Origin of the sequence: Acinetobacter sp. CWB-G5 (assembly GCF_019209785.1) — a bacterium.
Taxonomy (GTDB): Bacteria; Pseudomonadota; Gammaproteobacteria; order Pseudomonadales; family Moraxellaceae; genus Acinetobacter; species Acinetobacter johnsonii.
On record NZ_JAHUTF010000002.1, the window covers coordinates 288,358 to 403,700 of the forward strand.

Genomic DNA, 115,343 nt, shown 5'->3' on the forward strand with positions numbered 1-115,343 from the left:
ACTTATCGTAATACCAAGATTAAAATTACGCATGATGAATATGAGTTAACCTTTTTACGTAATGATGATTAAGTATTGAATTGTGTTAAAAAACCTTAAGGTTTCATTTATTTGAAATATTTGAGCTGTAGAGTGTGTGACATAAAGCAATGAAAATATAATGATTAGATGATGTTTGTGCAGTTAAGCCTGTTTATTTGGAGAGAGGTAAACAGGTTTTTTATTATAATAACTTTCTGGTCTGAGTGATTACAGACAAAAAGCCCGATTTGTTTTCATACTGATCGGGCTTTTATTTTTCTATTGAAATGAAAATAGTGAGAAAGATGATTTCTGACATCTTTTGATCATATTATTCATGGATAATCTTTTTTATTTTGAGTTGCTTCGATATGTCAATTGTTACTGCAAATGAACTAGACGATATTCTAAAAGAATTAATTTCCAAAAATAAAAAGCCTGAAAAGATTTTGATTGGTTATAAAGCATATAGCGAGCTTATGAATGACCGAAAGTTTTTGCATGAAGTCGCTAGTTCGGCTATGGATCCGAATAAAAGAAAGTATCAAAAGATTAAGATCAAAGTGACGCAGGATGAGTATCAATTAGAAGTGAAGTGTTCAGATAAAAATGAGTCGCTGTAAAGTAATTTAAAAAAACTGGAGAAAGAGTGCATTTTTTAATTGATGTATTTTAAATGCAGGTTTATACTACACTCGAAATTAAAGCGCTGTAGCTTTTCTTGTTTTATATCCCACGCTCCCATGCGTGGGATTTTTTTGCGCGATGATTTTTCATAAAGAAAGCACTTGGATGTACAAAAGCGCTGAAAAGAAATTAAGAATGAGTACAAATTAGAAACGGTCAGCTTGTGACTTTCTCTAGTCTCAATATTTAAGGTGTGGGTAAAGGTAAAGTCAGGTTGATTGGACCACTCAACCCAAAGTCAAAAGAAGAATTGGAATTGAGTGATATTTCCTGAGTGTCTTAGGCGTATAATATTTTTAAGGCAGTGTTGAAAAAGTGTTCGCGTGTTCTCTTCTGAGGTGACTGTATACCGTTGAATACGAGGCGATCAGCATGCTGCTATCCCAATAGATGAACTTCTCGATCTATAACTTAATGAATAAAAAGGCGGTCTCATGTTTAAGCCCACAACTGCACCTCAAGATGCGCTGATATTGCAACTTGTACCGATTGTGACTCAAGCGTGCGAGATTTTACGAGCAGAGTATCAAGCTTATGTTGCAGGTGGTGATTTTACAGTTGAACGAAAATCCGATCATTCACCCGTCACACAAGCGGACTATCGTGTCAATCAATTTATTACTGATGCTTTAAACAAAGCCTTTCCTCATTTGCCTGTTCTTTCTGAAGAAGGGCAGCATGTGCATAGACAGCAGTGGCAGTCTTTTTGGATGCTTGATCCCTTAGATGGTACGAAAGAATTTTTGCATCAAAGTCCTGAATTCACTATCAATCTCAGTCTTATCGAAGGTGCGCATACAACTTTTGCGGTGTTGGCTATTCCTTGTGAACAGCAAGTTTACTTCTGTCCACTACACGGTCAGCCGTTAAAATACAATATGGAAAAAGACGTATGGTCTGAATATGTTCCAGTTGAAAACCACAGTGCTGTTCAAGTCGGCTTAAGCCAAAGTAGTCAGAGTAAGCCGCAGTATCAAGTATATTTAGAGCAGTTGGAAAAACTTACGCCTATTCAAGAGTATCGCGCAGGGAGTGCATATAAGTTCTGCATGGTGTTGGAAGACCGAGTCGATATTTACCCACGCTTTCACCCAACGAGTGAGTGGGATACCAGTGCTGGACAGTGTTTATTAGAGCGAATCGGTGGTGGTTTGGTTGATTTTCAGGGACGACCATTCGTATATAATCAAAGATTGAGTTTACTGAATGGCGGTTTTATTGCATATCGAAATAACGATATGAAAAAACTGGCATTACAAGCACTTGAACTAATGCCTTCGTCGGCTTGAGCTAAAAACTGAGCGTGCTATAGTGTTTTTTGAATTATTGAGTTGCTAGTGATTATGGCCTTAGAGTTACTCCCGCCTAGTATGTTGAAGGCAATCGATTTATTGCCAGATGCAAAAACGCCAGTGACGTTGTTTACACGTCATTCCATTCGTGAAGTTGTTACGGGTCAGGGACTTGCAGGCTATGATTTACAGCTGACGCATCAAGGGCGAGATTTGGCGGAGGCGTGGGGTTCCTATCTGATCGATAATACGGATCGAGTGATACAACACTGTATTTCTAGCCCAATTCAACGTTGTATTGATACCGCTGCATTAATGATTCAAGGGGCAGATGGACAAACCCTTGAGCCGAATACCCACCGCATTGAAATTATCGAACAAGGTTTATTGGTTGAGCCAGGTAGTTTTGTTTTGGATATTAAGCAAGCTGGGCCTTATTTTCAGCGTCAAGGCGCTTTAGGATTTATTAATAGCTTTGTGAATAATGCCTTACCCGGGATGAAGCATCCGATTCATGGTGTCGTAGATGTATTGGAACTCATATATAACACACATCCGAATAACCCTTATGGTCTGAGCCTTGCGGTCAGTCATGACACGATTTTAGCTGCGATTTTGGCGGTTATTTCAGGGCGCACGATTGTGACCAAAGAAGACTGGCCGAAAATGATGGAAGGTCTTTTCGTATGGTTTGAGGGAGATGTGTTTTTGGAATCAAAATTGAAATGGATTTGGCGTGGGGAAATTAATGAACTGAATATTCATGAATTTCAAAATCTGTAAGTGCTTTTTTTATTAATAAAAAAATCAGCTATAAATCTCGTTCATTCATTTAGGCGGTCATTTGAACGAAAAAAAGAATATACGAGATTTATAGATCGATCATTCGTCAACTTTATTAAATGCTATACCGCATCAGTTTAAATTTTTGCTTTGAGTCGATTAGGAAAGTCGAGCAAGTCGATACTTAGGCCTTCATCATTTAAAGGCCATAATGAGGTATTCACCGCTACGCTGTGCTGATGAATGCGATTGTATTTATCTGCAGCAATGAGCGTGGCAATCTCATGATTCGAAAGGGTATAAGCATTGACAACATCGGCTGGATATTGAGTGCGGTCATAAAACTCAGCTTCCGTTTCTCCTTGGTGCAGTGCAAAAATACGTTCAATTGCTGGTAAATAGACGCCATAGCCTAACCACGCGTCAACGCCCTGAGAGGCCTGAATTTCTGCGGTTCCACGCATATTTGAGATGACTTTGGCGAGTATGTCTTTTTCACCTTTGGCATGAAAATACTCAATATATTGTTGTTCTGTCAGTTGGAATTTTTCAAGTGTTGGAAGAAATTTATTAATCATGCTATTCCCCAGTAGAACATTCTATGTGGTTTCATTATAAGAAAACAGAATACCATAATTTATTTATGGGATTTTAATTTTAATCATTTTGGATTTAAAAATTAAAATAAGCTAAGTGCTTACAAAGAAAATTAATTGAAATATCTTTTTTTAAAAAATTAACTGACAAATATTGGCACTATATTGGTGCAAATTTAAATGTATAACTCATCATTATTTTTCATAAATTCAAGCCCTGTCACAGAACTTTTATTTTTCGGACATTAGTTTTAATGTTTATAAAAAATATGTTCTGAAGTGACAAATTATGTAAATTGAATATGAATAGAAAATAGTGTTAAATAATTAAGCTTTTGATTTATATAAATTATTAATGATTTTTAAATTTTTATTTGTGACTATTTTGGGGGAAGATGTGAAAAGTGTGAATGAGTTCTTGTATTGCAAGCTAAGTCTTTGCGTTGTAACACTGATGTTAGCTGCGTGTGGTGGAGGTGGTGGAGAAAGTGGAACCGAAAACTCTACAACGCCTGTAGTGAAAACCTATGCTGAACCTACACAGGATGTGGCTGATGGAAATAAATTGGGTTATTTTGATTACGATGCAAACTCAAGAACACGTGTGATACGAAATGACTTAACTGGTAACTTCGAAGCAATGCTGCAATTTGGTCAGAGTCATGTGGTTGATCCAAATGGTAATGAAAGTAAAAAAATGCCGCGTCTGACGATGGAAAAAGAAGCGCTATTGCTAGTTACGCCAACTGATAGCATGGGGAAAATTGATGGTCTGAGTGCTGATATTTACATGAATAATCAGTTGCTCCGCACAGTTTCATTTAACGATCCAACTCAGATTCCTCAGTCTGATCAAACCAATACCGATGACCGTCCGCGTGTGCAATATAGTAAGCGTGCGTGGAGTGCTCAACTCAATTGGGATGAAATACGTCCAGGTTTGCGTATTCAGCTTAAAGATTCTCATGGTCGTCAGGGGCAAATCGCGGAAGATAAAATTGATTTTGCCTCTCCGGGAGAGTTGGTCTTAAATAATATTCGTATCGGCATGTTAACTGCTCCCCCTGTTTCCAATGGTCACTATATGCTGAATGATCCTGTTCGGGCAGGTTCAGATTACTTTCAAACGATTCCAGCTGCTGAAATGACCGTTGCAAAATATGATGATATTCAGTTAGATCGCGTCATGATTGCAGACGGGACCATTTACGATACTGTAAGTGCTAGCCAAGGCGGGGTTTATGATGGTGACATGCGTGAAAACGTGGGTAAGTCGACATTTAGCGTGGGCATTAACCTAGCAAACTGGGGCATTACCAGTGCTTCGATGGCAAGTCAGAATCAACCACAGTTAACCCAAACCGTAGTTGCGCACCATAGTCGTGGAAAATATGCCAATGGCGAAAGTAATCATGGTTTAAGTGGTGGTAATGGCATGCTGACGTTGTATGATTCGGTTGGAAATGAGTTTAGTCATGAAATTGGACATCACTATGGACTGGGGCATTATCCTGGGCAGGCGGGTGATAACCAGTTTTGGACTTCACATCATGCAGACAGTGGTTGGGGTTATATTCCGTATCGTAATATGATGCGGGGTAATTTGATTTGGAATAATAAGGATTTATGGGCTGCTTCTACAGGAATTGCAAATTTCTTAGCTTTATATCCACATAGCCGAGATGCAATGTCTGGTGGTTATGCATCAAGCTCAGTTTCACGTTATACCCACTATACGGGCTATAGCACTTATTTAAAAATTCAACCGCACTTTAACCGTTATGTGTGGGACAAGACTTCACCGACGGGTTATAAAAAATGGAATGAAGTAACACGACAGATGGAAGTGGCTCAACCTACTATGCCAGATTCTGCTGCACCTGTTTGGTATCAACCAAAGCAAAACTATTTACGCCCACGTGTGTTTGGTGAGCCTGTAGTGACCATTTTGGGTGGCTATGACCCTGTTGCGCAGGTTGGGTTACTCTATCCTGCAGCACGTTCAAATTGGGGCAATGTCTATGATTTACCTGCTGCAGATACTGCGTTAAATCAGGATGCATGTTGGTTAAATGTACAGTATCCAAATACAGTGACCAATATTGCACTGGCTCCGACACGATTAGGTAGTAATGCCAATAAATTACATGTCAATTTAGCGCTTGCAGATCATCCTCAGAAAGTTGATTTATATTGTAAGCAGGTCAATGCTGCTGCCAAATTATTATCGACGACAGTGATTCCCCAATATGCTACGGCTATTACGCCTGCAGTTAAGATTGGTAAAGCACAGGGTTATAAAGCCTTACGCGATGTAGAGTTGCCTCTACTTGAGCGAGAGCTACTGAATCAGGCGGCGAACAATCTTATTGTTTTGTCACCAAACGGTTTAATGCTTTATCAGGCTTATAAATCGTATAAAAATGAGATGAGTTTAGCTGCACAGCAGGTACTTGAGCGTTATGAAGAGCAAGAAACTAGATGGATGCGTTTAAATCGTTGGGTAAATGTTTATTATGATGATTTGGCCAAAGATGTACCTGCTGCGATTGATGCACTCAAGGCTTTTATCAAACAGCTGGGTTTACAACAAGATGACCCACTTGCACAAAGTGGATTGTTAAAAAATAACAAGAATTGCTTGAAAACAGAGCTGGCATCTAACCAAAAAATGGATGTTTACATTAGTGGTCCATCGGCTTGTACTGCTGATGATACCGAGCAGTGGGTTTATGACAGTTTAGGACGTATCCATAGTAAAGCGGCTATGGGACAATGTTTAACGGGTAATGGAGGAAGTGCTAAAGTCACCTTGACTGACTGTGTGGCGAATAATACAGCACAAGTGTGGTCAATGGATGCGACGACGTCTGCTATTAAACAATCAGGACAGTGCTTAGATCTAAACTCGGGTAATTTGGTAAATAACCGTCAGATTGCAATTCGATATGGCTGCTCTGGAAATAATAATCAAAGATGGACAATGCTGAACCAAAATACAAGCTTGATTTTAGCTGGGGCAACATCAAGAAATATTGGTATTTTAGTGAAAAACCTGAAAACTCAATCTTTGAATTAAACCACTGCTCATCTCGCACATGATTTAACATGAAATGAAAGGAGCTCCCTAAAGGGGGCTTTTTTTGTAAGTAGATGTTCTCGTGGGTGCGAGAGACGGCTGATGGATTGTATTTGGGTTTTAAGTTGTATTCTTAGGTAGCAGATGTATTGGAAAAGGTATAGGCGTTAGAAAGTTCAAAAAATAGATACAAAAAAAGCCCTTTAAAAAGGGCTTTTTTTAATGCATAAATTAGTTAGCTAAAGCTTTAACTTGTGCATTTAAACGGCTCTTATGACGAGCAGCTTTGTTCTTATGGATGATGCCTTTATCAGCCATACGGTCGATTACTGGTACAGCAGTTTTGTATGCTTCAGAAGCAACTGCGTAATCACCAGCAGCGATAGCAGCTACTGTACGTTTGATGTAAGTACGAACCATAGAACGTAAGCTTGCGTTGTGTTTGCGTGCTTTAACGTTTTGACGAGCACGTTTTTTAGCTTGAGCAGAGTTTGCCACTCGTGCACTCCTTGAAATAGATTGGTCTGGGCGGGCTGAAATTCAAACTGAAAACCACATCAGAAGAACAATCACCAGCCCGTAAACAAGTGGCATATTTTGATTAATATACGCAGTGAAGTCAAGTCTTGACATGCTTTGACTATATTTAAGATACATAAAAATTCTAAAGAAAAGGTAAGATTAGCCATCTGCATGGGGGTTTGTATAAAAATGACACAAAATATAGAACAAGCGATTGTGATTGGAGCAACGGGTTTGGTGGGCTTAAACCTGATTCAACAATTACAACAACTGCCAAGTTGTAGCAAAATACTGGCTGTGGTCAGAAAGTATAATGTGCAGCTCGATCGGTATGAAAAAGTTCAGCAACTGGAGCTGGATGATTTTTTATTACTCAACCATGAGGATGTTCAGGGCTACAGTCATGCTTTTAGTTGTTTGGGGACGACTTTAAAGAAAGCTGGCTCAAAAGAGCAGTTTTATGCCATCGACTATGTGGTGAATGCACATTTTGCTGAATTGTTTGTTTTGACCAAAACCCATTATGTGTTGATCAGTGCCTTGGGCGCGCAAGCCAATTCGAAAATTTTCTATAATCGCGTCAAAGGTGAGCTTGAAGAGACCATTCGTGGACTCGATTTATATAAGGTCAGTATTATGCAGCCATCCTTACTGATCGGACAGCGTAATGAAGGTCGCATGTTGGAAGATATATTCCAAAAGGCTTATACCAAACTATCGCATTTTATACCAAAGCATTTTAAATATAAGCCAGTGACAGCAGAACAAGTGGCTCATACTATGGTCGAGGCTGCCCAAACGCAGACCGAGAAATTTGAAATATATGATAATTTACGCATACAAAAGACAAAATGAGGGGAAGTGTGGTGACGACAGCATTTGTGACATGCGATTTATTGGATGATCATCCTGAACTTGATTTACAAGTGGTTAGCCCATCAATGGATGGTAAGTTCTTTAAGAGCTATGGTGCGCGTAAAACCTTTGGTGGTCAGGTGGTTACGGTTAAATGTTTTGAAGATAACTCTCGGGTGAAAGAGCTGTTAGCAACAGATGGTACGGGTAAAGTATTGGTTGTGGATGGTGGCGCTTCGATGCGCTGTGCCTTGATGGGAGACTTAATTGCAGAGTCAGCAGTCAAAAATCACTGGAATGGTGTGGTGATTTATGGCTGTGTCCGTGATGTAGATGCGATTGCTGAACTAGATTTAGGTGTGCATGCTTTAGCCGCCATTCCACAAAAAAGTAATCGTAAGGGTGTAGGAGAAGTTGATATCAGCCTGCATTTTGGTGGTGTCACCATTCAATCAGGTCATTATCTCTATGCGGATAATAACGGTATTGTCATTGCAAAAGAAAAACTGGTCGATGCATAAGTAGCAACCAGACTCATAATAACATCAACAAAAGATATGGACGTGTAATATGGTGAAGCATCAAATTAAAGTGATTCAGGCTCTTTTTTCGGGGCTTGCGCAAGGTGGGCGTGGTGTAACTGGAACGCCGCATCCTAAACAACCTAAACAACCTTTAAAGCTCTATGAGTTTGAAGGCTCGCCATATTGTCGTCGTGTGCGTGAAGTACTGACTTTGTTGAACTTGGATTATGAAGTGTATCCATGTCCTAAGGGTGGAACTAAATATCGTCCTTTGGTGAAACAGTTGGGTGGAAAAACCCAATTTCCTTTTTTACTCGATGAGAACACTGACACCAAGCTGTACGAATCTGAAGATATTATTCACTACTTGTTTGAACAGTATGGACGCAGTGGTAAAACACCGAAAAAGTATGCACATTATCCCAAAACACCTTATGTTGCTTATCTCGGGACATTGGTAAATGGTGCGAGTGGGGTGTGGATCAACAAGAGTATTAAAGATCGCGTAGCGCCAGAACAGCTGTTACAACTTTGGGGATTTGAAGCCAGTCCTTATACTCGGATTGTCCGTGGTTTACTGACCGAGTTGGAGCTCCCTTTTAAGTTTCATAATGTGCCTAAAGAACGTTGGCAAGATCAAGGCCCAGCAGTACTGCGTTTGAAGCCGGGCAAGTATGTACCTTTGGCAGGTGGAAAGCGTGAGCAAGTCATGCAGGTGATGGGGCGTGATATTCAAGTGCCATATTTGGTTGATCCGAACACTGAAACGGCTTTGTTTGAGTCGGCGGATATTGTTGCTTATCTCAAGCAGACCTATGCAGCATAAGAAAAAGGCATCTCTTAGAGATGCCTTTTTTAATTCCTAAACATTGGTGTTTTATCGGGTTGTTATGATTTTTTGTCATTACAATGGAATGATGAATTGTATTTATCTTCAGCTATTATAAAAATATTCATCATTTGGCTGATAATACGACATGCATTTAAATATTCGTGGCGTTGAGGAAACGTGTAATTTCTTGGGAGAATTTGCGCGGTTCACTCAATAAAGGCGTATGCCCAGATTTTTTAAAGATCACCGTTTTGGCATGCGGTACGCTTGAGGCAATCAGCTTTTGTCCTTGAGCAGGATAAAGTTTAGAGTCTTCACCAATAAAAAATGTAGCTGGTCGGTCAATCTGACGGAGGGCACTGCGATAGTCTTCTTGATGATCAAGATAATTTTGAATATACCAAGCCATATAGTCTAAACGCTGGATCGGGAGCATGAATTTTTGCAAGTATGGCTGTTGAAATGCTTTTTGAAATAAGGCCGCAGTTCGAGATGGCGTGGCTTGTAGTTGAATAAAAGCCAACCATTGCTTAACCAGTTCTGTACGCATAGACGCTGTTAAGTCTGAGACCAAACGATACTGTGCATTTTGGGCCAATAGGTCTGCAATGTTTTGTAGGATGACTTTGAAGTCAGCATGCTTTTCAGCAAATAAACCATGTGGCCAGTCTGCATCTACGCTAATCTTGGGAGTTTGGTCAATGTGTAAATAGCTACTGATATGGTCTTGAAAGCGACCATATTGCATACCATGCATGGCTGTCGTGGCGCCCATAGAGTAGGCAATCACATGGAATGCTGTATCAGCATATTGATTTAGAAAGCAGTTTAAATCTTGCCAGTGGCTGGAAATTGCATCCAGTGTGGGAATTTTGCACTGTGCTGAACCACCAAAACCCCGCCAGTCAGGAATGTAAAAGCGGTACTTTTTACGGTGTTGATATAAAAAAGGCAGCCATTGCCAACTTTGCATCCCTAAGCCAGATAAAACCAGTACAGGTGTGCCTTGTCCAAATTCTCGAACATAGAGTTTTTCGCCATCTGGCATTAAATAATGTGGCATGGTCCATCCTTTGCGTGGCTTATTATTTTTCGAAGTTTTTAAGCGCTGGAATCATGGTCTCTAGCCACTCAATCCAACCACATTCTAAATTAATTCCAAGTTGTAAAATCATTTTATGAATATATAAGGTACGATCATTTTCTTCAGCATGACCAAAGTCTTTGGCAAAAATACTTTGGTAGATCTGCAATTTTTCTTTGTGTAGGATCAGATGGCGTTCAAGTTCAGGCAAAACTGTATTGCCACCAAGCTGAGCCTCAACACGCAGTCTCACCATCAGTTCTTCACGGAGCTGGGCAGGTGGGCTTTGCTTTACTAACCAGTCCGCAAGTTCTGTACGTCCAAGCTGTTCTGCTTGATAGGTTTTTTTACGCGAGGTAGCACCATCATCTTCTACTGTTGAAATCCAGCCTTTGCTCTGCATAGCGCTGAGTTCTCTATATATCTGTTGATGTGTTGCATTCCAAAAGAAGCCCATTGAACGGTCAAAACGACGCGCTAACTCAATACCTGTGCTTGGTTTTTCAATCAAACTGGTCAATAAAACATGAGCTAATGACATTTCGGTAATATTTCGCAAATAAAATGGACGTAGAGTCATTATGCAACATGTTGCATAAAAAACAAATCTCGATTATAAAGATAAACATTATGCAACTTGTTGCATTAAATAATTTGATCTAACCTTGTATTTAAAATACCAGCCAGCGAAAGCACGCCAAGGAGTACACATGTCTAATTATCCGCATTTACTTGCGCCTTTAGATTTAGGCTTTACCACATTAAAAAACCGCGTATTAATGGGATCTATGCACGTTGGACTTGAAGAAGTTGAAGGTGGTTATGATCGCATGGCGGCATTTTATGCAGAGCGTGCCGCTGGCGGTGTAGGGCTAATCGTAACAGGTGGTATTTCACCGAATGATCATGGTGTGACTTTTCACGGTGGTTCTAAGTTAGATACTTTAGAAGAAGCGGAAAAGCATAAAGTCATCACACAAGCCGTACATGATGCGGGTGGTAAAATTGCATTACAGATTTTACATACAGGTCGTTATTCTTATCAGGCTGAAAACGTTGCACCTTCTGCAATTCAAGCACCGATTAACCCAGTAAAACCTCATGCTTTGACTTCTGCTGAAGTGAATCAGACTATTGCAGACTTTGTAAATTGTGCAAAATTGTCGAAAATCGCTGGCTATGATGGTGTTGAAATCATGGGCTCAGAAGGCTACTTAATCAATGAATTCATTGCGGCACGTACCAATCATCGTGATGATGAATGGGGTGGAAGCTATGAAAACCGTATTCGTTTCCCGATTGAAATCGTAAAACGCACTCGTGCAGAAGTGGGTGAAAACTTTATTATTATTTATCGTCTTTCAATGTTGGATTTGGTTGAAGGTGGTTCGACTTTAGAAGAAGTGATTCAGCTTGCCAAAGAAATTGAAAAGGCGGGTGCAACCATTATCAACACAGGTATTGGTTGGCATGAAGCGCGTATTCCAACGATTGCAACCAAAGTGCCACGTGCGGCATTTACATGGGTGACCAAGAAGCTAAAAGGTTCGGTTCAGATTCCTTTAGTGACGTCTAACCGTATTAATACCCCTGAAATGGCTGAACATGTTTTGGCTCAGGGTGATGCGGATATGGTGTCGATGGCACGCCCAATGCTTGCAGATGCTGAGTTTGTACTCAAAGCAGAACAAGGCCGTAGTGATGAAATCAATACGTGTATTGGTTGTAACCAAGCTTGTTTAGATCAAATTTTCTCCATGCAAATTGCGACGTGTTTAGTCAACCCGCGTGCATGCTATGAAACTGAACTGATTTTTAAAGAAAGTGCGGCTAAGAAAAATATTGCGGTTATTGGTGCTGGGCCTGCAGGTTTGAGTTTTGCGACTTATGCCGCTGACCGTGGACATCAAGTGACTGTTTTTGATGCAGCAAGTCAGATTGGTGGTCAGTTTAATATTGCGAAGACTATTCCTGGTAAAGAAGAGTTTTACGAAACACTGCGTTATTTTAAACGTAAAATTGAATTACAACCGAATATCAAATTGGTGCTGAATCATACCGCAACTTATGAAGAACTGAGTGCTGAAAATTATGATGACATTGTGGTTGCAACAGGCGTTACTCCACGTGAACTGACTATTGAAGGGATTGATCACCCGAAAGTGTTGAGCTATATCGAAGTTCTACGTGAGCGTAAGCCTGTTGGTAAAAAAGTCGCGATTATTGGTGCGGGTGGTATTGGTTTCGATACAGCAGAATACTTAAGCCATGAAGGTGAAAGCGGTAGTTTAAACCCACAAAAATTCTATGATGAGTGGGGAATCGACACCAGCTATGCACATGTCGGTGGCTTAAAACAGCCAGTCTTGGAGCAGTCAGATCGTGAAATTTACCTTCTACAGCGTAAAGCGAAGGCAGTCGGTGCAAGCTTAGGTAAAACCACGGGTTGGATTCACCGCACAGGGCTAAAACATCGCGATGTAAAAATGATTGCAGGTGCAAGCTACGACAAAATTGATGATCAAGGTCTCCACATTACAGTGAATGATCAGTCAACGGTTTTAGAGGTTGATCACGTGATTATCTGTGCAGGACAAGAGTCTTATACTGCAATGTACGACCAGTTAAAAGCCGATGGTAAAAATGTGCATTTGATTGGTGGTGCGAAAGAAGCAGGTGAGTTGGATGCGAAGCGTGCGATTCGTCAAGGCGCTGAACTGGCTGCGACCATTTAATCGATAACAATCATTTATCAGCTTAAAATTTGTAATAAAGCTCCCTCTCCTACACGGAGAGGGTTTGGGAGAGGTATTTTCTAAAATATTATTTTTTTCCCTCGTGTTGCCTTTTCCATGAAACGTATGTGGTGCAAGAGAAGGTGCCTTTATTGCAGATTTGAGTAGATTCACTTTCATAAGGACATAAGAATGAGTTTAGCAACAACAAAACAAGCGCTAGTACGCTGGCATGATATGGTCACGACTCGTGATATGAGCATCTTAAATGAGCTTTTAGCAGAAGATGTCGTGTTCCGTTCACCGGTGGCGTTTAATCCTTATCCGGGTAAGCAAGTGGTTTTTTTTATTTTAAGTAATGTGATTCAGGTTTTTGAAAACTTTACTTACCACCGTGAGTTTTTTACAGAGGATGGTTTAAGTGTCGTCCTTGAGTTTTCTGCCAATGTCGGCGAAAAAAAGCTCAAAGGGATTGACATGATTCGTTTTAATGAGCAAGGTCAAATTGTAGATTTTGAAGTGATGATCCGTCCTAAATCTGGGCTAGAGGCCTTAGCTGTACAAATGGGACAGCGAATGGCAGCTTTTGCACCTCAAGCTGGATGATAAAGGTGTGACTTGTTATTTATAGTTAGGCACGAAAGTTGATGCATCACCAAGAAAGATAGGAAAAAGAAGGTACTGATATGAATGCTGTGTTCAGTTTGCTAAACCAATTAAGCCAAACGGCGTGGGATCGAGTGACTGGTGCGGAACAACCGAAGCTCTATATTAACCCACAAGGGCAAATTCAAGAGACTGTTGGGGCGCTTACACAGCTTCAAGAAAAGTACCGACCAACGCCGTGGTTATCCAACACGCATGCCCATCTTTTGTATTTTGATGTGATTCGTAAGCGTCGGATTCAATTGGAATACGATCATTTTGATCAGTTAGAGATGCAAGACGGTGGGGTCACTGGCATTATGTGGTTTGGTTATGACTTGCCTGAAGCGACGCCAACGGTTGTGGTTATGCATACGATTACAGGCTCTCCTGAAAGTATGCGTGAGGTGGTGCGTGACTTAAATCGCTATACGGGTTGGCGTGTTGCACTGTGCTTACGCCGTGGACATGCAGACCTTCCAATGCCTGTACCCAAAATGAATCTTTTCGGTTCAACCGATGATTTACGTGAGCAAATTGCCTTTATTCAAAGCAGATTTCCAAGTTCAACGTTGTATGCGGTAGGCTCTTCTGCGGGAACGGGGCTTTTGGTGCGTTACTTAGGCGAAGAAGGGAGTCAAACCCCTTTTAAGGCGGCCTTTGCCCTGTGTCCGGGTTATAACACGGAGTTGGGTTTTGTAAATGTGCATCCCTTTTACAGTAAGGTCATGACTAAAAAGCTATTTAAGAAATTTATTTTTCCCTACCAGAAAACGTGGCAACAAACAGCGTCTGTATCGCAAGTTTTAATGACCAGAACCTTGGCTGAGTTTGAGTCGAGTTATTATGAAATGGCGGGTTATGTGGACTATGACAGTTATAACCAAGCCACAAACCCAATTTATGTATTTGAAAATGTCACCATTCCATTGCTGATTTTAAATGCAGAGGATGATCCCGTTTGTCACATTAAAAATTTTGAACCGTATAAAGACATGATCCGTCAAATGCCGAATATTGCGGTAGTGACCACCAAAAAAGGCAGCCATTGTGGCTTCTATGAAGGGGCACTAAATACAGAGTCTTGGGCGACCAAGCTGATTGCGGATTTTTTGAAACTGGAACAACAAAAACACTGAGTATAAAAAAGACCTACAGCTGTGTAGGTCTTTTTTTGATTGGTTCAGCAGTGTAAAGGCTTAAACGGCTTCACAGGCTTTCTTGCTAAGACCGAACTTCATTTGCAGTAAGACCAAGATCAAGGCCATAAAGCTGAGTACGGCACCTGCATATGAAACTGCTGCATAGCTGAGTTGCATACTCAGTACCGTTGCACCTGCAAAAGCACCTAAGGCATTACCTAAGTTAAACGCACCAATGTTGACTGAAGAGGCAAGACCAGGCGCATCTGCTGCGACTGACATGACGCGCATTTGCAGTGGCGGTACTACCGCAAATGCAGCCGCACCCCAAATCACTAAGCCAATCGCCGCACCAACGGTTGTTTGTGCTAATACTGGGAAAACAAGCATCATCACCATCAAAAGTACAAGGAAGCCAATCAGGGTTTTCTCTAGGGATAGATCGGCAAACTTTCCACCCAAATGATTACCAATGGAGAAACCGATCCCGATTAAAATCAACATTAAGGTGATGGTTTGCGGTGATGCCTGCATAAATACGTGTAGACTCGGAGCAATGTAGGTATATAACGCAAACATGGCGCCCGCGCTCATGACTGTGGTTAATAAAGCAAGGACGACAGGCGCACGTGTTAAAACGCGCAATTCTTTTGCTACATTCGGTTTAACCACATCGTGATCTTGCGGGAGTGCTTTCCATAGGGCCAACATGGTCATGATGCCTAAGATTGAAATCGCAGCAAAAGCCATGCGCCAACTGGTATTTTGACTGAGCCACGTCGCAAGTGGCACACCGCCAATATTGGCAATGGTGAGGCCCATAAACATCATGGCGACTGCACTGGCTTGTTTATCTTTAGGCACAACACTGGCTGCCACCACCGAACCTAAGCCAAAGAATGCACCATGGTTTAAACTGGTAATTAAACGTGCACCCATTAAGCTCATATAATCAGGTGCAACGGTCGCCAACACATTCCCAATTGTGAAAATAGCCATCAATAGGATTAAAGCTGTTTTCTTAGGAAAGCGTGCCAGCCATAAGGTCATGAGCGGAGCCCCAATCATGACACCTACTGCATAGGCACTAATCAGCAGTCCGGCTTGTGGAATTGAAACGGACAAATCATTGGCAATTTCAGGCAAAAAGCCCATGGGTGAAAACTCGGTGGTTCCAATGGCAAAAGCACCCACCGCAAGCGCCAAAAGCGGAAAATTAATTTTCATAGCGATGCTCAATCCCAAATCGGTGCTAATCCTTCAGGATTAACTTCACGTTGATTTCGGTCTAATTGCGTAATTACCATCATTTCTTCAGTCGACAGTTGAATCTCTTGTGCCTTTAAGTTGGACATCAAGTGTTCACGTTTGGTTGAAGATGGTATGACTGCAAAACCACGTTGTAATGCCCAAGCCAAACTAATTTGTGCAGTCGATACTTGATGTTGCTGCGCGATGTGCATTAAAACAGGATCATTCAAAACCTTACCGTAAGCCAGTGTCATATATGAAGTGACATCAATGTTTTGCGCTTGGAGGAAATCAACCAACTTATGGTTTTGTAAGTAAGGACTGAGTTCAATTTGGTTGGTTGCGATGTTTTCTAGCCCAATACTCTCAATCGCCTGTTGAGTCAGCTCAATATTGAAGTTAGAAACACCAATGTGTTCGGTCAAACCTTGTTGTTTCGCTTCCAATAAGTTCTGCATGAGTTCTGTAATGTTTACACCTGTACTTGGGGCAGGCCAGTGGATCAAGGTTAGATTCACTGCATCGGTTTTTAGTTTATGCAAACTTTCTTTTAAGCTTGGAATCAATTTTTCTGCTGAGTAATTTTCCGTCCAGATTTTTGTGGTGAGAAAAAGATCTTGACGGTTGATACCACTGAGTTCAATGGCTTGACCAACTTCGGCTTCATTACCATAGATTTGAGCAGTATCGACCGCACGATAACCGACTTCTAGTGCAGTTTTCACAGACTCAATGACAGTGTCACCTGTTAAACGGAAAGTGCCTAGGCCGAATTGAGGAACGATATTCATTTTTTACTCGATAACTTGTTTCATGGAATGAGGCTATTTTGTAGAAAAAAGACTTGCTTAAAAACTGGGTAATTTGCAAAATATTATTGACTATTAATCAATAATTACACATGAAATCAACCATAGAAGAATTAACGGCTTTTGTGAGCATTGTTGATAGTGGCTCTATCATCAAAGCTGCGCAGCAATTGGATCAAACCACATCAGGTGTCAGCCGTGCCTTGCAACGTTTAGAGTCGAAGTTGAATGTGACGTTGCTGGAACGAACGACACGGAAGCTCAAGCTGACCTATGAAGGACAGCAGTTTTTGGCAAAGGCGCGTAAAATTTTACTGGATCTGACCGAAGCTGAAGAAAGTCTGCAAAATACTGATGCTGAGGCGTCTGGTTTAATTCGGATTGATTCAGCAACGCCTTTTGTACTGCATGTGATAGTGCCGCTGATTGAAGAATTTATGCAGCACTACCCAAAAATTGATATAGAAATTACCAATCACGATCAGGTTATAGACTTACTTGAACATAAAACCGATGTCGCGATTAGGTTTGGTGAGTTAGCGGATTCCAGCTTACATGCCAAGCTGCTTTGTAAAAGCCGTTTATATATTGTGGCTAGTCCTGTTTATGCGCAAAAACATGGTCTACCTAAAAATGCAGCAGAATTAAGCTCACATACTTTGCTTGGTTTTAGTCAGCCTGCACATTTAAATACGTGGCCTATTCAGTTGGAGGATGAGCCTTTAATTATTCAGGCTAAAATTAAATGTTCAAATGGTGAAACGGTTCGTCAGTTGGCATTGCAGGGGGCAGGGATTGCCTGTTTATCACGCTTTATGGTCGAGCAAGATATTCAAGATGGGCGGTTTATTGCTTTGTTGGAAGATCAAATTCAGATCAAAGAGCAGAAAATACATGCGGTCTACTATCAACAGAATTATGTGCCAAAGCGTATTCGCTTGTTTATCGACTTTCTTGCAGAAAAATTAAAAGCCTATTTATAAGCCAGCATTAAAAAAACCCGATATCAATCGGGTTTTTTAATCATCTAAATAGCGATGATTAGTTTTCTAAAGCTGGTGTCGCTGCTGCAATGGCTGCTGCAACCGCATCGTCTTCAGTTTGCGTATTTGGGTTTGTATTACTTGGACGTGCTTGCGTTGGTTTTTCTTCAGCTTTTGGTGCTTCTGCTTTAGGTGCAGGCTGAGCTGCTGGAGCAGGTGCTGGCGTTTCACGACGGATTTCAGTAGTTGTATTCGGCGTTTCTTCGCGAATCACTTCAACTTGCGCTGGAATCTCAGGCTCAGATGCTGCTAAAGGTTGAAGTTCAACAGTTTGTTGTTGCTCTGTAGTAACGACTTCAACTTGTTCTTGTTCATCTTCTTTAGGTGCTTCTTTCTTTACACATGCTGTTAATAGTAAGCCTGCTGCAATGGCACCACAAATTAAAAGTTTTTTATTCATAATTACATAAAATCGAGTGTTTGAAGGATCGCGCCATTATAACAGCAAAATGCAAGATGAAAATCCTATGAACTTAGCTTAATTTTATCTGCCAAATGCTGATAGAATATCCAATTGTTTATTGTTCTATGAATTGATGCGGATTGACTTTGCTTTATTGGTACAAGGTAAAGTAAAATTGCGCAACATTGCAGGCCGAATTAGGCTCGATTGTACGAGAAACCCAATGACCCATTTTATTTTCGTGACTGGTGGTGTAGTTTCATCACTAGGTAAAGGTATTTCAGCTGCTTCAGTTGCTGCGCTTTTAGAAGCCCGTGGATTAAAAGTAACCATGGTAAAAATGGATCCATACATTAATGTCGATCCAGGGACTATGAGCCCGTTCCAACATGGTGAAGTTTTTGTCACAGAGGATGGTGCAGAAACCGATTTAGACTTGGGTTATTACGAACGTTTCTTGCGTCGTGCGAAAATGACCAAGTTAAATAACTTTACTTCTGGTCGCGTATACCAAGACGTTTTAAATAAAGAACGCCGTGGTGACTACCTTGGTGGAACTGTTCAAGTTATTCCACATATTACAGACAACATCAAAGAACGTGTACTTCGCGCAGGCGAAGGTTATGACGTTGCGATTGTTGAAATTGGCGGCACAGTAGGTGACATTGAATCTCTCCCATTCATGGAATCTGTACGTCAACTTATGGTTGAACTAGGTCATAAGCGCACTATGCTTATGCACTTAACTTTGCTTCCATATATCAAATCTGCGGCAGAGTTGAAAACTAAACCAACTCAGCACTCGGTAAAAGAATTGTTATCGATTGGTATTCAGCCTGACATTTTAATTTGTCGTACTGAATATGATGTTGATGCAGACACGACCCGTAAAATTGCCTTGTTCACAAACGTTGAAGCACGTGCAGTTGTGGTGTGTAAAGATGCGCGCAGCATTTACCAAATTCCGCGTACATTCTATGAGCAAAATGTTGACGACTTAATCTGTGAACGTTTTGGTTTCAATGACTTGCCTGAAGCTGATTTAACAGATTGGGACAATGTTGTAGAAGCGCTACTAAACCCTGAATACACGGTTCGTGTTGCAATGGTTGGTAAGTATGTTGAACTTCCAGATGCGTATAAGTCTGTGAATGAAGCGCTTTTACATGCGGGCATTCAAAATCGCGTTAAAGTTCAAATTGACTATGTCAATGCTGAAGAACTTGAAAGCCAAGATGTCAATGAAGTATTGAAAGATATGGATGCAATCTTGGTACCGGGTGGTTTTGGTGAACGTGGTACTGAAGGGAAAATGCAAGCGATTAAATTCGCACGTGAAAACGGTGTTCCATTCTTGGGTATCTGTTTAGGTATGCAGTTGGCTGTGATCGAATATGCACGTAATGTCGTGGGTATTAGTGACGCGAGTTCGACTGAATTCAACCGTTCGACTAAGTCTCCATTGATTGGTCTAATCACTGAATGGTTAGATGAGCGTGGTGAAGTTCAACAGCGTAATGTTGACTCTGACCTTGGTGGTACGATGCGTCTTGGTGCTCAAAAATCAGAATTGGTTGAAGGGACTAAAACACGTGAAGTGTATGGTTCAGCAGATATTATTGAACGTCACCGTCACCGTTATGAGATGAATAACCGTTTTATTCCAGCGCTTGAAGAAGCTGGCATGAAAATTTCGGGCTATTCACCTGTACAGCACTTAGTAGAAACAGTTGAAATTCCTCAACATCCTTGGTTTATTGCTGTACAATTCCACCCAGAATTTACAAGTTCACCACGTGATGGGCACCCATTATTTGCTAGTTTTATTGATGCTGCAAAAGCACAGTACAAAAAAGCGAAGTAATTTGGGTTAAGCAATAAACTAGGAAGTTTAAATGTCACAATTAAAACCACAAGAAATTGTACGTTTAGGCGATATACAAATGGCAAACCACTTGCCATTTGTACTATTCGGCGGCATGAACGTACTTGAGTCTAAAGATTTGGCTTTTGAAATTGCAGAGACTTATGTCGATATCTGCAAGCGTTTGGAGATTCCTTACGTATTTAAAGCCAGTTTTGATAAGGCCAACCGTTCAAGCTTGAACTCGTTTCGAGGGCCAGGCCTAGAAAAAGGGATTGAGTGGTTAGCTGACATTAAAAAACATTTCAATGTACCTATCATTACTGATGTACATGAACCTTACCAAGCTGCACCTGTAGCGGAAGTTGCGGATATTATCCAACTTCCTGCTTTCCTAAGTCGTCAGACTGATTTGGTTGAAGCGATGGCAAAAACTGATGCCATCATTAACATCAAAAAAGCACAATTCCTTGCACCACATGAAATGCGCCATATTTTGCATAAGTGTTTAGAGGCCGGGAATGACAAGCTCATTATTTGTGAACGTGGTTCGGCATTTGGTTACAACAATTTGGTTGTAGACATGTTGGGTTTCGACATCATGAAAGAAATGAATGTCCCTGTGTTCTTTGATGTGACCCATGCGCTTCAAACTCCGGGTGGTCGTGCGGATTCTGCGGGCGGTCGTCGTGCGCAAATCACGACACTTGCCCGCGCGGGAATGGCAACAGGTCTAGCAGGTTTATTCTTGGAAGCACATCCAGACCCAGAAAAAGCCAAGTGTGATGGACCATGCGCATTGCGTATGTCTCAACTTGAGCCTTTCTTGGCACAGCTAAAAGAATTGGACACCTTGGTTAAAGGTTTCAAAAAGCTAGATACACACTAAATTATAAACTCATTGATGCCATCTAAAGCATCTCGTTATTAATCAACTGAGGAATTGTTCATGAGCCAAATCGTTGACATTCGTGCACGTGAAATTTTGGACTCTCGTGGTAACCCAACCATCGAAGCAGACGTAATCTTAGCATCTGGCGTAGTTGGCCGTGCATGTGCACCATCTGGTGCTTCAACTGGTTCTCGTGAAGCTTTAGAACTTCGTGATGGCGACAAAGCACGCTATTTGGGTAAAGGTGTTAAAACTGCGGTTAACAACGTAAACACGATTATCCGTGATGCTTTAGTGGGCAAATCAGTATTTGAACAAAAAGACATCGATAATACGATGATCGAACTTGATGGTACTGAAAACAAAGAAAAATTGGGTGCAAATGCAACTTTAGCTGTTTCGCTCGCTGCTGCACGTGCTGCTGCTGATGAAAAGAAAATTCCTCTTTTTCAATACATCGCAGATTTACGTGGTCAAACCATTTTGACTATGCCTGTACCAATGATGAACATCATCAATGGTGGTTCGCATGCAGACAACAATGTGGATATTCAAGAGTTTATGATTGAGCCAGTAGGCTTCACTTCATTCTCTGAAGCATTACGTGCGGGTGCTGAAATCTTCCATTCTCTAAAATCAGTTTTAAACAAAAAAGGTTTAAACACTGCTGTAGGTGATGAGGGTGGTTTTGCGCCGAACTTACGTTCAAACGAAGAAGCAATCACTGTGATTCTTGAAGCGATTGGTCAAACTGGCTACAAAGCGGGTTCTGATATTATGCTTGCGCTTGACTGTGCGTCTTCAGAATTTTACAAAAATGGTCAGTACATCCTTGCTGGTGAAGGCAATAAAGCATTCACAAGCAACCAGTTCTCTGACTATTTGGCGGGCCTTGTAAACCAATATCCAATTATCTCAATTGAAGATGGTTTAGATGAGTCAGATTGGGAAGGTTGGTCTTACTTGACATCTATCCTTGGCGACAAAATCCAGTTGGTGGGTGATGACTTGTTCGTTACAAACCCGAAAATCCTTCAACGTGGTATTAATGAGAAAGTAGGTAACTCTATCTTAATTAAATACAACCAAATTGGTACGTTGACTGAAACTCTAGATGCAATCTATCTTGCGAAAGAAAATGGTTACTCTACTGTAATTTCACACCGTTCTGGCGAAACTGAAGATTCTACGATTGCTGATCTTGCGGTGGGTACTGCGGCTGGTCAAATCAAGACAGGTTCACTGTGCCGTTCTGACCGTGTAGCGAAATACAACCAATTGCTTCGTATTGAAGAATTGACAAATGCTGCTTACCGCGGTAAAGCTGAGTTTAAAGGTTTAAACTAAGCGACTGATGTCAATGTTCAATGTATTCGACTCGTTGATGAGTAAAGTACTACTAGGCCTTGCGATCATTTTGATCGCAGGGTTTCAGTATTTATACTGGTTTGGTGAGGGTGGTTATCAAGACCATTTACAACTCACACAAAAAATCCAACAACAAACTGAAATTAATAACGACTTAAAAGAACGTAATCGTGTCTTGGCGGCAGAAGTGTATGATTTGAAAAATGGTATTGAAGCCATTGAAGAGCATGCGCGCTTAGACTTGGGTTTAATCAAACCTCGAGAAACGTTTATTCAAATGAGTACCATCAGTACTCAATATAAGCCTGTTTATATTGATCCTAACGCCCAAATTGATTTGCGAACCAATGAAGACGATGAGCCTGAAACCCCTCCAGCTACCCCATAAATTGTGGGCTATTATTCCTGCTGCTGGCTCGGGTAGTCGCTTTTCTAAAACTGAACTAAAACAATATCAAATGATTGGACAAAAGACCGTACTTGAACATACGGTTTTACGTCTTAACCAATTGCCTTTACAGGGCTATGTTTTGGCGATTGGTTTAGATGATGATGTCGCTCAAAGTTTGCCTTTTACCAACATGGAAAAAGCACATTTTTGTGAAGGTGGTGCTGAGCGTGTAGACTCAGTGCTCAATGCGCTCAATTATCTTTCCACAATCGCTGATGCTGACGACTGGGTCTTTGTCCATGATGCAGCTCGTCCATGTGTCACGCAGGATTGTTTGGTGAGATTGGTTGATACTGCTATTCAGTCCAATACAGGGGCGATTTTAGCTATTCCTGTTAGAGATACTTTAAAGCGTGTAGCCTCAGCGCAAGATATTCAAGAAACCGTTGATCGTTCACAGCTTTGGCAGGCACAAACTCCGCAGATTGCTAAACTGGGGGTACTGAAAAAGGCAATTGAACATGCACTAGAGGCACAAGCCTTAATTACAGATGAAGCTAGTGCTTTAGAGTTTGTTGGTGAAAAGGTTCAAGTCGTACAAGGGCGCTCCGATAATATTAAAATTACCTATCCAGATGACCTTGAGCTTGCACGCCTGATTTTGGCGGCACAATAAAAAATTATTTGGATTTATTGAGCTAAAACTACAGAAATATGGGTTTGAATGATGTTATCTAAAACACTTTGAACTTATAATTTGCCCTGTCTTTAGCTCATTCAATTTACGCAAATGATACCATCACAGCAGTATCGTTTTTTACGTCAGTCTTTACGTGACGGTAGAAGCATTAAACATGACTCATCTCGCTGGGCTAAATTGCATTTAGATCCATGGCTTTTATGCTTTCTGATTTTAAATGCCGTGTTGGGATTGTTGGTCATTTATAGTGCTTCAGCGCAAGATATGGGTATGGTGTTTCGCCAAGCCACAAGCTTTGCTGTGGGCTTCATTGTGATGATTATCTGTGCGCAAATCCCTCCCAAAGTCTATCAGGCCATTAGTCCTTATTTTTTCATCTTTGCTGTGATTTTAATGGTATTGGTCTTGGTGGTGGGCGAAACCCGCATGGGAGCCAGACGTTGGATTAGTCTACCGGGTATTGGTAGTATGCAGCCTTCTGAGTTTATGAAGTTTGCCATGCCTTTGATGATGGCATGGTACTTTGCAGGTCGTGCATTCCCGCCGAAGTTTATGCATATTGTGATTTCGTTGGGTATTATGATGTTGCCGTTTTTATTGGCAGCTTTACAGCCCGACTTAAACCTAGGTCTCTTGATTCCTGGTGTGTGCGTCATTTTCCTCAGCGGTATTTCTTGGCGGCTTATTGCTTTGGCCTGCGGTGCGTTGGCTGTTGTCGCTCCCTTACTTTGGATGTTCTTTTTGCAAGAGTACCAAAAAAAGCGAGTGCTCACTTTATTTGATCCAGAGTCGGATGCATTGGGTGCGGGTTGGAATATTATCCAATCCAAAATTGCCATTGGTTCAGGTGGCTTAATGGGGAAGGGTTTCACAGAAGGCACACAGTCACATTTGGGGTATTTGCCTGAGCACCATACCGACTTCATTATGTCGACGTATGCGGAAGAGTTTGGCTTTATTGGGGTGTTCTTGCTGTTTAGTTTGTTTGCGGCCATTATCATTCGTTGTTTAATTATTGGTATGAACAGCTTTCATAATTTTGGGCGATTATATGCGGGTGCTGTGGGCTTAACGTTCTTCTTCTTTGTGTTGTTAAACTCGGGGATGGTCAGTGGGATTTTACCTGTAACAGGTGATCCATTGCCACTGATGAGTTATGGTGGAACCGCGGTGATTACCATGCTGGCCAGCATGGGCATCGTGATGTCAATTCATACTCATCGCTAAAGTCTAAAAGAATTAAGCCAGCGATATTGCTGGCTTTTTTGTGCTTAAAATAAGAAGAAAACTCTAACGGTTTTTTTGATCTTTATAAAGCACCATATTGCTGCCATGTTTCACCTGTATGCAGGCTATTATAATAGTTTTGTAGAGTATTCAAGTCATGGTATTGCGTATAGGCTAATACTAAAAGCCCAAAAATTAAAGCCGCCTTCAATAGATTTAAATGCAAGTGCTGCTGTAAAAAATAGCCTAAGCTAAGTGCGGTGAGTATGACTGAGGGAAGAATGGCAATACTTTCATACTGAGAAAGAAACATCCAATGATTGAGATAAATCAGAATTAGAATGAGTCCAATCAATCCCATGTAGTTATAGATCTTTTTATTTACAGATGCTTTAAAAACAGTAATTGTTTGAAATATTAAAATCAGACTACTGAAAAGGTATGCACTTTTTCCACCAATAATCACACTATAGATTGCATTGAATAGGCAATAAGCCAACAACATGGATAGTACGAAAGAATAGAGTTTGACATAGAGAGTGTGTGAAAAGGGGAGAATCTGTTTCATAATTTGCTCTATTGAAAACTCACATCATATTAAAAGGAGATTTGAAGCTTAACATGCTATTTGATTCTTGTGACGGTGACATGTTTTTGTTGTGTTGGAGATGGGTTGAGTAAATGTCGTGTACGAGTAGAGCTTAGACCACAGATTATTAAACACAGCGTCCCGCCAATAAGTACTGCTGGCACCACAGAAAAATAGCGCGTCATCAGGCTCATGTGTAGGGCACCGAGTTGATTACCTGAAGTCACTAAGATGCCATTTAAAGCTGCTACACGTCCTAATAGTGCTTTTGGGGGGAGTTGCTGTAATAAAGTTTGTCGAATGATCATGCTGATGCTATCAAAGGCGCCAATCAAAACAAGGAAGAAGACTGAGAGCCAAATATGGGGGGATAGTGCAAAGGCTAAAGTGCACAAAGCAATTGCAAAACTACTATAGAGCATGTTTCTCCATGCATTTTGCATCGGAGAATAACAGGTCAACATCAACATCATGATACAGGCGCCAATGGCTGGTGCTGCTCTGAGTATACCTAGGCCTTCAACGCCGAGATGTAGGATGTCGTGTGCAAAAATAGGCAGTAAGATAATGACACTACAAAAAAGCATGGCACTGAGGTCAAGTAACATACTCCAAAACATCAGTGGATGTTTAAAGATAAATAAATAGGCCTCTTTTAAGCTTTTGCTTAAATGTTGTTTATGCGTGCTAGGGAAGTCGCGAGCGCTTAATCCGAATAAGCAGATGCTACCCACGCAACACAAGAAAAAAACAATCAAGAGGGTTTTTTTAAGCCCAAGTTGGCCGAGTAAAAGTCCTGCGCATAAGGGCGCTAAAATGCCGCCCATTTGCCAAATGAGGGCAGTCCATGTGGCTGCATTGCTATAGGCTGACTCTGGGGTTAGAAAAGGGCGTAATGAATTAAAAGATGGACTGTAAATACCTCTAAGTATACCTAAGCAAAAGATGAGGCTATAAATGCCGCATAAAAGTGTATTTTGTTGAATGTGCTGTTGTTGGTATTGAGAAAAAAGAACAATAAATAATAAGGGAATTAGGGTGCTACAGCTAAAACTCCACTGCACAATTTTTTGTCGGTTATAGCGGTCAGCCCAGTCGCCACTAATAAGGGAGAGGAAAATAAAGGGAAGTAACTCAATTAAGGCAATCATGCCAAGGCTGAGTGGATTTTGAGTGAGTTGATAGACACTATAGGCAATGACGACTTCTTGAATCATGATGGCTAGAATTAAGCACAATTGATTTACACTCAGAAGTGAAAAATCACGTGAACGAAAAGCCAAAAAAGCGTCGGAATGGAAAAGCGACATAAACAGAATAGTTTCAAATATGAATTAAAAAAAGGATGGCGCAAAGTCCATCCTTTTTAGGGTTTAAAACAGATTACTGTGCTTTTGCTACCGCAACAGTTTCGTCATTTGCAGCTTTAGCCATAGGTGTATATTTCAAACCTAGGGTTGTGCTGGTGTATTGGCGAATTTGGTCAAGAAGAACAGGATTGGTGCTGAGTTCTTGTTGGTACGATTTTACAATTTCATGTAATTTCGGATTCCATTTACCTTCTACTTGTTGTGGGAATGCTTTTTCAAGCAAGCTCAACATAATATAAGGAGAAGTCGAAGCGCCTGGTGAAGCACCTAATAGGGCAGTCACAGCACCATCTTGTGATGCAAAAATCTCGGTACCAAATTGTAAGCTTGCAGGTTTGCCTGGTTCTTTCTTAATGATTTGTACACGTTGACCACCTTGATTCATACGCCAGTCTTCTGGTTTTGCATCAGGGTAGTATTTTTTCAATTCATTAAAACGGTCGGCATCGGTCATCATGACTTGGCTAACTAAGTATTTCACCAAATCAAGATTTTCCATACCAACAGCAGTCATTGGTAAAACGTTGTTCTTCGTGGTTGATTTCAATAAATCAAGCTGAGAACCTTGTTTTAAGAACTTGTTTGAATAAGTCGCAAATGGACCAAATAATACATATTTTTTACCGTCGATATAACGTGTATCAATATGTGGAACAGACATTGGAGGCGCGCCTAATTCAGCACGACCATAAACTTTTGCAGTATGACCTTCAGTGACTTTCGGGTTGTCGGTCATTAAGAACACGCCACCTACAGGGAAGCCAGCATATTGCTTCGCTTCTGGTAAGCCTGTCATTTGTAAAAGCTTAACCGCTGCACCGCCTGCACCAATAAAGACAAAGCGCGTTTTCACGTGATCTGTTTTACCTGTGGTGAGGTTTTTAAATGCAACCGTCCAAGTTTTATCATCGTTTTGGCTAATGCCAGTCACTTCAGTCGATGTTTGTAGTTTGAAGTTAGATTGTTTTTTAAGGTGATCGACCAATTGAGTGGTGATCGAACCATAGTTCACATCCGAACCTACATCCATGCGTGTTGCAGCTACTTTCTGTGCAGCATCGCGGCCATTCATTACCAATGGTGCCCATTGTTTAATTTCAGCAGGATTCTCAGAGAATTTCATGCCATAGAACATTGGGTTTTTAACCATTGCAGCATAACGTTTTTCGAGGAAATTCACGTTATCGCCCCAAACGAAGGCAATGTGCGGTACAGGGTTGATAAAGCTATTTGGTTGACCCAAAACGCCTTCTTTCACCTGATAAGACCAGAACTGTTTTGCAACTTCAAATTGTTCCGCAACGTTCACAGCTTTAGAAATGTCCATTTTTCCATCTTTTTCAGAGGTATAGTTCATTTCCATAAAGCCAGAGTGGCCTGTGCCAGCATTGTTGAAGCCGTTTGAGCTTTCTTGTGCAACATTGTCTAGGCGTTCATACATGCGAATTTGCCAGTTTGGCTCAAGCTCGCTTAGATATGTGCCTAAAGTTGCACTCATGATCCCACCGCCGACTAAGACTGCGTCAACAACAGGCTCATTGCTGGTGGTTTGGATTTTTTTAGACGTGACGGGTCTAAATAAGAAAATTACGACTGCAATAATAAGCAGTACGATTAATACCAAAAGGTATTTTAAGAATTTGTTCATGCGATTATGACCTTGGGGAGCAGGTTTTGGATCGCTTTATAGCGAAAAGAATAAAAAAATAAGAAGAATGATAGAGCTGCTTATAAATGACCAGCTTGGTATAGTTGAAGTAATACTTAAAAGCTGAAAAGCGCACAAAAATATAAGTTTTGAGCCTATCACACAGTCCTGATTTATGAATATTTTAGACTAAATATGTATTGACTTAGTAATTTTTATTGTAAATGGGTTGGGTTGAACTATAAATATGAGTGATGTGTAAGATTAATCATTGTTTTTATTGGTGTTTATTCTTGTTAAGATTTGATAATTAAGATATTGATGTTGAATATATATACAGGCATTCAATATTTTAAAAGCTAAAATGAATAAATTGGATACTAATAGAAATAGCATTATGTATACAAAACGCAGCATGGTTGTTTAAGAAAAAATGAATAATCACCTGACCTTTTTATTTTAAAGATAATTAAAGTCAGGTGCTGAGCTATTAAAACTTATTCAGTTTCAGCTTGATAAAAAGGTGCATGAGAACGAGGTAGGGCTGTGCGGCCACGGATTTGATCCGCGATTTTTTCAGCCATCATAATGGTGGTTGCATTTAAGTTACCCGTGATAATCAGCGGCATAATTGATGCATCCACCACACGTAAACTTTGCAGGCCATGCACGCGACCTTGTCCATCAACTACCGCCATATCATCTTCACCCATTTTACAACTACAGGATGGATGATAAGCCGTTTCGGCGTGATTACGTACAAATTCGTCTAATTCAGCATCGCTACTCACATCTTTTCCGGGACTGATTTCTTCGCCACGGTAAGGATCAAGCGCAGGTTGCTGCATGATTTCGCGGGTGATTCGAATCGCGTCACGAAATTCCTGCCAGTCTTGTTCTGTCGACATGTAGTTAAATAAAATACTTGGATGGTCGAAAGGGTTTTTAGATGTCACCTGTACTCGACCGCGTGAAGGTGAGCGCATCGAACCGACATGGGCTTGGAATCCATGCTCTTTGACGGCATTACTGCCATTATAGTTAATTGCAACAGGCAAGAAGTGGAATTGAATATTTGGCCAAGCAAACTCTTTGGAGGATCGAATAAAGCCACCTGCTTCAAACTGGTTGCTTGCTCCAATCCCTGTTCCGTTAAACAACCACTCTGCACCAATTGCAGGTTGATTTTGCCATTTTAAAGCAGGGTAGAGAGAAACAGGTTGCTTACACTTATATTGTAAGTACATTTCTAAATGGTCTTGCAGGTTTTCACCGACACCCGGTAAGTCATGCACGACTGGAATGTCGAGAGATTGAAGTAAGGTGCTTGAACCCACACCTGAACGTTGCAAAATTTGCGGTGATGCTATCGCCCCTGCACAAAGTAGAACTTCTTTATTGGCATAGACCTGAAGCAAGTTGTTTTGATTAGCACCTTGAATATATTCAACACCAATCGCTTGTTTGCCATTGAACAAAATTTGATTGGTCATGGCGTGGGTGATAATGGTTAGATTCGCTCGGCCTTTGGCCATATCTAAATAGCCACGTGCTGTGCTTGAGCGTCGCCCATTAGGGGTTACGGTTCGATCCATTGGGCCGAAACCTTCTTGTTGATAACCATTTAAGTCATCAGTGCGTGGATAGCCTGCTTGCACACCCGCTTTAACCATGGCGTGGAATAACACGTTATTGTCTGCTTTAGGTGTGGCGACACAAACAGGGCCAGCATCGCCATGATAGTCATTGCCACCGATATCACGGGTTTCAGCTTTTTTGTAATAAGGCAGACAGTCCGCATAGCTCCAGTCTTCAAGGCCTTTCAAGCTGGCCCATTGTTCTAAATCCATGGCATTTCCACGGATATAGCACATGCCATTAATTAGGGATGAGCCGCCTAAGCCTTTGCCGCGACCACATTCCATGCGGCGGTTATTCATATGAGGTTCTGGGTCGGTTAAATACGCCCAGTTATAACGACGACCTTGCAAGGGATAAGCTAAGGCAGCAGGCATCTGGGTACGGAAGTCGAGACGATAATCAGGACCACCTGCTTCGAGTAACAGTACCGAAACATCGGGGTCTTCTGTTAAACGAGCAGCCAGTACGTTACCCGCAGAACCTGCACCAATAATAATATAATCGTAGTGTTGAGAATGCATAATGATCCTTTTTCTATGGCAGGGCCACGTTGCATGAGAACGTGGCCACATGTTGAGTTGAGGATGAAAAAAAGAATAAATAAAAAGGAAGTAAGGATTTAGATAGTTAAAATTCAGACTTTAAAAAATACTTTGGTATTCACCCAGTTCAACTTGAACCGATTTGATACGGGTATAGTGTTCAAGTGTGGTGATGCCATTTTCACGTCCGACTCCTGACTGTTTATAACCCCCTACAGGCATTTCAGCAGGGGATTCGCCCCATGTATTGATCCAGCAAATCCCTGCCTCAAGCTGATGAATAATGCGATGCGCTTGGGAAATATCTTGTGTTACCACACCCGCAGCTAAACCATAACTGGTGTTGTTGGCACGTTGAATAGCTTCTTCAATACTGTCATAGCTTAAAATGCTCATGACCGGACCAAAGATTTCATCTTGCACAATGTGCATGTCGTCGTGACAGTCTGTAAACACAGTCGGTAATACATATGCACCTTGAGCAAGCGCTGCTTCGGTAGCACGTTGTCCACCAATCAATAAGGTCGCACCTTGTTGTTTGCCTGACTCAATATAAGACAAGACTTTTTCCATATGCGGAAAGCTGACTAAAGGTCCAAAGTTGGTTTCAGCCTGCATAGGGTCACCTATGCGAATACGTTTTACACGCTCAATCACTGCTTGTTCAAATACAGCCTTGAGGGTTTGTGGTACAAACACACGGGTGCCATTGGTACATACTTGACCTGAGCTAAAGAAGTTCGCCATCACCGCAATATCGGCTGCGCGATCAAGGTTGGCATCGGCACAAATAATCAGAGGTGATTTGCCACCGAGCTCCATGGTGACTTCTTTGAGACTAGAAGCCGCAGCACTGGCCATGACCTTTTTACCCGTTGCCACACCACCTGTGAACGAAATTTTTTGGATATCTGGGTGTTCAGTCAACCATTGACCCACGTCAGCACCAAAACCTTGTACCACGTTGAAAACACCAGCAGGTACGCCTGCTTCATTATAGATCTCTGCTAACTTTAAGGCGGTAAGAGGGGTCACTTCGCTGGGTTTAAAAATCATGGCATTCCCAGCAGCGAGGGCAGGAGCTGATTTCCAAAGTGCAATTTGGATTGGATAATTCCAAGCGCCAATCCCTGCCACTACGCCTAAGGGTTCACGGCGCGTGTAGAAAAAACTACTTTCACGTAGTGGCACTTGTTCACCTTGAATGGCAGTTGCAAGTCCTGCGTAGTATTCTAAAACGTCTGCACCAGTGACAATGTCCACAGTAGAAGTTTCACTAAATGCTTTACCTGTATCGAGTGTTTCTAGGCGTGCTAACTCATCATTACGTGCGCGTAAAATATCGACTGCTCGACGTAAAATACGGGCACGTTCGATTGCCGTCTTGGCAGCCCATTCACGCTGCCCTTGTACAGCACTTTGCACGGCTGTATCGACATCAGCTTTGGATGCTTGTTGAATGGTAGCAATGACTTCACCTGTAGCAGGGTTGATACTGTCAAAGGTTTGACCACTGGTGGCATTGAAATATTGTCCGTGAATATAAAGCGAGTGAAGCTGTACATCATTCATTTTGTTGTTCCTGCCGTATCTGTTGAATTAAGCGAAGTTGCATATCGACATAGTCGTATGCAATAGAACGTGCCAAATCACGATCAAATGCTTGATGACCACTTAAACTTCCACGTAACCATAATCCATCAATCAGTGCTGCTAGCCCTTTAGCGGCTTGGCTTGCCTGTGACTTCGGCATGAGCTGCAAGAAATAAAACTTCAAATTTGAATAAAGACGTTGGTCATTGATTCGTTGCAGTCGACCCAAGTCGGATAGGTGCATACTGGCAGACCAAAAATCGAGCCAAACCCGCATAGCAGTGTTGTTGACCTGACTGATGTCAAAGTTGGCATCAATAATGGCTTTGAGTAAATGTTCTGGACTGGGTTGCGCCACCTTTGCTTTATAGCTCGCCGTGGTCTCGGCTAAGACATTCAGCATTTGGCGCATGCAACTGTGAATGAGACCTTGTTTATCACCAAAATAATGGCTCACAATGCCCGTAGAAAGCTGTGCTTTTTTCGCAATTTGAGCAATGGTGGTGTTGGATAAGCCCACCTCATAAATGACTGCATAGGCAGCATTAATGATTTCTTCACGGCGCTCATGCTCAGGTTTTACTCTACGTTTATTCATGACAATCCAGAACAATTTTCCTTAAATTTAAAGGCGTTAGATTCAATAACTTACATGGAAAGCATCATAGCATTTTTTTATGATACTTTTTATTGATTGAACGTTCAATCAATAAAAAGTACACTTATGGTTAAATTCAAAGCAAAATACTGCTAAATTGCTTTGAGTATTCGACATAACTTTTTATTTATCAAAAGGATGTGCCATAAGGGTTTAATTGCAGAACATCATTCAGAAAAGTGAGCTGATGAGCTATAGGCTTACGGTTTTATACTTTTTTCGAGTTTAGAAAGCTCTTATAGTCATGTTGAAGGGAGATATGTGTAAGATTTCTATCAAAATATCGATGAACAAGGGTGGCTTACATTTTAAAACTGTGTAGCAAATGCACCGCATAAATGATTTAAACCTTCAGGTTTAAAGAAGATAGCGTTTTTATTTCTGATAAAAATACTGTCGTTTTCGTTAGTCGATTTTTAAGCTCTCGACCACGAGAAGTTTAAAAATTGGCTTTTGTCTTTTTTTATTTACTTTCTTGAGGATTGTATGGCGACAGATAATCCAAGAGCAGTTGATGATCAAACATTAGCGCCTAAAGACCGTTTAAATGGTGTGGTCTTTTATATTTCAGCTCTCATTATTTTAATTTTTTCTATTACCACCATTTTGTTTAATGACTTTGCCAACCGAACCTTAAATACAGTCTTGGCGTGGGTGAGTTCAACTTTTAGTTGGTATTACTTACTCGCAGCGACTTTGTATATGGTCTTTGTCATTTTTATTGCCTGTTCTCGCTACGGCAACATCAAATTAGGCCCCAAACATTCCAAACCTGAATTTAGTCTTTTAAGTTGGTCTGCAATGTTGTTCTCAGCTGGGATCGGCATCGATTTAATGTTCTTCTCGGTGGCGGAACCTTTATCCCACTATATGCATCCACCTGTGGGTGAGGGGCAGACCTTAGAAGCTGCACGTCAAGGCATGGTGTGGACGCTATTTCACTATGGTCTAACTGGATGGTGTATGTATGCCTTGATTGGCATGGCATTAGGGTATTTTAGTTATCGCTATAACTTACCACTGACCATTCGCTCTGCTTTATATCCGATCTTTGGCAATAAGATTCATGGGCCGATCGGTCATAGTGTTGATACCGCTGCGGTCATCGGGACTATTTTTGGTATTGCCACGACCTGCGGGATCGGGGTAGTACAGCTGAACTATGGCTTACATGTGTTGTTCGATTTACCCGAAAACCTCTGGATGCAAACCGCATTAATTGTGGTTGCGGTGGGAATGACCATTATTTCAGTGACTTCAGGGGTGAATAAGGGACTGCGAGTTCTCTCCGAGATCAATATTTATGTTTCTGTCGGGTTGATGCTGTTTATTTTGTTTTTAGGCAATACCGAATTTTTACTGAATGCTTTTGTGCAAAATATTGGGGACTACATTAACCGTTTTCCAAGTATGACTTTGGAAAGTTTTGCCTTTCAACAACCAAAAGAATGGATGAACAGTTGGACATTGTTCTTTTGGGCATGGTGGGTGGCTTGGTCACCATTTGTAGGTTTGTTTTTAGCACGGATTTCACGTGGTCGAACCATTCGTGAGTTTGTTAGCGGAACGCTCATTATTCCTTTATTTTTCACACTCACGTGGTTATCAATATTTGGAAATAGTGCACTACATAGTGTGATTTTTGATGGTAATTTAGCCCTTGCACAGAGTGTCATTGCAAATCCTGCACATGGTTTTTATGACTTGCTAGCACAGTATCCATGGTTTCCCTTTATTGCAGGGGTAGCCACAATTACTGGTTTACTATTTTATGTGACCTCGGCGGACTCTGGTGCGCTGGTATTGGGAAATTTCACCACTCAATTTACCAATGTCGACCATGATGCACCGCGATGGTTGAGCGTGTTTTGGGCTATAGCCATTGGTTTATTAACCCTTGCAATGTTGATGGCTAACGGAGTAACGGCACTACAAAACGCCACAATCATTATGGGGTTGCCGTTTAGTTTTGTGATGTTCTTGGTGATGGCAGGATTGTATAAATCACTGCGGTTAGAAGACTACCGACAAGCCAGTAGCAGTTTAAATGCCGCACCCGTGGTGGGCAATGTCGACATCCTCAACTGGAAAAAACGTTTGTCCCGAGTCATGCACCATCCAGGAACAACTGATACTCGGCGTATGCTCGATGACATCTGCCGACCGGCTGTGATGGCGGTTGCAGAGGAAATGCAAAAACGAGGTATCGACATCAGTGTTCAAGAGAGTGCGCTAGAAGAAGATCCTAATCTGTATCATTTAGATTTGATGATACATTTGGAAGAAGAACAAAACTTTGTCTATCAAATTTGGCCAGTACGTTATATCGCACCGACCTTTAGTGAGCGTGGCAAACTAGGTAAACGCTTCTACTACCGTCTTGAAACTTATTTGTATGAAGGTTCTCAAGGCAACGACCTTGTTGGTTATACCAAAGAGCAAGTGATTAATGATGTGCTGGATCGTTATGAGCGTCACATGACCTTCTTACATATCAATCGAATCAGTCCAGGGAATCGTCCCTTATTTCCAGACCCTCAAGGATAATTAGGAGGAACCATGTTGACCTCATATTTACATGCTTTTGCTTTGTTTTTCTCATTGCTGAATCCGTTTTTAATGAGTATTTACATGATTGGCATGATTCGGAACTCCGAAGCTAAAGTGTTTAATAAGGCCTTGATTCAGGGCTGTCTCATTGCCTTTATAGTATTTATGCTGTTTGCATGGGGTGGAGAAGCGATTTTTAGTAAATATTTAAATGTACGCTTTGAAGCCTTTCAAATATTTGGTGGTCTGATCTTCTTGGTGATTGGTTATCGTTACGTGTTTCAGGGGGCAGATACCATTGGTGAAATGCGTGGTGCGCCTGAGCATTTGGCAGGAACCATTGCCATGCCTTTTATGATTGGCCCAGGAACCATCAGTGCTGCTGTGGTGACAGGTATGGCACTGCCAATCAGCGGCGCAGCCATGATTATTTTCCTGACTTTGGCGTTGACCTGTGGTTTGATGATTTTAATGAAATTTGCGCATGACCATTTGCGTTATAAGCATGCCAAATATATTGACCGTTATGTTGATATTGTCGGACGACTGTCGGCCTTACTGATTGGAACCATTGCGGTAGATATGATTATTAATGGCATTATTGGCGTCATGGCTGAAATGTAGAATCCACGAATAGCGGACCATAAAAAAGCCCTCAGTAAATGAGGGCTTTTTTATTTAACTGAAGAACCAAGTGTAATAACCCCAGATCATCAGTGGCCACGATAGAAACGGGCTAAACAGCCATTTCCAAATCCAGTGGCGTGGCACGAACCCGACGCCGTGGATAAAGCCGCCTGAGATACCAATCATGATATACATCAGTGCACTGTGACTATAGTGACCATTGTCATCCAACATAGCAGCAGGATGCACTAACAACACCGCTGCAAGTGGAAAGGCCAATAGGCAGGAAATTAGCATCGCAAATTTGTTCGGCTTTTTATCTACAGTTTGGTTTTCCATAGCAACGTCTGTCATGGTTTATTCCTCATCAAGGTCTTGATGATGTTCGATATACAAAGCACTGAGTACACCTGCAAAGCAAGCCATCAAAATGCCGAGAATCCATGCAAAATACCACATAATTTGATCTCCTTAGACACAAGCCTTAGTAAAGGCTGTGTGAATTCTCTTTAATGTGTGTGTTGGTAATAACACCCCACATTTTGTAGTAACACCAAGTGGTATAGCACAAAATGAGTGGGACAAAGATACATGCTGCAACTGTCATTACAGTTAACGTCGTTTTACTTGAAACTGCATCCCACATGGTCAAGCTTGCAACAGGTTGAATGCTTGATGGCATTAAGAATGGGAACAGCGCAAAACCAGCAGTTAAAATTGCACCCACGACCGCTAAACTCGAACCTAAGAAGCTAAAGCCCGCTTTGTTTTTGCTTGCTGCAAGCACCACAATCAAACCACCTAAGATACCTGCGATAGGCGCAATCATGGTAATTGGGTAAGTCGAGTAGTTGTTCATCCAGCCATGGTTGGCATTGGTCAACACTTCTTTTGCCAATGGGTTAGCAACACCGTTGGTATCAAATGGAGTGACTAAGGTATAACCTTCGATTCCACCAAAGTACAACCAAGCACCAGCGCCTAAGAAACAGATGAGATAAGCAATGCCCATAAGTTTCGTTGCTTGTGCTGAGCGTCTGCGTAAGTCACCATCGGTACGAAGCATGAGCCATGCACCGCCGTGTGCACACAGCATTGATAAGCTAACTAGGCCGCAGACTAAAGCAAATGGGTTGAGTAGAGCAAAGAAGCTCCCTGTATAAGTTGAACGGACTGTATCATCTAAGCTAAATGGCACGCCTAAGAACATGTTCCCAAAAGCCACACCGAAGACCAGTGCAGGCACAGCACCACCGACTGCTAAACCCCAGTCCCATGACGTACGCCATTTGGTATTTTGCAGTTTAGAGCGGTAGTCAAAACCTACAGGTCGTAAGAATAGGGCAAACAGTACCAACAGTAGCGCCCAATACATGCCTGAGAATGCTGTTGCATAAACCATTGGCCATGCGGCAAACAATGCGCCGCCAGCAGTAATGAACCAAACTTGGTTACCGTCCCAGTGCGGAGCAATGGTGTTGATGGCCGCACGGCGTTCTTCATCTGTTTTGCCCACAAATGGCATGATCGCCATAGAGCCCATATCGAAGCCATCGGTGAGGGCAAAGCCAATCAGCAAGACACCGACTAAAACCCACCAAATGATTTTGAGTAATTCATATTCGATCATGCTTGAGTCTCCTCATTACGAGCTGCTTCAAGTTTTTCAAAATGGTATTTACCAGTGTGAAGCGAACTTGGACCAAGACGTGAGAATTTGATCATTAAATACATTTCAATGATCAAAAGAACGGTATAGAACGCAGCTAAGGCAGCGATAGAACCCCACACATCACCTGTGCTTAAGCTCGATGCTGACAAGTGTGTAGGTAGAACTTCACCAATCGTCCACGGCTGACGACCTACTTCTGCAACATACCAACCTGTTTGTGCAGCAATCCATGGCAGAGGGAGAGCGAAAAGCGCGAACTTCAGTAACCATGGTTTGTTTTCTGCATTGCGTTTTGCCACAGCAAAGGTTGCTAGAGCAAATAACAGCAGCATAAGGAAACCAGATACAACCATGGCGCGGAATGCCCAGAATAAGCTTGGTACGTGCGGAATCGTGTCTTTTGCAGCAGATTTAATTTGATCTTCAGATGCATCAACTACATTTGGTGTGTATTTTTTCAGCAGTAAGCCATAACCCAAGTCTTTTTGAGTTTCAGCAAAGGCAGCTTTTAGCTCTGGAGAAGTATCACCTGCGCGTAGTTTTTCCAGTTGTGAGTAAGCCACCATACCGTTACGAATACGATCTTCGTGCTGTACGATCAAATCTTTAATACCAGTCACTTCTTTGTCTAAAGAACGTGTTGCAATAAGACCCATCACATATGGAATTTTCACTGCATAATCTGTAGTCATGGTTTCTTTATTTGGAATACCAAACAAAGTAAAGGGTGCAGGTGCAGGGTGAGTATCCCATTCTGCTTCAATGGCCGCGAGTTTAGTTTTTTGAACATCACCGAGTTCATAACCTGACTCATCGCCCAGTAAAATCACTGAAAGTGTTGAAGCTAAACCAAAAATTGCGGCAATGGCAAATGAACGACGCGCAAACGGAATATCGCGTTTTTTCAGTAAGTAGTAGCTTGAAATAGCAAGGACGAAAATAGCACCTGTCACATAACCCGCAGACACGGTATGTACAAATTTTACCTGTGCAACTGGGTTAAAAATGAGAGCACCAAAATCTACCAGTTCCATGCGCATGGTTTCATAGTTAAAGACAGAACCGACAGGGTTTTGCATCCAACCATTTGCAACCAAAATCCATAAGGCAGACATATTAGAACCGAGTGCAACCAGCCATGTCACACATAAGTGCTGCACTTTGGATAAGCGATCCCATCCAAAGAAGAACAGACCGATGAATGTCGATTCTAAGAAGAATGCCATTAATCCTTCAATGGCTAATGGAGCACCGAAAATATCCCCCACATAGTGTGAGTAATATGCCCAGTTAGTCCCGAACTGGAACTCCATGGTTAAGCCAGTAGTGACCCCTAAAGCGAAGTTAATACCGAAGAGTTTCCCCCAAAACTTGGTCATGTCTTTATAAATTTCTTTACCTGAAATCACATAGGTGGTTTCCATAATGGCAAGAATAAAGGCAAGCCCCAGTGTAAGTGGAACAAAAATAAAGTGATACATCGCGGTCATAGCGAACTGGAACCGCGAAAGATCGACCACGCTTTCAGATATCATCAACGTGTCTCCTTGATTGGGGATGGATTGCCTGCAATACGCTCAGCAACTTGATTGTCAAAATTTTTAGGAATAGTCGGGGCGTCAAACCAGATGTTCTTAATGACCATTAAAATAATCACCTTAATGATTAAAATGGCCACAATCTCTCTGGTGACTTTTTGATTGAGATTTTTGGGGACTAAGCTCATTTCACAAAGCCTATTTTTTAACTTGCTTTATATTATTAAACAAAAACATACAAAAGATAAATAGTCTTTAAACTTAAATAAAAAATATATTATTAAGTTGTTTAAATACATATACTTAAAATAATGATGTGATGAAAAATAAACTAATATTTTTGTATTTTAAAGTTGACCAAATTACTTATGTTTATATTTAAATACCTGACTAAAATACTTGTATATATTTATTTTAAATCCGACTAAAACGCTTATATTTAACGTTCATCGTTATTTTATTGATAATTCGTCTTAAGAATATAAAAGTGATAGGGCTTTTAAATGATGGATTTTAACGGATATGAATCATGGATGATTTGATCTGTTGCATATACCACAAGGAAATTAGGAATTAAAAATCGAATTAATATTTAAAAAGTCTTTTATTGTGTCATCTAAGCTTGAAGGCAGAGGCGGGGAGTAAAATTCTCATCCTGAGCTTATTCTGGGTAAATTTTCTTAGAATCCAGAAAGCTGGATTGTAAATGAAAGATTGCTTTGAAAAGATTGAGCAAGAAGATGAGGCAAGGGTTCGATTTAAACAGCGCGTTGTGAGGCATTTGTTGGAGGCTGACGCAGTAGCCATGGCAAAGGATAAGCTTGCTCATAAAGACGTACAGCGTTGAAATGGGATCAGATGGGGTGCTTGTTTAGCGCGTACTTTCGCCGCTAAACAGTTGATTGGATTTTGAAATTTTCTTTGCTATGTAATGCGACTTTTTTAGACGAATGAGAATAATTTGTGATTGAAACTCAAGCTCACCAAACTCAGGCTCAACTTGCACATAGTGTAGCTGACCATATTCATCGCGAACGCGAGCTTGAGCCGAAAAACCGGGGCGTGCATTCCCGCTGGAGATGGTCGCCAGACGACCCAGTAAGTTGGTTTGCTTTTTATCTGGTCTGGGTTTAATAACTTGATCCAAACAGTGGATCATAAAAACGGTAAAGAAAATTGCAATAATTAGCGCAGGCAAGATTAGATAGTAAGCCGAAGTAAACGCTTGTTCTTTGGCATAGATGCAGAACTGAAGGAAATAACCTGCAACACTAAAATTAAGTAAGAGAAAAACGACAATCAGCACTTTAGAAAACTTAACGTCCAGCAGTGGAGATTCAGTCAGTTTTTGCGGCGAGAGCCTTTTGAGGAAATGACTTGGGCGGGATTTAAAAAAGTAGCCTAAGGTTTCCACCATGCTGAGTATGACTAAAGTCAATAAGCTGAAATGAAAGAGCATCAAGTCAGGGTGATGTAGCAACTCATACATGGTGAACGTCCAATTTCATTATTCTTCTGTGAGATAAATCCCACCGTCAGAATGCACGGTAATCGCTACTTTTTCAAGTGCTTCGCCTTGGCATGGGCCAGAAATGCATTCACCTGTTTCAACCATAAACAGTGCACCATGGGTCGAACATTCAATAAATTCTTGGTCGCGGTCTAAGAACTGATTTTCTAAAAATTCAAGTTCAACTTGCAAATGCGGGCAAATGTTTTGGTAAGCAAAGAAGGCACCGTCACGTTGAGTGATAAAAATCGTATCCCCTTTAGGTGTTTCAAAAGAACGCGCTTCGCGTTCTGGGATGTCTTCCGTCATGCAAATTTTTTGCATCATGCACATTCCTTTTGCAGTTGATGGAACAATTCAGCGTAATCTGCCACATCTAAACGAGGACCAAACTGAGACACTACTTCACTTGAAATCAAAATCGCAAGTTGCGCAGCTGTATGTAAGCCTAAGCCCGCATTCACGGCATAAAGGAAAGCACCAGCAAAGGCATCACCTGCACCATTGGCATCAATAGCGTGTACTTTACGACCTTCAACACTAAATGTTTCCTGTGCATTTGAAATAAGTGCACCTTCCGCCGAAAGTGTAATCACCACATGCTGGCTCAGTGTTTTAAGTTTTGCTAAAGCCGCCTCAACTGTTTCAGTTTCAGTGTACATCATGGCTTCTTGTTGGTTACAGAACAATAAGTCCACACCATCTGCAATCATTTCATCTAGACCATGACGCGCATATTGCACCATCGCAGGGTCAGATAGGGTTAATGCAATTTTAACACCATGAGCTTTGGCAATTTCACGCGCCTGCTTAACAGCTAAACGTGCGCTATCGCTGGTAGAAAGATAACCTTCGATATAGAGCCATTTCGCTGTTTTTAAGGGTTCAAAGTCAATCTGTTGTTCAGTTAACTCGGCTGTAATACCTAAATAGGTATGCATAGTACGTTCAGAGTCTCCACTGACTAGAACCATACACGTGCCCGTTACGCCTTCACTGATTGATTTTTCAGTGTTTTTAATGCCTGCTTCGTGTAAGCCGTTGAGGTAAGTTTGCCCTAGCTCATCATTACCCACGCGGCATGCATAAAATGCTGAACCACCCAAGGCACTAAAGGCAACGGTAGTGTTGGCTGCTGAACCACCTGAAGCTTGACCTTTATAGGTTTGTGTTTCTTTTAATTTTTTATAAAGATCTGCTTGTGTTTCACCATCAGTTAACTGCATAGTGCCTTTTTGCAAATGTTGTTGAATAAGGAAGTCGTCAGAGACTTTAAATTCTTGGTCGATTAGTGCATTACCAATTGCAAAAAGATCAACAGTTGCCATGTCTTTTTTCGTCACGTATTGAAAATAAAGCGACATTTTACACCAATGCTCAAGATTGCTGTAGTTTGTTGAGGAAAATTCATTTTATTTACGTGGCAAATGTAGTGAAATGGCTTTGCTCATATTCAAGGAAGTTTAGATGGAAATTTTAATTCAAGCGGCAGAACAATTACCTCCTCAAATACAAGCTTTGGCACAACATGCAGCAAAAGAAGGATATGAACCGTTGACCCGCTTGATCGAAGAATATCAAAGTGGAAAAAATCGTTTTGATCAAAAGGGTGAAGTGTTGTTATTGGCCTATGATCAAGACCAATTGATTGCCTGTGGCGGTTTAAATCAACAATGGGGTGAAAATGAAATCGAGGCGCGTATTGGGCGCGTACGTCGTTTTTATGTGCACCCTAAATACCGTAAGAGCGGTGTGGGTCGTCAGTTGTTGGCGCATCTAGAAAAATGTGCGCGTCCAAACTTTTCTGCACTGTGTTTAAATACCGCAGATTTATCCGCAGCCAGTTTTTATCAAAAGCAAAACTATGTTTTTGTGGAAAATCACCCGAACTATAATTATTTTAAATATCTCATCTAGTTTTACTTTTTGAGAACGCTTCCCTCAAAAAGACTGAAATTTGGAAAGCAGTGAGATGCTTTTCAAATTTCCAGCAAATTACTCGGGTTTTCAGCGTGAAATCTTTTGACAACTAAAGCTATAATGCAGGCAGTGTATTAATTATTGTTAGGAGATCACATGACTGTAGATGTCACTGAAACCATTTCTCAAACTGTACATCCTGCGTTTCAGTTGGTACGTCAACACCATGTTGAAGCTTTAGACATTTTAGTGTCTGAATATAAACATAAAGTCACTGGGGCAGTGCATTATCACTTGGCCACCAATCATGATGAAAATGTCTTCTTGGTTGCATTTCGCACCCAACCTATGGATTCAAAAGGCGAAGCACATATTTTAGAGCACACAGCACTGTGCGGTTCGGAAAAATTTCCTGTTCGCGATCCGTTCTTTTTAATGATTCGTCGTTCATTGAATACTTTTATGAACGCCTTTACTGCGGCGGACTGGACAGCGTATCCATTTGCGACTCAGAATAAAAAAGATTTCCAAAATTTACTTGAAGTATATTTAGATGCGGCTTTTGCAGCCAATTTGAATCCGCTGGATTTTGCCCAAGAAGGAATCCGCATTGAGCTTGAAAACGGTGAGCCTGTTTATAAAGGTGTGGTTTTCAACGAAATGAAAGGGGCAATGAGTTCGCCTTCAGACCAGTTGTATCATCAGTTAGCGCATCACTTATTCCCTGAAACCACTTATCACTACAACTCAGGTGGCGACCCTAAAGATATTCCAGACTTGACTTACCCTGAGTTGGTGGATTTCTATAAGTCGCATTATCACCCAAGTAACGCAGTTTTCATGACCTTTGGTAATGAACCTGCTTACAATCTACAAGAGCAGTTTGAAACTTTAGCCTTGGCCAAGTTTTCAAAAGGTGAAACGCTATTCTCTAAAGAAGAGCGCCGTTTGACTGCGCCACTAGAAGTGACTGAAACCTATGCGGTAGATGCGGAAGATTTAAAAGACAAAACTTATCACATTATTTCGTGGTTATTGCCTAAAGCCAGCGAGATCAAACTACGCTTAGGTATGCGCCTTGTAGAAGGTGTACTGTTAGAAGACTCGGCTTCTCCATTACGTCATTATTTAGAAACGTGTGGTTATGCACAGTCTACTGGCCCGATTATGGGGGTAGATGATTCAAACTACGAAATGACCTTCTACTGTGGCGTACAGGGTTCAAACCCTGAACATACAGCTGAGTTTAAAGCAGGTGTGTTTAAGGTTTTAGAAGATGTCGCTTCAAAACCTGTCGATCGAAATATGGTCGATGCGATTTTACATCAAATTGAATTGCACCAACGTGAAATCAATGGCGATGGCATGCCTTATGGTCTAAGCCTGATTTTAAATGGTTTGGGCAGTGCGATTCACCACAGCGACCCAGTCACTGTATGGGATGTGGACTCAGCCATTGCTGCGGTAAAAGAAGAACTGAAAGATCCAATGTGGTTGTCAAACTTAATCAAAACCTATTTGATTGATAACCCGCACCGTGTACAAATGACTTTGGTGCCTGATGCCAATAAATCTGCGGTGGAAGCGGCGGCAGAAAAAGCACGTTTAACCGAAATTGGTGCGCAGCTAACAGAAGCTGAAAAAGCAGAAATTGAAGCACAAACTGAAGCACTCAAAGTCCGTCAAGATACCCCAGATGACCTTAATCTTTTGCCAAAAGTGGGCTTGGAAGATGTGCCTGCTGAACTGCAAATTGTACAAGGGCAGTTGCGCGAGATTATCTCAAATCGTATCGATTATCCGTTGAATCTTTATCATGCGGGTACGAATGGTATTTACTACAACCAAGTGCTGATTCAGATTCCGCAAGATGTAGTGCAATCGCCATACTTTAACTTGCTATCTATTTTGATGGGTGAAGTCGGTGCAGGTCAGTATGACTATCTAGAACTACAACAACTGCAAACTGCGGTGAGTGGTGGTTTAGGTATGGGCGCCTCTTTACGTTCTCAAGTGAATGACAAAAATCAAATCAGTGCATGGTTAACGCTGACCACAAAATCGTTGGTGAGTAATTTTGACAGTATTGCTTTGTTGAAATTGGCATTTGAACAACTCCGTTTTGACGAAAAAGATCGCATTGTTGAGTTATTGCAACAACGTAAAACACGTTGGGCATCTCGTCTTTCAGGTTCAGGCCACAGTTATGCCATGCAAATTGCGGGACGTAACCACAGTGCTTTAGCAAAACGTGATTATCACAACACGGGCTTGGGTGCATTAAACTGGTTAGGCGATCTAGTCAGCCGTATTGAAAAAGATGCAGCAGCTTATGATGATTTGATCAATGAATTAAAAGCGATTCATTTGAAACTTTTACAAGCACCAAAACAGTTCTTACTGGTGTGTGAAGAACATCATTCAGACCGTTTGGTTGAAGAAGTTCAAAATGTGTGGGACAAGTTAACCATTCCTGAACAAACTGTGACTTTAAAAGCTACAGAGCAGATCGATACCGATGCTGATGAAGCATGGCTAATTCAAGCCAATGTTCAATTCTGCTCATCAGCTTATCAAGCCGTTGAGGTGTCACATCCAGATGCTGCACCGCTGATGGTGCTGGCAGCGTACTTGCGTAATGGTTTCTTACACAGTGCAATTCGTGAAAAAGGTGGGGCTTATGGTGGTGGTGCAAGCTATGATGGCAACGCATGCTCATTCCGCTTCTATAGTTACCGTGACCCGCGTTTGGCTGAAACCTTCAATGACTTTGAAGCCAGTGTGCAATGGTTGCTAAATACTGAGCAAAAGCCACATCAGCTTGAGGAAGCAATTTTAGGTTTGATTGCTGGTATGGACAAACCAGGTTCACCAGCGGGTGAAGCGATTACGGCATGTTATGCACTTTTACATGCACGTACACTAGCCTTCCGTAAGCAGTTACGTAGCCGTCTTTTGGCTGTGAGTTTAGAGGACTTGCAACGTGTGGCGGTACAATACTTGCTTGAACAAAAACCAACGAAAGCCGTGGTTGCACCTATGGCGAAGCGTGATACTTTAATTGAGTTAGGTTTTAGTATTCAACAAGTTCAGTAAAACAATAAGAGGGTCGTATGGCGTTCAAATCATTTGAGCGTTCAACTTTAGTACTGAGCATGACTGTGCTCAGTACTTTGGGTGTCGCTAAAACACATGCACAAATTTCCGAAGTACCTGCAGCTCCTGCAACAGCCGAGGCATGTGTTGCATTGGCATCGAATGCAGACCGTTTGGCTTGTTATGATGCATTATTTAAAATCCCTGAAGCAGTAAAGCCGCGCATTGTTTCTGAGCAACGTGCAGCTATGGAAATTGCGCCAGAACCCGAAAATATCACGGGGAAGATTACACAAAGTGTGAGCTCTGTTTTCGCTTCTGAAGGTCCTAAAATATCGCCAAATTTATCTTTAATGGATAGTCGTTGGGAGCTTTCACCCGAAAGTAAACTGGGGACTTGGAATATTCGTGCCTATCAACCTGTCTATTTAATGCCTGGTTTTTGGACAACAGATAAAAATGAATTTCCACAAAGTCCAAATCCGACCAATACGGTGGATGAAGATCAGAACCTAAAGTCAATGGAAGCGAAATTCCAACTGTCTTTAAAAACTAAAGCTGTGGAAAACCTATTTGGGGACAATGGCGATGTTTGGTTAGGTTATACCCAGTCTTCTCGTTGGCAGCTTTATAATAGTGATGAATCACGTCCGTTCCGTGAAACGAACTATGAGCCTGAAGCCAGTTTGGTTTTCCGTACCAATTATGAACTGTTGGGTTTAAATGGTCGCTTACTGGGATTAACTTTCAACCATCAGTCTAATGGTCGTTCCGATCCGTTGTCACGTAGTTGGAACCGTGTCATGTTGAATGTGGGGTTTGAAAGAGACAACTTTGCGCTCATGCTGCGCCCTTGGTACCGTCTAGATGAAGATGCAGGTGATGATAATAACCCGGATATTAAGGATTATATCGGACGGGGTGACTTAACAGCATTCTACCGTTGGAATGAACATGACTTTTCACTCATGCTGCGTCATAGTTTAAAAGGTGGCGATGACGCGCGCGGTGCTGCACAGTTTGACTGGGCTTTTCCTATTTCAGGGAAGTTGCGTGGCCATTTCCAGTTGTTTGATGGTTATGGCGAAAGCTTAATTGATTATAACCACCGAGCGACTTATGTGGGCTTGGGCGTGTCCTTAATGAATTGGTACTAATTTAGAAACATAAAAAAACCACGTTTGATACGTGGTTTTTTTATGTTTAAGTGTTAGGTGTTTTAACCAATTTGAATATCGGCAGCTGGATGTTTTAAACGGCTCTTTTTTGGCGTCGCAATCAGGTAGGCTAGCGTTAAAGGACCTAAACGACCTGCAAACATCAAGAGCATCAGAATAAATAAACTTGCAGGTTGAAGTTCACCGGTGATGCCCCGTGATAAACCGACTGTACACGCGGCTGAAATGGCTTCAAATAACAAATCCATAAACTGATGATTAGGCTCGATTAAGGATAAAGTAAAGATGCCTAAGAAAATAAGTGCTGCGGTAATAGAGACGACAGCCATTGCCTTAAAAGAGGTTTTTTGAGAAACAGAGTGATTGAACACACGAATTTCATCTTCACGTCTAAGGAAGCTAATCACGCTGAGTAAAACAATAATAAAAGTACCTACTTTAATCCCGCCCGCGGTACTCATCGAGCCGCCCCCAATGAACATCAGTAACATGGTGACGAGGGTCGAGGCATCTTTCATTTGTGCCAAATCGAGGCTGTTAAAACCCGATGAACGAGGCACTGTGGCATGGAACCATGCATTTAAAGCTTGGTCACCTAAGCTCATTGGCGCTAAGGTGAGGGGGTTGTTCGATTCAATTGCCCATAAAAGAACAAAAGCAATCAGGTTCAAACCTGCAATGGTTGATAAAATCAGTTTGCTATTGGTACTTAAGCCTTTCCAACGTTTGCTGCGTTTAATGTCCATTAATACCACAAAACCTGTCCCACCAATGATGTATAACATACTGATGGTAAAGGTAATGAGATACTGACCCGAGAAGCTCATTAGACTGTTGGGAAATAGTGAAAAGCCACCATTGTTAAATGCGGATACACTATAAAAAGCCGCATAAAACAGAGCTTGATTGAAGTTGTAATCCTCTAACCATGCAATGGTCAAAATAACCGTGCCGATCGCCTCAAAAAATAAGGAATATAGCAGTACACCTTTAATGGTGAAGGATACTTTGGATAAGCTGGTTTGACCAATGGTCTCTTGCGCCATGATTTGTTGCTTTAAACCGAGTTTGGTCGACAGACTCAGTGCGGCTAAAATTGCAAAAGTCATAAAGCCTAAGCCACCAATTTGAATTAGCAGCATGATGATGATTTTACCTGTTACGGTAAAAGTTTCACCGACATTCACCACAGACAGTCCGGTAATGGTGACTGCTGAGCTGGCGGTGAACAAAGAGTTAATCCAACTGAGTTCACCGTAGTGTGAAATGGGTAACTTTAATAATAGAGTCCCAATAATAATAAAGCTCAAAAAACCCAAAGCCAGCAGGCTGGGCGGGCTTAAATTAATGGTGCTGTTTTTGGGGGTTTGCCATTCTTTGACTTTTTTCATGATTTGAACCGTGCTGAAAGACGACGTAATGTTTCGAGTAAACCTTCAACAACTAGAATATCACCCACTTGTAAAATTAAATTGGGGTCAATGCTGTACAAAACGTCTTTGCCACGTTTATGGAGTAATGTTTTCACATCAGGTGCTTGATCCATCAATTGGCGGAAGCGAGTCCCTTGTAGTTTTTCATCAATTTCAATTTTGACAATATAGTGGTTATCTTCAAGCGCCATATAGCGACTGACCATGGGGTAGCATAAAGACTGCGCAATCCGTACGCCCATGTCCTCTTCAGGGTGAATAATTTTACTAATCCCTAAATGGCTTAAAATCATATGGTGCGACTTTGATTTGGCTTTGACCCAAATTTTTTCAACCCCAATATTTTTGAGGTGCAGCACACACAAAATACTGGCTTCAATATTTTCACCAATTGCGACCACCACGGCATCGCAGTTTTTAATATTTAATTCATCGAGGACATGTTCATCTGTTGCGTCGGCGATGACAGCATGGGTCACCTGCTCAGAAATATTTTCAACATATTTTTTTTCACTATCGATACCAATGACATCATGTCCCAGTTCAATGAGTTGAGTTGCAACTGTGGCTCCAAAGCTTCCTAAACCAATCACTGCAAATTGTGCCATGTCATCTTTCCTTTAAATTTTTTTATACGTCGATTGTTAACGAATGTTGTGCCAAATTTCACAAGATGTCATCTTTATACAGACACGCTTTTTTCGATCAACCGCGCTTTGCCTTATACCAATATATCACTCATCCAAAGGAGTATATAAATGCGGAAGACACTGTATGAATCCCTCAGGATCGCGTTTCCAGAATTGAATGATACCGCAATTCCAGAAGAACAAGATGAGTTCGAGCACTTTGTACGTTGGTTGAATAGCTATTATTCAAACATTCAAAAAATAGAACTCGATGATTTTCGACAAAATGGTATTGATGAATGCCATCGACTCCAACAGTTAGGTATTGACTTAGACGAGCTGAAAAACCAAATCAATGATGATATGGCGTCTTTTTATCAAATGTATGAGAGTGAGGAAGAAGAAACCTCAGACATGCATGGTTATGATTTTGAATTTAGTTTTGATGTTATTTTTAACCACATTAAAATTTTTATTGAGCCTTATGAACTCAGTTTACTGGTTATCGAGCGGGAGAACCCCTATTGGCTGTTGGTACCGCATAATGATGAGCTGATAGATAGAATTATTGTTACGTATAACCACACGTTTGGTGATGAAGAGCCGATACAGCTCATAGAATAAAACCGCCTCGAAGGGCGGTTTTATGTATGTATTGAATCTTTTATTTTAAGAAACGTTGATAACCTAGGTTATTGGTAATTTCTTCATATGGATACGAAATACTTTCTAAGGTTTCAATCAAACCATCTGGGTTTTGTTTCGCATCACTTGCTTCTAAACCAACAAGGACACGACCTTCCGCCGCACCATGGTTACGGTAGTGGAATAGGGTAATGTTATGCGTAGGGCCAAGGCGTTCGAGGAACATTAATAGCGCACCTGGACGTTCAGGGAACTCAACACGGAACAAACGCTCGTTTTCAAGGTCTGCATGCCCACCAATTAGGTAGCGAATATGCAGTTTTGCCACTTCATCATCAGATAAGTCATCGACATCGAACTGAGTTTTGAGTGCTTCAAAAATATCGTGACGCTCTTTTTCACCGCCTTTTAAGCTAATGCCGACAAAGACTTGCGCTGCACTGGCATCGCTCGCACGGTAGTTAAACTCGGTGATATTACGACCTTGTAGTGCTCGGCAGAAATTCAGGAATGAACCTTTTTTCTCTGGAATGGTCACAGCAAAAATAGCTTCTTTACGTTCACCTAATTCAGTACGTTCTGCAATATAACGTAAACGGTCAAAGTTCATGTTGGCACCACATACAATTGAGACGATGTTTTGCCCAATCAGCTCGTGTTTTTCAATATATTTTTTAATCCCTGCCAAGGCCATTGCACCTGATGGTTCAACGATGCTACGACACTCATCATAGGTGTCTTTAATGGCGGCACAAATTTCATCGGTATTGACTAAAACCACTTCACACTCAACGATCGGACCTGAGTTATCCGACTTTTGGAGTTGAATCACTTCAAATGGTTTTTCACCAATCTGTGCTACCGCAGTACCATCAGCAAATAGACCGACTTGAGGCAGTACAACACGTTCACCTGCTTCAAATGCGGCTTTTAAACAAGCAGATTCGTCATATTCAACAGGAATGACTTTGACATGTGGTGCAACATCGCCTAAGTAGGCTGCTACACCAGCAATTAAACCGCCGCCACCAACAGCGACGAAGACATAGTCGACATCGCGCCATTGACGCAAAATTTCATTGCCAATCGTACCTTGACCTGCCATGACCAGTTCATCGTCATAGGGTGGAATAAAACTCATACCGTCTTCTGCGGCACGTTGAATCGCGTATTTGTTGGCAACATCAAAAGAGTCGCCGTGGAGAACCACTTCACCGCCTAAGCGTTTGACCGCCTGAACTTTAATATCTGGGGTGGTTTTCGGCATCACAATAATGGCACGAATCCCGAGTTTTTTACCTGACAGTGCTACGCCTTGGGCATGGTTGCCAGCAGATGCAGTAATCACGCCACGTTCAAGTTGAGCTCTAGGAAGTTGGCTAATGCGGTTATAGGCACCGCGTAGCTTAAATGAAAAGACTGGTTGTAAGTCTTCACGTTTAAAACGAATGTTGTTATTGAGTTTCTCACTAATTCGAGGTGCCGCTTCGAGTGGAGTTTCGATTGCAACATCGTAGACTGTTGCTTGTAATATTTGTCGAACCAAACGAGACAGCATGTTAATTTCCCATTTAACAGTTTAAAATAGAGGATCATTGTAACAAACCCCTGTACATTTGGGCTGTAAAATCAGCAACAAATGTCAAAAAATAGTTGAGCCAAATTATGAGTCTGTATGCTACCCAAGATGAAAAAAAGCAAGCTGCTGCAAAAGCTGCCTTAAAGCACTTACCTAAAGGTGGCATATTAGGGGTAGGTACAGGCAGCACCGTGAATTTCTTAATTGAGTTTTTACCAGAACTTCAGCTTGAAGCGGCTGTGGCAAGTTCAGAAGCAACGGCTGAGCGTTTAAAGAAATTAGGCATTGAAGTGGTTGATATGAACTCTGTGGGCGGTTTAGATGCCTATGTAGATGGGGCAGACGAAATTGACCGTCATATGCATATGATCAAAGGTGGTGGGGCTGCACTTACTCGCGAGAAAATTGTAGCTTCAATTGCGAGAAAATTTGTTTGTATCGTTGATGACTCTAAGTGGGTCGATCAATTGGGGCGTGACTTTCCACTTCCGATTGAAGTGATTCCAATGGCTCGTTCAGCTGTGGCACGTAAAATTGTCTCACTCGGTGGTGATCCTGCTTACCGTGAAGGCGTGGTGACGGATAACGGTAACGTGATTTTAGACGTTTATAACTTAAATATCTTAAATGCGCTTGAGCTTGAAAAAACCATTAACGACATTCCAGGTGTGGTGTGTAATGGTATTTTTGCAATCAATAAAGCAGATGTGGCAGTTGTTGCAACAGACAGCGGTATTGAAGAACGTACCGCGGTTTAATTTTAAATCTTCCCTAAGCTCTTCTTTGAAAAAGAGGGGCGAAAAGCAAAAACATTTTTATCTTATGTTTTTCTCCCTCCTTTCAAAAGGAGGGCCGGGAGGATGATTCAATAAAAGAATAATATTAATGACCTTAGCAGACCTACCTGAAATTCAAATCACCCATCATGCACGTGCGACCCGGTTACGACTTCGTGTTGAACCGACTCAAATTCGTTTAACCGTGCCTAAGTTTTGTAGTAAACGGCAAATTCAGGATTTTTTAAATCAATCTGAACAGTGGATGGTTGAAACGTGGCAGAAGCAGCAAGCCAGTCTGGTACAGATAGATCGAACCCTTCCCACAGAGTTGCGGTTATTTAATCGCCAAAACGCTTTAACGGTGAGCTATCAAACACAAAAAAATGCGTATATTTTGGATGAGGATAATCACCAGCTTTGGATCAGTGACCGTCAGCCTGAAAGTTATTTAAAATCTTTTGTGATTGTATATGCCAAACAGCACTTGCCTATTTATTTGCAACAGATTAGTCATGAAACTGGTTTAAAATTTGCACAATGTTCAATTCGTCAGCCCAAAACACGTTGGGGGAGTTGTAGTGCCAAACACGACATTATGCTTAACAGTGCTTTAGTGTTGTTTCCTGAAGCCATTACCCGTTATGTCTGTGTGCATGAACTCGCACATACGCAACATTTTGATCATAGTGCACGTTTTTGGGCGGAAGTTGCCAAATATGATGCTGCTTTTCAACAGCATCGAAAAACCTTAAAAACAACCGCATTGCCGCATTGGTGGGCAAGCGTTTAAAGTTAATTTTACGTGCAGAATTTAAAAATAATTTTTTCTGATTGATTGAGCGTTAGTCAAAAAATGCTCTAAACTTCATGATCTAAGGTAAACATTCCTCAATTTTAGTCCAAAGACCTCAAATGTGAATTTTACAGATATCCACTATTTTATATTAATCGTTCCAGCTTGCCTGATTTTAATGGGAAGCTTGCTTTTAATATGTCATTTTGCTTTTAGGGCTCCCTCATATTTATTGTGGCTCGGGCTTGGATATATTGTGCCTTCGTTTTCTGTGGCGGCACAAAGTTTGATGTCGAATAAGCAGTTGGCTTTGTCGGCACCCATTTTAGGCAGTATGTATTTGTTTGGCGCATGGGCCAGCGCCTACGCCATGGGCTTAAGAAAGAATGCCAATGCACGTCCATATTGGTGTCTGGCCTTGGTCGTGATGGCTTTACTTTCACTCAGTTATTATTCCTACGTAGATGATCAACTGTGGATCAGAATGCTGATTCTGAACATTTCAATTGCATTGGTTGAGTCTTTGGTTTTGTTTTCAATGTTTAAACATTATCAAGGGATTGATTTGCTCAATAAAATAGTCGATTTTTCTTACTTGTTTATTGTGCTGTATACCTTTGTTCGCGGAATCATTATTTTTCTCTTTTTAAGAAATATCGAAGCAGATATGCTGGCAAATTCAGTTTGGTGGCTGATGATGCTTGCTGCGAGCATTATCTTAAGTATGTGGTTTGCAATAGTGCTGCTCGGAACCTTGGTACGCGATATTATCCATCAACTCAATGATGAGCGGCTAAGAGATCCGCTAACACATTTATTCAATCGACGTGGCTTTAACGAAGCGGCTAAACGAAAGTTGCATCAGCTCTCTAAACAGTCTTATTTCTTGCTCATGTGTGATATTGATCATTTTAAGAAAATTAATGACACCTATGGGCATTTGGTGGGTGATCAAATTTTACAACAAGTCGGTCAAATTATTGGGCAAAATGTCCGTGCGCACGATTTGGTGGGGCGTTTCGGCGGAGAGGAGTTCATTGTCTTATTGCAAATTGATGACCCCACGCTGGCTTATAACATTGCCAATCGTATTCGTTTAGGTATTGCCGATGCACGATTATCCTCAAAAAATATTGCCGTGACAGCAAGTTTTGGACTGGCTGCAGTACATCATTCCAACTTAAAATATGCCATACAAGCTGCCGATCAATTGTTATATCAGGCGAAACATTCGGGACGAAATCAGATTGGTTTTGAGCCTGCACAGAGTATATTGGATGTGCCTTAATAGGTGTCGATAGCACTAAAAACGCATAAATTCCAAGTAAAACAGTTTAGAAAGCAGAAACTTCCTGTCATACTAGGCAGTTACGAAATGGACAGTTTAAGTTTGAGGTAATACACGTGATTTCAGTTGGTATTGTCGGCGGTACAGGTTATACAGGCGTTGAATTGTTGCGTCTTTTACTACGACACCCAAATGTGCAAGTAAGCGTATTAACATCGCGTACAGAAGACGGTCGCCGTGTAGATGATATGTTCCCAAGCTTACGTGGACATACCGAACTCAAATATTCAGATTTGAATATTGATGAACTGAAAAAATGTGATGTGGTGTTCTTTGCGACACCGCATGGCGTTGCCATGAAGCATGCCGAAGAGTTGGTGGCTGCAAATACTAAAGTGATTGACCTTGCCGCAGACTTCCGTTTACAAGATTTAGAACAGTTTGAAAAATGGTATGGTATGCAGCATGCGTGCCCTGAACTGTTGAAAGACTCGGTTTATGGTTTGTCTGAATTAAACCGTGAGCAGATTAAACAAGCCAATGTTATTGGTAACCCTGGTTGTTATCCAACGACAGTACAACTGGGTTTAGCGCCGTTATTTAAGCAAAATGACACATTAGTTAAACCTGAAAGTATTATTATTGATGCAAAATCGGGTGTGTCTGGTGCAGGCCGTAAAGCCAGCCTTGGTATGATCTATTCTGAAAATGCTGATAATTTTAAAGCCTATGGCGTTGCAGGTCACCGTCATCATCCTGAAATTGTGGAAGCGTTGGAAAATATTTCAGGCTTAAAAGAGGTGTTTAACCACATTTTGTTTGTTCCGCATTTGGTGCCAATGATTCGTGGCATGCTGAGCACGATTTATGTGGACTTAACCGATGCGGGTGAAGCTGCTGATGTGCAAAGTTTATATGAACAGTTTTATGCCAATGAAGCTTTTGTCGATGTGATGCCTGCGGGAAGTTCACCAGAGACACGTTCTGTGCGGGGTGCAAATCAACTACGTATTGCGCTGTATAAACCACAACCGAAAAAGTTGGTGGTCATTTCTATACAAGACAATTTGGTTAAAGGTGCAGCAGGTCAGGCCGTTCAAAACATGAACTTAATGTTTGGATTTGCTGAAACAGCGGGCCTAGACGGAATTGGTTTATTACCATAAAAAACGTTTTAAAACTTCACACACATTTAGATTTCGATTTAAATGTGTGTTTTGAATTGAATCAAAATAAGAGATGACGATGCCGAACACTGACACAAATATGACGTCACAACAGCCTGAACCTGCAAAGCCGTTTTTACAGACCAATAAGCCTTTGGCAATTGGTGCTGCAATATTGATGGTTGCAAGTGGACTATTGGGCTATACCGTCGGACATCGTCAGGGTTTAACGGTGGTAGGTTTTGATGCAGATGCTGAGCAACTGGTTGAAGTGGTACAAAAGCAAAAGACCAGTCTGGATGTATTAAATAAAAACTATAATGCTGCTGTTCAGGAGCGTGACGTTGCTGTGACCAATTCAAATGAGCTGTATTTGTCATTGCAAAAAGCTCTGGATCAACAAGCGCAATCTGAAACCACTGCTGTGATTTACCGTGAGGTTTTACGTCAACGCGGCGGTATTCCACTGGCTGTGCAGCATATTGCGATTAAACCTTTGCCTGAAAATGCATTTGAATATCAACTTGATTTGGTTCAAGTTAGTCCATCTAAACGTGCAGCTTCAGGTACCGTTGAGCTTCGACTCATTCGTGGTACAGAGGTTTTAGTTGTACCTCTAGAAGACAAAAACTTTAACTTTGAAAACTATGAGCGTTTAACAGGGCGTTGGACGATGCCTAAAGGCTTTACGCCACAGTTTATCGAAGTCCGTTTAACAGGTAGCACCCCAGTGACACGACGCTTTAGTTGGTCACGTGGTGAGGCCGTAGAAAGTCAATCTGCATTTGTCTCTGAAATCCCTCAGGCTGAGGCAAATGCACAATAATTGTGAATTGTAAGTTTATGGGTATCTCTAAGCGTTCAACGTGTTTAAATGAAATCAAGCAGTCTTTTCATGAATCTGACTATGTCGACTGGCATATCAGCCCGCGCTTGAGCAATGATGAACCGCATGAAGAAGAAAATGGGGATGTCGCTGTCCAAACCGCGCCACCAGAACTTAAGCGTCCGCCACTCTATGCTGTCGTTTTAATGAACGATGACTACACCCCAATGGACTTTGTTATTGAAATTTTACAACAATACTTTGCTTTGAATCTTGACCAAGCCACTCAAGTAATGCTAACTGTACATTATGAAGGAAAAGGTGTTGCAGGCGTTTACCCGAGAGACATCGCGGAAACAAAAGCAAACCAAGTCAATAATTACGCTCGGTCTCAAGGTCATCCTTTACTTTGTCAGATTGAGCCGAAAGATTAAGGGGGTTCCATGCTCAGTCGTCAATTAGAAGTATCCTTACGTTTGGCTGTTAGTATGGCTCGACAAAAGAGACATGAATTCCTAACCGTTGAACATTTATTATTGGCTTTACTCGATAATGATTCGGCCGTAAATGCATTGAAAGCCTGCGGTGCAGATATTATTGTGCTTCGTAAAGAGCTTGAAGAATATGTAGAGCAGCACACTCCTAAGCTGGGCGAAAACAGTGACCAAGCTCCGCATCCAACTGAAAGTTTTGACCGTATTTTACAACGTGCAATTTTCCATGTGCAATCAAGCGGTGGTGATCGTACAGTTGAAGGTGCAGACATTTTAGTTGCAATGTACTCTGAACGTGACTCTTTTGCAGTCTACCTCTTGAAACGTCATCAAATTAACCGTTTAACACTGACACAATACTTGGCCCACGGCACACGTAAAGACGAAGTGCAAGTGGAAGAAGAAATTGAAGATCTTGACGGGGAATCGACCAGTTCAAGCAACGCAGGCCCTTTAGAGCTGTATACAACCAACTTAAATGTTGAGGCACAAAAGGGTAAAACGGATCCTTTAATTGGTCGTGAAAAAGAAATTGAGCGCGCAGCACAAATTCTATGCCGTCGCCGCAAAAACAACCCGTTATTGGTGGGTGATCCTGGTGTCGGTAAAACATCGATTGCTGAAGGTTTAGCTTGGCTCATTGTCAATGGTAAAGCGCCTAAACCATTGGCAAATGCTGAAGTGTATAGCTTAGACATTGGCGCTTTGGTGGCAGGAACCAAATACCGTGGTGACTTTGAAAAACGTTTAAAACAGCTTTTGAACGCGTTGAAAAAGAAACCAGAAGCAGTTTTGTTTATTGACGAAATCCACATGATTATTGGTGCAGGCTCAAGTATGGGCAGCACAATGGATGCGTCAAACTTGATTAAACCCGCTTTGGCCAATGGTTCATTGCGCTGCATCGGTTCAACCACATTCCAAGAATACCGCCAAGTCTTTGAAAAAGATCATGCATTGTCACGCCGTTTCCAAAAAATTGATGTCAATGAGCCATCTATTTCAGAAACGATTGATATTTTACGCGGTTTGAAGAGCAAGTTTGAAGATTTCCATCATGTTAAATATGATGACAAAGCTTTAATTTCTGCGGTTGAGCTTTCTGCGAAGTTCATTAATGACCGATTTTTGCCGGATAAAGCCATTGATGTCATTGATGAAGCAGGGGCACAACGTCGTCTGAAAGCCGAACAAGATGACACCTTGATTACCGTGGAAAATATTGAAGATATCGTGTCGAAAATTGCGCGTATTCCACCAAAAACCGTATCTAAAGATGATAAGACCGTTCTTGAAAATCTTGAACGTGATTTAAAACGTGTGGTCTTTGGTCAAGATGAAGCGATCGAAGCTTTAGGCTCAGCAATTAAACTGTCGCGTGCAGGCTTAAAATCACCAGATAAACCTGTGGGTAGTTTTGTTTTTGCAGGACCAACTGGGGTGGGTAAAACAGAAGTCACCAAACAGCTTGCGAAATTACTGGGTGTTGAGTTGGTTCGTTTCGATATGTCAGAGTATATGGAACGCCATGCGGTTTCACGTTTGATCGGTGCGCCTCCAGGCTATGTGGGCTTTGATCAAGGCGGTCTATTGACCGATGCGATTCATAAAAGTCCGCACTGTGTATTATTGCTAGATGAGATTGAAAAAGCGCATCCAGACGTGTTCAACTTATTGCTACAAATCATGGATCATGGTTCATTGACCGATAACAATGGTCGTAAATCAGACTTCCGTAATGTGGTGTTGGTATTGACCACAAATATTGGCGCGGAAAGTATTTCTCGCGTGAGTATTGGCTTCATGGATCAAGACAACAGTAATGATAACCAAGATGCGATGAAAAAAGCGTTTTCTCCTGAGTTCCGTAACCGTTTAGACAGTGTGATTCAGTTTAAAGCTTTACCAACGACAGTAATTGAAAACGTAGTAGATAAGTTTTTAACAGAACTACAAGCGCAACTGGATGAGAAAAAAGTCATTCTAGAAGTGGATCAAAGTGCGCGTGAGTGGATGGCTGAAAATGGCTATGACCGTTTAATGGGTGCTCGCCCAATGCAACGACTCATCCAAGAGCATTTGAAAAAACCACTGGCTGAAATGATTCTATTTGGTGAGCTTGCAGAACATGGTGGTAATGTTGCGGTCTCTGTGAAGAATGAAAATGGTAAAGCGGTGGGTCTAAAACTCGAAGTTTTCGAAGATCAAACGGCTGAGCCTGCTTAAAGATCGCTATATAATTTAAAACCCGTGTTCGCACGGGTTTTTTATTGAAGAAAGTATTTAACAGTTAGAAGTAATAAAAGTAGGTTGCATGGATATTCAATTGACGAAAGTTTTAAGTACATTTGTACTGTTTTTGCTAACCGCTGTGATGGAAATATTAGGCTGTTATTTCCCTTATTTGATTTTAAATCAGGGAAGAAGTCATTGGTTGTGGATTCCTACAGCTTTAGCGCTAGGTGCTTTTGTGTGGTTGTTGACTTTACATCCGGCTGCGTCAGGACGTATTTATGCCGCTTATGGCGGAATTTATATTTTTACCGCATTGCTATGGTTGCGTTATGTTGATCAAGTATATTTGACCCGTTGGGACATAATGGGTGGGGCAGTGGTATTAATTGGTGCGGCCATGATTATCTTACAACCGCAAGGATTGGTTCGCTAAAGTAGAGAACCAATCGCTAGAAAGGTACTATTTGATACCACAATCTTTTTGCTTTAATTCTAAATCGTAGCTATTTTTCTCAGAGCTGAGCTGTAATTTTACAATGTAGGGATTATGGCGTTGATATTGATGCTCGAAGAAAATATTGCAGTTTTGCACAACATTCTTTTTAATCACTTTTTGAACTTCTTTCGTACCCAAATCCTGTTCAAACTGCGCAAAATCAGGGGTAATGATCAAGCCTTTAAGCTCGGTATGGTCTGCATATAGATTAAATTGTTCAATGATGGTGTTGTTATCAATTTCAATTGGGAGAGTTCGTGAGTCTTCTGCGGTTAATACAGTTAAAATCTCGTTCAGAGTTTCAGGCTGTTTAATTTTAAAATTTTGATCAATAATTTTTTTGGACTGTAAGTAGTCATCAAACTCTGAGGCTTGAACCTGAAAAAAAGTAGAGCTTAGGATTGTAGCAAGGCACAGGCCAGTTTTTTTGAAATGCATGGAAAGTGTCGCTTATAAAAATTATGTTCTGATTATAGCTTTGCCCGTATAAAAAAAGCACCCTTAGGTGCTTTTCGTTGGGAAAATTAATTAATCTTTCTTGGTATTTTCATTGATTAAAAACTCAACCAATGCTTTTTGTGCATGTAAGCGGTTTTCAGCTTCATCCCAAACCACGGCATTTTTATGGTCGAGCATCTTTTCAGAAATTTCTTCGCCGCGATGCGCTGGTAAACAATGCATAAATAAACAATCAGGATGAGCAAGATCCATAAGACGTTCATTTACTTGATAGTCTGCAAACGCAGCTTCACGAATTTTTTGCTCTTCTTCTTGGCCCATGCTTGCCCATACATCGGTCACGATAAGATCTGCGTTTACGGCAGCATCTTCAGCTGAGTTAACCAGTTCTGCACAATGCGCAAATTCACTTAAAAATTCTGCTTTGGGTTCATAACCTTTAGGTGCAGCAATTTTTAACTTAAAGCCCCACATATGCGCAGCTTCAATATATGAATTACACATATTGTTGCCATCACCAATCCACGCGACCGTTTTGCCTGCAATAGGCCCACGGTGTTCAACAAAAGTTTGAACATCTGCAAGTAGTTGGCAAGGGTGGTGATCATCGGTTAAAGCATTAATCACAGGAACTTTTGAATAAGAAGCAAAACGTTCAACAATGTCATGTCCAAAAGTACGGATCATCACAATATCCAACATGCTTGAAATCACGCGTGCTGAATCTTCAATCGGCTCACCACGACCCAATTGGGTGTCTCGTGGAGAGAGGAAAATTGCACTGCCACCAAACTGGCTCATGCCTGCTTCGAACGATACACGGGTACGGGTGCTCGATTTTTCAAAAATCATCCCCATGACTTTACCAACAAACGGTTGGAAGACTTCGCTGTTGTGCTGTTTACGCTTTAGTTCGATACCGCGTTGCACAACTTGGTTCAGTTCTAAAGTAGATAAATCGCGTAAGGTAAGAAAGTGACGTAGAGCCATTGTTACTCCACAATAATTGCTGAAAACCGAAATAGGTATAGAACAACAATTAGTTGTTGGTTGGTGGAAAGAAAAAGAGAGTCGATTAATATACTATATGCAAAGGAAATTGCAAAAAAACTAGACTTTTTGATGACCTGCTAAGAAACGATCTACGCAATAATGAACATATTCTAGATTTTCTTTTTCATTTTCTTCAACATAGATGTTCATCAGCACGCGCCATTCTAATTCGCGCACAATGCCAAAAAAAAGCTGCGCAGAATAATTCGGGTGTTCACATCGAATAATGCCTATTTCATCTGCTTTGCTTAAAATGCAAGCCACGGCATCTTCAATATGTTTAGGTCCTTGTTTGTGAATATGAAAGGCCAACTGCGGATTACGCTGTACTTGTTCCATAATGAGTCTTAAAAAAGAAGCATTTTCTGGAAGTACAAGATGCGTTTGAATATTTAAAATGGTTTGTATTAAATAAACGCGCAAATTGTCCTTCGTAAAATCAAAAGGCATACAAATGTCTTTAAAAAATAGCTCACGTCGGTAGTCGCAAATGGCTGTAAAAAGACCGTCTTTATTTCCAAAATATTTGTAAATCGATGCTTTTGAACCACCCGCATGATTGACAATATCATCAAGTGAAACTGCATCGTAGCCATGTTGCAAAAACAACTCGTTTGCACTTAATAAAAATGCAAGACAGCGTTCATGACCTCGTTTTGTGTGAGGTATGTCACGTGTAAGGGGTTCTAGTTGAACTGAGTCGTGCATATAACTAACAACAGCCTAATAAATGTGGATCTCTAGTTGCTATCATAGCAAGAATATGTACACATTGTTGTTTTGGGGCTTAACTGTTTACCACTAAACCTCAGTGCGTGGAAGAAAATTACACAATAAAAGCGTGAACCATGGGACTAAAGTTTTAGAGTTTTCATTCTAAAATGTCATAGCCAATTCAGTCATTATGGCTATACTCAAAACTCGAAAATTAAAGTAAATGCCGTGGAAAGGACGATGACAGAACAAAAATCTGCAGGCTTAAGATTTAGACAAGCACTAGAAGTGGAAAAACCATTACAAATTATCGGTACAGTCAATGCTTATGCAGCAATGATGGCGAAACAGGTGGGCTACAAGGCCATCTACCTTTCGGGTGCTGGTGTAGCCAACTACTCTTATGGATTGCCTGACTTAGGCATGACCAGTCTGGATAATGTTTTGGAAGATGTACGCCGCATTACCGAACGTGTAGACACCCCGTTACTGGTCGATATCGACACCGGTTGGGGTGGGGCATTTAACATTGCCCGTACTGTGAAACAAATGATTGCCGCAGGTGCAGCCGCAGTGCACATCGAAGACCAAGTAGCACAAAAACGTTGCGGCCACCGCCCAAACAAAGAAATCGTCACCCAACAAGAAATGGTTGACCGCGTAAAAGCTGCAGTCGATGCTAAAACCGATGCAAACTTTGTGGTGATGGCACGTACCGATGCTCTACAAAAAGAAGGCCTACAAGCGGTAATTGACCGTGCCTGTGCCTGCGTAGAAGCCGGTGCTGATGCGATCTTTGCCGAAGCAATGACTGACATTACCATGTACAAAACCGTCTGTGATGCAGTCGGTGTTCCAGTGCTGGCCAACATCACCGAGTTTGGCGATACCCCATACTACACCAAAGAACAACTGGCAGAACAAGGCATCTCAATGGTGCTGTACCCACTGTCACCGACCCGCGCCATGCAAAAGGCAGCACTTGAAGTCATGCATGCCATCCGTAACGACGGAACCCAAGTTAATGTGCTTGACAAAATGCAACAGCGCAAAGAACTCTACGAATTTCTGGATTATCACACCTTTGAAAACACATTAGACAAGCTGTTTAAACAGGAGAATTAAAAATGGCTGAAGGAAAAGTCCTCACAGGCGCAGGATTGCGCGGACAAGTCGCAGGAAAGACAGCACTATCAACCGTAGGCAAAAGCGGAGCAGGTCTCACCTATCGCGGTTATGATGTTCAAGACTTAGCAGAAAATTGCCAGTTTGAAGAAGTCGCTCACCTGATCTTCTTTGGTGAACTACCCACAGCAGCACAGCTCACCGCTTACAAGGCTAAACTCAAATCATTGCGCCAACTGCCACAAGCACTCAAAGAAGTCCTTGAGCGTATACCAGCAGACTCACACCCAATGGATGTGATGCGCACGGGTGTATCGATGCTGGGCAACCTAGAAACAGAACAATCTTTTGCAGAACAACAAGATGTTGCAGACCGCATTCTCGCAACCCTTCCAGCGATCATTTGCTACTGGTACCGCTTTAGCCATGATGGCGTACGCATTGAAGAAAATACCGATGACGATTCAATAGGTGCTCAATTCCTACACCTGCTGCGTGGTGAAAAGCCAAATGAACTACATGAACAAGTGATGAATGTCTCACTGATCCTCTATGCAGAGCATGAATTCAACGCATCAACATTCACAGCACGTGTATGCGCATCAACCTTATCCGATATGCATTCATGCATCACCGGTGCAATTGGCTCACTACGTGGTCCATTACATGGTGGAGCAAACGAAGCAGCAATGGAAATGATTGAAAACTGGACGTCCCCTGAAGAAGCTGAGCGAGAAATGCTGGGCAAATTGGAACGTAAAGAAAAGATCATGGGCTTTGGTCATGCGATTTATAAAGACAATGACCCACGTAATGGCATCATTAAAATTTGGTCAGAGCGCTTAGCGAAAGATGTCGGTGACACGGTCCTGTACCCAGTTTCAGTCCGTTGTGAAGAAGTGATGTGGCGTGAGAAGAAATTATTCTGTAATGCAGACTTCTTCCATGCATCGGCATACCACTTCATGGATATTGCGACCAAACTCTTCACACCCATCTTCGTGATGAGCCGTGTGACAGGTTGGGCAGCGCATGTGATGGAACAACGTGCAGACAACCGTATTATTCGCCCAAGTGCGGACTATACTGGGCCTGAGCTACGTAAAGTGGTGCCGATTGAGGAGCGTTCAGCGGCTTAATATGAAGCTCTGATACATTATAAAAAAAGCCTTTTCGGAGGCTTTTTTTATATGCAATTTTTTTGTTGATTTTTCTCACGGGTTAATTCAGATAAATATTTAATTTTAATGAAATAATAGATAATTAAAAGAATAGAATTGCTATAATCGCGACCGTTTATTTCTTCATTTATATTGTAATTTACTTTATGAAACATAAGTTTTTGTGTGTATCAGCACTGTTTTTGGGGTTGTCTCATTCTGCTTTCGCCATGCCATTTGACCCGCTTATTGGAACATGGAAAGTGATTGATGATCGGACCGGGTATTATATTTCAGATATTGTGATTCGTAAGAATTCTAAAACATCACAATATAGCGCAGTAGTGACCAAGTACTATCCTTTGGCTGGAGCGCCTGTGAGTGATGTGTGCAGTAAGTGTCAGGGTGGACTCAAGGATAAACCGATTTTTGGTATGCAAGTGCTGAATGGCTTAATGGGTGATGCAACAGGTCAAAAATTCGCAAAAGGCCAATGGCTGAATCCTCAAGATGGCCGTGTGTATAACATCAATACTGCGCAGTTAAATGCTGGTAAAGATCAGATGAAGGTACAAGCCACAGCAAAAAATGCGAAAGGTTTGAGCAACATGACATGGAAAAAGCTTTAAGTCTTTTGATTGTGTCGATAAAGCCATTGCACTTTCATAGTGCGGTGGCTTTTTTATGGATAAAAAAGTTGGAAGGGTATTTCCTAGACTTGTTGAATCCGTATAAAAAGGAAAAATCATCTTTCGGAGTGTGTGGTCAAAGAAAATGTAGTCTATTTAATCGATGAGATGTACGTCATGACAAAGAGATGATTAAGATTTACTTAATTGATAATGATAACTATTATTGTATGTTAAGCTTCGGTATCTCATGGCTGTATATACGAAAAATGACTCATCTTTATAGAAAGATTTTTACTACTGTGTTTTCGCGAATTTTTGGCTCGTTATTGATTTTGGGTGCCAGCTTAAGTATTTATGCGAAACCTGAAATGAAACCTTTACTTGCCAATATTGCAGAAATAGGCTCGGCGTATTACAGCTTTAAAGTCAAAGAATTTGCAACTACAGATCCAAATAAAATCTATAGCGTTTGGTTAGGTATTCCAAAGACAGTACAGAAGACGCAGGACGCCTATGCATCGGTCTTTATGCTGGATGGGAACGCTGCGATGTCCCATCTGAATGAAGAAATACTTAAGTCTTTGTATGAAAATGATGCCCCTGTATTGGTTGCCATTGGTTATAAAACCAATTTGCCATTTGCCACAGCTTTTCGTTCACTTGACTATACTCCAGCAGATTTATTGACTGGAAAACCCGCTCAAGACCCAAGAAATCCAGAGCGGATGAGCGGGGGGAGTGCTGATTTTAGAAATGTGATTTTGAAGGATATCGCCCCTTGGGTTGAGCAGAATGTAAAGCTGGATGTGCAAAAAAGAGCGTTATGGGGGCATTCCTATGGAGGGCTTTTTGTGCTTGATAGCTTGCTGGATGGGCGTTATTTCAGCCATTTCTTTGCTGCAAGTCCATCACTTTCTTGGGCTGATGAGCGCATGATGCAAAAAATTAGCACAGTAAAATTAGTCAAAGAGCCACAAAAACATGTATGGCTGATGGAAGGTGATCTTTTAATACATAGTGGAGCACAGCAAAGCGCTAATTTTGATGCAAATGGCATCAATAAAAATAGAGAAATTTTATCTATATTCGATCAGCAGGGCGTAGAGGCTAAATTTTTAATCTATCCAAATCTAAAGCATGGTGAGGTCTTTAAAGTGTCTTTATTGGATGTGCTTTCAAATAAATTATATTGATGATATTTAAATTATCCGAACATAAAAGCCTGACCATAAGATCAGGCTTTTATGTTCAACAACGTTAAACAGGATTTTGTTCTAATAGTACTTGGCCATATTGGGCGCGGAGTTCACGTTTTAGCATTTTACCCGTACCGCTCAGTGGAATACTGTCGACAAAAATCACACGGTCAGGGATCTGCCATTTCGCAATTTTGTCCGTATAGTAGTCTAAGACACCTTGTTCAGTGACCGTGCTATCGGGTTTCTTTACAGCGATGACAATAGGACGCTCATCCCATTTTGGATGTTCGGCCGCAATAACGGCTGCCATAAGAATGTCTGAATGCCCCATCGCAAGGTTTTCAAGTTCAACCGATGAAATCCATTCGCCGCCAGACTTAATTAAATCTTTAGAGCGGTCACTGATGCATAAGAAGCCGTCTTCATCTAAGGTTGCAATATCACCTGTGTCAAACCAGCCATCGGTCGTGAGGGCGGATTCATCTTTACCAAAGTAACTGTCAATAATCCAGTGCCCTTTAATTTGTAGATTTCCAATCTGTTCACCATCGCGGGCAATTTCATGGTTGCCTTTTTCTTCATCGGTAAGACGTAAATCCACGCCAAAAGGCGGACGGCCTTGAGAAAGACGTAACTTGAAACGCTCTTGTTCAGAGAGCTGTTGATGTTTGGCTTTAAGTTGGCTGGCAGAACCGAGTGGACTGGTTTCGGTCATGCCCCATGCATGAATGGTGTCACAGTTATAGTCATTTTTAAAGGCCGCTAACATGGATGGTGGACATGCAGAACCCCCGACAACGTTACGGTTCATACTTGCCAGTTGGCTGTCTGTTTGTTTGGCTGCTGCCAGTAAACCTTGCCAAATGGTGGGTACACCCAAAGCCACAGTGACTTTATACGTATCAATCATATTCACTAAACTTGGCCCATCTAAGCCTGGCCCAGGCAATACAACGGTACAACCGACCATAGCCGCTGCATAAGGCGTACCCCAAGCATTGACATGGAACATGGGCACTACAGGCAACATAATGTCATTTGCAGACAGATTGAGAGAATCGGGTAGGCTGATGGCAAAACTATGCAAAATGGTGGAGCGGTGGCTATATAGCACACCTTTTGGATTTCCAGTTGTGCCTGAGGTATAGCACAAAGAGCTTGCGGTTTGCTCATCAAAGCTTGGCCATGTGAACTGTTCAGACTGTTTGCTGACCAAGTCATCATAAAATTTTACATCGGCAATTTTTTCTGCAATAGCATCATCTGCGGCATCTAAACAAATAAAGTGCTCTACATGGGGTAAATGTGCTTTTACCGCAGCAATGAGTGGCGCAAAGGTTTTATCAAATAACACCACACGGTCTTGGGCATCATTGATAATAAAAATCAGTTGTTCTGGAAATAAACGTGGGTTGATAGTGTGGCAAATATAACCACTGCCAGAGATCGCATACCAAGATTCTAGGTGACGATGATTGTTCCATGCGATGGTCGCCACGCGGTCACTTTGCGAAAGTCCTAAATCTTTGAGTACATTGGCAAATCGCTTAGAGTTGGCTGCGACTTTGGCCCAGTTGGTTTCAGTGATACTGCCGTCTGTATTTTTAGAAATAATGGCTGTATCCGCATGGTAGCGTTCTGCGTGATCAATAAGATTGCTAATTAATAGCGGTTGAAACATCATACGTCCAAGCATGTATAAATATCCTTATCGTTGCTTTTTTATCAAATTCTTTATTGGTTGCTCGAAACATCTGTTTTGAGCATTGATTGTATTTTTATCCTAGCTTGATCCAAATTTAAATCAAGCATTCTTTCAATCTCAGCCGCATTTTTAAAAGCGATGTAATGTAGAACCACAAGTAAATGAAAAGCATCATTTAAAAAAGTAAATGACCATTTATCACTTTATGCTGTTATTCGACAAAAGGCACTTGAAATTTATAAAAAGTATGTTTAAAACTGTGTATAGCTCATGAGATATGAGTTGTGGGTATTTCAGGAAGATATACCTATTTTAAGAAGCGAATTTTTAAAAAATCATTTACAGGAGTTAAAAATGCTTCAGTTGTTTAAAAAATTATTTTGCATCCACGTTTATGAATATGAACAAATGACTGAAATAGGGGAGCATATGGAATGCCGAAAGTGCGGTGATTCTAAAACCGACTAATCATCTTAAGGAGAAGTGAGCGTAGGCTCACTTTTTAATGCCTGTATTTTTTTATGGCTTAGTTCGACTGAATTGACGCAGAACGGCTTACAATAGCCGAATAACAGTGTTTAGCGTATACAGATAATGACTAAAAATTTTCAAGCACAGACTTATATTGTCGATGATAATCTGAGTGATACCTTAAGCTGGCTGTGTCAGCATCAAGAGTGTTTTGATTCTTTTCACTATGACGCGATTCGCCAAACCTTAACGGTACGCCATGCCAATGGTGAAGATGAGATATTCCAAGGCGATTATCTGAATGCCAGTTATGGCATTTTAATTACTGCGCATAATTTTGCTCAGTCGCCTGAAGGTTAAATAGATAGACATTAAAAAAGCCCCATACTGAATAAGGGGCTTTTTTGTGCTTAGCAAATCTTGGGAATTAGCTTGCCATGGCATCTAGGCTAAGGTCTGCCACCGTTGGTTTTGGCTTTTCTGCCACTAAACCTAATTTGGTGAACAGTTGACGGTCTTTACCTTCACCTGCATTTGGTGTGGTCAGTAGTTTCTCACCCGAGAACAATGAGTTTGCACCCGCCATAAATGCAAGTGCTTGGTCTGAGTCAGAAAGTGCTTCACGACCCGCAGATAGGCGGATATAGCTGTGCGGCATGATAATGCGCGCAACAGCAATGGTACGAATCCATTCCGTCACATCGAGTTTTTCAACATCTGCCAGTGGCGTGCCTTCAATTGGAACCAACATGTTGATTGGCACAGATTCTGGGTGAATTGGCATTGTTGCAAGCTCTTGCAATAAACCAATACGGTCTTCTTTCTTTTCACCTAGACCAACAATACCACCGCTACACACTTTCATGCCTGCTTGACGGACATATTCTAAGGTATTTAAACGGTCATCAAAGGTACGTGTACTAATAATATGTGAATAATACTCGCGTGACGTGTCGAGGTTATGGTTGTAATAATCTAAACCTGCATCTTTTAAACGTCCAGCTTGAGACTCATTCAGCATCCCTAAAGTCATGCAAGTCTCTAAACCAAGTGCTTTTACCTCTTTAACCATTTCTAATACATAAGGCATGTCACGTTCATGTGGATTACGCCAAGCTGCGCCCATACAAAAACGAGATGAGCCTGAGGCTAAAGCTTCTTTGGCTTCTGAAATCACTTTGTCTACAGCAATTCGCTTTTCGGCTTCAAGTTTTGAGTCATAACGTGCTGACTGAGAACAGTACTTACAGTCTTCAGGACATTTTCCTGTTTTAATCGACAATAAAGTACTGACTTGAATGGTGTTGGCTTGGAAATGTTGGCGATGTACGGTCTGCGCTTGAAAGACGAGATCAAGAAAAGGCTGATCATACAAAGCTTCGATTTCTTCACGCGTCCAATCATTGCGTAGGTTCATAATGGCGATCCATTTTTAATTCTAACTTGTATACATCATACATTTAACGTGCCAACTTAAAAGGCATTATTGCTCAGTTTTAATAGTATCTCCCGATTATGTTTTTAATTTTATCTTTTTATGAGATTGTAAAAATAGTTGCAAAGTTGAGCGTTTTTTCAGAAATTTGGCCGCAAAATTCTATTTATTTGGATTTTGAGTTACACTGAAAATGCAGCTAAATAGATAAAATAAATAAAATTATGCAAGCAAATGGCTGTTTGATTGAACTTTTATTGATTGAGTCTGTTTGAAGCAAGTTTTAGTGCCGTTTCATCAGTTGCTCTTGGATGGCCCAGTCAATATGGACTTGCACAATATCGTTAAGCTCTAGGCGAGAAGCTTGTAATTGCTGCAATATTTCATCTGAGAAAGGTGCATTACCTAGACCAATCGCGACGTTACGCATAAAGCTTTGGTAGCCTGTACGACGTAGGGGACTCCCTTCTGTATTTGCCATAAAGGTGTTTTCATCCCATTGCCAAAGGTCAATTAGTTGAATGTCATCCAAACCATGACGTGGGTTAAAATCATCAATTGGTGTGGTTTTGGCAAAGCTATTCCACGGGCAAATGAGCTGGCAGTCATCGCAACCAAACACACGGTTACCAATACCGCGGCGTAGTTCTTCAGGAATAATGCCTTGAAACTCAATAGTTAAATAGGCAATGCATTTACGCGCATCTAATAAATAAGGCTCAACAATGGCTTGGGTCGGGCAAATATCAATACAAGCGCTACATGAACCACAGTGTTTGGTGGTGGCTTGGTCAAAAGGTAGCTCTAAAGAGGTAAAGAGCTCACCCAAAACAAAAAATGAGCCTGATGTTTTATGAATGAGTAAGGTGTGTTTACCGACCCATCCCATCCCTGCATTTTCAGCCAATGATTTTTCAAAAATGGGTGCTGAGTCTGCAAATGGGCGAGATTCAAAATCACCAACTTTGGCTTTGATTTTCTGAGAAAGGGTCTTTAAACGCCCACGCATGACTTTGTGATAGTCACGTCCGCGTGCATAACGCGCAATGATGGCGCTATTTGGTGCAAAAGGCACAAGACGTGGTTCAGGAACGGCAACTAAATAATCCATACGCACACAAATAATGCTTTTGGTGCCCGGAACAAGCAGTGTTGGATCTGCGCGTTTTTCTAAGTTTTCAGCAAGAAAATGCATGTCACCATGATAACCAAGCTCTAAATATTTTTTAAAACGCGGCAATTCAACTTGAGCATCTGGTTTGGCGATGACACAATCAGAAAATCCTAAAGCCAGTGCTTCAGCTTTAATCCAAGCCTTAAGCTGCTCTGGATCATATTGATCTACAGGGATTTTTGAGGAAGATGTGGATGTTGTCATAACCAAGAACAAAGGAAAAATCATGCATCAGCAAGTGTACCACAGCAGCGAGATTCAAGCATGGGAAGGGCGTTGGTTCGCACAGCAAAATAGTGCTTATGGGTTGATGCAACAAGTCGCATGGTCAACAACTGAACAGATGCTGCCTAGGCTTAAACAGCAGAAAGTCAAAAGCGTTGCGGTGTGTTGTGGTCAAGGCAACAATGCAGGTGATGGTTACTTGATTGCATCGTATCTAGCAGTGCAAGGTTATGACGTTGAAATTTATGCAGCTGCTTTGGGAGAGTCTACTTCACTGCAACAAGCACATGCAGCAGCTGTGCAACAGGGGATAATGATTCATACCGGTTTTACTTTTCAACATTCATATGATGCCTATATTGATGCTTTGTTTGGCATTGGGTTAAACCGTGAACTCAGTTCAGACTGGCAAGCGGTCATTCGACAGATCAATAGACAAACAGGCTTAAAAATTGCCGTTGATATTCCAAGTGGTTTACAGGCCAACACGGGCCAAGCTTTACCTTGTGCAGTTATCGCCGATTATACTTTTACGGCTCTCGGCCTAAAGGTAGGTTTATTTACTGGACAGGGTAAAGCATTTTCAGGAGAGGTCACGCTTATTTCGCTACTTCCTGTAGACAGTGCTTTAAAACCTTTGGCTTCACTTGCTCCACAGCATGTGCAGCTTGTACCGCGTCAAGCCTTTGGACATAAAGGAAGTTATGGGCATGTACTGGTGATTGGGGGGCATGCACAGATGGGTGGTGCGGTGATGTTAGCCGCAGAAGCAGCCTTTCATACGGGTGCAGGCAAGGTGACCGTGGTATGTGATGCAAAACACCATACTGCAATTTTAGCCCGTGCACCGAATATTATGCTGCGTGATATTAACCAAATGTCGCTCCAAGAGCGTGCAGCGTTGGTGGCACATGTGGATGCAGTCAGTTTTGGTATGGGCTTGGGAAGAGACTCGTGGGCTCAGCAGCAGTTTGATGCATGGTTTCCACTCATTCAAACCAGTGCTTTGCAGTTGGTATTAGATGCAGATGCTTTATGGTTTTTGGCTGAGAAGCCAGTAAAGCTTGGTAAACAGGTGTACGCAACACCGCATCCTGGGGAGGCTGCGACTTTACTCGGTATCAGTACCTCAGCGGTGGAGTCTGACCGTATTGCAGCTATTTATGCTTTACAAGAAAAATATGCAGGACAATGGGTGCTGAAAGGTTCGGGAAGCTTGATTTTAGATACGCAACTTTGGATTTGTACCGCAGGTAATCCAGGGATGGGGACAGGTGGAATGGGTGATGTATTGGCAGGCATGATTGCCAGTTTGAAAGCACAGTTGCAAGATGACATTGCGTTACATCAAATTGTGACTTTACATGCCCAAGCAGGCGATCTTTTGGCTCAGCAAGGTGAACGTGGTTTACAAGCACAGCAAATGAGTCAGGCTATTTATACGGTCGTGAACCGAGAGCATACAGTATGAAAGCAGTAAAACTGACCATATCGGGAAAAGTTCAGGGTGTTGGATATCGACGCTGGTTTGCACAATATGCTGTTGCTTTAGGTTTAAAGGGTTATGTACAGAATCTGGATTCAGGTGCAGTTGAAGCACTGCTTTTGGGTGATGATGGTATGGTTGCCGAACTGGTGAATCGCGCTAAAGTCGGGCCAACTCATGCGGTAGTCACGGATGTGTTCATCATAGAACTGGCTTCAGAACAGCAAAGATTTACAGATTTTCAAATACGTCGCGAATGATCAAGTATGCAAAAAATAAAAAAAGGGCGAAAGTTTAACTTTCGCCCTTTTTTCTAAGATGTTAAATCTTAGTGGTGGTGACCACCAGCACCGTGCGCATGGCCGTGCTGTAATTCTTCTTCAGTTGCATCGCGGATTTCTACGATTTCAACTTCGAAAGTTAAGTCTTGACCAGCAAGTGGGAAGTTCGCATCAACAATTACGTTTTCGCCTTCAACTGCTTTTACAGTTACGATTTGAACGCCATCATCAGTTTGAGCTTGGAACTGCATACCCGCTTGGATGTTGTCTACGCCTTGGAACATTTGCGCTGGAACTTCTTGAACGAGTTCAGGGTTGTATTCGCCATAACCTTCAGCAGCAGGAACAGTAACAGTGAATTTTTCACCTACAGTTTTGCCTAGCAATGCATTTTCTAAACCTGGGATGATGTTACCTGCGCCGTGCAAATATGCAAGTGGTTCACCTTGTGATTGGTCTAGCGTTTCGCCTTCAGCGTTAGTCAATTTGTAGTTGAAAGAAACCACGTGATCATTTGCGATAGCAGTCATGTTTTTCGTCCATTCATTTAGAATTTAAGGGGTATATCATAAAGTGAAAAGCAGCTTTTGTAGACTAAATTTAGCAAAAAAACTGCATTTTCCACGTTCTTATGGCGTTTTTTTATTAGTGGGGACGCATTTTTAGATTTCAATGCAATTTTATTTTCGGACCGACTTTTTTATTCATCAGGTCTTTTGCAGTCATCAGCCCAGCTTGGGTATAGCCATGTAAGGTGGCCTGATGGAGTCGATATAAAGAAACATACATGGTTTTTGCCAGCACGCCTTGCACATTGACTTGGCCCAGTAGCTCGCCGACAGCTTTATATTGACTGAGGGAAACCAAAGAGCCTTTGTCAGAAAATTTAAACATCGGCAAAGACTGATCACGAATGCGCGCTTTGAGCGCACGAACCAAAAAGGCCGCTTGTTGGCTGGCCACTTGAGCGCGTGGGCCAAGGACTGGTTCATCGGCCGCGGGCTGGCAGTGGGCGCAATCGCCAAAGGCAAAAATGTTGGGGTCGGAACGGGTTTGCAAAGTCGCATAGACTTTAAGGCGGCCAATCGCATCTTTTTCAAAACCTTCAAGCGCATTTAAAACGAAAGGCGCTTTGATGCCCGCTGCCCAAACTTTAAGATCGGCATCGATTTGTGAGCCATTGGCAAAATAGACATGGTCTTTATCTAACTTGGCAACACGGTGATGGGTGAGGACTTCAACGCCAAGCTTTTCCAATTGAGTATGTGTGTGTGTTGCCATTTTGGTGGATAGGGCGGGAAGAATACGATCCGCTGCCTCAATCAAGGTCACTTTGACTTTATTTGGGTCAATTTTATTGAGACCGTATTTAAAAAAAGTACTTTTCGCATGGACCAATTCGGCTGCAAGCTCGACTCCTGTGGCACCTGCACCAATAATCGCAATATTTAGTGCGCGTGTTTCAGGGCGGTTTTGTGCATCTAAATACAAATGTAGAAGGTCTTGCTGGAAAATTTCAGCTTGCTGGCGACTGTCGAGGAAATGGCAGTAATGTTTAGCGCCTTCGGTCGCAAAGTCGTTAGAGGTCGAACCGACGGCTAGGACTAAGGTGTCATAGTTGAGTTCAAACTGTGTGGTTTCAGTGCTTTGTTTGGCATATTGGCGTGCTTCAAGTTTTACTTGTTTATGTTCTTGGTCTAAGCCGACAAAACGACCTAAAACAAACTCATAGTGATGTTTAGACGCATGTGCAAAATAATTAATTTCTTCAACACTTGGATTAAGTGTACCTGCCGCAATTTCGTGGAGTAAGGGTTTCCAGATGTGAGTGAGGTTTTGATCGACGAGGGTGATTTTCACCCACTTGGATTTTGCGAAGCTGTCACCGAGTTGCGTTGCTAACTCTAGACCACCAGCACCACCGCCAATAATAACAATATGGTGTGGCACTTGTTCTGTTTGTACAGCCATATGAAGCAACCTATTTATTATTAAAAAAAGAAGATGACATTGAATATGCCATCTTCTTGATTTATTGATAATTAGATTGTCTTACAAGTTACATAAAGTATAAAACTCGGGATACTGCTCGAACTTAACCGAGTGTATAGGTTTTTGCTTTAGGTTCATCGCTTGATAAAAATGGAAACAAGCTTTTGAACCAAAACATTAGTCGTTGGAAAATATTGGCTTCTTCAATTTGTACATCTTCTTCAATGGTAAACGTTTGAATGAGCTGATTGTTTTGATAGACCTGCACTTTCGCCAGTTGCATCACTTCAGCCAGCGGAGCGGTCAGCTTGTTTTGCAACACTTCAATATTGAAATGCGTTTTTGTGGACTCTAATGGATCAATGCGTTGAATAGTACCATTGCCTGTATTGAGCATAATGCGTTGGTTGGTCTGGTCAAAGGCATGTAAGTCAATGGCATAGGGTTGCTCGTACAATGATGTGGTCACAATTTTCGGTTGCTTACTTTCCACTTTGAACATTTTCAATGTCGATTTGACTACAGGCAGTTCAGCGATAATTTGCTTATCTTTCAGTGCAACTTCATTGCGAGTATAGGTATAAGACAAATTCATGAGATTGTGTGCAACTTCAGCGCGTTTTGCTGCACTTTCTGTACCCAATACAATCACCACCAAACGACGGTTTGGATTATCTGGGTTCATAGTCGGGCGGTTTGCTGTCAGCGCTAAATTGTATCCCGCTGCTTTGGTATAACCTGTTTTTAAGCCGTCTACTGTCGGGTCTTGTTTTAACAGAATATTGGTTGCACGGTGAAAGCGTTGGTTATAGCTAAAACTTTGCTGTTTTGAATAGTATAAATAGTCTGGCGTTTCATTCACCAAAGCTTGGCCTAAGAGCGCTAAATCATGTGCGGTCGAATAGTGCTCTGGCATGGTGATACCCGCAGGGTTTTGAAAATGAGTTTCAGTCATTCCCAGTGCTTTGGCTTCTTGGTTCATTCGTGCAACAAAGTTTGGAATATCACCTGAGATGCGTTCCGCTAAAGTCACCGCTGCGTCGTTGGCAGACATGACCACTAAACCCGCTAAAAGCTGATCCACAGAAATCTGTTCGCCTTGTTTTAAGTACATTTGGGACTCATCCCACATCACAGTACTGACCACAGGTGTTGCGGTAAGAATTTCGCTCTTATTGAGCTTCCCTGCATTGATTTCTTTGAGTGCAATATACGCCACCATCATTTTGGTGAGCGAAGCGGGTGCACGTTGAACATGACTATTATGCTCTGCAATGACTTGCCCCGATTGGCTGTCAAAAACTGTCCAAGCTTGAGCTTCAACTGTTTCAGGAACAATATTGAGCAATGCCGCTTGAGTGAAACTTGAACATAAGGCGAAGAGTGTAGCGATGAAGTAGATGACAGCTTTCAATGAAATTCCCTAACCAAGCCATTCCGTGACTTTTAAACCTAAAACAGCTGCAAATGCTATGCCTTTTTTTCCTCAATGACCAGTCAAAAATGCAGACAAATGTGACTGTGACGCAAAACTGGCGTAAATAATGCTAAGCTAAGTTATAACTCATTTCATTTTATTTTGTATCGCCCATTATGTTGCATTATCAGATCGAATTTGACGATTATCGTCAGCACCTTATACACGTGACTTTACGTTTTGTAGCAGACCCAACACAGGTACTTTCATTACCGACTTGGATCCCGGGTAGTTACCTCATTCGCGAGTTTTCAAAGCATATAGAGTCGGTTCGTGCTTATGATGAAGAAGGGCGTTTGTTAGAAATTCAAAAATTTGAAAAGAATAAATGGCGTCTTTTTAATACCGACCATGAACTGATTACGGTAGAGTATGATGTCTATGCCTATGATCTGTCGGTGCGTGGTGCGTATGTAGATCAAACCCGTTTATATGTAAACCCTGCATGTGCTTGCTTAGGTTTGGAGGGTCAAGAGGACAAAGCAGTTGAAGTTGAACTGTTCCTTCCTGATGAGCTGAAACACTTCCAATTGGCTACTGGTATGGCTTCAAAAAGCCTCGTTAAAGGTCGTTTTACCTTAAAAGCCAAAAACTATGCAGAGCTGATTGATGCACCATTTGAGTTAGCAGAACAGACTCGTTTTGGTTTTGAAGCCAATGGCATTCCACACGAGTTTGTGGTGTCAGGTAAACATGCCATGAATGCTGCACGTATGCAGCAAGACATTGAAAAAATCTGTGCAACAGAAATCTCAATGTTTGGCTCAGCGCCATTTTCAAACTACACCTTTATGACGATGGCGACAGCAAATAGTTATGGTGGTTTGGAGCATCCAAATTCAACCAGCTTGATTAGCCCACGTGAAGACTTACCAAAAGCCAATGAGCCTGAAGAGCCGTCTGAAGACTATCAACGTTTTTTAGGTCTATGTAGTCATGAATACTTCCACTCATGGTTGGTCAAATTCATTCGTCCTGAAAACTTTGTTAATTATGATTTAAACAAAGAAAGTTATACCTCTTTGCTTTGGATTTTTGAAGGTTTCACGTCTTATTATGATGACTTGATTTTGCTGCGTAGTGGTGTGATTTCCCAAGCCTCATATATCAAACTACTCAAAACTCAGATTGATCGCTATTTGCAAAATCCGGGTCGTTTTGTTCAGTCTGTGTTTGAGTCTAGCTTCGATGCATGGGTGAAATTTTACCGTCAGGATGAAAACTCGAACAATGCAGGCACCAGCTATTACAACAAAGGCTGTTTGGTTGCCCTATGCTTAGACTTAGGTTTGCGCTTACGTGGTTCAAGTCTAGATGCACTTATGCGTAAACTTTATGAGAACGCGCAAAAGGGCATACAAGTACATGAGCGTACGATTGTTGAGTTGTGTAATGAGCTGACAGGTGATAACTGGATTGAGCAAATCAATCACTTAATTAACACCACAGATGAGTTGCCGCTGGATCAACTTTTCCCTGAATTTGGTCTAAGTTATAGCCTGAAAAATGACAAGTCATTACCCTTAGGTTTAAAGCTTGTAGAGAAGCCAGAAGGTGTATTGGTGCAAAGCGCACGTCGTAATGGCGCTGCTGCTCAAGCTGGCCTTTCTGCCCATGATGTGATCATTGCGATTGATGGTCTCAAAGCAACGGTGAAACTGGTAGAAAAGTATGCCAAGCAAGAAGGCTCGTATAGCATATTGGCATTCCGCCGTGATGAGTTGATGAGCTTTGACGTAAAAGCTGCTGGCTCAGAGCTGACGGAAGTTGAATTGAAAGTTGAAGACCAAGCGAAAGCAGAGAAGTGGTTCAAGGCTTAGTCCCCAAGCCACTTTTTTGATTCTGTACAGACAAAAACCGATGCCTAGACATCGGTTTTTTTATGCGCTTATTTATTGCATTAACTACCACGGTAAGTGGAATAGCCATATTGGCTAATTAACAGCGGGATATGGTAATGATCCAATGAGCCATCAATTACGAATACCACGGGCACTTCTGGAAAGAATGAGCGCTGATTGTTTTGGCGAAACCAATCACCCGTTTTAAAGGTAACTTTGTATACACCTTTTTGTAAGGCCGTATCTTTTGGATATAAATCATTGATTCGACCTTGGTCATCGGTCGTACTTGAGCTGATTTCTGTCCATTTATCATTTTGTTGGGCTTCGAGTGTCACTTTGACATTGGCAGAAGGGAGACCATTTTCTAAATTCAGCACATGGACGCTCAATGGATTTTGAGCAAAACACCAAGAAGAAAAACCAAGTCCAATGAGCGGAAGCAGCATTTTTAGCATTGAATTGACCCTTACCGTTGCAGAAAAAAGATTCAGTTTAACCAACCCTATAAAAAACATAGGTTTAAAAATGTAAAAATGGGGTAGTAGGCGTACAGGGTTTATGTATTAATATTTAAGCTTTGGCATGTTGGATTGCTTTGCCAATTGAAATTTAGCCGTGAGAAAAGTCATGCTTATGCATGTAGGACTACAAGACTGTAAAACGATTTGAAGACTGTATTATGTGAAAAGTATCTGATGTTGTGACTTAAATGAGGTAAATAACACATTTCGCTAAAAAATTTGTTTATTTGCTAAGCAAAAGCTAAAGCCTTGTGGAAAGACGTGATTTTGAAAAACGAAGGCTGTAGTGGTATTTTCTGGCGAAATGTCGTTATCACTGGATATTACGTTGACTGTAAAGCCCTGAGGGACGATACTTTCAGGGTTTTATTCAAGCACATCGGTTCGCAGGGGTTGAGCCAGAAGCTCATCCCCCTAAAAAACTCAATCTAACGCAAGGGGCTATATATGGCTGGTGGAAAGTCAACCATCATTTACACACTGACCGACGAGGCGCCATTGCTAGCGACTTATTCGCTACTGCCGATCATTGAGACCTTTACTAAACCTGCTGGTGTAGAGATCGTTAAAACTGATATCTCTGTTGCCGCACGTGTTCTCGCAGAATTCTCTGAATACCTAAAAGAAGAGCAAAAAGTCCCAGACAATCTTGCAGAACTAGGTCGTCTTACCCAAGATCCAGATACTAATATCATCAAACTCCCGAATATTAGTGCCTCTGTTGCTCAGTTAACAGCATGTATCAAAGAGCTTCAATCAAAAGGCTACGCGATTCCTGACTATCCTGAAAACCCAACCACTGAAGACGAAAAAGCGCTTAAAGCACGCTATGGCAAATGTCTTGGTTCAGCTGTAAACCCTGTATTGCGTGAAGGTAACTCTGACCGTCGTGCACCAGCTGCAGTGAAAAACTATGCGAAAAAACACCCGCACTCTATGAGCGAGTGGAAGCAATGGTCTCAAACTCACGTTTCTCACATGGATGAAGGCGACTTCTACCACGGTGAAAAGTCGATGACTTTAGACCGTGCACGTAATGTGAAAATGGAACTCATCACCAAGTCTGGTGAAACGATTGTTCTGAAGTCAAAAGTTGCACTTCAAGACGGCGAAATCATCGACTCAATGTTCATGAGCAAGAAAGCGCTTTGCGATTTCTATGAAAAAGAACTTGATGATTGTAAAGAAGCGGGTATTTTGTTCTCTTTACACGTTAAAGCAACCATGATGAAAGTTTCACATCCGATTGTTTTCGGTCACTGTGTGAAAATTTACTACAAAGATGCTTTTGAAAAACACGGTAAATTGTTCGATGAGCTAGGCATTAACGTAAACAACGGTATGGCTGGTCTTTACGAGAAGATCGCAACTTTACCGACATCGTTACGTGAAGAAATCATCGAAGACTTACACGCTTGCCAAGAACACCGTCCTGCACTTGCAATGGTTGATTCGGCGAAAGGCATCACAAACTTCCATTCACCAAACGACGTAATTGTAGATGCTTCAATGCCTGCAATGATTCGTGGTGGTGGTAAAATGTGGGGCGCTGACGGCAAACCTTATGACTGTAAAGCAGTAATGCCTGAGTCAACTTTTGCGCGTATCTACCAAGAAATGATCAATTTCTGTAAGTGGAATGGTAACTTTGACCCACGTACAATGGGTACTGTACCTAACGTTGGTTTGATGGCGCAAAAAGCTGAAGAATACGGTTCGCACGACAAAACTTTCGAAATGTCTGAAGCGGGTGTTGCAAACATCACTGACCTAGAAACTGGCGAAGTGTTAATGACTCAAAATGTTGAGGAAGGCGACATCTGGCGTATGTGTCAGGTGAAAGATGCACCGATTCAAGATTGGGTAAAACTCGCAGTAAACCGTGCTCGTAACTCGGGTATGCCAGCAATCTTCTGGTTAGACCCATACCGTCCGCACGAAAATGAAGTGATCAAGAAAGTACAAAAATACTTGAAAGACCACGACACTGCTGGTTTAGACATTCAGATCATGTCTCAAGTACGTGCAATGCGTTATACACTTGAACGTGTAGCGCGTGGCCTAGATACGATTTCTGTGACAGGTAACATCCTACGTGACTACCTGACTGACTTGTTCCCAATTATGGAATTGGGTACTTCAGCGAAAATGCTGTCTATCGTTCCGTTAATGGCGGGCGGTGGTATGTACGAAACTGGTGCGGGTGGTTCAGCGCCTAAACACGTACAACAGCTTGTTGAAGAAAACCACTTACGTTGGGATTCTTTAGGTGAGTTCTTGGCGCTTGCTGTTTCTTTAGAAGAGCTAGGCATTAAAGAAGATAACGCTCAGGCGAAACTTCTTGCGAAGACTTTAGACCAAGCGACTGGCAAATTACTTGATAATGATAAGTCTCCATCACGTCGTACAGGCGAGCTAGATAACCGTGGCAGTCACTTCTATTTAGCGAAGTTCTGGGCTGAAGCGCTTACTGCACAAGATGAAGATGCTGATTTGAAAGCGAAGTTTGCTCCACTTGCGAAAGCACTTGCTGAAAACGAAGACAAGATCATTGCTGAACTTGCGCAAGTTCAAGGTCAAGCTGCTGACATCGGTGGTTACTATGCTGTAGATACAGCTAAAGTAAATGCTGTAATGCGTCCAAGCGAGACTTTGAACGCTGCACTTGAAGCGATCTAAGTCAAAACTAAATTGGTAAATTTACCGATGAAGTGAAAAAAGCCGATGCATATGCATCGGCTTTTTTTAATAGTATTTTATGCTTTATATTAAAAAAATCAGATATTTGTTATAACTATAATTTAATAATGCTTAAGTGATTTAATTGAGAGATGAATAAAAAGAGTTTAGTTTTTGGGGGTAATAGTTACTTTGATTTGGTTTCTAGGAATTTATGGTTTTACTCAAAGTAATGCCTATAGCTTGCCAATTGAATTAAATGCTTTGGGCGATTTTCTTGCTGGTATTTTTGCACCTGTTGCTTTCTTCTGGTTAATTCTAGGGTATGTTCAGCAAGGTAAGCAGTTAGATCAAAATACGAAAGCTCTAGAACAACAAGAAAAGGCGTTGCAACTTCAGATTGAAGAGATGAAAGAGAGTGTTCAACAGCAAACAGAACTTGTTAATATCCAAAAGAAGCAATATGAAGAGCAACAGAACCTACTGGAACCACGCTTTATTATTTCTGATGCTGAGGTATTTAATGTATTAGGCAGAGAAGTTGAAAGGAATTCTGAAAATAATCATTTATTAAATTCTAATGAAAATGTATTGGTTAGAATTACTTTTAATTTAATAAATTTTGGCGAAGAAATTTTTGATTTGAAAATAAAAGAAAATGGTAAGAAATTAATAGTAGTAAAAGTTGATCATATAGCAAGAGGAAATATTCAAAGTATTGATTTTGATTTAGCGGATGAGCAGATTGTTTTATTAAACAATCAACAAGAATTATTAGTTGAGCTTGATATGGGATTTATTTGTAAGAATGGCAAAAATTTAGACAAAGAACTTAAATTGTTAATCTATAAACGTAATGAATTACAGTTTGGTGCAGAATTTTTTCTGAAAAAATAAAGCCCACTTTCGTGGGCTTTAAAATACTTAATTTTTAACGACCATTACGTCCGCGACCGCGTGGCGCTTTTGTATTTGGACGAGTAGTACCATTGGTTTTACGCTTTGGTTTCTCACTATCATCCATTTGCCAAATACGCTTTGTACCTGACTTTTTCACGGAACCATCTTTGTTCTTACGAACCATAGGCTTACCACCTGTACCACCCGGTTTTTTCACATAAGAGCGCGAACGGTAAGGTTCTTCCGCAGGAATGTTTTGAAAGTCAGGGTATAAAAGTGGCTCGATTTCTTTGGTTTCGCCCGGCTGTAAACCCATTTGAACCAAATCAATTGCACCAATTTTAGTGCGGATTAAACGTAAAGTTGGAAAACCTACAGCAGCAGTCATGCGACGTACTTGACGGTTACGGCCTTCACAAATTGAAATTTCGACCCAAGAAGTCGGCACAGACGCACGGAAACGTACAGGAGGATCACGCTCCCATAACCACTCAGGTTGTTCAACTTTAGATGCTTCAGCAGGTAAAGTCATACCATCTTTCAGTTCCACACCTTTACGCAACTGCTCAAGGGCTTCCTCAGTGACATCACCATCGACCTGAACCAAATATGTTTTAAATTTTTTATTGGCAGGGTTGGTGATGTATTGGTTCAAACCGCCATGGTCGGTTAAAAATACCAAGCCTTCAGAGTCCATATCCAAACGACCAGCCAAGCGCAAAGTAGAGTCGCTGACAAAGTCAGACATCGTCATATGTGCTTCATCTTTACGGAACTGGGAGAGGACGTCATAGGGCTTATTCAGGATGACGATTTTCATAGTCAATAACTTCTGTAATTACATAAAATAAGAAATATCAAGATTTATTTAATAGAGAAATGTAGTTATTTCTCGTATAAATCTCAAAAACAGCGGAATTCGATTAAGCTATTATGCGATAAGAAGAGTGGAAAGTATTGTCTATCGGCAATTATTTTTTAAATTTGCCAATTATAATAAAAGGGAGCGCCTGCAAAATGGGTTATCAGAAGATCATCGTTCCTGCGGATGGTAGTAAAATTACCGTAAACGCAGATTTATCATTAAATGTTCCAAATCAACCGATTATTCCTTTTATTGAAGGCGATGGTATTGGTGTCGACATTACACCAGCCATGAAAACTGTAGTGGATGCTGCAGTACAAAAAGCATATGGTGGTAAACGCTCGATTGAGTGGATGGAAGTCTACTGCGGTGAAAAAGCCAATAAAATTTATGGCTCTTATATGCCAGAAGAAACTTTTGATGCGCTACGCGAGTTTGTGGTTTCAATTAAAGGCCCCTTAACAACACCCGTCGGCGGGGGCATTCGTTCTTTGAACGTGGCGCTACGCCAAGAATTAGATTTGTATGTCTGTGTACGCCCTGTACGTTGGTTTGAAGGTGTACCATCACCTGTTCAGCACCCTGAACTGACCGACATGGTTATTTTCCGTGAGAACTCAGAAGATATTTATGCAGGAATCGAGTGGAAAGCCGACTCTCCTGAAGCGAAGAAAGTGATTAAGTTTCTCAAAGAAGAAATGGGAGTGACTAAAATCCGCTTTGAAGATAACTGTGGTATCGGGATTAAGCCTGTATCGAAAGAGGGAACGCAGCGCCTTGTGCGTAAAGCGATTCAATTTGCGATTGATAATGATAAGCCGAGTGTGACCTTGGTTCACAAAGGCAATATCATGAAATATACCGAAGGGGCGTTTAAAGAGTGGGGCTATGAGCTTGCGATGGACCGTTTCGGTGGTGAGCTCATTGATGGCGGGCCATGGGTAAAAATTAAAAACCAAAAAAATGGTAAAGACATTATTATTAAAGATGTGATTGCCGATGCATTCTTGCAGCAGATTTTAATGCGTCCTGCAGACTATTCAGTGATTGCGACTTTAAACCTGAATGGCGATTATATTTCTGATGCACTGGCTGCTGAAGTCGGAGGGATTGGTATCGCGCCTGGTGCAAATATTGGCGGGGCGATTTCTGTTTATGAAGCCACGCACGGAACAGCGCCAAAATATGCTGGTCAAGATAAAGTCAACCCAGGCTCCATTATTCTTTCTGCTGAAATGATGCTACGAGATATGGGCTGGGTAGAGGCGGCAGATTTGATCATTAAGGGGATTTCAGGGGCAATTGAGGCGAAAACAGTCACTTATGATTTTGAGCGATTAATGCCAAATGCAACCTTATTGCGTTGTTCAGAGTTTGGTGAGGCTATTATTGCGAATATGGAATAAACCTAAAGCTGAATCTGTAGAAACCCGCACATACTGCGGGTTTTCTTTTGTTGGCTTGAAAATAGCTGTGGAAATAGGTTTGCAATGTAAAACTAGGTTAAAGGATTCGTGCTTTCAGTGAGTATAGGTAAGGTCAAATAAAAAGGAGAGTTGATTCTTAACCCTAATTTATATATGTAATTACAATGAAGTACTTTGATACAGCTTATAGCTTGGGTTTTTCGCTGAGTGATGTATGGTGGTCTTTGTCGAATGTTACGGCAGATGATAAAGGAGTAGTCTCATGGCTAATCAACAAAATCAACAGCAGAACAATCAGCAGCAACGTCAACAACAACCAAATCAACCGCAAGAACAACCAGACCAGCAACAACAGCAACAACAACCCAAACCAAATCAAGGCCAGCAAAAACAGCCGAATCAAAACCAACCGAACCCAGATCAGCAACAACGCTAGGCGTATTGCATTTCATGAACGAATGTTAAAGGCATTTCAAGGAAGAATCGATCAAAGGGAGTTGAACCAAAGGAGGACCCTATGTCGAATAATGTTGTGAAAACATTAAAACAGAAGATCAAAGCACGTTTAAAAAAGATCTCTAAGCATCAGTCTAAGCTGAAAGCCTTAGAGAAAAAACTGAAGAAGCGTAAGTAGTTTTACGTGGTTTATTTGAAGCAAAGCCCTCATTTTATATGAGGGCTTTGCTGTTACATATATAAGATATCTTTCAATATATGAGGTATTTAGTATGAAAAGGTAACTGTATCTTATTTTAATATCTAAAAATTAGCTGAGTAGTTGAATCATGTCTCGTTTAGTTCTGAGTGGAGCTATTTTAAGTACAAGTCTGCTGATGAGTGGATGTCAGCCACCCGCTTCGGGTGAAGCAGCAGGTTTGAGTTATCCATATTTATATTGGCAGTTATATAAGACACCTTTAGAGAAAAACTTAAATGTGCCTGTACAAGGTGTAAGCCATAAGTACATACAGGACACTTGGGGGGCTGCACGTGGTCAGGGCCGAAAACATCAAGGTATTGATATCTTTGTCAAACGTGGTACGCCTGTCTTAAGCGCCACATCAGGCATTGTCTTGGATGTCGGCCTCAATAGTCTAGGTGGACAAGTAGTATGGGTAATGGGACCAAACTTAAGCCGTCACTACTATGCACATTTAGATGCTTATGCGCCTAATATTCAAACGGGTGATTGGGTTGAAGTAGGAGAGGTATTGGGTTATGTCGGGAACACTGGCAATGCCAAGAATACGCCACCACATTTGCACTATGGAATTTATAGGACTGGAAAAGGAGCTGTGAATCCTTATCCGTATTTAACTTTAAATGCATTGAAATAACCGAGCTTTGATTTACAGCTGTAAAAGTTTGAATGCGTGAATTGTATTGGTTATAGAAGGCACATCAATTGGGTTCTTTTCTTATACTTACACAGTACATTTGTATTATTTAGAGGTAAGTTAAAAATATCACAGGTATTTAACATGGACGGCCCTTTATAACGGAACCTACAATTCTTTTTCGATTTCCTTCTATGTGAAGGATTAAAAGGCCTCTTTTTTAGTTGTTGGATTGGAGGTGGATGTCGTACGGGTAAAGTAAAATAGTTGCAATGTTCCTAAACCGAGGACTCCCGCAGCAAGCATAAACTGAAAGTGATATGACCAACCCAAATGCTGCAAGGTACTAAAACTTAAGCCACCGACCAGCTGTACCGTTGCAAAGCTAAGTGTCGCCATACTCCATAGTTTTTTATAGGCCAAGCCGTAGAGTTGTAAGATGGTGTAGGAGGTGAGAAAGACTACCGCAGGGTTCAGTAGTCCTGTGAGAAATGAAGACAGGAGTGTAAATACAGGCGAAAAACTCAGAACCGCAATAAAAACTGCCACAATATAGACACTGTATAAAATCTTTAAAGCCAGAAAGTTGCCAAATTTACGTGCTAAAGCATAAGCTGTCGCTGCACCCAAAGCGCTGCCTAAGCCATATAAAATCCAGTTAAAATTGATCCAATATAAATTTAGCTTTAAGACATGACTTAAATAATCAATCCAAAACAAAGAATGGGGAATATAGGCAAAGGCGCTGCAGGCATAAACAATGAGTAAGCTATAGTAAATTTTATTCACTGTATGAGTCTGGGGTTGGTTTGTAGGGATACTGTGCAGTTGCTTTTGGAAAGGACGAACCAGTATCCATAATAACCACGTAATGACAAATGCAAAGCCACAGAGAATGAACCATGCGCTACTGATTGCAATACGGTCTAAATACGGCATAAACAGCGTGGCTGCCAATACACCAATTCCTATTCCGCTAAATCCAATGAGATTAATTTTAAAACGGTGCTGTAACTCACTGCACTGCGCCACAATACTGGGTGATAGAATCATCAGCAAACCACCGCCGATACCTGAAATGATGCGCCACACCAAATACCAAACTTCGTTAAAATGTGAAAATGCACAGGCAAATAGGCTGATTGAACCAAAGAGCGCAGCAAAAATGATATAGATCGGCATTTTTGCATTTTGTGGCAACTTCATCGCCCAGAACGCGCCGATCAGATAGCCCAGCAGATTGGCACTACCGAGTAGGCTGGCGAAATTGTGTGACCATTCATAGGCTTCGCGAGTGGACGGCAGTAGTGCGGTATAAGAAAAACGTAAGATGCCAATTCCCAAGCACATACTCAGGCAGAGAAAGAGACTCAGTTGTACGGTGCTTGAGAACGTCCTGTTCATCATAATTTGACTATTTGTTTAAAAAATACACTTGAACTATAAGATGAAATTTACAATAAAACAATCGGGTGATGTCCACCTTTAGTCGAGCGGAGTAAAGGCGTAGTTAATTTAATCAGTATCTTTGAGTTGATTGATATCCACTGCATCACCAATGGTATAAAAGTGTCCGCCTGCAACATGGTGGATGCTTTTCCATTCATCTGCGGCTTCATGGTAGTACCAATGACCATCTCTAAAAACCCGATCATCTGCATAAGCTGCAATGACTTTGCCAATAAACAAGTCATGCTGTTGCTGATTATGTGGTTCAGGAATGAGTTCACACAGAATCCATGCGCTACAGCCTTCAACCACTGGAATTGGGCTGTGACCAAACTGAAAAAGGTCGACCCCACACTGACGTAACTTTTCAGGAGCATCATATTGACTGATCATGCCCAGTGCGTAGACCATTTTCAGCTGTTTAAGTGTAGGGACTTGCAGCGCAAACAAACCCGATTTTTCAATAATACTGCGGGTTTTTGTCGATTTATCGAGTACGACCGTCACTTTGGCTGGGCTAAACTCTAGGGCGCATGCCCAAGCCGCGGCCATGACATCGGTGCTTTCATCATGTTGACTGGAAACCAGCACGGTTGGGCCGTGGTTGAGTAGCCGATATGCTTTTTCTAAAGGGACGGGCAGAATGTGAGGATTAAGCAAAGATTGATTCATGTAAAAGAACACTTTAACAGCCGTTTAAATGCTTTATACCACATTCTAAAACTGCCAATTCAGTCTAAATTTGTACATTCAGCGTGGAATATGGCGCAAAACAGTAAGCCCATTTAAATTTTGATTTATAATTATGACAGCATCACTTAGGGAAACAATATGAATATCCCCTTAATCGTCAATGTCATCATTTTTATTGCATTGCTTTTTTTACTGGGCCGAACCCGTAAAACCGATTGGAGTTTAGCGAAGAAGGTACTGGCAGGTCTCTGTCTCGGTATTGTTTTTGGTCTCGCTTTACATGGGTTTTATGGTACGAATTCGCCTGTACTGCAAGAGTCGGTACAGTGGTTTAATTTGGTCGGTAAAGGCTATGTCAAACTACTACAAATGGTGGTGATGCCTTTGGTATTTGTTTCCATTTTAGGCGCTGTGATTAAGCTGCACGATGCGGGTTCATTGGGTAAAATTAGTTTTATCAGTATTGGGACTTTGTTATTTACCACAGCGATTGCTGCATTTGTCGGTGTGGTGGTGACCAATCTGTTCGGCTTAACTGCGGCAGGTTTAGTGCAAGGTACACAAGAAACTGAACGTTTAAATACGATTCAAACTGACTATGTCGGGCAAGTGGCTGACTTGCAAGTGCCTGATTTATTTCTGTCATTTATTCCGAGCAATCCTTTTGCCGAGCTGACAGGGGCACATCCAACGTCTATTATTAGTGTAGTCATTTTTGCAGTGTTTTTAGGCATTGCAGGCTTGAACCTCATGAAAGCGGATGCTGAGAAAGGGCAAAAGCTGTTGTCTGCAATTGACATCTTGCAAGCGTGGGTCATGAAGTTGGTGCGTCTAATTATGATGCTCACGCCTTATGGTGTGTTCGCACTCATGACCAATATTGTGGCCAACTCTAAAATGGCAGACATCTTAAACTTAGGTGGCTTCTTGGTTGCGTCTTATATCGGTTTGGCGATTATGTTTATCGTACACGCCGTGATTTTGGCGCTCACAGGTGTGAACCCAATTCAGTTCTTTAAAAAGGTTTGGCCTGTGCTGACCTTTGCGTTTACTAGCCGTTCAAGTGCTGCCAGTATCCCTTTAAATATTGAAGCGCAAACACGACGTCTGGGTGTACCAGAGTCGATTGCCAGCTTTTCAGCATCATTTGGTACGACCATTGGGCAAAATGGCTGTGCGGGGCTGTATCCTGCGATGTTGGCGGTTATGGTTGCACCGACAGTGGGTATTAATCCGCTCGATCCACTTTGGATTTTGACTTTGGTTTGTGTCGTGACCTTGAGTTCGATTGGGGTGGCTGGTGTAGGTGGTGGAGCAACATTTGCAGCACTGATTGTCCTGCCGATGCTGGGCTTGCCTGTGACTTTGGTTGCACTGCTTATTTCAATTGAGCCTTTAATTGATATGGGGCGTACGGCTTTGAATGTGAATGGTTCTATGACCGCAGGTGTCGTGACCAGCCAAGTTTTAGGTCAAACGGATAAGCGTATTTTTGAGCAAGACAATGTAGACTTAAAAGAAGTCTAAGCTGAGAAATATATAGCTTATGAACTGAAAAGAAGCCTATCTTCATGATTAGGCTTCTTTTTATTGGACGTGTATCCATAAATGACTAAAAACTGTGTCTACTTTTTTACTCAGTTTTTTGCAAAATAAAGCTTCAATTTAGGAGAAAAACGATGAAAATGTATCAAGTCGATACCTTTACAACTGAATTATTCAAAGGTAATCCTGCCGCTGTGATTGTGCGTGATGAATGGTTAGCAGTAGATTTGATGCAGAATATTGCGTTAGAAAATAATTTGGCAGAAACGGCTTTTGTGAAAGTGATTGATGCTGAAAACTATGAAATTCGTTGGTTTACCCCTCAGGTTGAAGTGGATTTTTGTGGGCACGCGACTTTAGCCAGTAGTTATGTTCTGTTTCGTGATTATACCGATGCCAAACGTATCCAGTTTCATGTAAAAGACTTGGGTATTTTTATCATTGATCAAGACATTGATGGCAAGATTCATATGAATTTTCCAATTCGTGCACCTCAAAAGTTAGAAGACTATCCTGCGGAAATTCATGAATTGGTCGATTGTGAAATTAAAGAAGTCTATTTAAACCCACAGGCTTATATTTTAGTGTGTGAGTCTGAGCAGGCTGTTAAGGATGCCAAACCGAACTTAGATAAAATTCGTCAACTGGCAGAAAAGCATAAAGTCAGTACTGCGATTACTGCTGAAAACTTGGATGTTACCCTGACTTCAACGTCTCAAGACTATGACTATATCGCGCGTTATTTCGCACCGCATAAAGGCATCAATGAAGACCCTGTGACAGGCTCCATGCATACAGGTCTTGCACCACTATGGGCGGAGAAGTTGGGTAAAACCTCATTGATTGCCTATCAGGCATCGAGCCGTGGTGGATTGCTTTACTGTGATATTCAGTCTGAAACACGGATCCAAATTTCTGGCTATGCCAAGTTATATATGACGGCTGAACTTTACTTAGATTAAGTTGTAATTCTTTTAAATTAAAACTACTGGTGAAAAATAAGCATTGATTAAAATGCTATTTTTCACCAAATTACTATAAAAATAATTTAACTTTCCTCTATGATGTTGAGAATCATTCATATTTTGTCGAATTATTTGGAAAAATAATGTTAATGCGTTTTAAAACATTGAGTTTGTCGGTATTGCTACTTGGCTTTGGGGGCACAGTATGGGCACAACCCGTATTGGTAAAATCGGAACAGAAAATTGAAGAATATAAATTAGATAACGGTTTACGTATTATTCTTGCGCCAAACGATAAAGAAAATAAAGTGTATATGAATATGGTCTATTTGACTGGTTCATTGAACGATCCCAAAGGTAAGGGCGGTTTAGCGCACCTACTGGAACATTTAGCGTTCAAGGGAACTAAAAATGTTCCTGGGGACGAGTTTCAGCGCCGTTTAGATCAGTACGGTTTAATGAATAATGCCAGCACGGACTATTATTCAACCAAATATATTAATGTGGTTCGTCCTGAACAAAATGCGATTAATGAGCTGATTCATCTTGAAGCTGAGCGTATGGATGGCTTGGTGCTCCAAGAAAAATATGTACCGTCTGAAATCGCGATTGTAAAACGCGAGCGTGAAGTCCGTATGGATCAGCCTTTTTCGGTACTCATGGATCAGATGTGGAAGTCTGCTTATGGTAATCAATATTTAGGGCGTTTACCGATTGGTGATTTAAACGAGTTACAGTCAATCAAAATGGCTGAACTGAATAAGTTTTATCGTGACTGGTATGCACCGAATAATGCGGTATTTGTCATTTCGGGTAAGTTTGACCAAGCAGCTGTACTGAAGCAGATTGATGAAAAGTTTAGTGCGATTAAAGCGCGCGCTGTGCCTGCGAAAGTCAAAGTGCCTGTCTTAGATGCCAGTAAGATTAAAGAACGCCAGTTTGTGGTGAAAAAAGGCAGTAATTTCGCCAAATATAATATCTACCTGAATGGTAAAAACGAGAACATTAAGACTGCGCTGGCGGTGTCACCGTATTTATACACCATGCAACCCAGTGGACATTTGTACCAAAGCATTGTAGAAACGGGAACGGCGACAGCAGTTCAGTCGACCACATGGTTAGACCAAGATTTTAATATGGTGTTTATGGGCGCAGTTTATGCACCCAACCATGATGTGAAAAAAGTCGAGTCGGCTTTGGTTGCTGGTGTAGAAAAAACACCAAGCTTCAACGAGGTTGAGCTCAACCGTGTGAAGAGCATGATTAAAAATGCCCAAGAAAGCATGTTCAGCAGCGCAACGGCAGTCGGTGGTATGCTCAGTGACTACGTGGTTTCTGCCAATGGTGATTGGACACAATACTTTAAAGATCAGCAACAGTTACAACAGCTCAGCGTTACTGATGTGAACCAACGTTTAGATGACTTTTTAGTACCCGAGCATCGGATTTCAGGCACTATTTTACCGACCCCAGAAGATCAGAAAAAAGCACTTGAACAAGCGGCAGCAGCGACCCCAGCAAAAACTTTAGATCAACAAGCTGTTGCTGAAGAACCATTGAAAGATGTCAGTGCGTATAAGGCAGAAGTGGCTGGATATGTAAAAAGCTCAAAGCAATATTTAGAAAGTGCTGAAAAACAAATTCAGCGTGGCAAGTTAAAAAATGGCATGCAATATGCGCTGTACCCAAGTACTACGCGTGACGATAAGACCTATGCCACCATTTCGATTGATTTTGGTACTGCAGAAAGTTTGTTTAATAAAGCAGAGTTATTAGATCTTACCTCTTATTTACTGCTCAGAGCCTCAACTCAATATAGCTTGCAAGATATTGCTGATCACTCGATCGATGCGGGTGGTGGAGCAAGTGCCTCAAGTAATGGTAACGGCATCAATATTTCAATCGTGGCAAAGAAAGAAAAGTTTGATGAATTTTTTAACTTCGTGATAGATGTACTTAAAAATCCAACCTTTGAACAAAGCCAGTTTGATTTGATTAAGTCACAAAGCTTAGCAAGTCTAGATCGACCGTATACAGAACCTGAAACTGTAGCGGCTTTAACCATTGCTCGTTTACTTGAAACTTATCCAATTGGGGATATTCGACATCACTTCGAGCCTGAATATGTCAAGAAGCAGTATCAGGCCGCAACACAAGCTCAGGTTAAACAGCTGTATCAGCAGTTTTTTGCGATGAATCATGCACAAATTTCGGTAACGGGTGTGATTGATACGAAAAAGATGAAAAAGACTTTAAATCAGACTTTTGCAAACTGGAACTCGGCAGCGCCTTATCAGCGGATTACTTCTGACTTTACTGCATATAAAGCGCAGCGTGTACATGCACTGTCAGAGCAGCGTGAGTTTGGTAGCTATCAGAGCATTATGACGTTCCCTGTGGGCACATACCACCCAGATGCACCTGCTTTACAGGTACTCGAGCACATTTTAGGTGAGTCGCAGTTATCATCTCGTTTGGCGCAAGAGCTACGTGAAAAGAATGCCTTGGTCTATGGTTTTGGCAGCAGCATTTCGCTGGATGACTGGACGGAGTCAGGAGCGCTGACGATTGATGCAAACTATAACGCAGGCAAATCGGCTCAAGTGTCTCAGGCGGTCTATAAAGTGTTGAATGAGTTACTGGCAAAAGGCGTTACTGAACAGGAAGTGGAAGCTGCCAAGGCTGATATTTTGAAAAAGCGTGTGACTGCACTTGAAGATAGTCGCAATATCCATCGCATGTTGATTCCTCAAATGAAGCGTAATCGTACTTTACTGGATCGCGAACAGCGTGATTTAGCATTGGCCAAAATTAGTAAAGCCGATGTTGATGCGGTGATTCAGAAGTATATTAAGCTGGATCAGTTGGTTGAAGTGATGGCTGACCAATATGGCAAAGCGCAACCAGCGCTGAAAAAGTAAAGATTTCAGTTTTCATTTAAAAAGAACCCCTCAAAATTGAGGGGTTCTTTTTGTTATAGTTTTTAGAAATTAGTTTTCTTATTTTTTCAATTAAAGCCGATAAAACTGTTTGGCATTGTGATGGAATACGCGTTTTAAAGCATCAGGGTCATAGGCTGCGATGACATCGCTAAAGGCATCGATAATATTCACCAACGATGTACTGACCGAATCCATCGGAAAGTTAGAGGCAAACATTACCCGATAGGTGCCAAAACAGGCGAGGGCATGTGTAATCATGGGATGTGCAAGGTCAAAGACTTCTTGTTTGGAAGCCAGTCGGCCTTCTTTATGAAATCGATGTCCTAATACAGGCATGAAAAGCCCTGACATTTTGGTATAGACATTCGGATAGCTTGCAAGTTCAGCTAAGTCGTCTTTCCAACGAAAGAAAATATTTTCCCGCGCTGTTTGTGTCATCCCTGTATTTGCACCAATTGGACCAAATAAACCTACGGGTGTACCCAAATGATCCAGCACAATGGAAGTTTCTGGGAACTGCTTGGCCAGATGAATCACATCTTCAAGCTGTGTGGAATAAACCCAAGCATCAAAACTTAAGTTGTATTGGGACAGTACTTCGAAGCCTTTGAGAAATTTTTTATTACGATATAAGTGTGGCTCATCTGTCCACGCATGGATTTCTTTGTCTTCATGAAAAGATGCCATTTTACGAATACCACGAAAGCGTGGTGAAGCTTTATGGTGTAATTTTAGGATTTTTTTAAAGTTACGATCACGTGGGTCAGCTGTTGCGACAATGCCACCCAATTTGACGGTATCTACCCCAAAAGCTAAAGACTCGATAAACTGAGTTTCCTCAACCACACCTTTGCCTTTGCTGTGATGCCAACTGGCTTCGACATGCACCACTTGTTCTACTGTGTATGGGCCAGTATCGCGTTTATAGTCATGAGGTAAATAAGGACGTGTAATATGACGGGTTAGACCGATGGTTTCAATCAGATCTTTAGGTTTCACCAAACGAACCATTTTGTCCAAAAGCTTAGGATGCTTGCCCAATAATTTGACTGCCAAAGCCGCTGCATGTGGCGTGTTATAGGGGTCCCACTGGTGGATGTGTGGATCGATGAGTGCAAAGTCCAAATGCTGCATGTTCTTCCCTAAGTCATATTCCTTAGCGATTACCATACTGTAAATTGAGGTGTTGCAACATTGTATTTCGTTTCAAATACGACGAAATGAAAAAAGCCTGCACGAAGCAGGCTTTGATTGATCAGTGATCGTGTTTGTGGTCATGCTTATTGGCATGAAATTCTTCGTTATGACGGAAACGAAGGTAGTTCTCAAACTGTTCACAATATTCGTCATAGTTGTCTTCAAGCATCATTTGGAACTGCTGCAAAATATAAGACATCACTTGCTCTTTGGCATCACGCATTTCATCGCCATCTTTAAAGTTGTTGGCTGCCACCCACGTGTTAAAACGGGCTGTACCAAACAACATCGCAGCACTCACTTGGCCACGTATTTCAGTAGGTTTCACTTGTGAACCTTTTTCTGTGCGACAAAAATCGTTGGCTTGCTTAATAAATTCATCTGCACGTTCAAAAAAAGCAGCATTCAACGCTTCTTCTTCGGTTACATCTGTTGCTTCAATCTTCTGAACCATGAACTTGTCCTAAAATACATAAATAACTCAGCCTGCATTATAGGCAAAGCCTTGCAGAAACTAAACCTTTGCCTTAATCTAAAAATAGCCTAAGCAATAAAATAGAGGATATCCATGCAAGACGCGATTGCGGTACAAAGTTTAAAAAGTGATATTGCATTATTGCGTCAAAACATTTGGCCACCACAAAATTTAGCCAATGTCGAAGGCTTACCGATCTACTATGGCACGAAAGCGGAAGTTGAGGACTACTACCGTCAGTGGATGGGTTTGATTGAGCGGGCACAAGACTTGTTCCAACCTTTTATGGAAGATGAAGTGTTGGATGCAATTCATTTACCTAGTCATTTGAACTTACCGCTGTTTTATTTTCACGTCGATCGTATTCGGATTAATAAAACCCGCGCCAAAGAATCTAAAAGTTTTCGCGGTATTGCAAGCTTAATCGAAAAATGTGGGCAGTTTGAGCCAGAGCAAGTCCAAGCCATGCGCGCTTGGTTGGACAGCGATGATAACGCTGCCTTGGTTGCGCATAGGGAATTTATTGACCTCAGAACCTATGTGTTTCAGCATGGGCAGAGTGAATATACCCGTACCCGATTTTATGTAAATGGTATCGTGTTAAGTACCGAAGCACACTTTGAACTGGTCGATGCACGAGACAAACCACGTAAGCAGCGCAGTGATAGCTATAACGACCCCTTAGCAGATAACAATACGTGGAAGGTGTACGGAAAGTATCGTTAACTTAAGTGTCGGCAGGAAATTCACTTATAGAAGAGCTTTTCACTGTTGATGTATATTTTGGTTTAAAGGCTATTTCAGCTTTTTGGTTTGACTGAGCAGCAACAGCTGTTGTTCAACCAATTTCAGCATTCTATTTTTTTCCGCGGCGATCCATCCTGTGGCAAAACTATAAGCGGCTTCTGGTTCAGGGGCTTGTTGAAATAAAGCTTCTGCAACCACTAAATCATTATAGTGCCCTAAGTTTTCCTGAACTGCTTTGAGTTTTTTTAAATAGGTTTTTAATGCTTTTGCATCGAGTAAAAATGCCACAAACTCAATGCTATAACGCAGTTGTTTGACTTGTTTACGAATACGGTGTTTTTCCTCATCTTCAAGCTGGCTAAAGTGCTCGGCATGTGCACATATTTTATCGTGTAAAGCATGTATAACTTTGAGTGCATGCTTTTTCAGTTTGGCTTTTGAAGGCGAATCTAGTTCTTGCTCTGTAAATAAAATTAATTCAAGCCAAAGTTGCGTCGTTTCTGCTCGTTGGAATAGGGCGCAGACATCAGTGATGGCTTCTGTATTTGGAGCAAGATGGTCTAAAGGATAACCTGCCTCAATCAGTTGAGGGAGTAAGTCTTCGTTTAGCGCATCGATGTCACGTGTTCCACCTAAGGCTTGAAAAATAGTGGTGAGTTCAGTTTTCCAATGCGGTTGCGTAGCCTCCGACCATGCAGCAAAACTTTTCAGTGCGGTACGCAAGCGGCGGATTGCCACGCGGGCCTGATGCACATGCTCAGTGGAGTACTGCTGTCGAGCAATTGAACTGGCATTCGGAAGTAAGTGCTGTAAGCAATTGGCCACTATGCTTTGTAGCGCTTCAGTTTCTCTTGAGCTTCTGTTCAGTAGAAGAAGTGTTTGATACTGTGCAGGAAAGCAACTTTGCTGACGAACAGCTAGAAGGCCATAGTCAGATTTACTGTGTGTGTCGAGACTCAGTTGGTATTTTTGAACCCAAGGTCGTATAAATGCGATCAGATCTTCTATCGATCCTTGTTTTAATTCAAATTCGATTTCGAAAATATCTACACTGCTTTGTTCTTTAAAAATTTTGCCAATATCGAGAGCAATTTCAACTGCACTACTTCCAACATCCTGCAAAACGCGTAAACGTTGGATGTTGGTTTCAAAGAGCAATTCAAGGGTTGGAAGTGGAAGCCCCAAAGCGCGTTTTAATTTTTTGTAGATAGCGGAATAATCTTTTTTATAGTTATCTAAGTCGAGTGTAGTCGTCTCAGGTGGCTCTATATCAAATTCAAGTTCAAAGCGACCCAATGCTTTTGCGGTATCTACTGCTTTGAAGGTTTGTTTCCATTCATCATTTTCCTGCCGACGTCGAATCGCGATGCAATGCTTAGCAAGCGTTTGATCGGCTGTATCAAAGTATTGGGCTGCTAAATGAATCGGCTCAGCCTTGAGCAGTGTAAAAGCTTTTTGCAATGCCTTACGCTTCTTAACTGGAACTTGAAACTTAAACTCAATCTCTTGCATAGCCCATGACTCATGACAACTTAGGTTTTACTATATGCTAAATTGAGCAAAAAAAGACCAAATTTGAATAGGTATAAGCTAAAAGAGCCGAAATAGTGGGCTAGATGTCACTTTAAAAATGAAGATGATGGTTAGAAATATGCAGAGTTAATAAGTACAGATGGTTACATCGAAGTGATAATAAATCTACATTGAGTAGGAATGTATAGCTTTACTTTTTAAGAATAAAAATGAATATAAAGCCTGTATTGTTCTGATAATAGGCCGCTTTGTCATAGATAAATTACTGGTTTGAAGCGACCAACTACGATTTTTTATCGTGCATGATTTGGGGTCTTGTCAGACCTTATAGAGAGTCGATAGCAGTCATGTATTTAACATGACTGCTTTGGTATACAGAGCGTTATTTTAAGAATTTACGGCTAACTAAGAACTGTTCTGTCGCTTCTAAAAGTTTATCGGCATAAACTTCAAGCTTCGCCGTGAGCCAACCCAAAACAAACCAATCACTGGCTTCAAGTTCGGTCTGTTGAATATATGCAGCTGAAGTTGCCAAAATTTGATATTCATGTGCGGCTTGTTGGGCATCATTTAACGCTTTACTGTATTTCTGCAAATTTTTCACATCATAAATTGACGTTAAAATAGGAAAGCTAAACTTTAATTCCTTAATTTTCTGCGCCAATACATCTAAGCTTTCAAAGTGACTAATATCTGCAGCATTTAAGCTTTCTTGTAGCTGTCGATATTGGTTTTGTAGGGTATTGTGTGCATAGCTTTTTAAATCCTGCTTTTGTACCTGATCATGTGAACTTAAACTAAAGGTCAATAATTCAAGATAATGATGCACGTTCTGCGTCGATTTAACTAAATTTCCAAGCTTTTCTTGAGCATATAAAATGTCTTTGGCAAGATTTTCTGTAGTAGTTGGATTTTGTAAAAATGCGCCTAGGGTACTTTGCATATGCTGCAAATGTTGTAAATGATCAAACTGATGCTTAAATGCGGAAAGTTGCATCGCCCATTTATCAGAAATATTGCTATTCCAGTCCTTAAACAAAGCTAAGGTTAGTTGTAAGTGCTCTAAAGCGGTTTGTGCCTGATCAATATGGCTTTGCTCAGCAACACCTGCTGAAATTGCAGCAATATTCGGCAGTAAATGCTGCATTTGCTGACCAATCAACAAACTCAGGTTATGTGCCGCACTTTCTTTTTTCGATAAGACAAACTCTTTTTCAAAACGTGCTGGACTTACGGTTTGCTCAAGTGCCAGTAGATTACCCATTTCGGCTTTGCTGCGGACATCTAACCACAGTTGATACTTCTTCACCCATTCAAAACTAAAGGCCAAAAGCGACTGAACAGAGCCTGATTTGAGTTCGAATTCTACCTCATGAATGGTCTGTTCTCGACCAGATGCACGAACCACACCAACATCCAAACAGACTTCAATTTCAGCATCTTCAAACTCAATGACGCGATAGGTGCGTTGGATGTCCGTTTCAAAGGTGAGCTTTAACGCAGCTGCATCTGAGCCTAAAGCTTGGGTTAAAATCTGTTGAGCCTCTGGAATAGCTTCATAAATGCTTAAGTCCAGTTCAGGAGATGACTCTAACTCACCCAAATTATGATTATGTTCAAAACGGTGTAAATGACTTTTACCTGCGGCTTTGAGTGTTTGAATCCAGCAAGTACCTTCAAGACGCTGACGCAAAGCAGCACCATGTTGGGCCAAGAGGCGATCAGGAGTTTCAAAATACTTGGCTTGAAGTTGAATCGTTTCAGATTTTTTAGGATCTAAAGCTTTAAGAAGGGCGGTACGTCGTGCTTCGCTAATCTGAAATTTTAATTCAATTTCAACCATGAAAAATTCCTAATTTGAGGGGCTAGGTCAGTGCCAAGCCTTTATGTTTTGAGATGCATGATCTGTAGTTTGTTTTTATGTGCGCTAAAGGCACACCAATGGACAACTGGATTGTAGCGAAAAAGAGACAGTATGTAAGACTTGACGACACAATAAAACAAAGTTGCAGTGTGAGATTGATCAAAAAACAATTCTGTTTTTAGTGGACGCGCGCCCAGAGGCTATTGCACTTTGCAGATTGCATATTTTCAGCTATGTTGGTAAAAAACCATCAGGATGATGACAGATGAATGCTCAGGTTGAACCGAAACAGGAACACGACGCTGAACCTAATTTTCAATTGCCGATTAAGGACTATCACCAGTTTTATCGTTTTTATCTAACAGAGCACCGCAACATCATGAGTCGTCGGCTACATGTCGCGGGCAGTTCGATTGGACTGTACTTTTTCTCTAAAGCCATACTTAAACGCAAGCCGCGTTATTTTATATACGGCTTAGTCTCTGGCTATGCCTGTGCGTGGGTAGGTCATTTTGTTTTTGAAAAAAATAAGCCAGCCAGTTTTAAACAGCCTTTGTATAGTTTTATTTCTGACTGGCGCATGTTTTCCGATGTTTTACGTGGAAATTTAAGCTTACAAGATCGTGCCTTGGATAAAATTCCAAGTTAGTGAAGCACTTTATGACTTCATCATGAAAGTTTTATGAAAAGCTTGAAATTAACAGTTGCAAAGTATGAGTTAATGTTCTAATAATGAGATCGTTGTTTATATTTTCATCAATTAATATATAAGTGCTTTGAACTTTAAAGTGCTTTTAGTTTTCCAAGCCTAGAGCGACCTTCTCTAGGCTTTTTTTATGTGGATTTTAAATAAAATATGCGGCTTTTTAGCTTTTATGATGTTGTTTAAACACCACTGGTTTAAAAAGCTAAAAAGCCGTATCAGATCGCTGCGTGTCTCTTATTCTTGTTATAAAGTTGTTATTTTTATTTTATTCTTGTTGCTTTCTGTATTCATTAAACTGCGAAAGCGGTGGGGCGACTATCACTGAAAATAGGTATTTTTATATAGCTTGGGCTTGGTCGCGGGATTTTTGTGCAAAGCAACGCATTTTCAGTTCCAATTCATTAAAGCATCAGTAGCCTTTAGTTTTATAATAGAATGACATAACCCAAAGGTAGAGTTAAATGCGCGGTTTATATTTAATTACAAATGATGATCCTTTAGAGCTACTTTTGGCTAAGCTAGAAGGTGCAATGGCAACACGCGAAGTTGCCATTTTGCAGTATCGCCGTAAAAAAGTATCCAAAGCAGAACAGGCTTACGAAGTCGAGTATATGAAAGCGATGTGCGCTGAGTATCGTGTTCCTTTTGTGATTAACGATGACTTAGAAATGGCAGTCAAATACGGCGTTGGTGTGCATTTAGGGCAAGGTGATGGTGAAGTTGCCGAAGCTGTCGCACGTCTGCCAAAAGATGCGGTGATTGGTCGTACGTGTTTGAACTCGATTGAGCTGGCTGAAAAGGCGATTGCTGAAGGTGCAACATACGTTGCTTTTGGTGCAATTTACGCAACGGAGACCAAGCCAGAAGCTGGCAATATTGGCTTAGAGACTTTAAAAGAAGCCAAAGCCAAATTGAATGTGCCGATTTGTGCGATTGGTGGCTTAACAGTTGAAAATTCAGGTGAAGTGATCGATGCTGGTGCCGACCTTTGCGCAGTGATTAGTGATATATTAGGGCTATCAATGTCTGCGATTCCTGATCGTATAGAACAGTGGGCTGATTTATTTGCATCTAAAGCTTAAGGGTTTTTAGATGTTTTTTTATTTTTTGAGTTGAGTAACTTCATGAGCTTATCTCCAAAGCAAGAACAATTGTTTAAACAAGCAAGCAAACATATTCCGGGTGGTGTGAACTCACCTGTACGTGCATTTAATAGCGTAGGTGGAACGCCTGTCTTTATTGAAAAGGCGCAAGGTGCATACTTGTACGATGTGGATGGTAAGCGCTATGTAGACTATGTGGGCTCATGGGGACCAATGATTTTAGGTCATGCTCATCCTGAAATTATTAAAGCAGTTCAAAATGCTGCAGTGGATGGTTTAAGTTTCGGTGCGCCTACTGTACATGAAACGACTTTAGCCGACATTATTTGCGAAATTATGCCGTCAATTGAGCTGGTTCGTATGACCAACTCAGGCACTGAAGCAACCATGACCGCCATTCGTCTTGCACGTGGTTATACAGGTCGCGACAAGATTGTAAAATTTGAAGGCTGTTACCACGGTCACTCAGACTCACTGCTAGTAAAAGCAGGCTCAGGTTTGTTAACCAGCGGTGAAGGCGAAGCGACTTCAGCCGGTGTTCCTGCCGACTTTGCCAAACACACACTTACTCTTCCATATAACGATATAGCCACTTTAAAAGAGTGCTTTGCTAAGTTTGGTTCAGAGATTGCAGGGGTGATTGTGGAGCCTGTGGCAGGGAACATGAACCTTGTGAAACCAATCGACGGCTTCTTACAAGCGATTCGTGATGTATGTGATGAACATGGTTCTGTTTTTATCATTGATGAAGTGATGACTGGTTTCCGTGTTGGATTGGGTGGTGCACAAGCTCACTATGGCGTGACTCCTGATTTAACCACCTTGGGTAAAATTATTGGTGCAGGCTTACCCGTGGGTGCTTTTGGTGGGAAACGAGAAGTGATGGAGTGTATTGCGCCACTGGGTAAAGTTTACCAAGCTGGAACACTGTCGGGGAATCCACTTGCAATGCGTGCAGGGATTGAGATGTTTAAACACCTGCGCCAAGATGGTTTCTATGAAAAATTGACAGCGCAACTAGAAAAACTGCTTGTGGGTTTACAAGCCGCGGCTGATGAAGCGGGTATTGCTTTTAAAACGCAACAAGTCGGCGGTATGTTTGGTTTGTACTTTACCGATCAAGAAGACATTACTAGCTTTGACTCGATGCTGAAGTGTGATATCGATGCATTCCGTAAGTTCTTTCATGGCATGTTAGACCGTGGTGTGAATCTTGCACCATCTGCATTTGAGGCTGGCTTTATTTCAGCTGCTCATTCTGATGAAGATATTGAATTTACCCTGCAAGCAGCGAAAGAAGTTTTTGCAAGCATGAAGTAAGTATTTGTACTTACTAAAAAAGCCCATCTCATTTGATGGGTTTTTTTATAGCATTTTAACTGTGGAATTCAATATGAAAATAAAGTGCTACTTATTGTTGGTAGCTACCGAATTTATAGTTCATCAAACTTATCAATACGTTTAAATAAAGCTGAGATATGTTGAATTCATAATTGTGACACGGGTCACAATTTGAAGAATCGATTCTATTAAAAACAGGATTTATAAAAATAGTTAAATCAGTTGTTTATATTAATGCGGAAAAGAAAATAAAGATCAAATAAATTATGTTAAATAAAAATTAATGCTTTTAGTTACAATATGAAATATTAATTCAGATGATTTTACTTTGTTTATATGAGAATGAAAAACCTATATATTTTTAAGTTATTTTGAAATAATTAATTATCATCATTTATAGATAAAATAATATATTTGCATTTATATATTCTGAGGAGTATTTTATCAAATGGAAAAATAAACTTTAGTTTTAATGATAAATCTAATAATAAAGTGAGTCCATAATATGATTGAGTGGCTACAAGGTGAATTAAAACATAGTCCCGAAATTCTATTGTTTTTGTCATTGGCAATAGGTTTTTGGATTGGTCAATTTCAATTCGGTAAGTTCCAATTTGGTGGTGTCGCTGGATCATTATTGGTTGCAGTGATTCTAAGTCTGATAGGTGTACCTGTTGACAATGGTGTGAAAGCCATTCTATTTGCACTATTTATTTATGCAGTTGGATTTGAAAGTGGTCCGCAATTTTTCAAATCTCTCGGACCTCAGTCGATTAAAGAAATTCTACTGGCTGCCTTTATGGCCATTTGCGGGCTTATTACCGTCCTCGCTATGGCGAAAATATTCGATCTAGACAAGGGTTTGGCTGCGGGCTTAGCCGCAGGCGGGATGACACAATCTGCCATTATTGGTACGGCAGGTGATGCTATCTCGCGCTTAGATTTGCCAATGGCAGAGATTCAACGACTGCAAGCCAATGTCGCAATTGGTTATGCTGTGACTTATATTTTTGGCTCTCTAGGTGCGATTATTATTTGTGTGAATATCTTGCCGAAATTTATGGGGCGAGAAATTCATGATGACGCACTTAAAGCACAGTCTGAGCGTTTAAAAGGTGCTTTTGAACTTGCACCGGGTCAGGAACTGGCGATGCCAGAAATTGTGGGACGGATTTATAAAGTTCAACAAGCATCTGGTCAAACGATTGCAGAATTAGAAGCCCAAAAGTCAGGTATTACCATTGAGCGGCTTAAACGTAAAGATCAGTTTATCGATGTATCGCCTGAAATTACTTTGCAAACGGATGATGTAGTTCTCATCGTTGGTCGCAGAGTAAGTGTCGTTTCTATTGCAGAGAATATTGGCTCCGAACTCCAATCTTCTCAGGGTATGGAAATGGTCATGGATACGACGGATGTCATTTTAAGAAACTCTAAATACATCAATCGAACATTAGGTGATGTCAAAGCCAATACGCCTGACTATCTTAAACATGGCATTTATGTGCTGGGCATTAAACGTCAGGACGAAACACAGCTCTTAAGTGATGAAACCATCCTGCGTCAAGGCGATGTGGTGACTGTATACGGAACCAAAAGTGATCTTGAGCGTTTAGTCAAAGAAGCAGGTAAGGCCTTACCAGAGAGCTTAAAAACAGACTGGATCTTCCATGGTGCTGGTTTGGTGGTGGGCTTACTGATTGGCTTATTTGTTGTGCGTATCGGTGATGTTCCTCTGACACTTGGTGCTGGCGGTGGCGCACTTTTATCAGGTCTGTTGTTTGGTTGGCTACGTAGTCGAAACCAAGTTCATGGCAATATGCCTTTAGCAGCTTCGCAGTTACTTAAAGATTTAGGTCTTGCAGGTTTTGTGGCTGCGGTTGGCTTACAGTCGGGGTTACAAGCCATTCAAACCATTAAAGACAGTGGTTTATCACTATTTATGATTGGTGTCGTGGTTACCGTTGTGCCACTGATTCTCTCGATGCTATTCGCACGTTATGTTCTGCGTTATGACAATGTCGCAGTGATGGCTGGTGCTTTAACTGGTTCACGAAGTGCAAACCCTGCATTTGGTGGCGTGCTCGATAAAGCAGGCAATTCAATTCCTACGGTTCCCTTTGCAATTACCTATGCATTGGCCAATGTTTTTTTAACCTTGCTGGGTCCACTGATTGTGGGTTTAGCTTAAAAATTGATGTTTAACAATAAATCTTTAGCTTCACTATAATTAAAGGAGACTTCCCATGGGGAACGTTGATTACTCAAAATACGCAAAACTAAGCCCATTTGAATTAAAAGATAAACTGATTGCGCTCGCAGAAAGTCGAACTGACCGTATGATGCTGAACGCAGGCCGAGGAAACCCAAACTTCCTTGCAACTGTTCCTCGTAGAGCTTTTTTCCAACTGGGTTTATTTTCTGCAACCGAATCTGAGTTTTCATTTTCTTATATGCCAGAAGGGCTCGGTGGTTTTCCACGACCTGTAGGCCTGCAATCTCGCTTTGATAACTTTATACTTGAAAATCGTGATAAACCAGGCGTAGTGTTTTTAGGAAAAGCGATTTCTTATGTTAGAGACCAGTTGGGCTTAGACCCTGATGCATTTTTATTGGAAATGGTTGAAGGTATTTTGGGTTGTAATTATCCTGTTCCAGATCGCATGTTGCGCTTGAGTGAAACCATCATTAAAGAGTATGTGTTGCGTGAAATGGGCGTGCAGGGTATGCCAAAAGATGGCTTACATCTGTTTGCCGTAGAGGGCGGAACAGCAGCCATGGCATATATCTTTAACTCGCTTAAAGAGAATAAAATTATTGCTAAGGGTGATCGAATTGCCATCGGTACCCCAATTTTTACCCCTTATTTAGAAATTCCAAAACTCAATGATTATCAGTTGGAAGAAGTATTGATTGAGGCGGATCCAAATCAGGGATGGCAATACCCAGAGTCAGAGCTCCGAAAATTAGAAGATCCATCAATTAAAGCTTTCTTCTTGGTGAATCCAAGTAATCCACCTTCGGTCAAAATGAGTGATGAAGGCTTGGCGATTTTGGCAGATATTGTTAAAAAGCGTCCTGATCTGATTATCCTGACCGATGATGTCTATGGAACATTTGCCGATAATTTCAAATCACTATTCGCCATTTGTCCAGACAACACCATTTTGGTTTATTCGTTCTCAAAATACTTTGGTGCGACAGGCTGGCGTCTAGGTGTCATCGCCACGACCAACAATAATATTTTGGATAAGAAGCTTACTGAATTATCTAAAAAAGATAAAAAAGAACTAGAAGAGCGTTATTCGTCGCTTACGACAGACCCATCGAGTATCAAGTTTATTGATCGTCTGGTGGCAGATAGTCGTAATGTCGCTCTAAATCACACCGCTGGACTGTCGACACCACAACAAGTTCAAATGGTATTATTTGCGCTATTTAACTTAATGGATTCACGCCAAAGCTATAAAAAAGCGGTTAAATCTGTGGTTCGTGAGCGTGATGCAGCACTGTATCGACAACTGGGTGTTGATGTTCCTCAAGATCCAAATGCCGTCGATTACTATACGCTGGTGAATTTGGAAAATACTTCGCGGACGCTGTATGGTGACGAGTTTGCAGACTGGGTTATGAAAAATAAAAACCCGACTGAGTTACTTTTCCGTGTAGCAGATGAAACGGGGGTCGTTTTACTTCCGGGCTCAGGTTTTGGTGTACAACATCCTTCTGCACGAGCTTCTTTGGCAAATCTGAATGAATTCCAATATGCAGCCATTGGTGATTCCTTACGACGGTTTGCGGAAGAGTCTTATCAAGAATATCTAAATTTTAAAAAGAAAAAATAAGCTTGAAAGGTATAGATTAATCTAGTTGTAAAAAAGCCCATCTCATATGATGGGCTTTTTATATGATGGGTATTTTGAATAAAAAATACTATATCTCAAATACTTTGTGTTAATTTTAGGAGTACATAAAAAAAATGAATAATTAAATAAGATGACTTATGATTTTAGATTTTCTTAGAAAGCCTATTCAGCTAAAACATTTTTTGATCTTTATACTATTGTCACCAATCATTATCGTCATTTTGAGCGTTATTGTTAGTGTATTAGAACCAAGTGATGTACCGAGCTTAAAAGAAAAACCATATGAGTGTGGAAGTTTTGGCGATCAGAAAATGCGTATAGATCGACGATATTTATTTTTTGCAAGTGTTGAATATCAAGATGTTAATTATTGGGAGAAAGGTTCTAATCAACTACATAATACCAAAGGTTGTAATGATCAAATCGGTAACGCCACATTTCTTGTGAAATGGCCAGAAATGCATCCTTCAGAAGGTTTTCGGCTTTCCTCAAATCAAATCAGTGACATCGCTTTCACTTTATCACAACGTGGTAATTGGAAGGATGAGTGGGGAGACGACAAAACGTTTTTTGATTATACGCCTTCATTGAAATTTTATTTAAGTGAACGGATGGGTGCTCGAAAAGATATGAGCATAAGTGAGATTAATTCGGAGAAGAAATTTAATGCAAGTTTGTCACTTTATGAAATAGATTTGGGAGAGCAAGATAATATTTCTAAAAAAATTTACTGGAAAGAAGAAAACGGGAAAGGCATTGGTGTAGTCATTGCGTGTGCTTCATATCCAAGTGGTGCTACGGCGTGTGAATTAAATAGTCATGTACCAAATTATGGTTTTAATACTAGTAATTTGGATATAGATTTCCATGCGGAGCTTCTGCCACATTGGGAAAAAATTCAGCGTGATTCTTTAAAATTATTTAATTCTTTTCAGATAGAAGAAAATCAAGTAAATGCTTCCAAGTAAGAATATTGAAGTAGCATAAGAACTATTGAGTAGTAAGAAAACGCGATATAACGCAATCAAGCCTAAAATTTAAAGACTTCGAATAATGGTAAAAGTGGGGAGGAAGAATGGATAAATACTTACTGGTGGCCTTGGTGGTTGGTGCATGCATATTGCTGGTAATTTACACCCAACTTGCACCATCAGGTGGACAGAAAAATTTTAAGCAAATCGTACAGCAGGCATTTAGTCGTTATAAAGTGATCGAAAAAAACTACACCATTATGATTTGTGAGATCAACCATCGCAATGAGCCAGAAGAATTGGTCTTTATACGTATCGATCCTGCTCAAAAGAAAAATTTACGCATTTCGGGAAGAATGCTGATAGCAACTTATCCCAAAGCACCATCGGGACGTGAAATGCGTAAAGACTTTCAAAACTATGTCACTTAACGCTTAGCGTCGACGAGAGCTACTCCGGCTGCGACCGCGCGCCATACCGCCTAGAGCATTGAGTACAGCAAGCTTGGTCATACTGCCTGAAGCATGCGCATGACAAATAGCAGCAGCGAGAGCATCGGCGGCATCTTGCTGTGGTTTGATGCTCAGGTTTAGGAGTCTCATCACCATCATTTGTACTTGTTCTTTGTCCGCAGCGCCATAACCGACCACCGACTGTTTAATCTGACGTGCCGTGTATTCAGCAACTTGTAGGTCAAGGTTGACCAGTGCAGCAATAGCAGCACCACGTGCTTGCCCCAGTTTCAGTGCGGAGTCAGGGTTTTGTGCCATAAATACTTGCTCAACTGCGGCTTCAGTTGGGCCATGAAATTTTACAATACGATCAATCCCTGCAAAAATACGTTTTAGCCGTTCAGGCATATCAGCAGCTTCGGTACGAATGGTGCCAGCATCGACAAAAATTAGTTTTTGACCTTCTTTTTGAATAATACCGTAGCCTGTAAGGCGAGAACCGGGGTCAATACCAATAATTAATGACATGCTTGCCCTTTAAAAAAAATAATATGCCCATATTGTTACATAAGCGTATCAAAAAAGCTTGATGTAGATTGAGCACTTGATTCTTGCACCTTATTCATTTTGTTGAGATTAGATTAATTTTCATGAAATTATTTCTTTTTATATTAGCTGGTGTCATTCTCGAAGTCTTCGTATGGATTGGCGTGGGCGACCTCGTTGGTAGCATGTGGTACGTGTTCTTCTGGTTTATTGCCGCTTTCTTTATTGGTATGAGCCTGATTCGTAAGTATTCAGCAGGTTTAATGCCACAAATGCAGCAAATGCAAGCGGGCCAGATGGGTGCAGATCCTGCATTAACAAACAATCTGCCAAAAATCATTGCGGGTTTTCTTTTATTGATTCCTGGCTTGGTGACAGACGTGGTTGCCGTGTTATTGCTTATTCCTGCGGTGCAAAAAGCCATGACAGGTGCACTGATGAACGTGATGATGAAACGTCAGCAAGCGATGATGGAAAAAATGATGGGTGGCATGATGGGAGATATGAATGGCATGGGCGGTGGTGCTCAAGGTCAAAACCCATTTGCAGATATCATGCGCCAGATGCAAGAAATGCAGCAACAGCAGGGCGGTTCAACTTATCGTGACTCGAGTATTATTGATGGCGAAGCACGAGAAGTAATGCCAGATGCGAAAAAAATTGAAATGAAAGATGTGAATAAATAATTTCATGCCTAATTTTAAAGCCGAGTTCTAACTCGGCTTTTTTTATCTTTATGAAAATGTTTTAAGTGCTTATGATTTAAAATAAATATAACAAACGATATAATTATTTTTTAAAATTTATGCCGCTTTTTTATGTCATTGCTTTTCACGATTTGCGCATTGCATTTTGTTGCGCAGCTAAGTCCTGGTCCTGATGTTTTGCTGATTGCCAAAAGTTCAGCTTCGACCACACAAAAAAACACTTTAAAAACGATCTTAGGTATTTCTGTTGGCATCGTCGTTTGGGTGGTTTTAACCTTGTTAGGTTTTACCGTACTCATCGACAAAATGCCGTGGATTCAACAAGTATTGATGGTAGTTGGTGGTGTGTTCCTTGCACGTATGGGGTGGCTGATGTTGAAAGCTGGCCTCAATACAATGCAGCAAGAAGCCTTGCTAGATGATGGTCAAAAACTACCTACACCCAAGGCCAACCATTATTTCATGTCAGGTTTACTGACGAACTTGTCTAACCCGAAAACGCTGATTTATTTCAGTAGTGTGTTTTCACTAGCCTTAAGTTCTAGCGCAAGTCCCTATTTAAAAATGCAACTTGCGGTCATTATTCCCATTCAAACTTTTATGACTTTTGCACTGCTCATGATGCTTTTGTCATTACCTAAAATTAAAGCGGCATATCAGCGTTCAGGAAGTTATATTGACATTTTTTCTGGCGGGCTGTTCCTGATTTTTGCTTTATGGCTTTGGTACGATGCTCTCGCAATCTACATCTAAGTCATTTTTAAGCTCTTTAGATGATGGAGCCTGTTCCAAGCTAGACACTTCGTCTTTTTTACTTTGCGTATAGCGGTTGGGCTGCAATGTCGCTTCGGTATTTTCTGAACCTTTATAGCTGCGACTGCGGTTGGCACGTTCGCGTAAACCGCCTTTTTTAATCAACTGAACCATTCTTTCTTCCTCATTGTTGCATCTTATTTTAATAAACAATCGCGAGAAAACTAAAGGGTTTCGAGCAAATACTTTGGAATACGTCAAAAACTATTATGTTACAAAATGAAATTGTCATGATTCGGTGTTATAAAGAGGAATATGCGTTAAATCAATTGATTAATCTTTCATTGTAAGCCGTTGCTGACATCACTTCAGGTGAATTACGCTTGAGTCTCAACAAATACTCACATAAGATAAATGAATCTAACATTCTGTGAGGCAGAGTGATGGACAATAAAAACAAGAAAGGACAAAAACAAGGGGGTAAAGCCATGCTCTATCAATACCACTGCGCATGTTGTGAAACAGTTGTCGCATCAACAGATAAAGACTGTCCAAACTGCGGATCACATAATATTCGAAGTCCTTTTGGGTTTTGGATTTTTTGTATTGTTGCATGTCTTGCAGCAGCGATTATCGTTAAATCTGTACAAGTCTATTTGGCCGACCGAAACAGCGAACCCGCTGCCGTGACTTCGCTCTTTGATGTACTCAATCATGAAAACAAGCCTAAGTAGTGGAGTTCAATGACTTCACGACTGAACTGATGGACTATTCCCCATCAAGGAAAATAAAAAACCCGCATTAAGCGGGTTTTTTTTGGGATCAAAATTATAGACCAGCTGAAGCTTTAAGCGCTTCCACTTTGTCTGTTTTTTCCCAAGTAAATGCAGTATCTGAACCTTCACGACCGAAGTGACCATAAGCAGCTGTTTGCTTATACATCGGTTGAATGAGGTCAAGCATACGAGTGATACCGTATGGACGTAAGTCGAAGTGTTCACGGACTAATGCAATGATCAACTCTTCAGATACTTTTGCTGTATTGAAGGTATTGATCGAAATAGATGTTGGCTCAGCCACACCAATGGCATAAGACACTTGAATTTCACATTTGTCAGCAAGGCCCGCAGCTACGATGTTTTTCGCAACATAACGACCTGCGTAAGCAGCAGAACGGTCAACCTTAGATGGATCTTTACCAGAGAACGCACCACCACCGTGACGTGCCATGCCACCGTAAGTGTCTACAATGATTTTACGACCTGTTAAACCACAGTCACCCACTGGACCACCAATCACAAACATTCCTGTTGGATTAATGTGGAATTTGGTGTCTGCATGGAACATTTCAGCAGGGATCACTTTTTTCACGATTTCTTCAATCACAGCTTCTTTTAAGTTGCTTTGAGAAATTTCAGGATCGTGCTGGGTAGATAATACGACTGCATCTAAACGAACAGGCATGCCATTTTCATAAGCAAAAGTCACTTGGCTTTTTGCATCTGGGCGTAACCATGGTAAAGCGCCACTACGACGTAGTTCAGCTTGCTTTTCCATTAAACGGTGTGCATATGAAATTGGAGCAGGCATAAGCACGTCAGTTTCACGGCTTGCATAACCAAACATTAAACCTTGGTCACCTGCACCTTGATCTTCAGGCTTTTGACGATCAACACCTTGAGCAATCTCTGGTGATTGTTTACCAATCATGTTGATCACAGCACATGTTGAACCATCAAAACCAAGGTCAGAATGGTGGTAACCAATGCCATTTACGGTTTGACGAACAATCGCTTCGAAGTCCACATTTGCAGTTGTTGTGATTTCACCTGCAAGTACTACCGCACCCGTTTTTACAAGCGTTTCACAAGCAACCCGCGCATATGGGTCTTCTTTTAAGATCGCATCCAAGATAGCATCACTGATTTGGTCAGCCATTTTATCTGGATGGCCTTCGCTTACAGATTCCGAGGTAAATACAGCGTACTCGCGCATAAGTCCTATCACAGTTAATTTAAAAGACGCAATATGGTACATCGACTTAGCCGTTTGAGCCAGTTCTACACGACCAAAATGACTGAATTTATTTCAATTCAACGACTTTTTATCTGATATAAGCATCTAAAAAATTGATATAGCGTTTATTTTTAGTTCGAAATGACAAAGTAAAGGCTTTTGGTTCAAAGTCTATAGGTCCGTATCATGAGATTTTTTGCTTTGGTTATATCTAATTGTAAAACAATAGTTTGTTTGAGTCTTTTTTGGCTTGGGTGTTAAGTGGGTAAATAAAAAATGCTTAAAATAAGCATCATAAAAGAATCGATAATCTGTAGTAATTCATGAATAATTTAAAAAAGTGAATAAAATTCACCATGAATGTTTAATTGTATGTAAAAAATACAAATGTATCTTGTGATGTGTTTGATACTCAAGGATAACGGTTTGTTCTGATTAGTGAATAGTGTGGCCGAACTATGTTTTTAAAATTGATGATTCTATTGTGTAGAATTTGAACCGGAGAAAATCTGGAGAGGCATTTCTGAGTGAAATTGTTGTGATTTTAGGCAATGCCCGCATTTATTAGACATGGATGATGAATAAATAGCGAAATATTGTCCATTAGGCTTTACCCATTCCTATTTTTTTAAGACAATACACCTATCTTTGAATTCTATTCATCTTACTCTTTAAATCATTTGTTTGGACTCTGACCTATGACAACCCCGCTTAACGAACGTCGTATTGCAAACGCAATTCGTGTATTGGCAATGGATGCTGTGCAAAAAGCAAACTCTGGACATCCAGGTGCGCCAATGGGGATGGCTGATATCGCTGATGTGGTATGGCGTGAGTTTTTCAACCATAACCCGATTAACCCTCAATGGGCGAACCGTGACCGTTTTGTACTATCAAATGGTCATGGCTCTATGCTGCAATATGCGTTATTGCACCTTACGGGCTATGATTTATCAATTGAAGATTTAAAAGCATTCCGTCAACTGCACTCTAAAACACCAGGTCACCCAGAATTAGGTTATGCACCAGGTATTGAAACTACAACTGGCCCGCTTGGTCAGGGGATTGCAAACGCAGTTGGTTTTGCTCTAGCTGAAAAAACTTTAGCAGCACAGTTCAACAAAGATGAGATGAGTGTTGTTGATCATTTCACTTACTGTTTCTTAGGTGATGGCTGTTTAATGGAAGGTGTTTCTCACGAAGCATGTTCACTTGCAGGTACTTTAGGTCTAGGTAAACTGATTGCTTACTATGACGACAACGGTATTTCGATTGATGGTGAAGTAGAAGGTTGGTTCTCTGACGATACAGAGCAACGTTTCTTGGCTTATGGCTGGCAAGTACTTAAAGCTGATGGCCATGATGCAGATGCATTACGTGCTGCAACTTTGCAAGCAAAAGCTGAAACGAAAAAACCAACGATCATTATCTGTAAAACGATTATTGGTCTAGGTTCGCCAAATAAGCAAGGTAAAGAAGACTGCCACGGTGCGCCGCTAGGTAATGACGAAATCGCATTAACACGTGAAGCATTGGGTTGGACTGAAGGTCCATTTGAAATTCCTGCTGACGTTTATGCAGCATGGGATGCAAAAGCAAAAGGGACGGCTTCTGAAGCAGCTTGGAATGAATTATTTGCTCAATATGCAGCAAAATATCCAACTGAAGCAGCTGAATTGAAACGTCGCCTTTCAGGTGAATTGCCAGCTGAATTCCTTGCTCAAGCAGATGCGTTTATTGCAGAAACCAATGCAAAAGCTGAAACCATCGCTACACGTAAAGCAAGCCAAAACACATTACAAGCTTTCGGTCCATTATTGCCTGAATTATTAGGTGGTTCTGCGGACTTGGCTGGCTCTAACTTAACACTTTGGAAAGGTTGCCAAGGCGTTCAAGACAATCCAGCAGGTAACTACGTACACTATGGCGTACGTGAGTTTGGTATGACTGCAATTGCAAACGGTGTTGCGCTTCACGGTGGTTTCATTCCTTACGTTGCAACATTCCTCATGTTTATGGAATATGCGCGTAATGCAGTACGTATGTCTGCATTGATGAAACAACGTGTAATCCATGTATATACACATGACTCAATTGGTTTGGGTGAAGATGGTCCAACGCACCAACCTGTAGAACAAATTGCGTCTTTACGTGGTACACCAAACTTAAATACTTGGCGTCCATGTGACACAGTTGAAGCAGCTGTGTCTTGGAAATCTGCACTTGTACGTTCAGAAGGCCCGTCTGCGTTGATCTTCTCTCGTCAAAACCTACCATTCCAAACACGTACAGATACACAAATTGCAAATGTAGCGAAAGGTGGTTATGTATTGGCTGAAGAAAAAGGCGAATTAAAAGCGATTATTATTGCGACGGGTTCTGAAGTATCTTTAGCAATGGAAGCACATGCACAACTTGAAGGCGTGCGTGTCGTGTCTATGCCATGTGCAGAAGAATTTGTGAAGCAAGATGCAGCGTACCGTGAAGCGGTTCTTCCATCAAACATTCGTGCGCGTGTTGCTGTTGAAGCAGCGCACGTAGACTACTGGTGGAAGTTTGTAGGTTTGGATGGTCGTGTAATTGGTATGACGACTTATGGTGAGTCTGCACCTGCGAAAGACTTATACCAATACTTCGGTATTACCACTGAAGCAGTTGTTGCTGCGGTAAAAGAATTGACAGCTTAATTTTTAAAAATTAACTGTTTGAAGGACGCTCCAGTTTAGGGGCGTCTTTTATTTTGAATGGCGTATATAATATGCAAGCTGCTGCTGAAGTAGCTGCATAAATTTTAGGTGATGATATGAGCTTGTACGATCAAATTCATGATGAAGTTGTATTGATGGATGCGGGCGAACAGAAGTGGATTGGACCAGATCTACCTTTGGAGGCGATGGTTGCTGTTGAACTGTTATTGCAAGATTTAGCAGAAGATAAGCAAATTAAGATCCGTCGTAAAAACCATGAAAAGCAGACAGGTATGAAGTTGATTGATCGGATTCTGATTGAAAAACTATGATGGTTGTCACGTCTAAAAGAAGCCTTATTGAAGAGATTCAATAGGGCTTTTTCTTTGTGACGATTTCAATTTAAATAAAAGCCGTACAAAAATAAATAGTACTTTGAGAGCAAAATAGAAGTACAAAATATTCATGTTGTGCCACTGACAGAAATCGATCAGTCGATCTGGACTACATTATGGCAAGCTTATCAGGCCGACTTATTGGAGCGGATATCTGAAAACACGTGGCATAAACTGACTGATTCTAAGCGTGAGCATATATATGGTTTTGCCGCACTTATGGCCGGTCAGGTTGTAGGCATTGTGCATGTGGTAGAACATAATAGCTGTTGGACGTTAAAGCCTTACGCATATTTACAAGATCTGTTTACGCATGAGGACTATCGTGGGCTAGGGGGTGCAAGGGCTTTAATCGAACACGTCAAAATGTATACCGAAAAGCGAGCATGTGATCGGGTCTATTGGCTCACCCATCAGGATAATTTAGTCTCACAGCAAATCTATAATAAAGTCGTGAAGAAGACTGGTTTCATTCAATATCGGGCGTAGCTAAGTTGCTACATTTAAAAACAATTATATCGTTCTAAAGTTGCAACATATCGTTTTATCTTTATAGATGTATTCGTTGTAGAACTCTATAGACTAAGCAGTATTCTAATGTGAGATAAAAACATGAACTTTAAAGCTTTAACAATCGGTTTGGCTGTTGCAACTGCGACTACATTTGCTATGGCAAAACCTGTGGCATATCAAATTGACCCTACACATACAGCAACAGTTTTCACATGGAGCCATTTTGGTTTTTCAACGCCATCTGCAAACTTCAGCGACATTCAGGGTGTGATTAATGTTGATAATGCAAAACCTGCAAACTCATCGGTGAATGTAACGATTCCTTTATCTAGCTTAAACACCAACGTAAAAGCTTTAGATGAACACTTACAAGCGGCTGATTTCTTTGATGCAGCAAAATACCCAACCATCACATTTAAAAGTACAAAAGTACAAGCTGTAGGCGCGAATAAGTACAAAATCACAGGTGATTTAAC

At 41.2% G+C, this 115,343-nt stretch carries 107 protein-coding genes (2 of these 107 only partly in view); 63 read left to right on the forward strand and 44 right to left on the reverse strand.

The window, feature by feature from the left end:
* The 4 genes from KVY11_RS05435 to KVY11_RS05450 all read left to right on the forward strand — a co-directional run.
* Positions 1-72, forward strand: partial view of a hypothetical protein gene (locus tag KVY11_RS05435; protein WP_004696593.1) — the 3' end only. Its footprint begins 174 nt before the window's first position; only the last 72 of its 246 coding nucleotides appear in the window; the start codon falls outside the window, past its left edge; the stop codon is at positions 70-72.
* 320 nt (positions 73-392) lie between these two features.
* Positions 393-644, forward strand: coding sequence for a hypothetical protein (locus KVY11_RS05440; protein WP_005401037.1), 252 nt, complete (start codon positions 393-395; stop codon positions 642-644).
* Between the two features lie 498 nt (positions 645-1,142).
* Positions 1,143-1,997, forward strand: coding sequence for a 3'(2'),5'-bisphosphate nucleotidase CysQ (locus tag KVY11_RS05445; protein WP_218288361.1), 855 nt, complete (start codon positions 1,143-1,145; stop codon positions 1,995-1,997).
* A 54-nt stretch (positions 1,998-2,051) separates the two neighbouring features.
* Positions 2,052-2,783: a histidine phosphatase family protein gene (locus tag KVY11_RS05450; protein WP_159128723.1), complete on the forward strand. Its 732-nt coding sequence runs from the start codon at positions 2,052-2,054 to the stop codon at positions 2,781-2,783.
* A gap of 137 nt (positions 2,784-2,920) precedes the next feature.
* On the opposite strand, the gene KVY11_RS05455 is transcribed toward KVY11_RS05450, so the two are convergent.
* Positions 2,921-3,361 (reverse strand): hypothetical protein, encoded by a 441-nt coding sequence (locus KVY11_RS05455; RefSeq protein ID WP_004981895.1) that lies wholly within the window; start codon positions 3,359-3,361, stop codon positions 2,921-2,923.
* Positions 3,362-3,833: 472 nt separating this feature from the next.
* Here KVY11_RS05455 and KVY11_RS05460 point away from each other — a divergent pair, with 472 nt between their 5' ends.
* Complete coding sequence (locus KVY11_RS05460) at positions 3,834-6,458, forward strand: M66 family metalloprotease (RefSeq protein ID WP_256350702.1); 2,625 nt, start codon at positions 3,834-3,836, stop codon at positions 6,456-6,458.
* Positions 6,459-6,689: 231 nt separating this feature from the next.
* Here the strand turns inward: KVY11_RS05460 and rpsT are convergent, their stop codons facing one another.
* Complete coding sequence (gene rpsT, locus KVY11_RS05465; RefSeq protein ID WP_004696602.1) at positions 6,690-6,956, reverse strand: 30S ribosomal protein S20; 267 nt, start codon at positions 6,954-6,956, stop codon at positions 6,690-6,692.
* A gap of 213 nt (positions 6,957-7,169) precedes the next feature.
* On the opposite strand from rpsT, the gene KVY11_RS05470 reads away from it, so the two are divergent.
* The 3 genes from KVY11_RS05470 to KVY11_RS05480 are packed head-to-tail and all read left to right on the forward strand — an operon-like array spanning position 7,170 to position 9,185.
* Positions 7,170-7,835, forward strand: coding sequence for a nucleoside-diphosphate sugar epimerase (locus tag KVY11_RS05470; RefSeq protein ID WP_218288363.1), 666 nt, complete (start codon positions 7,170-7,172; stop codon positions 7,833-7,835).
* A gap of 8 nt (positions 7,836-7,843) precedes the next feature.
* Positions 7,844-8,356, forward strand: a complete 513-nt coding sequence (gene rraA, locus KVY11_RS05475; protein ID WP_004696606.1) for a ribonuclease E activity regulator RraA — start codon at positions 7,844-7,846, stop codon at positions 8,354-8,356.
* Positions 8,357-8,405: 49 nt separating this feature from the next.
* The gene (locus tag KVY11_RS05480; protein WP_218288364.1) at positions 8,406-9,185 is read left to right on the forward strand and encodes a glutathione S-transferase N-terminal domain-containing protein; all 780 of its coding nucleotides are present in this window, start codon (positions 8,406-8,408) and stop codon (positions 9,183-9,185) included.
* A 157-nt stretch (positions 9,186-9,342) separates the two neighbouring features.
* On the opposite strand, the gene KVY11_RS05485 is transcribed toward KVY11_RS05480, so the two are convergent.
* Both KVY11_RS05485 and KVY11_RS05490 read right to left on the reverse strand, forming a co-directional pair.
* Positions 9,343-10,254 carry an alpha/beta fold hydrolase gene (locus KVY11_RS05485; protein ID WP_218288365.1) on the reverse strand — a complete coding sequence of 304 codons (912 nt, stop codon included), beginning with the start codon at positions 10,252-10,254 and terminating at the stop codon, positions 9,343-9,345.
* A gap of 22 nt (positions 10,255-10,276) precedes the next feature.
* Positions 10,277-10,816, reverse strand: coding sequence for a PadR family transcriptional regulator (locus tag KVY11_RS05490; RefSeq protein ID WP_039890479.1), 540 nt, complete (start codon positions 10,814-10,816; stop codon positions 10,277-10,279).
* A gap of 169 nt (positions 10,817-10,985) precedes the next feature.
* Here KVY11_RS05490 and KVY11_RS05495 point away from each other — a divergent pair, with 169 nt between their 5' ends.
* From KVY11_RS05495 to KVY11_RS05505, 3 genes are all read left to right on the forward strand, one after another.
* Positions 10,986-13,010, forward strand: a complete 2,025-nt coding sequence (locus tag KVY11_RS05495) for an NADPH-dependent 2,4-dienoyl-CoA reductase (RefSeq protein ID WP_218288366.1) — start codon at positions 10,986-10,988, stop codon at positions 13,008-13,010.
* 192 nt (positions 13,011-13,202) lie between these two features.
* Positions 13,203-13,616, forward strand: coding sequence for a nuclear transport factor 2 family protein (locus KVY11_RS05500; protein ID WP_004981883.1), 414 nt, complete (start codon positions 13,203-13,205; stop codon positions 13,614-13,616).
* A gap of 80 nt (positions 13,617-13,696) precedes the next feature.
* Positions 13,697-14,794, forward strand: a complete 1,098-nt coding sequence (locus KVY11_RS05505) for a YheT family hydrolase (RefSeq protein WP_218288367.1) — start codon at positions 13,697-13,699, stop codon at positions 14,792-14,794.
* Between the two features lie 60 nt (positions 14,795-14,854).
* Here KVY11_RS05505 and KVY11_RS05510 read toward each other — a convergent pair whose 3' ends face one another.
* On the reverse strand, positions 14,855-16,024 hold the full coding sequence (locus KVY11_RS05510; protein ID WP_218288368.1) for an MFS transporter: 1,170 nt from the start codon (positions 16,022-16,024) through the stop codon (positions 14,855-14,857).
* 8 nt (positions 16,025-16,032) lie between these two features.
* Positions 16,033-16,839 (reverse strand): 2,5-didehydrogluconate reductase DkgB, encoded by an 807-nt coding sequence (dkgB, locus tag KVY11_RS05515; RefSeq protein ID WP_218288369.1) that lies wholly within the window; start codon positions 16,837-16,839, stop codon positions 16,033-16,035.
* A gap of 110 nt (positions 16,840-16,949) precedes the next feature.
* Here dkgB and KVY11_RS05520 point away from each other — a divergent pair, with 110 nt between their 5' ends.
* A complete protein-coding gene (locus KVY11_RS05520; protein WP_218288370.1) occupies positions 16,950-17,840 on the forward strand; it encodes a LysR family transcriptional regulator in 891 nt (296 codons plus the stop codon).
* Positions 17,841-17,898: 58 nt separating this feature from the next.
* On the opposite strand, the gene KVY11_RS05525 is transcribed toward KVY11_RS05520, so the two are convergent.
* Entirely contained in the window at positions 17,899-18,300 is a 402-nt protein-coding gene (locus tag KVY11_RS05525; protein ID WP_004696625.1) for a hypothetical protein, read from the reverse strand.
* 226 nt (positions 18,301-18,526) lie between these two features.
* Here KVY11_RS05525 and KVY11_RS05530 point away from each other — a divergent pair, with 226 nt between their 5' ends.
* From KVY11_RS05530 to rodA, 6 genes are all read left to right on the forward strand, one after another.
* Positions 18,527-20,167: a CTP synthase gene (locus KVY11_RS05530; protein WP_004696627.1), complete on the forward strand. Its 1,641-nt coding sequence runs from the start codon at positions 18,527-18,529 to the stop codon at positions 20,165-20,167.
* Between the two features lie 31 nt (positions 20,168-20,198).
* Positions 20,199-21,056 (forward strand): 3-deoxy-8-phosphooctulonate synthase, encoded by an 858-nt coding sequence (kdsA, locus tag KVY11_RS05535; RefSeq protein ID WP_005401052.1) that lies wholly within the window; start codon positions 20,199-20,201, stop codon positions 21,054-21,056.
* Positions 21,057-21,116: 60 nt separating this feature from the next.
* On the forward strand, positions 21,117-22,406 hold the full coding sequence (eno, locus tag KVY11_RS05540; RefSeq protein ID WP_004696631.1) for a phosphopyruvate hydratase: 1,290 nt from the start codon (positions 21,117-21,119) through the stop codon (positions 22,404-22,406).
* Between the two features lie 7 nt (positions 22,407-22,413).
* Positions 22,414-22,815 (forward strand): septum formation initiator family protein, encoded by a 402-nt coding sequence (locus KVY11_RS05545; protein WP_010326966.1) that lies wholly within the window; start codon positions 22,414-22,416, stop codon positions 22,813-22,815.
* Entirely contained in the window at positions 22,775-23,494 is a 720-nt protein-coding gene (gene ispD, locus KVY11_RS05550) for a 2-C-methyl-D-erythritol 4-phosphate cytidylyltransferase (RefSeq protein WP_218288371.1), read from the forward strand. The genes KVY11_RS05545 and ispD overlap by 41 nt, the downstream gene beginning before the upstream one ends.
* Before the next feature lie 114 nt (positions 23,495-23,608).
* Complete coding sequence (gene rodA / locus KVY11_RS05555; RefSeq protein WP_004696637.1) at positions 23,609-24,745, forward strand: rod shape-determining protein RodA; 1,137 nt, start codon at positions 23,609-23,611, stop codon at positions 24,743-24,745.
* Between the two features lie 82 nt (positions 24,746-24,827).
* Here the strand turns inward: rodA and KVY11_RS05560 are convergent, their stop codons facing one another.
* The 6 genes from KVY11_RS05560 to betI form a co-directional block, all read right to left on the reverse strand.
* Positions 24,828-25,313 carry a hypothetical protein gene (locus tag KVY11_RS05560; RefSeq protein ID WP_218288372.1) on the reverse strand — a complete coding sequence of 162 codons (486 nt, stop codon included), beginning with the start codon at positions 25,311-25,313 and terminating at the stop codon, positions 24,828-24,830.
* Between the two features lie 56 nt (positions 25,314-25,369).
* Positions 25,370-26,644, reverse strand: a complete 1,275-nt coding sequence (locus KVY11_RS05565) for an MFS transporter (RefSeq protein ID WP_168158816.1) — start codon at positions 26,642-26,644, stop codon at positions 25,370-25,372.
* A gap of 73 nt (positions 26,645-26,717) precedes the next feature.
* The gene (gene mqo / locus KVY11_RS05570; protein WP_168158815.1) at positions 26,718-28,352 is read right to left on the reverse strand and encodes a malate dehydrogenase (quinone); all 1,635 of its coding nucleotides are present in this window, start codon (positions 28,350-28,352) and stop codon (positions 26,718-26,720) included.
* Positions 28,353-28,849: 497 nt separating this feature from the next.
* Complete coding sequence (gene betA, locus KVY11_RS05575; protein ID WP_218288373.1) at positions 28,850-30,514, reverse strand: choline dehydrogenase; 1,665 nt, start codon at positions 30,512-30,514, stop codon at positions 28,850-28,852.
* 120 nt (positions 30,515-30,634) lie between these two features.
* Positions 30,635-32,107, reverse strand: a complete 1,473-nt coding sequence (betB, locus tag KVY11_RS05580) for a betaine-aldehyde dehydrogenase (RefSeq protein WP_218288374.1) — start codon at positions 32,105-32,107, stop codon at positions 30,635-30,637.
* Entirely contained in the window at positions 32,100-32,726 is a 627-nt protein-coding gene (gene betI / locus KVY11_RS05585; protein WP_218288375.1) for a transcriptional regulator BetI, read from the reverse strand. Before betI ends, betB begins: the two co-directional genes overlap by 8 nt.
* A 546-nt stretch (positions 32,727-33,272) precedes the next feature.
* Between betI and KVY11_RS05590 the strand changes: the two genes are divergently transcribed.
* Positions 33,273-35,333 carry a choline transporter gene (locus tag KVY11_RS05590; RefSeq protein ID WP_218288376.1) on the forward strand — a complete coding sequence of 687 codons (2,061 nt, stop codon included), beginning with the start codon at positions 33,273-33,275 and terminating at the stop codon, positions 35,331-35,333.
* A gap of 12 nt (positions 35,334-35,345) precedes the next feature.
* Complete coding sequence (locus KVY11_RS05595; RefSeq protein WP_004981851.1) at positions 35,346-35,960, forward strand: MarC family protein; 615 nt, start codon at positions 35,346-35,348, stop codon at positions 35,958-35,960.
* A 54-nt stretch (positions 35,961-36,014) separates the two neighbouring features.
* On the opposite strand, the gene KVY11_RS05600 is transcribed toward KVY11_RS05595, so the two are convergent.
* The 8 genes from KVY11_RS05600 to KVY11_RS05635 all read right to left on the reverse strand — a co-directional run bounded on the left by KVY11_RS05600 (position 36,015) and on the right by KVY11_RS05635 (position 42,011).
* On the reverse strand, positions 36,015-36,317 hold the full coding sequence (locus KVY11_RS05600) for a cyd operon YbgE family protein (protein ID WP_004696655.1): 303 nt from the start codon (positions 36,315-36,317) through the stop codon (positions 36,015-36,017).
* A gap of 3 nt (positions 36,318-36,320) precedes the next feature.
* On the reverse strand, positions 36,321-36,422 hold the full coding sequence (cydX, locus tag KVY11_RS05605; protein WP_002120988.1) for a cytochrome bd-I oxidase subunit CydX: 102 nt from the start codon (positions 36,420-36,422) through the stop codon (positions 36,321-36,323).
* Between the two features lie 25 nt (positions 36,423-36,447).
* Positions 36,448-37,593, reverse strand: coding sequence for a cytochrome d ubiquinol oxidase subunit II (cydB, locus tag KVY11_RS05610; RefSeq protein WP_062033169.1), 1,146 nt, complete (start codon positions 37,591-37,593; stop codon positions 36,448-36,450).
* Entirely contained in the window at positions 37,590-39,170 is a 1,581-nt protein-coding gene (locus tag KVY11_RS05615; protein ID WP_004696658.1) for a cytochrome ubiquinol oxidase subunit I, read from the reverse strand. Before KVY11_RS05615 ends, cydB begins: the two co-directional genes overlap by 4 nt.
* A complete protein-coding gene (cydP, locus tag KVY11_RS05620; RefSeq protein ID WP_004696660.1) occupies positions 39,170-39,361 on the reverse strand; it encodes a cytochrome oxidase putative small subunit CydP in 192 nt (63 codons plus the stop codon). The genes KVY11_RS05615 and cydP overlap by 1 nt, the downstream gene beginning before the upstream one ends.
* A gap of 683 nt (positions 39,362-40,044) precedes the next feature.
* Positions 40,045-40,662: an OB-fold-containig protein gene (locus tag KVY11_RS05625; protein WP_010326962.1), complete on the reverse strand. Its 618-nt coding sequence runs from the start codon at positions 40,660-40,662 to the stop codon at positions 40,045-40,047.
* A gap of 18 nt (positions 40,663-40,680) precedes the next feature.
* A complete protein-coding gene (locus KVY11_RS05630) occupies positions 40,681-40,992 on the reverse strand; it encodes a Rieske (2Fe-2S) protein (RefSeq protein ID WP_010326961.1) in 312 nt (103 codons plus the stop codon).
* Positions 40,993-41,006: 14 nt separating this feature from the next.
* A complete protein-coding gene (locus tag KVY11_RS05635) occupies positions 41,007-42,011 on the reverse strand; it encodes an adenosine kinase (RefSeq protein ID WP_218288504.1) in 1,005 nt (334 codons plus the stop codon).
* Positions 42,012-42,150: 139 nt separating this feature from the next.
* Between KVY11_RS05635 and KVY11_RS05640 the strand changes: the two genes are divergently transcribed.
* From KVY11_RS05640 to KVY11_RS05650, 3 genes are all read left to right on the forward strand, one after another.
* Complete coding sequence (locus tag KVY11_RS05640; protein WP_058869792.1) at positions 42,151-42,600, forward strand: GNAT family N-acetyltransferase; 450 nt, start codon at positions 42,151-42,153, stop codon at positions 42,598-42,600.
* Positions 42,601-42,759: 159 nt separating this feature from the next.
* Positions 42,760-45,699 carry an insulinase family protein gene (locus tag KVY11_RS05645; RefSeq protein ID WP_218288377.1) on the forward strand — a complete coding sequence of 980 codons (2,940 nt, stop codon included), beginning with the start codon at positions 42,760-42,762 and terminating at the stop codon, positions 45,697-45,699.
* A gap of 17 nt (positions 45,700-45,716) precedes the next feature.
* Positions 45,717-46,856, forward strand: coding sequence for a phospholipase A (locus KVY11_RS05650; protein ID WP_168158809.1), 1,140 nt, complete (start codon positions 45,717-45,719; stop codon positions 46,854-46,856).
* A gap of 62 nt (positions 46,857-46,918) precedes the next feature.
* Here the strand turns inward: KVY11_RS05650 and KVY11_RS05655 are convergent, their stop codons facing one another.
* Together KVY11_RS05655 and KVY11_RS05660 are read right to left on the reverse strand one after the other, a co-directional pair.
* Entirely contained in the window at positions 46,919-48,268 is a 1,350-nt protein-coding gene (locus tag KVY11_RS05655; protein ID WP_218288378.1) for a TrkH family potassium uptake protein, read from the reverse strand.
* Positions 48,265-48,918, reverse strand: coding sequence for a TrkA family potassium uptake protein (locus KVY11_RS05660; RefSeq protein ID WP_168158807.1), 654 nt, complete (start codon positions 48,916-48,918; stop codon positions 48,265-48,267). The genes KVY11_RS05655 and KVY11_RS05660 overlap by 4 nt, the downstream gene beginning before the upstream one ends.
* A gap of 150 nt (positions 48,919-49,068) precedes the next feature.
* Here KVY11_RS05660 and KVY11_RS05665 point away from each other — a divergent pair, with 150 nt between their 5' ends.
* Complete coding sequence (locus tag KVY11_RS05665) at positions 49,069-49,563, forward strand: hypothetical protein (protein WP_218288379.1); 495 nt, start codon at positions 49,069-49,071, stop codon at positions 49,561-49,563.
* Between the two features lie 40 nt (positions 49,564-49,603).
* Here the strand turns inward: KVY11_RS05665 and ilvA are convergent, their stop codons facing one another.
* Positions 49,604-51,142, reverse strand: coding sequence for a threonine ammonia-lyase, biosynthetic (gene ilvA / locus KVY11_RS05670; RefSeq protein ID WP_218288380.1), 1,539 nt, complete (start codon positions 51,140-51,142; stop codon positions 49,604-49,606).
* A 107-nt stretch (positions 51,143-51,249) separates the two neighbouring features.
* Here ilvA and rpiA point away from each other — a divergent pair, with 107 nt between their 5' ends.
* The 8 genes from rpiA (at position 51,250) to KVY11_RS05710 (ending at position 59,177) form a co-directional block, all read left to right on the forward strand.
* Complete coding sequence (rpiA, locus tag KVY11_RS05675) at positions 51,250-51,921, forward strand: ribose-5-phosphate isomerase RpiA (protein ID WP_218288381.1); 672 nt, start codon at positions 51,250-51,252, stop codon at positions 51,919-51,921.
* A 127-nt stretch (positions 51,922-52,048) separates the two neighbouring features.
* A complete protein-coding gene (locus tag KVY11_RS05680) occupies positions 52,049-52,732 on the forward strand; it encodes a SprT family zinc-dependent metalloprotease (protein ID WP_218288382.1) in 684 nt (227 codons plus the stop codon).
* A 259-nt stretch (positions 52,733-52,991) separates the two neighbouring features.
* The gene (locus tag KVY11_RS05685; protein WP_371315979.1) at positions 52,992-54,023 is read left to right on the forward strand and encodes a GGDEF domain-containing protein; all 1,032 of its coding nucleotides are present in this window, start codon (positions 52,992-52,994) and stop codon (positions 54,021-54,023) included.
* A gap of 110 nt (positions 54,024-54,133) precedes the next feature.
* On the forward strand, positions 54,134-55,189 hold the full coding sequence (gene argC, locus KVY11_RS05690; protein ID WP_218288506.1) for an N-acetyl-gamma-glutamyl-phosphate reductase: 1,056 nt from the start codon (positions 54,134-54,136) through the stop codon (positions 55,187-55,189).
* 79 nt (positions 55,190-55,268) lie between these two features.
* Positions 55,269-56,015: a DUF6776 family protein gene (locus KVY11_RS05695; protein WP_218288383.1), complete on the forward strand. Its 747-nt coding sequence runs from the start codon at positions 55,269-55,271 to the stop codon at positions 56,013-56,015.
* 17 nt (positions 56,016-56,032) lie between these two features.
* A complete protein-coding gene (gene clpS, locus KVY11_RS05700) occupies positions 56,033-56,449 on the forward strand; it encodes an ATP-dependent Clp protease adapter ClpS (protein ID WP_218288384.1) in 417 nt (138 codons plus the stop codon).
* Between the two features lie 9 nt (positions 56,450-56,458).
* A complete protein-coding gene (clpA, locus tag KVY11_RS05705) occupies positions 56,459-58,735 on the forward strand; it encodes an ATP-dependent Clp protease ATP-binding subunit ClpA (RefSeq protein ID WP_218288385.1) in 2,277 nt (758 codons plus the stop codon).
* Positions 58,736-58,823: 88 nt separating this feature from the next.
* Positions 58,824-59,177: a YnfA family protein gene (locus tag KVY11_RS05710; protein WP_218288386.1), complete on the forward strand. Its 354-nt coding sequence runs from the start codon at positions 58,824-58,826 to the stop codon at positions 59,175-59,177.
* Between the two features lie 27 nt (positions 59,178-59,204).
* Here the strand turns inward: KVY11_RS05710 and KVY11_RS05715 are convergent, their stop codons facing one another.
* The 3 genes from KVY11_RS05715 to KVY11_RS05725 all read right to left on the reverse strand — a co-directional run bounded on the left by KVY11_RS05715 (position 59,205) and on the right by KVY11_RS05725 (position 61,460).
* The gene (locus KVY11_RS05715) at positions 59,205-59,678 is read right to left on the reverse strand and encodes a hypothetical protein (RefSeq protein WP_218288387.1); all 474 of its coding nucleotides are present in this window, start codon (positions 59,676-59,678) and stop codon (positions 59,205-59,207) included.
* A gap of 90 nt (positions 59,679-59,768) precedes the next feature.
* The gene (argF, locus tag KVY11_RS05720; protein WP_010326946.1) at positions 59,769-60,689 is read right to left on the reverse strand and encodes an ornithine carbamoyltransferase; all 921 of its coding nucleotides are present in this window, start codon (positions 60,687-60,689) and stop codon (positions 59,769-59,771) included.
* Between the two features lie 120 nt (positions 60,690-60,809).
* Positions 60,810-61,460 carry a TetR/AcrR family transcriptional regulator gene (locus KVY11_RS05725; RefSeq protein ID WP_178927694.1) on the reverse strand — a complete coding sequence of 217 codons (651 nt, stop codon included), beginning with the start codon at positions 61,458-61,460 and terminating at the stop codon, positions 60,810-60,812.
* A gap of 246 nt (positions 61,461-61,706) precedes the next feature.
* Here KVY11_RS05725 and prpB point away from each other — a divergent pair, with 246 nt between their 5' ends.
* The 4 genes from prpB (at position 61,707) to KVY11_RS05745 (ending at position 65,576) form a co-directional block, all read left to right on the forward strand.
* Positions 61,707-62,591 carry a methylisocitrate lyase gene (prpB, locus tag KVY11_RS05730; RefSeq protein WP_062033198.1) on the forward strand — a complete coding sequence of 295 codons (885 nt, stop codon included), beginning with the start codon at positions 61,707-61,709 and terminating at the stop codon, positions 62,589-62,591.
* A gap of 2 nt (positions 62,592-62,593) precedes the next feature.
* Entirely contained in the window at positions 62,594-63,730 is a 1,137-nt protein-coding gene (gene prpC, locus KVY11_RS05735) for a 2-methylcitrate synthase (RefSeq protein WP_218288388.1), read from the forward strand.
* Between the two features lie 188 nt (positions 63,731-63,918).
* On the forward strand, positions 63,919-64,380 hold the full coding sequence (locus KVY11_RS05740; RefSeq protein ID WP_218288389.1) for a DUF2147 domain-containing protein: 462 nt from the start codon (positions 63,919-63,921) through the stop codon (positions 64,378-64,380).
* Between the two features lie 269 nt (positions 64,381-64,649).
* Entirely contained in the window at positions 64,650-65,576 is a 927-nt protein-coding gene (locus KVY11_RS05745) for an alpha/beta hydrolase-fold protein (RefSeq protein ID WP_218288507.1), read from the forward strand.
* 64 nt (positions 65,577-65,640) lie between these two features.
* Here KVY11_RS05745 and KVY11_RS05750 read toward each other — a convergent pair whose 3' ends face one another.
* The gene (locus KVY11_RS05750; RefSeq protein WP_218288390.1) at positions 65,641-67,278 is read right to left on the reverse strand and encodes a long-chain-fatty-acid--CoA ligase; all 1,638 of its coding nucleotides are present in this window, start codon (positions 67,276-67,278) and stop codon (positions 65,641-65,643) included.
* Between the two features lie 603 nt (positions 67,279-67,881).
* On the opposite strand from KVY11_RS05750, the gene KVY11_RS05755 reads away from it, so the two are divergent.
* On the forward strand, positions 67,882-68,118 hold the full coding sequence (locus tag KVY11_RS05755) for a hypothetical protein (protein ID WP_205668114.1): 237 nt from the start codon (positions 67,882-67,884) through the stop codon (positions 68,116-68,118).
* A gap of 67 nt (positions 68,119-68,185) precedes the next feature.
* Here KVY11_RS05755 and bioB read toward each other — a convergent pair whose 3' ends face one another.
* Positions 68,186-69,175, reverse strand: a complete 990-nt coding sequence (gene bioB / locus KVY11_RS05760; RefSeq protein WP_004981788.1) for a biotin synthase BioB — start codon at positions 69,173-69,175, stop codon at positions 68,186-68,188.
* A 301-nt stretch (positions 69,176-69,476) separates the two neighbouring features.
* The gene (gene queG, locus KVY11_RS05765) at positions 69,477-70,571 is read right to left on the reverse strand and encodes a tRNA epoxyqueuosine(34) reductase QueG (RefSeq protein ID WP_004696725.1); all 1,095 of its coding nucleotides are present in this window, start codon (positions 70,569-70,571) and stop codon (positions 69,477-69,479) included.
* A gap of 22 nt (positions 70,572-70,593) precedes the next feature.
* Here queG and KVY11_RS05770 point away from each other — a divergent pair, with 22 nt between their 5' ends.
* Together KVY11_RS05770 and KVY11_RS05775 are read left to right on the forward strand one after the other, a co-directional pair.
* Positions 70,594-72,063, forward strand: coding sequence for an NAD(P)H-hydrate dehydratase (locus tag KVY11_RS05770; protein ID WP_218288391.1), 1,470 nt, complete (start codon positions 70,594-70,596; stop codon positions 72,061-72,063).
* Positions 72,060-72,338 (forward strand): acylphosphatase, encoded by a 279-nt coding sequence (locus KVY11_RS05775; RefSeq protein ID WP_218288392.1) that lies wholly within the window; start codon positions 72,060-72,062, stop codon positions 72,336-72,338. Before KVY11_RS05770 ends, KVY11_RS05775 begins: the two co-directional genes overlap by 4 nt.
* Before the next feature lie 68 nt (positions 72,339-72,406).
* On the opposite strand, the gene slyD is transcribed toward KVY11_RS05775, so the two are convergent.
* From slyD to KVY11_RS05790, 3 genes are all read right to left on the reverse strand, one after another.
* Positions 72,407-72,889, reverse strand: coding sequence for a peptidylprolyl isomerase (gene slyD / locus KVY11_RS05780; protein ID WP_004696728.1), 483 nt, complete (start codon positions 72,887-72,889; stop codon positions 72,407-72,409).
* 139 nt (positions 72,890-73,028) lie between these two features.
* Complete coding sequence (locus KVY11_RS05785) at positions 73,029-74,330, reverse strand: NAD(P)/FAD-dependent oxidoreductase (protein WP_218288393.1); 1,302 nt, start codon at positions 74,328-74,330, stop codon at positions 73,029-73,031.
* A 124-nt stretch (positions 74,331-74,454) separates the two neighbouring features.
* Positions 74,455-75,765, reverse strand: a complete 1,311-nt coding sequence (locus KVY11_RS05790) for a D-alanyl-D-alanine carboxypeptidase PBP6B (RefSeq protein WP_218288394.1) — start codon at positions 75,763-75,765, stop codon at positions 74,455-74,457.
* A 179-nt stretch (positions 75,766-75,944) separates the two neighbouring features.
* Between KVY11_RS05790 and KVY11_RS05795 the strand changes: the two genes are divergently transcribed.
* Entirely contained in the window at positions 75,945-77,648 is a 1,704-nt protein-coding gene (locus tag KVY11_RS05795) for a M61 family metallopeptidase (protein ID WP_218288395.1), read from the forward strand.
* Between the two features lie 80 nt (positions 77,649-77,728).
* On the opposite strand, the gene uraH is transcribed toward KVY11_RS05795, so the two are convergent.
* The gene (gene uraH / locus KVY11_RS05800) at positions 77,729-78,127 is read right to left on the reverse strand and encodes a hydroxyisourate hydrolase (RefSeq protein WP_218288396.1); all 399 of its coding nucleotides are present in this window, start codon (positions 78,125-78,127) and stop codon (positions 77,729-77,731) included.
* Between the two features lie 513 nt (positions 78,128-78,640).
* Between uraH and KVY11_RS05805 the strand changes: the two genes are divergently transcribed.
* Together KVY11_RS05805 and KVY11_RS05810 are read left to right on the forward strand one after the other, a co-directional pair.
* Positions 78,641-80,872 (forward strand): NADP-dependent isocitrate dehydrogenase, encoded by a 2,232-nt coding sequence (locus KVY11_RS05805; RefSeq protein WP_218288397.1) that lies wholly within the window; start codon positions 78,641-78,643, stop codon positions 80,870-80,872.
* 174 nt (positions 80,873-81,046) lie between these two features.
* Positions 81,047-81,769, forward strand: coding sequence for a hypothetical protein (locus KVY11_RS05810; RefSeq protein WP_218288398.1), 723 nt, complete (start codon positions 81,047-81,049; stop codon positions 81,767-81,769).
* Between the two features lie 34 nt (positions 81,770-81,803).
* On the opposite strand, the gene KVY11_RS05815 is transcribed toward KVY11_RS05810, so the two are convergent.
* Positions 81,804-82,592: a pseudouridine synthase gene (locus KVY11_RS05815; RefSeq protein WP_005401097.1), complete on the reverse strand. Its 789-nt coding sequence runs from the start codon at positions 82,590-82,592 to the stop codon at positions 81,804-81,806.
* Positions 82,593-82,789: 197 nt separating this feature from the next.
* Here KVY11_RS05815 and icd point away from each other — a divergent pair, with 197 nt between their 5' ends.
* The 3 genes from icd to KVY11_RS05830 all read left to right on the forward strand — a co-directional run bounded on the left by icd (position 82,790) and on the right by KVY11_RS05830 (position 85,401).
* The gene (gene icd / locus KVY11_RS05820) at positions 82,790-84,043 is read left to right on the forward strand and encodes an NADP-dependent isocitrate dehydrogenase (protein WP_218288399.1); all 1,254 of its coding nucleotides are present in this window, start codon (positions 82,790-82,792) and stop codon (positions 84,041-84,043) included.
* 283 nt (positions 84,044-84,326) lie between these two features.
* Complete coding sequence (locus tag KVY11_RS05825; protein WP_004696738.1) at positions 84,327-84,500, forward strand: hypothetical protein; 174 nt, start codon at positions 84,327-84,329, stop codon at positions 84,498-84,500.
* Between the two features lie 349 nt (positions 84,501-84,849).
* A complete protein-coding gene (locus KVY11_RS05830) occupies positions 84,850-85,401 on the forward strand; it encodes a M23 family metallopeptidase (RefSeq protein ID WP_218288400.1) in 552 nt (183 codons plus the stop codon).
* Between the two features lie 204 nt (positions 85,402-85,605).
* On the opposite strand, the gene KVY11_RS05835 is transcribed toward KVY11_RS05830, so the two are convergent.
* On the reverse strand, positions 85,606-86,808 hold the full coding sequence (locus KVY11_RS05835; RefSeq protein WP_218288401.1) for a YbfB/YjiJ family MFS transporter: 1,203 nt from the start codon (positions 86,806-86,808) through the stop codon (positions 85,606-85,608).
* A 108-nt stretch (positions 86,809-86,916) separates the two neighbouring features.
* A complete protein-coding gene (locus KVY11_RS05840; protein WP_218288402.1) occupies positions 86,917-87,522 on the reverse strand; it encodes a flavin reductase family protein in 606 nt (201 codons plus the stop codon).
* A gap of 159 nt (positions 87,523-87,681) precedes the next feature.
* Between KVY11_RS05840 and KVY11_RS05845 the strand changes: the two genes are divergently transcribed.
* The 3 genes from KVY11_RS05845 (at position 87,682) to KVY11_RS05855 (ending at position 92,974) form a co-directional block, all read left to right on the forward strand.
* Complete coding sequence (locus KVY11_RS05845; protein ID WP_151836727.1) at positions 87,682-89,070, forward strand: L-cystine transporter; 1,389 nt, start codon at positions 87,682-87,684, stop codon at positions 89,068-89,070.
* Between the two features lie 152 nt (positions 89,071-89,222).
* Positions 89,223-90,050, forward strand: coding sequence for a PhzF family phenazine biosynthesis protein (locus tag KVY11_RS05850; protein ID WP_218288403.1), 828 nt, complete (start codon positions 89,223-89,225; stop codon positions 90,048-90,050).
* A 146-nt stretch (positions 90,051-90,196) separates the two neighbouring features.
* A complete protein-coding gene (locus tag KVY11_RS05855) occupies positions 90,197-92,974 on the forward strand; it encodes a pitrilysin family protein (RefSeq protein WP_218288404.1) in 2,778 nt (925 codons plus the stop codon).
* Positions 92,975-93,064: 90 nt separating this feature from the next.
* On the opposite strand, the gene KVY11_RS05860 is transcribed toward KVY11_RS05855, so the two are convergent.
* Complete coding sequence (locus KVY11_RS05860) at positions 93,065-94,129, reverse strand: amidohydrolase (protein WP_218288405.1); 1,065 nt, start codon at positions 94,127-94,129, stop codon at positions 93,065-93,067.
* Positions 94,130-94,250: 121 nt separating this feature from the next.
* Positions 94,251-94,646: a DUF3144 domain-containing protein gene (locus KVY11_RS05865; RefSeq protein ID WP_110975907.1), complete on the reverse strand. Its 396-nt coding sequence runs from the start codon at positions 94,644-94,646 to the stop codon at positions 94,251-94,253.
* A 114-nt stretch (positions 94,647-94,760) separates the two neighbouring features.
* Here KVY11_RS05865 and KVY11_RS05870 point away from each other — a divergent pair, with 114 nt between their 5' ends.
* Entirely contained in the window at positions 94,761-95,393 is a 633-nt protein-coding gene (locus KVY11_RS05870; protein ID WP_218288406.1) for a hypothetical protein, read from the forward strand.
* Between the two features lie 69 nt (positions 95,394-95,462).
* Here KVY11_RS05870 and KVY11_RS05875 read toward each other — a convergent pair whose 3' ends face one another.
* The gene (locus KVY11_RS05875) at positions 95,463-96,926 is read right to left on the reverse strand and encodes a CHAD domain-containing protein (RefSeq protein WP_218288407.1); all 1,464 of its coding nucleotides are present in this window, start codon (positions 96,924-96,926) and stop codon (positions 95,463-95,465) included.
* A 403-nt stretch (positions 96,927-97,329) separates the two neighbouring features.
* Positions 97,330-98,790: a CYTH domain-containing protein gene (locus tag KVY11_RS05880; protein WP_218288408.1), complete on the reverse strand. Its 1,461-nt coding sequence runs from the start codon at positions 98,788-98,790 to the stop codon at positions 97,330-97,332.
* Positions 98,791-99,076: 286 nt separating this feature from the next.
* Here KVY11_RS05880 and KVY11_RS05885 point away from each other — a divergent pair, with 286 nt between their 5' ends.
* From KVY11_RS05885 to KVY11_RS05915, 7 genes are all read left to right on the forward strand, one after another.
* A complete protein-coding gene (locus KVY11_RS05885; protein ID WP_005401111.1) occupies positions 99,077-99,460 on the forward strand; it encodes a DUF962 domain-containing protein in 384 nt (127 codons plus the stop codon).
* Positions 99,461-99,978: 518 nt separating this feature from the next.
* Complete coding sequence (thiE, locus tag KVY11_RS05890) at positions 99,979-100,599, forward strand: thiamine phosphate synthase (protein ID WP_218288409.1); 621 nt, start codon at positions 99,979-99,981, stop codon at positions 100,597-100,599.
* Positions 100,600-100,641: 42 nt separating this feature from the next.
* Entirely contained in the window at positions 100,642-101,940 is a 1,299-nt protein-coding gene (gene hemL, locus KVY11_RS05895) for a glutamate-1-semialdehyde 2,1-aminomutase (protein ID WP_078424990.1), read from the forward strand.
* A gap of 526 nt (positions 101,941-102,466) precedes the next feature.
* On the forward strand, positions 102,467-104,152 hold the full coding sequence (gene aspT / locus KVY11_RS05900; protein ID WP_218288410.1) for an aspartate-alanine antiporter: 1,686 nt from the start codon (positions 102,467-102,469) through the stop codon (positions 104,150-104,152).
* 55 nt (positions 104,153-104,207) lie between these two features.
* A complete protein-coding gene (locus KVY11_RS05905; RefSeq protein ID WP_218288411.1) occupies positions 104,208-105,806 on the forward strand; it encodes a bifunctional aspartate transaminase/aspartate 4-decarboxylase in 1,599 nt (532 codons plus the stop codon).
* A gap of 158 nt (positions 105,807-105,964) precedes the next feature.
* The gene (locus KVY11_RS05910) at positions 105,965-106,795 is read left to right on the forward strand and encodes a hypothetical protein (RefSeq protein WP_218288412.1); all 831 of its coding nucleotides are present in this window, start codon (positions 105,965-105,967) and stop codon (positions 106,793-106,795) included.
* Positions 106,796-106,902: 107 nt separating this feature from the next.
* A complete protein-coding gene (locus KVY11_RS05915) occupies positions 106,903-107,229 on the forward strand; it encodes a hypothetical protein (RefSeq protein WP_218288413.1) in 327 nt (108 codons plus the stop codon).
* A gap of 3 nt (positions 107,230-107,232) precedes the next feature.
* Here KVY11_RS05915 and ruvC read toward each other — a convergent pair whose 3' ends face one another.
* Entirely contained in the window at positions 107,233-107,778 is a 546-nt protein-coding gene (gene ruvC, locus KVY11_RS05920) for a crossover junction endodeoxyribonuclease RuvC (protein WP_004984936.1), read from the reverse strand.
* A gap of 122 nt (positions 107,779-107,900) precedes the next feature.
* Between ruvC and KVY11_RS05925 the strand changes: the two genes are divergently transcribed.
* Together KVY11_RS05925 and KVY11_RS05930 are read left to right on the forward strand one after the other, a co-directional pair.
* Positions 107,901-108,482, forward strand: a complete 582-nt coding sequence (locus KVY11_RS05925) for an FxsA family protein (protein WP_218288414.1) — start codon at positions 107,901-107,903, stop codon at positions 108,480-108,482.
* 132 nt (positions 108,483-108,614) lie between these two features.
* Positions 108,615-109,256, forward strand: a complete 642-nt coding sequence (locus tag KVY11_RS05930; protein ID WP_218288415.1) for a LysE family transporter — start codon at positions 108,615-108,617, stop codon at positions 109,254-109,256.
* Here the strand turns inward: KVY11_RS05930 and KVY11_RS05935 are convergent.
* Complete coding sequence (locus KVY11_RS05935; RefSeq protein ID WP_218288416.1) at positions 109,218-109,430, reverse strand: hypothetical protein; 213 nt, start codon at positions 109,428-109,430, stop codon at positions 109,218-109,220. The two genes, KVY11_RS05930 and KVY11_RS05935, sit on opposite strands and share 39 nt — an antisense overlap.
* Positions 109,431-109,744: 314 nt before the next feature.
* Here KVY11_RS05935 and KVY11_RS05940 point away from each other — a divergent pair, with 314 nt between their 5' ends.
* Positions 109,745-109,990, forward strand: a complete 246-nt coding sequence (locus tag KVY11_RS05940) for a hypothetical protein (protein ID WP_026056381.1) — start codon at positions 109,745-109,747, stop codon at positions 109,988-109,990.
* Between the two features lie 94 nt (positions 109,991-110,084).
* Here the strand turns inward: KVY11_RS05940 and metK are convergent, their stop codons facing one another.
* Positions 110,085-111,251, reverse strand: a complete 1,167-nt coding sequence (metK, locus tag KVY11_RS05945) for a methionine adenosyltransferase (protein ID WP_004984924.1) — start codon at positions 111,249-111,251, stop codon at positions 110,085-110,087.
* 719 nt (positions 111,252-111,970) lie between these two features.
* Between metK and tkt the strand changes: the two genes are divergently transcribed.
* From tkt to KVY11_RS05965, 4 genes are all read left to right on the forward strand, one after another.
* Positions 111,971-113,959, forward strand: coding sequence for a transketolase (gene tkt / locus KVY11_RS05950; RefSeq protein WP_218288417.1), 1,989 nt, complete (start codon positions 111,971-111,973; stop codon positions 113,957-113,959).
* A 116-nt stretch (positions 113,960-114,075) separates the two neighbouring features.
* Positions 114,076-114,291 carry a hypothetical protein gene (locus tag KVY11_RS05955; protein ID WP_004696769.1) on the forward strand — a complete coding sequence of 72 codons (216 nt, stop codon included), beginning with the start codon at positions 114,076-114,078 and terminating at the stop codon, positions 114,289-114,291.
* A gap of 114 nt (positions 114,292-114,405) precedes the next feature.
* Positions 114,406-114,843, forward strand: coding sequence for a GNAT family N-acetyltransferase (locus tag KVY11_RS05960; RefSeq protein WP_218288508.1), 438 nt, complete (start codon positions 114,406-114,408; stop codon positions 114,841-114,843).
* A 123-nt stretch (positions 114,844-114,966) separates the two neighbouring features.
* A protein-coding gene (locus tag KVY11_RS05965) for a YceI family protein (protein WP_004696771.1) crosses the window boundary here: on the forward strand, positions 114,967-115,343 show its 5' portion. It continues 220 nt past the right edge of the window; the window shows 377 of its 597 coding nt (coding positions 1-377); its start codon is at positions 114,967-114,969; the stop codon falls past the right edge of the window.

Excerpts from the sequence above, each read along its gene's own strand:
- KVY11_RS05725 (WP_178927694.1), bottom strand. The coding sequence starts at position 61,460 with ATGCACGACTCAGTTCAACTAGAACCCCTTACACGTGACATACCTCAC.
- KVY11_RS05785 (WP_218288393.1), bottom strand. The coding sequence starts at position 74,330 with ATGGCTGTACAAACAGAACAAGTGCCACACCATATTGTTATTATTGGC.
- KVY11_RS05590 (WP_218288376.1), top strand. The coding sequence starts at position 33,273 with ATGGCGACAGATAATCCAAGAGCAGTTGATGATCAAACATTAGCGCCT.
- uraH (WP_218288396.1), bottom strand. The coding sequence starts at position 78,127 with ATGCTAAAAATGCTGCTTCCGCTCATTGGACTTGGTTTTTCTTCTTGG.
- KVY11_RS05680 (WP_218288382.1), top strand. The coding sequence starts at position 52,049 with ATGACCTTAGCAGACCTACCTGAAATTCAAATCACCCATCATGCACGT.
- argF (WP_010326946.1), bottom strand. The coding sequence starts at position 60,689 with ATGGCTCTACGTCACTTTCTTACCTTACGCGATTTATCTACTTTAGAA.
- KVY11_RS05640 (WP_058869792.1), top strand. The coding sequence starts at position 42,151 with ATGGAAATTTTAATTCAAGCGGCAGAACAATTACCTCCTCAAATACAA.
- aspT (WP_218288410.1), top strand. The coding sequence starts at position 102,467 with ATGATTGAGTGGCTACAAGGTGAATTAAAACATAGTCCCGAAATTCTA.
- KVY11_RS05825 (WP_004696738.1), top strand. The coding sequence starts at position 84,327 with ATGGCTAATCAACAAAATCAACAGCAGAACAATCAGCAGCAACGTCAA.
- KVY11_RS05805 (WP_218288397.1), top strand. The coding sequence starts at position 78,641 with ATGGCTGGTGGAAAGTCAACCATCATTTACACACTGACCGACGAGGCG.
- KVY11_RS05460 (WP_256350702.1), top strand. The coding sequence starts at position 3,834 with ATGTTAGCTGCGTGTGGTGGAGGTGGTGGAGAAAGTGGAACCGAAAAC.
- KVY11_RS05510 (WP_218288368.1), bottom strand. The coding sequence starts at position 16,024 with ATGAAAATTAATTTTCCGCTTTTGGCGCTTGCGGTGGGTGCTTTTGCC.
- KVY11_RS05925 (WP_218288414.1), top strand. The coding sequence starts at position 107,901 with ATGAAATTATTTCTTTTTATATTAGCTGGTGTCATTCTCGAAGTCTTC.
- KVY11_RS05650 (WP_168158809.1), top strand. The coding sequence starts at position 45,717 with ATGGCGTTCAAATCATTTGAGCGTTCAACTTTAGTACTGAGCATGACT.
- KVY11_RS05615 (WP_004696658.1), bottom strand. The coding sequence starts at position 39,170 with ATGATATCTGAAAGCGTGGTCGATCTTTCGCGGTTCCAGTTCGCTATG.
- KVY11_RS05710 (WP_218288386.1), top strand. The coding sequence starts at position 58,824 with ATGGATATTCAATTGACGAAAGTTTTAAGTACATTTGTACTGTTTTTG.
- KVY11_RS05745 (WP_218288507.1), top strand. The coding sequence starts at position 64,650 with ATGACTCATCTTTATAGAAAGATTTTTACTACTGTGTTTTCGCGAATT.
- clpS (WP_218288384.1), top strand. The coding sequence starts at position 56,033 with ATGGGTATCTCTAAGCGTTCAACGTGTTTAAATGAAATCAAGCAGTCT.
- KVY11_RS05755 (WP_205668114.1), top strand. The coding sequence starts at position 67,882 with ATGACTAAAAATTTTCAAGCACAGACTTATATTGTCGATGATAATCTG.
- KVY11_RS05485 (WP_218288365.1), bottom strand. The coding sequence starts at position 10,254 with ATGCCACATTATTTAATGCCAGATGGCGAAAAACTCTATGTTCGAGAA.
- KVY11_RS05850 (WP_218288403.1), top strand. The coding sequence starts at position 89,223 with ATGAAAATGTATCAAGTCGATACCTTTACAACTGAATTATTCAAAGGT.
- cydX (WP_002120988.1), bottom strand. The coding sequence starts at position 36,422 with ATGTGGTATTTTGCATGGATTCTCGGCATTTTGATGGCTTGCTTTGCA.
- KVY11_RS05855 (WP_218288404.1), top strand. The coding sequence starts at position 90,197 with ATGTTAATGCGTTTTAAAACATTGAGTTTGTCGGTATTGCTACTTGGC.
- KVY11_RS05905 (WP_218288411.1), top strand. The coding sequence starts at position 104,208 with ATGGGGAACGTTGATTACTCAAAATACGCAAAACTAAGCCCATTTGAA.
- rodA (WP_004696637.1), top strand. The coding sequence starts at position 23,609 with ATGATACCATCACAGCAGTATCGTTTTTTACGTCAGTCTTTACGTGAC.
- KVY11_RS05665 (WP_218288379.1), top strand. The coding sequence starts at position 49,069 with ATGCGGAAGACACTGTATGAATCCCTCAGGATCGCGTTTCCAGAATTG.
- KVY11_RS05480 (WP_218288364.1), top strand. The coding sequence starts at position 8,406 with ATGGTGAAGCATCAAATTAAAGTGATTCAGGCTCTTTTTTCGGGGCTT.
- KVY11_RS05930 (WP_218288415.1), top strand. The coding sequence starts at position 108,615 with ATGTCATTGCTTTTCACGATTTGCGCATTGCATTTTGTTGCGCAGCTA.
- hemL (WP_078424990.1), top strand. The coding sequence starts at position 100,642 with ATGAGCTTATCTCCAAAGCAAGAACAATTGTTTAAACAAGCAAGCAAA.
- KVY11_RS05645 (WP_218288377.1), top strand. The coding sequence starts at position 42,760 with ATGACTGTAGATGTCACTGAAACCATTTCTCAAACTGTACATCCTGCG.
- KVY11_RS05505 (WP_218288367.1), top strand. The coding sequence starts at position 13,697 with ATGAATGCTGTGTTCAGTTTGCTAAACCAATTAAGCCAAACGGCGTGG.
- KVY11_RS05490 (WP_039890479.1), bottom strand. The coding sequence starts at position 10,816 with ATGTCATTAGCTCATGTTTTATTGACCAGTTTGATTGAAAAACCAAGC.
- KVY11_RS05565 (WP_168158816.1), bottom strand. The coding sequence starts at position 26,644 with ATGTCGCTTTTCCATTCCGACGCTTTTTTGGCTTTTCGTTCACGTGAT.
- KVY11_RS05560 (WP_218288372.1), bottom strand. The coding sequence starts at position 25,313 with ATGAAACAGATTCTCCCCTTTTCACACACTCTCTATGTCAAACTCTAT.
- metK (WP_004984924.1), bottom strand. The coding sequence starts at position 111,251 with ATGCGCGAGTACGCTGTATTTACCTCGGAATCTGTAAGCGAAGGCCAT.
- cydB (WP_062033169.1), bottom strand. The coding sequence starts at position 37,593 with ATGATCGAATATGAATTACTCAAAATCATTTGGTGGGTTTTAGTCGGT.
- KVY11_RS05595 (WP_004981851.1), top strand. The coding sequence starts at position 35,346 with ATGTTGACCTCATATTTACATGCTTTTGCTTTGTTTTTCTCATTGCTG.
- prpC (WP_218288388.1), top strand. The coding sequence starts at position 62,594 with ATGGCTGAAGGAAAAGTCCTCACAGGCGCAGGATTGCGCGGACAAGTC.
- ruvC (WP_004984936.1), bottom strand. The coding sequence starts at position 107,778 with ATGTCATTAATTATTGGTATTGACCCCGGTTCTCGCCTTACAGGCTAC.
- KVY11_RS05630 (WP_010326961.1), bottom strand. The coding sequence starts at position 40,992 with ATGACGGAAGACATCCCAGAACGCGAAGCGCGTTCTTTTGAAACACCT.
- KVY11_RS05625 (WP_010326962.1), bottom strand. The coding sequence starts at position 40,662 with ATGTATGAGTTGCTACATCACCCTGACTTGATGCTCTTTCATTTCAGC.
- KVY11_RS05545 (WP_010326966.1), top strand. The coding sequence starts at position 22,414 with ATGTCAATGTTCAATGTATTCGACTCGTTGATGAGTAAAGTACTACTA.
- KVY11_RS05530 (WP_004696627.1), top strand. The coding sequence starts at position 18,527 with ATGACCCATTTTATTTTCGTGACTGGTGGTGTAGTTTCATCACTAGGT.
- KVY11_RS05770 (WP_218288391.1), top strand. The coding sequence starts at position 70,594 with ATGCATCAGCAAGTGTACCACAGCAGCGAGATTCAAGCATGGGAAGGG.
- ispD (WP_218288371.1), top strand. The coding sequence starts at position 22,775 with ATGAAGACGATGAGCCTGAAACCCCTCCAGCTACCCCATAAATTGTGG.
- ilvA (WP_218288380.1), bottom strand. The coding sequence starts at position 51,142 with ATGCTGTCTCGTTTGGTTCGACAAATATTACAAGCAACAGTCTACGAT.
- KVY11_RS05520 (WP_218288370.1), top strand. The coding sequence starts at position 16,950 with ATGAAATCAACCATAGAAGAATTAACGGCTTTTGTGAGCATTGTTGAT.
- KVY11_RS05870 (WP_218288406.1), top strand. The coding sequence starts at position 94,761 with ATGCAAGACGCGATTGCGGTACAAAGTTTAAAAAGTGATATTGCATTA.
- queG (WP_004696725.1), bottom strand. The coding sequence starts at position 70,571 with ATGACAACATCCACATCTTCCTCAAAAATCCCTGTAGATCAATATGAT.
- betA (WP_218288373.1), bottom strand. The coding sequence starts at position 30,514 with ATGCATTCTCAACACTACGATTATATTATTATTGGTGCAGGTTCTGCG.
- bioB (WP_004981788.1), bottom strand. The coding sequence starts at position 69,175 with ATGAACCTACGCAATGATTGGACGCGTGAAGAAATCGAAGCTTTGTAT.
- KVY11_RS05775 (WP_218288392.1), top strand. The coding sequence starts at position 72,060 with ATGAAAGCAGTAAAACTGACCATATCGGGAAAAGTTCAGGGTGTTGGA.
- KVY11_RS05750 (WP_218288390.1), bottom strand. The coding sequence starts at position 67,278 with ATGCTTGGACGTATGATGTTTCAACCGCTATTAATTAGCAATCTTATT.
- KVY11_RS05495 (WP_218288366.1), top strand. The coding sequence starts at position 10,986 with ATGTCTAATTATCCGCATTTACTTGCGCCTTTAGATTTAGGCTTTACC.
- clpA (WP_218288385.1), top strand. The coding sequence starts at position 56,459 with ATGCTCAGTCGTCAATTAGAAGTATCCTTACGTTTGGCTGTTAGTATG.
- betB (WP_218288374.1), bottom strand. The coding sequence starts at position 32,107 with ATGAATGATGTACAGCTTCACTCGCTTTATATTCACGGACAATATTTC.
- KVY11_RS05445 (WP_218288361.1), top strand. The coding sequence starts at position 1,143 with ATGTTTAAGCCCACAACTGCACCTCAAGATGCGCTGATATTGCAACTT.
- prpB (WP_062033198.1), top strand. The coding sequence starts at position 61,707 with ATGACAGAACAAAAATCTGCAGGCTTAAGATTTAGACAAGCACTAGAA.
- KVY11_RS05715 (WP_218288387.1), bottom strand. The coding sequence starts at position 59,678 with ATGCATTTCAAAAAAACTGGCCTGTGCCTTGCTACAATCCTAAGCTCT.
- KVY11_RS05455 (WP_004981895.1), bottom strand. The coding sequence starts at position 3,361 with ATGATTAATAAATTTCTTCCAACACTTGAAAAATTCCAACTGACAGAA.
- icd (WP_218288399.1), top strand. The coding sequence starts at position 82,790 with ATGGGTTATCAGAAGATCATCGTTCCTGCGGATGGTAGTAAAATTACC.
- slyD (WP_004696728.1), bottom strand. The coding sequence starts at position 72,889 with ATGACTGCTATCGCAAATGATCACGTGGTTTCTTTCAACTACAAATTG.
- KVY11_RS05880 (WP_218288408.1), bottom strand. The coding sequence starts at position 98,790 with ATGGTTGAAATTGAATTAAAATTTCAGATTAGCGAAGCACGACGTACC.
- KVY11_RS05955 (WP_004696769.1), top strand. The coding sequence starts at position 114,076 with ATGAGCTTGTACGATCAAATTCATGATGAAGTTGTATTGATGGATGCG.
- KVY11_RS05795 (WP_218288395.1), top strand. The coding sequence starts at position 75,945 with ATGTTGCATTATCAGATCGAATTTGACGATTATCGTCAGCACCTTATA.
- KVY11_RS05915 (WP_218288413.1), top strand. The coding sequence starts at position 106,903 with ATGGATAAATACTTACTGGTGGCCTTGGTGGTTGGTGCATGCATATTG.
- rpiA (WP_218288381.1), top strand. The coding sequence starts at position 51,250 with ATGAGTCTGTATGCTACCCAAGATGAAAAAAAGCAAGCTGCTGCAAAA.
- KVY11_RS05635 (WP_218288504.1), bottom strand. The coding sequence starts at position 42,011 with ATGGCAACTGTTGATCTTTTTGCAATTGGTAATGCACTAATCGACCAA.
- KVY11_RS05910 (WP_218288412.1), top strand. The coding sequence starts at position 105,965 with ATGATTTTAGATTTTCTTAGAAAGCCTATTCAGCTAAAACATTTTTTG.
- mqo (WP_168158815.1), bottom strand. The coding sequence starts at position 28,352 with ATGAACAAATTCTTAAAATACCTTTTGGTATTAATCGTACTGCTTATT.
- KVY11_RS05815 (WP_005401097.1), bottom strand. The coding sequence starts at position 82,592 with ATGAAAATCGTCATCCTGAATAAGCCCTATGACGTCCTCTCCCAGTTC.
- KVY11_RS05525 (WP_004696625.1), bottom strand. The coding sequence starts at position 18,300 with ATGAATAAAAAACTTTTAATTTGTGGTGCCATTGCAGCAGGCTTACTA.
- KVY11_RS05875 (WP_218288407.1), bottom strand. The coding sequence starts at position 96,926 with ATGCAAGAGATTGAGTTTAAGTTTCAAGTTCCAGTTAAGAAGCGTAAG.
- cydP (WP_004696660.1), bottom strand. The coding sequence starts at position 39,361 with ATGAGCTTAGTCCCCAAAAATCTCAATCAAAAAGTCACCAGAGAGATT.
- KVY11_RS05830 (WP_218288400.1), top strand. The coding sequence starts at position 84,850 with ATGTCTCGTTTAGTTCTGAGTGGAGCTATTTTAAGTACAAGTCTGCTG.
- KVY11_RS05660 (WP_168158807.1), bottom strand. The coding sequence starts at position 48,918 with ATGGCACAATTTGCAGTGATTGGTTTAGGAAGCTTTGGAGCCACAGTT.
- KVY11_RS05865 (WP_110975907.1), bottom strand. The coding sequence starts at position 94,646 with ATGGTTCAGAAGATTGAAGCAACAGATGTAACCGAAGAAGAAGCGTTG.
- thiE (WP_218288409.1), top strand. The coding sequence starts at position 99,979 with ATGCGCGGTTTATATTTAATTACAAATGATGATCCTTTAGAGCTACTT.
- KVY11_RS05840 (WP_218288402.1), bottom strand. The coding sequence starts at position 87,522 with ATGAATCAATCTTTGCTTAATCCTCACATTCTGCCCGTCCCTTTAGAA.
- kdsA (WP_005401052.1), top strand. The coding sequence starts at position 20,199 with ATGTCACAATTAAAACCACAAGAAATTGTACGTTTAGGCGATATACAA.
- KVY11_RS05470 (WP_218288363.1), top strand. The coding sequence starts at position 7,170 with ATGACACAAAATATAGAACAAGCGATTGTGATTGGAGCAACGGGTTTG.
- KVY11_RS05695 (WP_218288383.1), top strand. The coding sequence starts at position 55,269 with ATGCCGAACACTGACACAAATATGACGTCACAACAGCCTGAACCTGCA.
- KVY11_RS05940 (WP_026056381.1), top strand. The coding sequence starts at position 109,745 with ATGCTCTATCAATACCACTGCGCATGTTGTGAAACAGTTGTCGCATCA.
- KVY11_RS05450 (WP_159128723.1), top strand. The coding sequence starts at position 2,052 with ATGGCCTTAGAGTTACTCCCGCCTAGTATGTTGAAGGCAATCGATTTA.
- KVY11_RS05885 (WP_005401111.1), top strand. The coding sequence starts at position 99,077 with ATGAATGCTCAGGTTGAACCGAAACAGGAACACGACGCTGAACCTAAT.
- KVY11_RS05835 (WP_218288401.1), bottom strand. The coding sequence starts at position 86,808 with ATGATGAACAGGACGTTCTCAAGCACCGTACAACTGAGTCTCTTTCTC.
- dkgB (WP_218288369.1), bottom strand. The coding sequence starts at position 16,839 with ATGAATATCGTTCCTCAATTCGGCCTAGGCACTTTCCGTTTAACAGGT.
- KVY11_RS05655 (WP_218288378.1), bottom strand. The coding sequence starts at position 48,268 with ATGAAAAAAGTCAAAGAATGGCAAACCCCCAAAAACAGCACCATTAAT.
- KVY11_RS05600 (WP_004696655.1), bottom strand. The coding sequence starts at position 36,317 with ATGACAGACGTTGCTATGGAAAACCAAACTGTAGATAAAAAGCCGAAC.
- eno (WP_004696631.1), top strand. The coding sequence starts at position 21,117 with ATGAGCCAAATCGTTGACATTCGTGCACGTGAAATTTTGGACTCTCGT.
- KVY11_RS05500 (WP_004981883.1), top strand. The coding sequence starts at position 13,203 with ATGAGTTTAGCAACAACAAAACAAGCGCTAGTACGCTGGCATGATATG.
- KVY11_RS05740 (WP_218288389.1), top strand. The coding sequence starts at position 63,919 with ATGAAACATAAGTTTTTGTGTGTATCAGCACTGTTTTTGGGGTTGTCT.
- KVY11_RS05440 (WP_005401037.1), top strand. The coding sequence starts at position 393 with ATGTCAATTGTTACTGCAAATGAACTAGACGATATTCTAAAAGAATTA.
- KVY11_RS05845 (WP_151836727.1), top strand. The coding sequence starts at position 87,682 with ATGAATATCCCCTTAATCGTCAATGTCATCATTTTTATTGCATTGCTT.
- KVY11_RS05860 (WP_218288405.1), bottom strand. The coding sequence starts at position 94,129 with ATGCAGCATTTGGACTTTGCACTCATCGATCCACACATCCACCAGTGG.
- KVY11_RS05935 (WP_218288416.1), bottom strand. The coding sequence starts at position 109,430 with ATGGTTCAGTTGATTAAAAAAGGCGGTTTACGCGAACGTGCCAACCGC.
- betI (WP_218288375.1), bottom strand. The coding sequence starts at position 32,726 with ATGAATAAACGTAGAGTAAAACCTGAGCATGAGCGCCGTGAAGAAATC.
- tkt (WP_218288417.1), top strand. The coding sequence starts at position 111,971 with ATGACAACCCCGCTTAACGAACGTCGTATTGCAAACGCAATTCGTGTA.